Raw genomic sequence first — 115,343 nt, forward strand, 5'->3', positions numbered from 1 at the left:
TTGCCCAAGACGAATGGGCGCTGGAAAAACAGCAAAAAATGCACGAGTTCCCCGACGACGGATATTCTGAGCTGTTTCTCAAAACCGACATGGCCGTTCGTCGAGCCCGCCAGATCCTGATGGATATGCAGCGTAAAGAGCGCGCAGAGACTGTGGGTCATCAGGCCCCACAGCCTACGGAGAAAACTGCATCATTGTAATCCAACTAGGGCGGCGTTCACGCCGTCCTATGACTATGATAAAGGATAATCACGATGATTGATGATTTGCTTCTCGACGGGGTTCGCGTGCTAGAGTTCGGCCAAATCGCAGCAGGGCCGTTTGCCGGTTCGTTGCTAGGCGATCTCGGCGCGGACGTAGTAAAAGTAGAGCGCCCTGGCTCAGGCGACGGCATGCGCGGTTGGCCACCTTTGACGGCCAACGACGACGGTGAACTCTACAGCGAAAACTTTGCTTCTCTTAACCGCAACAAACGTAGCGTTGTCTTTGATTTGAAATCCGAAGACGACCGGCCCAACCTTATGTCTTTATGTCGCGAGGCCGACGTTATCGTGGAAAACTTTCGCCCAGGCGTAATGAATCGGCTCGGCCTTGGCTATGCACAGTTGTCCGCCGAGCATCCGGGCCTTATCTATTGCTCGATTAGTGGTTACGGCCAGACTGGGCCATATGCGAACTATGGTGCCTTTGACGTTGTAGTACAAGCCATGAGCGGGCTTATGAGTGTTACCGGCGAAGATGGGTCAGGGCCAGTAAAATGCGGCGTCCCTGTAGGTGATTTCTCCGCCGGACTTTATTCAGCCTACGCGGTCGCTGCGGCGCTTTACAAACGCAACCGCACTGGTCGCGGCCGGCACATCGACTGTTCGATGCTCGGTAGCATGATAGGTGTCGCGGCGCTACAAACCAGCGAATATTTCGGCACCGGCCAGTCGGGCCAACGTCTTGGTTCGGCTCATCCGCGAAACGCGCCGTACCAGGCGTTTCGTGCGAAGGACGACTACTTCGTTATCGCCGCGGGCAACGACAAGCTCTGGCGTGCGGTCTGCGAAGCCGTCGGGCAGCCGGAACTCGCCGAACATCCTGATTTCACCGACCAACTGCGTCGTGCTAAGAACCAGCAGCGGCTGACGAAGATCTTGGAGGTTTCATTCCTGAAGAATTCTGCGGCTTACTGGCTTGAAGAAATGCGTGCTCGCGGCGTACCGGCTAGCCCGATCAATGACTACGGAGATTTGATCGCCGATCCACACGTTGCACATATGGGCATTGTGCGTGATCTGACACTGCCCAACGGCGTCAAGACTCGCACTACTGGCTTCCCACTGAACATTACTGATTTTGAGTTTTCTATACGCAAACCGCCTCCGCACTTAGGCGAACACACCGCCGAAGTCCTAAGACAATGGGGGGTATCCAAGCCCAAAAATCAAACGAGTTGATTATGTACAGAATTAAACCGACATCTACTCGGAGGTGGTTGGCTATATACAATGTGCAGGGCGCTCGTCAAGAGAATCAGTCACTACTTAGCGTTGTGTTCAGTGTCATTGGTGGACTAAACGTGCCCCTCTTTAAATGGGCTAAAGAAACTGAGTAAGGAAGGGAACTTAAGAGTAAAGATCCGCGAACATTAGGTCCGAACTAGTGAAACTAATAATTAACAACTAATCACTAAGAAGCCGGCAGCCGGATAGCAGAACGCTGGCATTGAGAGGTCTCATGACACAACTTGCCTTTTTATCCGCGCGATCCGCGCGCGTTGCACACGCCACTCCACTGGCTGAGCGTGAAGTTGCTCAGCCTACCCGATGTATTGACACCGCTTATTTAGGAGGTTGATATGTTTACACTTTACTGGATTGCAGTTGGTGTTTTCTGGATTGTAGGGCTTGTCGTTTGGAATCATTTCTATCCTAAAAAAAAATAAAAAAAGAGGGGGAATACCATGAAATTTGACTCACCTGTTTTTTTGGTAATGATCGCTGTTTTGCTCATCGCTTATCTACTGTTCATTATATGGGTCGGCAAGATCGGCTCAAAACACAGTCGTTCCATGGCTGGATTTTCCATCGCGCGTGGCGCGGTTAGCCCATGGGTTGTCGGCGTGAGTTTCGCTGCGACGTATGCCAGCGCTAACTTGTTTATGGGTGTGCCCGGCTGGGCGTATACTTACGGCGCACCTGTATTGTGGTGGTCGTTGGGTTCTTTTGGCCTGACATGGCTGGGCTTGTTGCTGTTCGCCCGAACATTTTGGCGCCAAGCCCAGCTCCAAGGCGGCGCGCTGACACTGCCGCATTGGCTGAGAAACCGCTACAACAGCCGTACACTGCAGGTCGTCGTTGGTTTTCTAGCGCTGTTCAATATCTATTACATCATCGGGCAGAACGTCGGCTTGGCGACCTTGTTCGAAACAGTTTTGGGTGTGCCCTATGTCTGGGGCGTAACGTTGGGAGTAACTATAACCGTCGCCTATCTGAGCGTGGGCGGTGCCTACGCTCAGTACATCAGCGACGGGATTCAGGGCATCTTGATGTCGTTTATCTCGGTGCTGCTATTCATCTCGTTGGCATGGTCAATCGGTGGGGGGTGGGGGTTCCTTGGCGAGCTCAACGCCCAGATGGAGCAGATTGACCCTGGTCTAATCGCAGCGACAGCAAAAAGCGGCCCATTTTATAGTGGTCTGGCGATTCTGAGTATCGGATGGTTACTCTTCAGTTTCGGGCTACTGCCACACTTGATGAACAAAGTGCTCTCGCTCGAAAAGGAATCTGACTTGCGAGCGTTCACCCTGTCCTCCGGGATTACACTATTTCTGCTTGCCTCCTTTTCGGCGTTCGCTGGCATGGCTGCTCGCGTGTTGGTGCCGGATCTGGACTCCGCGGACAGTGCTATCCCAGCATATATTATGCATACTTTCCCACCGGTGGTAGTCGCGTTGCTCATTACTGGGCTACTAGCCGCTATCTTGTCGACCACCAACAGTCTTTATATGGGCATAAGTACAATTATCGGCAACGATTTATATAAGCCCATTATCGCGCCGCTGATCCACCGTGACGGTCAAACGACGGAGCAGGCCGACAGGCACTCCCTCCTTGTTTCCAAAGGTGCATTGGTAGTAGTCGGCATTGCGTCACTATTCATGTCACTCAACCGGCCCGACTCTCTGTCCCTACTCACTCAATTCGGTATAGCGGCGATCATCAGCGGTGTCATCGCACCAATTGTCCTAGGTTACCTCTGGAAACCTGCCAATCGGGCAGGGGCAATAGCAGCAACGCTTTTTGGCTCGGGCTGTTATATCGGCCTCTCGCTAACTGGGATCCAGAGTAACGTGTTTCTCGCACTCGGCATCAGTTCGATTGTCGGGTTCGTGATGATGATTGCGGTCAGCCTGTCCACAGCCCGCGCAGGCGACAGCTGGCCGGAATACGACAATGAAGCTAGCGAGGCGAACTTATGAGCGGCGAACTTATCATCAACAATGAAGGTAACTGCGTCACCCTTGAGTTACATCGCCCAGACAAGCGTAACGCACTGTCGGCTGCTTTGATCGAGGAGTTAATCGTAGCCGTCGACAAAGCCGAAGCTAGTGGCGCGGAGATGCTCGTTCTCCGCGGCTCTGGCAAGAATTTCAGCGCGGGGTTTGATTTCACAGGTTGGCGCGAACATAGCGAGGGGGATCTTGTACTGAGGTTTATTCGTATCGAGATACTGTTACAAAAACTTGCGAGTTTGTCAGCTACAACTGTTGCAATGGCCCACGGGCGAAATTTCGGTGCGGGGGTGGACTTGTTTGCAGCTTGCGATCACCGTATCGCTACATCCGATGCAAGTTTTTGTATGCCCGGGCTGAAATTTGGCTTGGTTCTAGGCACTCGGCGTTTCGCAGCCCTGGTGGGGGTCGGCGCTGCACGCTCAATTTTGGCGGAGTCCCGCACTTTCGATTCCGCCGAGGCAATGTCTGTTGGCTTCTTGACCATGTGCGCAGAAATATCGACTTGGTCACATGCCGTCGAAGAGACGATAGCTACGCCCTCGGGCGGACAGCCCCTACTTGAAACGGCATTACAAATTGGCCAGTCGGATACAGACTTGGCCGAACTCGTGCGATCTGCCGCGAGCCCGGGACTAAAAGGTCGTATTGAGGCGTACTTAAAGAAAGTGTCTTGATTAGGGGCTGTTGACGTTTGGGCGCAAGTGATTGAATAAAAGGAGCAAGCTCGTAATATTCAGGTTCCGACACCAAAACAAAACGAGCTTGCTATGCCCCGACGTATGCTCACTGATGAGCACGGGTCGAAGCTAAAAGGAATGATGCTTCAAGAAAATATTTATAACAAGCGCGACTTGCGGATGACGGTCGAAGGCATGTTTTACCGACTACGAGTGGGCTGTCCATGGCGGGACTTGCCCCCATGCTTCGGCCGGTGGAACTCGATTTACAAGACGTTCAATGAGTGGTCAAAAAAGGGTAAATGGTTGGCACTGTTCAAAAAGCTTGTCAGTGAGCCGGATACTGAGTGGGAATTTATTGATGGCAGTTACGTCAAAGCCCACCAGCACAGCGCCGGCGCAAGAGGTGTTGAGCCACAAGCCATGGGTAAAAGTCGTGCGGGCAATACCACAAAAATTCATTTGGCCGTCGATAGTGACGGCTTACCGATTGAGTGTTCAGTGACCGGCGGCGAGATTCATGACAGCACAGCGGCCAGCGAATTAATTGAGCCATTGCCGCCCGCCACAGCAGTGATCGCGGATAAAGGCTATGACAGTAGCAAAATTCGCGAACAGATTAACAGCAAGGGTGCCAACGCCGTGATTCCAAGAAAGTCGAATTCCGTCATAGGCAATGCGGACATGGATTGGCCGCTGTATCGCCACCGTCATTGAGTGGAAAACGCCTTTGCGCGCCTGAAGCATTTTCGCGGTCTGGTGACACGCTATGACACATTGAAACGCAACAATCAAAGCGTCGTGGCCATGGCGTGTGGGTTTTTATGGCTGCCGATGTAATGAAACGTCAACAGCCCCTAGAGTTTTGAATATAGTCAAATCGCTGGGGAAGTGTTGTGTTATGACATGATGTGCCGCAATCGACTGCAAGGGAAGCAGATCAGCGGTAGTTTCCTCAGTTATGCATTATTTAGAATTGCATTCTGCTTAAAAGGAGTTGACTTTAACTGCACGAAAGGAATTCGGGGGTAATAAAGGTGACGCCATTATGCCTCCGTAAGCCTGACTTTTCAGCTGGTAAGATTGCCGTCATTGTAGTGGTTCAATGATTCCGGACACCAACGTAGGTGGTCATATTGCCACCATAAACGAGGTATCTGATGACCAGAAAGCGACGTTCTTTTTCCCCTGAATTCAAACAAGAAGCAGCCAGCTTAGTACTGGATCAAGGTTACACTATCCCCAGGCGAGCGTGTCTTTGGGAATCAGTGAAAGCGCTATCCGGCGCTGGGTTAATCAATTGGCCGAGGGGCGTGACGGCGTCACCCCGGAGAGCAAAGCCTTAACCCCGGAGCAACGCCGCATTCAAGAAACTGGAAGCTCGCTGTAAGCGGCTTGAACAGGAGAAAGACATACCAAAAAAGGTTACAGCTCTCTTGATGTCGAACGAGATGAATCGTACGCGCTGATAGACCGGTTGAGTGAACAAATGCCTATTGAGATCGTCTGTAATGCGTTTGATATCAGTCGTTCCAGTTACTACGAATACCGTCAACGGCGGAACCGCGTGGATGTTAAGCGTCTGGCCCTGAAGGCCCAGGTGAGCCGCCTGTTTACTAAGAGCCGAGTTCTGCCGGCAGCCGAACAATTAAAGGTTTGCTCAGCGAAGAAGATGTTGTCGTTGGTCGTTTCAAGGTCCGACGTCTGATGCCAGTCCGGTATGCCCCGGACCTGAGCCGGCAAGTCTGGAGGGGGCGGGAACAACAGCTGCTCCAGCTGAGTCTCACCCAGACCCTCCGGCAATGGCCAGTTCAAACCGGCTTCGGCCAAACGCCGAAGATACTCGCTTATCGTAGGGCGGCTGACGCCGCAGGCCGCTGCAATCTGCCGATTACTCAGCCCTCGCTCCCATTTGAGACGAAGGACTTCTTTGATCTTACGCATGGATAACCTCTTCGCAGGCATCTGGTCTTCTCCGGATGAAAAGTAAGCGCCCTTAAATCGGCCCACTTGCCCTCAGTCGATCTGCGGCACTTTTTTTGAAGTTCGCTCCAGGTCGACGTTCCACGGCAGAAGTGCCTCCAGCTTTTCCAGCGTGTCAGCGTCAGCAACGCGCTCCAGAACATGCTGGATATAAACAGATGGTTCCAGTTTGTTCGCTTTCGCGGTCTCGACCAAGGAATAGCAGGTTGCACTGGCACGGGCGCCCTGTGAGGTATCTGCAAAAAGCCAGGCTTTTCGGCCCAGAGCGAACGGACGGATGGCGTTTTCGGCCAGCACGTTGCTGATCTGTAGGTCGCCCCGTTCACAGTAACCCACCAAGGTGGGCCATTGGTTTAACGTATAAGCCATGGCGGTGCGTGTCAGGGTGCCCTTCGCAACCTTGCCTGCGTTGGTCTCCAGCCAGGTCTTCAGTGTTTTTAATGCGGGCACACTCAGTTCCTGACGAATGCGGTAACGCTCGCTTACACTCAATTCTTTGATCTTGCGTTCGATGGCGTAGAGTTTGTTGATGTGGCTTAAAGCCACGTCGGCTTTGGACACGTTCGTGGGCTTGCCTTTGCCCTGAGGCTTGGCCGCCTTGGTGGCCTCCACGAACTTACGCCGGGCGTGGTCCTTATCTGGAGCTCCAGATAAGGCTCATTATCCCGAGTCGATTTTTATCCGGAGTGCAGCCTGAGAAAGCCAGTGTTCATAGGGCCGTGAGGCTTTTCTTCAACAGGATAAAATTACCAACGTCTACAGCGACGCCAAGAAGGCGAGCAAGGCAGCGCTTGGCTGCCACGGCGTTGCATTTGTTGGCTCGATACCAGCGCGTTGCCAGAAGGCTTCGAGTGCTTCTCGTTTCATCTGCAAGTTGGTGGTGAGATAGCGACTGGTGGTGGCGATACTGGCATGACCGAGATAATCGCGGATGACGGTGACGTCGACACCGGACTGCAACAGTGCGACCGCGCAGCTGTGGCGAAGCACATGCGGGGTGATTGTTCGGCGCTGCAATGTGGGGGCTGTCGGGATCGCGGCTATCACATACTTTTGAAGCAGATAGGCTGCGCCGTCGCGCGTCAGTGGCTGGCCCTGTCGATTCAAAAAGACAAATGCCCCTGGTGCGCCATCGCGTACGGTAGGCAGACGCAGCAGCGCCTCAGTCGTATCGCGCCACAGCGGGCAAAGCCGATCTTTTTTGCCCTTGCCGTGGAGGCGCACCTGCCGGGGTGTTGTCAGGTGCAGGTCTGCACAACAAACGCTCAGGGCCTCGCTGATGCGTGCGCCCGTATTGTACAGAAACAGCAACAACCCATAATCCCGTTGACCGAGCACGGTACGGCAGTCAGGCTGGTCAAGGATGGCACGCACCTCGGCCGCTTCCAGGTAGCTTGCCAGAGTTTGCTGACACTTCTTCGCAGGCAAGGCCAGAATTTTTTGATACTGCTCGGCATGTGGAAGGTGAACGCGGATCAGATGCTTGCAGAAACTGCGAATCGCTGCGCGTCGGCAGTTCCGCGTCGTAATCGAGTTGGCACGATCCGATTCCAGCTGGGCCAAAAAGGCGGCCACCGCCTCGACGTGCAGATCGCTCAGTTGCAGGTTGGCGACGGTGCTCTCCCGGGTGTCCGCGAGGTAGATGAAAAGCAACCGTAGAGTATCCCGATACGCGCGCACGGTGTGTGCGCTCGCACCACGCAATCGCTGTAGATAGTCGCGGAAGAAGCTCTCAACATAAGCCAATAGCGGATCTTTGGGCAGCCGGGCATGAACATCAACGCCTTCATGATACCAGGCGGTCAGCCTATGCACGGCGAAGGCACGCCGGAACTCATAGGGGCGTGGTCCTGTCCTGCCTCTGTCAGGCTTGAGCCCTTCCCTCCGCAGCAGCCGACGAATGGCTTCTGACGCGCCCTTCACCGGTAGCGCCTGACCGCTATTGCGTAGCAACAGTGTTCCGGGGTCAGCACTTGCCGTGGCGTCCAGAATGCGCCGGCGTAGCCGCAGACAATCGTCAATCTCGTGAGCCAGATCATCCAGAAACGGTACAATCCGGGATCTTCCTTTGCTCTCCCGGACAAAGAAGCCCTGCTGTTCCAGATCGATATCGGACAGCTGCAATCGGGCCGCTTCTCCAAGTCGCAGGCCGGTACAATACAGTATCAGCAACAACATTCGCAGCATGCCGGCACTGAGGTGGCGGGCATCATGAGCGCTGGCTGCGGTAATGAGATGGACGACCTGCTCATGAGTGAAGATATACGGCAGGAAGGTCGACTCCTTTATCGGTGCCCAGTCCTGTTCTGGTAAAAAGCTGGCCGGATCCCGGCGACGGCGATACAAACAGAGTTGGCGGATCACGCCAAACTCCAGTCCCACGCTGACCGGCTGCCGATGTGGATTACGCGATAACCACTCATGCGGCACAGCGTCAAAAGGCACTTTGGCCTGTAAACCGGCTCGATGCTCGACAGCACGCTGAAAGCTTTTCAGCGTGAGTTCACTGCGTTGATATGAATGCCCCATCGCACGCTTGAAGGCGACAAAATGGACGATGTCTTCGGCGAGTTCACCCGCGCAGATAAGCGTCATCTGGGCACCGGGAGAGGCAGTTGGCGTAAGTGTGCGGTGTCAATGCGCAGGTAGGCGGAAAGCGACGTGAGTGAACGATGACCGAGAATATCGCTGATCACCTTGGGTGAGGTCTCCAGCTCCATTTGCCGACAAGCATGTGTATGGCGTAGCACATGGCTACCCAAGTACGCGGCCGTAACGTCGGCAGTCCGGGCATACCCAACGAGCATATGCCGTATCGCTGAAGACGCACTCAAGGGGTAGTGGGGTGCTCTCATCGACAAGAATAGATGTCGTGTTGGTGTCTGACGGGGCCGCCCACTCTTGAGGTAACTGACCAGTGCGAGGGCCAGTGCCGGCAACAGTGGCAGCACGAAAGCGACGCCGGTCTTTGGTCGTACGACATGCAAGGTGGCAGCTTGCCAATCGATATCGTCGAGCGTCAGACGGATCACCTCGCCAGCCCCCAGGCCGTAACTGCTCATCAACAAGAGGACCGTATAGTCGCGCAACCCGACGGGCGTCTTGCGGTCAATGGCTGCCAGGATGCGGAGGACATCCGCCCACGGCAGCGCCCGCAGTGGCCTCTCGTAGCGGCGTACAACAGGGGTTACGATGAATGATGCAAGATCATTGGACATCTGTTCGGTGGTCAACAGAAAACGCAAGTAGCCTCGCAGGCTACTGCCAATGTCAGCTGTGGTCGTGCGGGCATAGCGCTGACTACACGCCATCAGAAATGCATCGACATCCGTGAGTAAAAGGTCTTGCAACGGCCGATGCTGGGTATCAATAAACGCCAGAAAGGAGCGTATATGAGCCAGCTTCTTCTTGATGGTACTGTCCGGGTTACCGCGATGCTGGCGTAAATGCTCGGCGAAACCCCGTAGCTGGGGCTCGGGTTGAAAAGCACCATCGGTTCTGGCTTGCCACGGAGTACCCTCAACGCCCAGAGCGCTTAATCCAAAGGCCCAGGCTCGCAGTGCAGACTGCGCTCCCTGGCGAGCATTTTCCGCATCGACTCGCCGTTGTTGTGCATACCACTGGGCAAAGACGTCGACACCGACCTGCGTCAGGTGTTCATCAGGACTGAGGGCTTTAGCCATACAATACTGATGAAAACGGCGTATCCAGTAGAGATACTGACCAATCGAAGCCCGCTTGAGGCTGCGATTATCTCGCCATACGTCCTGAACCCTGGCTAATTGGGTCTCGAAATCGGGTACCACCTGCTTGCTGCGCACCGTTCATCTCCAGCAGTTGCCTGAATGCTCCGGCGACAACAATACTGGCAGGCAGTGGGCGGGTCTGCCCCAGAGTTGTGTTGGATGCGCAGTACGTGCTTGCCTCGTGGGGCGAACCCTAGGGGCGCGGGTAACCTTGGCAGATACACAGCAAGGGTGGTGCGCAGCGCCAGCAAAACACCGGCTCTCCGCAGTCTCCCCTGGAATGACGTGAGACTTGGCTGGCCGTCGCGAAACACGACCGGTGCGTCTCGTACCAGATAAGTCCGGAGGCGGATCCATCGAGCGGCACTGGGTAAGGAGACATCATCGGGGCGTAATGTGTTCGCCGCAGCTTCGACACTGCTGGCGTGCTCGGCATGCAGAACAACCCGTTCCAATGCCACAAGCGTGCCGGGCAGACGAGAGGCCAGACAATCTGGCAAAAGGCTGAACGTGCAATGGCCCTCCGGACAGTACCAGCGCGGTATCCGCGTACCAGCAGGCGTTACCCTGCAGTAGGTGCCGTGTCGAGAAAAGGAACAGCCACCTTGCGGATGTAGCGGGCAGCTTGGCAATCTCGCCATGCGCCACCCTTGCGCCAACACATAGGCTTCGTCCGAAAGAGATGTCTCGAATCGAAGTTGCATCTGAGACCTGCACCGTGGAATGTTAACCGGTATTTTATCCTGAGAAAAAAATCATCGCAGCGCCTATAAGTCGGGCGATACCTCCCCACACTCCGGATAAAAATCGACTCGGGATAATGAGCCTTATCTGGAGCTCCAGATAAGGCTCACGCGAGACGTAAGTTCGTGGAAGCTATCAAAGGGTCCAAACCTCAAGGTAAAGGCAAACCCACAAAGGTCTCCAAGGCCGACGTGGCTCTAAGCCACATCAACAAACTCTACGCCATCGAACGCAAGATCAAAGCGTTGAGTGTGGACGAGCGTTACCGCATTCGTCAGGAACTGAGTGTGCCCGCATTAAAAACACTGAAGACCTGGCTGGAGACCAACGCAGGCAAGGTCGCAAAGGGCACTCTGACACGTACCGCGATGGATTATACGTTGAACCAATGGCCCACCTTGGTGGGTTACTGCGAACGGGGCGACCTACAGATCAGCAACGTGCTGGCCGAAAACGCCATTCGTCCGTTCGCTCTGGGCCGAAGATCGTGGCTGTTTGCGGATACCTCGCAGGGCGCCCGCGCCAGTGCAACGTGTTACTCCCTGGTCGAGACCGCTAAAACCAACAGCCTGGAACCCTCGGTTTATATCCAGCATGTTCTGGAGCGCATTGCTGACGCAGACACACTGGAGAAGCTGGAAGCACTGCTATCGTGGAACGTCGACCTGGAACGGGCTTCAAAAAAAGTGTCACAGATCGGCTGAGGACAAGTGGGTCGATTTAAAGGCGCTTACAGCGCAAAATCCAGCTTGGTAAATAGTCGTTGCCGCTGATCAAAAAACTCCGAATGATTGAGTGAGTCATGCTTGCGAAACGTATCCTGATGCAAAACTTCCAGCTCTTTCAGAGTCGAATTGATACTCTTGATTTGCTGGCCAATCATCGTCGCGCCGACACCAAGGCCTGTGGCAGCGTTAGACGTCATGACTTCCAGCAAGTCGTAGTGATCGATTTCCGATACCGGGATTAAGGCGCTCGAAATTGTCCGGCTTGGCGGATGCATCTTCATATAGCAGCGTCAGCAACTCATTTTTAGTTATGGGCCGACGCACTACGTGAAAGCCTGGCGCGCTCAAACCCTTATCAGACTTCCCATTCGAGCCGGGAGACGAGTTTGCCATCAATTAAAACATCGGGAGAACCGGCAATCACCGGTGTCGGCGGGAAACCTTCGTGGTCGGAGCCCAGGTCTCCGAGAAGTACAACTGCTTTGCTCATGTCGCATCCTTTGCGTTGTGTTCGTCCTTATTGATTCCTTTCACGCGCCGTGAGCAATCCTGACCCAACAAACGCGTGCGCTTATATTATCGCCCTCAATGCTCCTTGCAAAGCGGTAGCCTGAACCCGCTGTTAACTGTAAAATTCAAGAAGGTTAACAGCCGATTTATCGCAATCCAACACTTTGTCTGTCCGGAGCTCCTCAATGCGCAATGCCGATCTTGTCGCCCGCGATCTAAAGTCCGTGTGGCACCCCTGTACCCAGATGAAAGACCACGAAAGCCTGCCGCTGATCCCGATTAAAAAAGGCAAAGGCGTGTGGCTGGAAGACTTCGAAAACAACCGCTATATCGACGCGGTCAGCTCTTGGTGGGTAAACCTGTTTGGCCACTCCAACGATCGCATCAACAACGCCATCATCGAACAGATCGGCCAGCTGGAACACGTGATTCTGGCTGGTTTCAGCCACGAGCCGGTGGTGAATCTGTCAGAGCGATTGATTGAGGTAACACCGGAAGGACTGAACAAGTGCTTTTACGCCGACAACGGTTCGTCGGCTATCGAAGCGGCGCTGAAGATGAGCTTTCACTACTGGAAGAACCAAGGCCAGCCGAGCAAAAAGAACTTCGTAAATCTGGCCAACAGCTATCACGGTGAAACCTTGGGCGCGCTGGCGCTGGGTGATGTGGCGCTTTACAAAAACACCTACCAACCATTGTTGATGGAGGTGATTACTGCGCCCTCACCGGACGCCTACCTGAAAGAGCCCGGGGAAACCGACGAAGCTTTCGCCCTGCGCCAGTTCGAGGCGATGGAAGCGCTGCTGGCAGAAAGGCACCATGAAATCTCCGCGGTCGTGGTAGAGCCGCTCATTCAATGCGCCGGCGGTATGCGCATGCACCACCCAGTTTACCACACCAAACTGCGCGAAGCCTGTGACCGGTACGGTGTACATCTGATTGCCGACGAAATTGCGGTGGGCTTTGGCCGCACCGGCACCCTGTTCGCCTGCGAGCAGGCAGGCATCACACCGGATTTCATGTGTTTGTCAAAAGGGCTGACCGCCGGCTACCTGCCATTGTCTGTGGTGCTGACCACTGATACCGTTTACAACGGATTTTACGACGATTACGAAACCATGCGGGCGTTTTTGCACAGCCACAGTTACACCGGCAACCCCATTGGTTGCGCCGTAGCACTGGCAACTCTCGACATTTTCCGTGATGATCGGGTCATCGAGAATAATCGACGCTTATCGACCTGTATGGCGGAGTCGGTCGCTCATCTGGCCGATCACCCCAACGTGGGTGATATTCGCCAACACGGCATGACACTGGCCATTGAAATGGTTAAAAACAAAGCCGACAAAACGCCCTTCCACTGGAAGGAAAGGCGCGGTTTGAAAGTGTACCAGCACTCGCTCACCCGCCAGGCCTTGTTACGCCCGCTGGGCAATGTGGTGTATTTTATGCCGCCCTATGTGATCACCGAGGACCAGATTCAGCATCTGGCCCGAGTAGCCACGGAGGGCATTAATATCGCCGTGCGCGACTGAGCCGCACCTTTAAGGAAAACTGCGTTGCGAATACCACGAATCTACACCGACACTCCGTTACAAGCCGGCGCAGAAGCGCAGCTGGACGACAACGCCGCACAACATGTAGGCCGGGTATTGCGTATGCAACCTGGCCAGGCGCTGAGTCTGTTCAACGGCGATGGCCAGGACTACCTGGCGCTGATTGCCAGCGCCAGCAAGAAAAACGTAACGGTTAAGGTGGAGCAACCCACTGCCAACAGCAGCGAATCGGCGCTGGAGATAGTGCTCGGGCAAACCCTGTCAAAGGGTGACCGCATGGATTACGCGGTGCAGAAAGCGACGGAAATGGGCGTTAGCCGAATCGTGCCTCTTTCCACCGAACGCTGCGATGTACGCCTGAAAGGCGACCGCGAAGACAAGCGTCTGAGCCACTGGCGCTCGGTAGCCATCAGCGCCGCCGAACAATGCGGCCGCGCACGAGTGCCAGACATTTTACCGGTGATGAACATCACCGAATGGCTGGAATACAGCCAACGCTGCGACCTGCGCCTAGTGCTACACCACCGCACCGAGCAGTCACTGGATTCTCTCGCCAAACCCAACAGCGTTGCGCTGATGATCGGCCCCGAAGGCGGCCTGACCGCCGACGAAATTGCCCAGGCCGAAAAATCTGGCTTCCTTCCGGTTGCTCTCGGCCCGAGAGTGCTCCGCACGGAAACCGCGCCGGTTGCCGCCATAGCACTCTGCCAGTGGTTGTGGGGTGATTTTGGTGCCTAAGCCCCGTATGTGTTTTCCCAAACTGGCTACATCATCCACATCCACACGCCAAATAGTTAAGACGGGCGGATGACAAGCCTGGCCACGTCCATCGAACTTTTGCAGTACCTCAGCATCCCGGTGATCGCGGCATTAATCGGCTGGGTCACCAACTGGCTGGCTATTAAAATGACTTTTTACCCCATCGAATTTTTCGGCTGGCCACCGTACCTGGGATGGCAGGGCATTATTCCCTCCAAAGCCCGCAAAATGGCGCTCATCAGCGTAGACGCCACCATCGCCAAGATTGGCACCGTGCCAGAAATTTTTCAGCAGCTGGACCCCAACGTACTCGCCACCCAACTGATCCACACCATAAACCCGCGACTTGAAGGCTACGTAGACGAGTTGATCATGCGCGAGTCGCCGGCGCTCTGGCAGAGCTTGCCAGGCCCGGCCAAACGCCTGGTTTACGAGCGCGCCCGCAAAGCCTTGCCCGCCTTGGTGATGCAGATTATGGATGACATAGCGCAAAACGCCGAACAGCTGCTAGACATCAAAACCATGGTGATAGATCGGCTCACCATCGACAAAACCCTGCTAAATCGAATATTCCTGACATGCGGCTACCGTGAGTTTCACTTTATTGTGACGTCAGGCCTATATCTTGGTTTTGGCTTTGGCCTGTTACAGATGTTGCTGTGGTACGTATTTCCAGTGTGGTGGGTGCTGCCGCTGGGCGGTTTACTGGTGGGCTTTGCCACCAACTGGATTGCCCTGAACGTTATTTTTCGCCCGCTGTACCCAGTGCGAATTGGCCGTTGGCGCATTCAGGGGCTGTTTCTGAAACGGCAGCCAGAGGTGGCTGAATCCTTCTGCCACATTGTGGCTCACGACATACTCACGGTGGGTAGTATTATAGAGGCCATACTGGATGGCCCTCGGGGCGGGCAGGCGCTGGATATCATCAAAGCACGTCTACGGCCCCTGCTTAACGCAGACGCAGGCGTCAATCAAACTCTGGCACACATGGCGCTGGGCCCCGTTGCCGCTGCCAGCTTACGCAACCAGCTGGAAAGCAAAGCCGTTGAGCTGTCCCGCAGCGCGTTAAGCCAACCGGCTTTTCAGAAAGACCGTTCGCGAGCCATTGAATCCATTATGGTAGAGCGCATGATGGCGTTGTCGTCCGGCGAGTTTCAGGACTTGCTGCGGCCGTGCTTTCAAGAGGATGAAATCAAACTGATTCTGGTGGGCGCGGCGCTGGGTATGTTGGCAGGTATCGGCCAGTTGCTTCTGGTGTTTGGGCAAGCCTTGGCGTAGGCCATTCAACACGCTGGGAACGTGGGAAAAGTGCTATTTTAGATCTATAATGTAAAGCGTCAGATACATTGCATTTGATCTGTCTACACATCCAACCACTCGCCCGCACTCTGCTCCGGAGGTTTGAATGCCAGGACTGTTTTCCTGGATCACCGGCTTATTCAACCGTGCCAGCGCAGCAGAGCAGAAGCCAGCCATCGGCAATGGTTCTCTGTGCAAGGGTGGCCCCGGCAGCAAAAGCGGCTCCAATAGCAAAACCAAGGCCGAAGCCCATAATCCGCTCGCCGAGGCACTGCGCCAGCACCTTTTTTGCTGGTTGCTGGACACTCGTCCGCAAACGTTGAGAGCCAACCTGGAAGACGCAGAGGCGATAATCGAAGCGATGGCAAAGCGCTTACGCGCCGGTAAGCTCAGCGAACTGCCGCGCCAACCCATGAGCCTGCCCATGCTGATGAGTGCGCTGTCGGATGACACCACCACTCGCCAGGATCTGGGTAATATTATCCTACGTGATCCAGCGCTGACGGATCAGCTGCTAAAAATAGCCAACAGTCCGTTTTTTCGTCCTGACAAAAGTATCATTGAAACCGTAGACCAAGCGATTTTCATGCTCGGTATGGAGGGAATCCGCAGTGTTGTATCCGCCGCATTGATGCGGCCAATGATGTCATCACGTAACAGTGAAGAGACCACCTTCACCGCTCGTGCCTGGCGCTGGGGTATGGCTAGCGCCCGCTCAGCAGAAACCGTTGCCCGTCTTCAGGGCAAAGACGCCAGCATTTATTTTATGGCTGGCTTGCTGCCTGCGCTGGCCTATATAACCCTTTACCGCGAGGCTCATCGCTTGGTGCCCGCCGGCGCAGATGGCACTTTAGTCAAACTCAAACCAGCCGCTTTGCACCAGATTCTAGTGCGCTATCAATGGCCGGTGGCCCGGCTTATTGCCCGCACATGGGGGCTTTCTAACAACTATCAGGGCCTCCTGCACCGGCCCGAAAGCCCACGCAGCCACGAAAACTCCGCGTTAATCGACGGCATAGTTATTGCCACTCGCGAGGTGCTGCGCCAAGCGCGCCAGCGCAATTTGGCAGAAGAAGACCTTCCAGCGTTGGTGCAGTTGAGCAAGAAAGACGTCACGCAGGTTCAGGCTGTCCTGAAGCTCATGCTCGAAGATACCGAAAACACGCCAACAGCTCATGACCAAGGCGCTAACGGGTTCTGACTGTCTTCACCTGCCAGCAATTCAGCGAAGGTAAGCTCGTCGCCCTTCGTGGATCGGCCAAACAGGCTTTTCGGTAGCAGCGCCGGCAACCGGGCCACCACGTTATCTTCATCGTTGCGCACGGCCTTCAGTACGTCACCCACTGAAATTCGTTCCAGCGACCTGGCCGGGTGCAGGCAGTCGCCCTGGCTACCTGCGAGCGTCAGCAGTTTGGCGCGGATGAGTTTGTCACTGATATTACGGGTGACCTCGCCCGGAATTCTGAGCTCGTTCTCAACCACCTCCTGTCGCGGCGCGGGCCGGCCCTCGTGAAACGGCTTGGCCACCATCCACATCAATGCCAGGGCAACATGTTCCTGCAACTCTGGCGCCAGCTGCACCTGATGGCGCTTGGCCACAGAGCCCGGATTCTGCAGGTAAAAACTCAGACTTGCGCCCAGCAGCAGTATCATCCAGTTCAGATAGATCCAGATCAGCATGATAATGCCGATGGCAAAACTGGAATAGATGGCAGCGTATTTGGCAGACCCGGCCACGAACGACGCAAACAACATCCCGGCCGCCTGCCAAGACACGCCAGCAATCAGGCCTGCAATAAACGCGTAACGCACCTTCACTCGAGTGTTGGGAATGAACGCATACACAAACGTGAAGGCGCCCACTACCAGAAAGAACGGTGTAAAGCGGCTGACCAGTAAAATCACCGAGCCAAAAGGTTCTATCTCAATCAGGGTTTGCACAAACGATGAGGAAAAAATGGTGGCGCTGATACCAATAGCGGACACCATCAGCAGCGGCCCTACCATGATAACGCTTAAATAGTTACTGAAGCGCTGCGCCAGAGAGCGCATCTCTGGCACCCGCCAGATCATGTTGAACGAACGCTCTATTTTCTGTACCAGCGACACCACCGTGTACACCAGCACCGCCAGGCCCACCGAGCCCAACACACCCACTTTCATATTGTCTACAAAGCCCAGAATGCGCTCTGCCATTTCCATGCCATCGGGGCCCAGCGGCTGGAAGAACTGGTACAGGAACGGCTCCATTTTCTGGTGCACACCCAGCGCTTTCAGCACCGAAAAACTGAGGGCCAGCAACGGCACAATGCTCAGTAATGTAGTGTAAACCAGGCTCATGGCGTGAAGCGTCAGCTGGCCGCCGATAAAGTCCCGAATCAGCGCATACAGCGAGCGCCCGGTTTTATAAAGCCAAGTCCAGGGCCAACTTTGCGGCGGATTAGGATTTGCCAGTATCCATTTTTCAGCAGCGGCAAGACGTTCTTGTATCTGAAGAGAAGCCACTTTCCGTCCCGTTGCCAGAGTGTGAAAGCGTCCCTGCCTGAAGCAGGGGCGCGCAGATTCAAGTATGGCTCAAATGAGTGCCGGGAGGAAAACCGGCCGCTGATGCGCAAGAAACTACACTTTCAGCCGCAGCCGTTTACCAGGAAACGGATTCATTGGGCCCGCGCTTGATAATGGGCGTTTCTACCTCCCAGGTAGCCAGGCCGGTAGCTAGGTCGGTCAGTGACAGCTGAATGTAATATTCAACTTGCTGCTCTTTACCTGCTTTGTGATTGCGCTGCAGAATTTTGCCCGACAGGCTCAGGTCTGGCGCTATCAAAGTGCCTTTGCGTTGCACACCCGCCTGGTCAAACTCTTCAGAATCACGCAGCTCGCGCACGCGCGCACTCATTTCATCTTCAGCGCCATCAAGGCCTACCGCTGTGGTGGTCACAACTTTTCCGGAGCGCAGCAGCGCCACACGGATCTTCTTGGTGAGCTGATCGGTGTCGATACGCTGCATGGTGTCATTAGTAACGCGGCTGACCACCATGATGTAACGCTCGCCATTGGGTTTACTGACGGCGCCGCTGGCAAGCATGTCATCAACGGCCTCGGTGGCCGCTTTTTCGAAATCCCGGTAATCCATGGTCATGGTTACAGGGCCATCGTCAGCCGCCGGGTCGATATATCGGGTAGGAGCCGCACAGCCGGCAAGCATGAGCAGGCTGACACAAAACACAATGGGAAGTTTAAACATACAGAATCCTTATTGCTGGGGCTCACGAAGATGGAGCTGATAATCGGTAACGCGGGCGTGAGGCGCCGTTGCGGTGAAATAACGGGTTTGACCGGTTAATAGCGAGACTTTTCGATAGCCCTCGCCAACGCCTTTTACGACCATGCCGTTGGGATCAAACCAGGTCACTTTCCAGGCCAGGTCGCCGTTGGAGCGTGCCTCAATAGCGTATTGGATTTGCAACAGGGTTTCTCCGCCAGGCTGAGCAATGCGCTGGCTTAGCAGCTCTGTTACGGCCACAAAATAGTTTACTTCCGGGTCGATCTGAAGTTGCTCTCGGTCGATTGCAGCCGCTGTTTCGGCGGGTGGCTGAATAGCGCAACCGACCAATGCCAGTGCACAACTAAAGGCGATGATCTGTTTTTGAAATCTCATGGTTTGGGTTCTCATGGCTTGGCCCTGATTGAGTTCAGTGAGTGGCTGTCAGCAAATCCTTTCCCGACAATTGCACCGTTGATGCCGGGTTACGCCCTTGCAAATCAAGCGCGACGACACTGGCCGGGCCAGCCAAAGAGGGCCGTTTAACGTAAAGCAGAGTAAACGGCTGGTCAGGTATCACAATAGTACCCAAGGAATGGCCATTTGTGCTTGTTAGCGTTAGTTTACCACTCTCGGGGCGATCGATCCGAGCGGCCTGCCAGTGGTTAGGCAACGCCTGCCAGCTGCGTAAATCAGCCTGGGTAGTGGCAATGGTCAGCGCGGCAGCACCGAGCTGACCCCACACGCCAAACTTTTCTGCAGCTTCGTTCTGGATGACCGCTTTTATCACAGCAGACGACACTGCCCGTGCCAAAACACTGGGGAATCGCTCTTTCATTTCAGTGCGAATCACCGACCCCATATCCGATATACGCTCTGTTTGCACCGCAACATCAGCGCCGGCAAGCACGCCGAGACTCCCCGGAACAGCCGCGCGATTTCTGTATCTGGGCAGTGCAATGCCAAAGTAAGCAGGTGCCTGCTGGTTGCCATGAAATATAAGCAAAGGCACATCAATCCGGGTCTCTTCCAATACCGGGCCCAGACCATTTTCATAAACAACCCACACCTGTGGGGCCAGTTCAGCTTTCGACTGCTTACCAGCGGCCAATGCCTCGGCAAGTTCGGCATCGCGTTGCAGAACACCACTAGCGCTGTTCATCGCGGCAACACGCGTGAGGGACGTGGCGGCTTTCTCGTAATCGGCACGGCCAGCGGCGTTGGCCAGGAAGAACAGGCCATGCAAATAGGTGCTGGCAGGTACAATAAACTCGGGCAGCACCGACCACTCAGACTCTGCCTCATAGCGCTGCGACACCGCATTGCGCAGGCTTTGGTTATTCAGGCTGTTGCGAACCATGGCGGCCGTGTTCTGTCCGCTCTGCGCCTGCTGGTTCAGCGCCTCCCGCTGTTCGATGATTTCTTTACTGAAGTATTCGACCGCACGCCGTGTGCGATCATCCGCCCGATTAAACTCAACACGTGCAAATTCGTTATTGCCCTCAGCCAGAAACGCCAGGCCCTTGTAAGTGTTAACGAGAATCGCCTCCGACATCAACGCTTGATAATCGCGCTCGGAGTCGTTCACCATCAACGCCATAAAAGCTGTGGAAGACTTTTCCAAAATATTGGCCAGGTCGAGGTTCTTCATACCCTCTTCAGCCAAATCATAGGTTTTGGTGGCCTCTTGATAGCGGCCCAACAAACGGTACAGCTCGGCCTGATGCAACAAATCCAGCAAATGCTCATCGGTATCTACAGCCTTACCTTTGGCGGTTTTAAAACTCACCGTTTGCAACGCAAGGTCATAATTGCCTACCGCGTAAGCATCATTAAAAGCGTCCATCTGATTTTTTTGCTGGAACGAAGAACACCCCGCCATCAGCGTTGCTAGAAGAGCGGCCACCAAAAAACGAAACACAACGTCCACTCAAACACTCCCTGAGCTCAAAAGTTGCGGCCAGGGCCGCCCGATTTTGCCTATACTGATACTATTCTTAATATCATCATACGGCGGAATCTGCTCCACACGTCAAAAACCAATCGCAAAAGGCAAGATTATGGATCATGAATTCTGGCATGCCCGCTGGGAACGCAAAGAGATCGGATTCCACCAGGAGTCGGTCAATCACTATTTACACGAGCACTGGCCAGACCTGACAGGGCCGGAAAAAAGTCAGATTCTGGTACCGCTGTGCGGTAAATCCCATGATCTGTGGTGGCTTCACGATCGCGGCCACCCCATTCTGGGCGTAGAACTCAGCAGCATTGCCTGCAAAGATTTTTTTGAAGAAGCCGGCGAAAAAGCAATGGTGACACCCGGTTCGCCGTTTACCCGCTTCTGCCATGACGACACCCTCGAATTGTGGTGCGGTGACTTTTTTCAGCTATCCCCTGCGGACGTAGAAAACGTACGCTGGGTATACGACCGCGCCGCGCTAATCGCCCTGCCACCGTCTATGCGCCAGCGCTATGCCAGCCACCTGAGTGCCATCTTGCCTGAAGGCTGCGGCATGTTGCTGATTACCCTGGATTACGACGGCAGTGAAATGACCGGGCCGCCGTTCAACGTGACTGACACCGAGGTGTACGAACTGTTCTGCGATGACTTTGCCGTTGAGCGCCTGCGCCAGGATAACATGTCAAAAGACGACCCCTTCGCCAAACGCAAAGGCCTGGGTGGCGCCACAGAAAGTGTGTTCCGGCTACACAAACGCTAATTGGGCGAATTTATCGTTTTGGCCACGGAACCGCTACCGTTAAGCCACTGTCCAAACCGGCAAAGGTAAACTAAGCTTCCGATAAGTAGGCCAAAAACGAAAAATAACCCTATAACTAGCCATAGCACGCACGTTGAGCTGCGGGCAATCCGGCCCAAGCGGGCGGCAACAACACACTGATAAGGAATACGCGTTACGAACGGCTAAACCATTGCAAGAGAGGGGCATCCATGAGCATTCTGCAACAGTACAAAAACCGTTATGAAAGGACTCAAGAAGAAGAGTTTTCTCTAGAGGAATACTTGGAGATCTGCAAAAACGACCCCGGCGCTTATGCCAGCGCTTCCGAGCGTTTATTGCTGGCCATTGGCGAACCCGAACTGATAGACACCTCACGTGATACCCGGCTGTCGCGTATCTTTTCCAACAAAGTGATCAAACGTTACCCGGAATTTTCCGAATTCTACGGTATGGAAGAAGCGGTGGAAAACATCGTGTCTTTCTTCCGCCATGCAGCCCAAGGGCTAGAGGAAAAGAAACAGATTTTATACCTGCTGGGCCCGGTGGGCGGTGGTAAATCGTCACTGGCGGAAAAGCTCAAATCCCTAGTGCAAAAGGTGCCATTTTACGCCATCAAGGGTTCCCCGGTGAACGAGTCACCACTGGGTTTGTTTGATCCAGCTGAAGACACCGAAATTCTGCACGAAGAATACGGCATCCCCCCGCGTTATCTAAAAAGCATTATGTCGCCTTGGGCCGTGAAGCGCCTGCACGAATTTGGCGGCGACGTCAGCCAGTTCCGGGTGGTGAAACGTTATCCGTCCATTCTGGACCAGATAGGCGTATCCAAAACCGAACCGGGTGACGACAACAACCAGGATATTTCCGCCCTGGTGGGCAAAGTGAATATCCGCATGCTGGAAGACTATTCCCAGGATGACCCAGACGCATACAGTTTCAGCGGCGGCCTGTGCAAAGCCAACCAGGGCTTGCTTGAATTTGTAGAGATGTTCAAGGCGCCTATCAAAGTTCTGCACCCCCTGCTGACCGCCACCCAAGAAGGAAATTACAACACCACCGAAGGCATGGGTTCTGTGCCCTTTGATGGCGTTATCCTGGCTCACTCTAACGAATCCGAGTGGCAAACCTTTCGCAACAACAAACACAACGAGGCCTTTTTGGACCGTGTGTACATTGTGAAAGTGCCCTACTGCGTGCGGGTAACTGAAGAGGTTGACATCTATCGCAAGCTGCTGGAACACAGTTCCCTGGCGGGTGCGCCCTGCGCGCCGGACACCCTGGACATGCTGGCCCAGTTCTCTGTGCTGTCACGCATAAAAGACCCGGACAATTCCAGTATTTTCTCGAAAATGCGGGTCTACGATGGCCAAAACATCAAAGACACCGATCCCAAAGCCAAATCGATTCAGGAATACCGCGATGCAGCCGGTGTAAATGAAGGCATGGATGGCCTGTCCACCCGGTTCGCCTTTAAAATTCTGTCGAAAGTGTTCAACTTCGACACCAATGAAGTGGCCGCTAACCCGGTGCATTTGCTGTATGTGATTGAAAAGCAGATTGAGCAGGAACAGTTCCAGCCCGAAATTCAGGAGCGCTACCTGCGCTATATCAAGGAATTCCTGGCGCCCCACTACGTGCAGTTTATTGGTAAAGAAATTCAGACTGCGTATCTGGAAAGCTACAGCGAATACGGCCAGAACCTGTTCGACCGCTACGTCACCTATGCGGACCTGTGGATTCAAGACCAGGAATTCCGCGACCCGGATACCGGGGAAATTCTGGACAGGGCTTCTATTAACGAAGAACTGGAGAAAATCGAGAAGCCGGCGGGCATCAGCAACCCCAAAGATTTCCGCAACGAGGTGGTCAACTTTGTGCTGCGGGCCCGTGCCAATAACCAGGGCGACAACCCTTCCTGGCTGAGCTATGAAAAGCTTCGCAGCGTGATCGAGAAGAAAATGTTCTCGAACACCGAAGACCTGCTGCCGGTGATTTCATTCAACCCCAAAGCCAGTAACGAAGACCAGAAAAAGCACAAGCAGTTCGTCGACCGGATGATAGACCGCGGTTATACCGAGAAACAGGTGCGGTTGCTGGCCGAGTGGTACCTGCGGGTTCGCAAATCCCATTAACCGATAGCGGATGCACTGTATAGCGCACTTTAATGGCGCACTGTATAGCGCACTTTATAGAGGGAAGCGTTATGGGAAGCACCCACATTATTGACCGACGCCTGAACGGTAAAAACAAAAGTGCAGTGAATCGGGAACGATTCCTGCGCCGTTACCGCCATCACATAAAGAAGGCAGTGGCTGAAGCGGTGAAAAAGCGCTCCATTACCGATGTGGAGCACGGGGAAAGCGTGAGCATTCCCAACCGCGACATTCAGGAGCCGATTTTTCACCACGGCCAGGGCGGGCGCCAAGAAGTGGTGCACCCCGGCAACCAAGAGTTTCTGGCGGGCGACACCCTTCCCAAACCGCCCGACGGTGGCGGACAGGGGCAAGGCAATGGCCAGGCCAGCCAAGATGGCGAGGGGATGGATGAATTCGCCTTTCAGATTACCCAGGAAGAGTTTCTGAACTTCCTGTTTGACGATTTGGCGCTGCCCAATCTGGTGCGCAAACGCCTGAAAGACACCGAATCGTTCAAATACGTGCGTTCTGGCTTCAGCACCCAAGGGGTGCCTGCCAAGCTGGATGTTATTCGTTCCCTACGGGGGGCCCACGCTCGACGCCTGGGCTTAAGTGGAGCCCGCCGACATAAAATCCGCGAGCTGGAAGAGCAGCTCGCAGCACTGAAAGTCGCGCCGGATGATCTGAACGCTGCGTTCAGCCACGCCGACCAGATTCAGGTTCTGGAAGAAGAGATTGCTCGACTGAAAGCCAACGTCAAACGCATTCCGTTTATTGACGAAATCGACTTGCGCTTCCGCCAGCACCTGAAGCAACCGCAACCTGCCACCAGCGCGGTGATGTTTTGCCTGATGGACGTATCAGGCTCTATGACGCAAACCCACAAAGACATCGCTAAACGCTTCTTTATTTTACTGTATCTGTTCTTGCAGAAGAACTACAAAAAAATCGACGTGGTGTTTATTCGCCACCACACCAGCGCCAAAGAGGTAAACGAGGAAGAGTTTTTCTATTCGCGGGAAACCGGCGGAACCATTGTGTCCAGCGCCCTGAAGTTGATGCAGAAGATTATTGAAACCCGTTATTCACCGGCTGAGTGGAACATTTACGCTGCCCAGGCATCCGACGGCGACAACTGGAATGACGATTCCCCGGTGTGCAGCAAACTGTTAACAGACCGGCTGCTTCCGCTGGTGCAGTATTTCGCTTACATCGAGATTACGCCCCAGAACCACCAGATGCTCTGGTACGAATACGAGAAGATTCTGGCGTGCTTTCCGCACGCGTTCGCGATGCAGCAAATTGCCGATGCCAGCGATATTTACCCGGTCTTCCGCCGGCTGTTCGAGAGGAAAGCCGCATGAGTGAACACGACGACCGCGCACCGCGCGTTGACAGCCCGCCCGAACCGCCCAAAGCGGTAAACGTGCGGGAGCCCATTTCGACCGGGTCAGAATGGACATTTGACCTGATCCAGCGCTACGACGAAGAAATCGCAAAATGTGCAGCTGAATTCGGCCTGGACACCTACCCCAATCAGGTAGAGGTGATCAGCGCCGAACAGATGATGGACGCTTACAGCTCTGTGGGCATGCCGGTAGGCTACAACCACTGGTCGTTCGGCAAGCAGTTCCTCAATACCTCAAAAGGTTACCAGCGCGGGCAAATGGGGCTGGCCTATGAAATCGTCATCAACTCAGACCCGTGTATTGCCTACCTGATGGAAGAGAACACCCTGCCGATGCAAGCGTTGGTGATTGCCCACGCCTGCTATGGCCACAACTCTTTCTTTAAAGGCAACTACCTGTTTCGCACCTGGACCGACGCCAGCGCGATTATTGATTACCTGGTATTTGCCCGCCATTACATCGCTGAATGCGAGGAACGCCATGGTGTAGACGCGGTAGAAGAAGTGCTGGACTCTTGCCACGCGCTGATGAACTACGGGGTAGATCGCTACAAGCGGCCCTCACCCATTTCCGCCGGTGAGGAAAAGCTGCGCCAGACCGAACGCGAAGAGTATCAGCAACGCCGCATCAACGATTTGTGGCGCACCATTCCCCTGCCCACCGATGACAGCGACCCCGAAAATAAGAAGAAGCGTTTTCCGGAAGAGCCCCAGGAAAACATTCTGTACTTCATTGAAAAAAACGCGCCTCTGCTGGAAACCTGGCAGCGGGAAATTATTCGCATTGTGCGCAAACTGGGCCAGTATTTTTATCCACAGCGGCAAACCCAGGTGATGAACGAAGGCTGGGCGACTTTCTGGCACTACACCCTGATTCACGCGCTGTACGACAAAGGGCTGGTGACCGACGGTTTTATGCTGGAACTGCTGGCTAGCCATACTGCGGTGGTGTACCAACCGCCGTTCAACAGCCGTTATTATTCCGGCATAAACCCCTACACCCTGGGGTTTGCGATCTTCACTGACTTGCGCAGACTTTGTGAGCAGCCCACAGACGAAGACCGCGAATGGTTCCCGGACATTGCCGGCTCCGATTGGCGGGAAACCCTGCATTTCGCCATGAAAAACTTCAAAGACGAGAGTTTCATCCAGCAGTTTCTGTCGCCCAAGGTGATGCGCGATTTAAAACTGTTTGCCATTGAAAACGACGACGAAGAAGACGTCTACCTGGTGACCGCCATTCACGATGAAACCGGATACCGCACACTGCGTGAAAAGTTGGCGCGGCAATACAACCTGAGCAGTCGCGAGCCGGATATTCAGGTGTGGAATGTCGACTTGCGTGGCGACCGCTCGCTGACCCTGCGCCACATTGTGAATGAACGTCGGCCGTTAGCGGACGATAGCGAAGAAGTGCTGCGCCACATACACCGGCTGTGGGGCTTTGATGTGCACCTGCAAAGCGTCAGTGACGGCAAGGTGGTGACGGAGTATCAGTGCCCTTCGGCAACAGAAAATGCTTGATGCTTGATGATTGCAACGTTGGGCCTTGTTAGACCGCCGGCGGTAACGGCAGCAATACCTGCGCGCACAAACCGCCGCCGGTGCGGTCACCCAGTTGCAGCTTTCCCTCGTGCAGCGCAACCAGCTCACTGACAATAGACAGCCCAAGGCCCGAGCCGGGCTTGGATTGGTCTAGCCGTCCGCCCCGGCTTAACGCTTGCTGGCGGGATTCCGGCGACATGCCGGGACCGTCATCGGTCACGCTGATCAGCAACTCACTGTTTTTAATACTTGCCTCCAACACCACTGAACTTACCGCCCAATTAACGGCATTTTCCAGAAGATTGCCGACAATTTCCTGCAAATCCTGAGCGTCCATCCGTGCTTGCAGGTTTTTGGGCAGGCGTTCTTCAAATACCAAGCCCCGCCGCACCGCCAGCCTATCAATGCCGTCAACCACCGGTTTGAGCACAGCATTTAGCTTCCGCTCTACGCCCAACGCCACCGGCCCGGCTGCAGAGGCCCGCGCCAGGTGATGACGCACGGCGTCATCCAGCCGCTTCAATTCCGCCTGCATGGTCTGTTGCTGTTCTTGCGGCAGGCGCTCCGCCAAGGTGGTCAGCACAGCCACCGGTGTTTTCAACGCGTGGGCCAGATTACCGGCTGCGGTTCGGCCGCGCTCAATCAAGCGCCCGTCCCGTTCCAATACGGTATTAATGGCCCCGGCAAGACGCGCCAGCTCTTTCGGCAGATCGGTTTCGACCGACGCCTGTCGGCCCTGTTCTACCGCTCTCAGGCTTTTTTCTACCCGTCGCAAAGGCTCCAGGCCCCAGCGAAATTGCAACGCAATCAACCCGACCAGCAAGCTTCCCAAGGTGGCCAGCGACAACCAGAGCAGGGTTTGAAAGCTGGCGATTTGGGCTTCTACTTCGGTCAGATCCGCTGCCACCTGCACATGCAGTGCGTCGCTCAGGTTTGGCAAACGGATGTCACGCTCCAGCACTCGCAGCGATTGCTCTCTGGGGCCCGCCATAGTACGAAATGTCAGGCCTGGGCGCTTCGAAACCGCCAGCCTCTGATCCCACAAAGAACGGGATGCCAGCACCCGTTCGCCGACGTCGCGAACCTGCCAGTACCAACCGGAGAACACCCGGTCAAAGCGCGAGTCGCCCAGCGCACGGCTAACAACCAGGGCATCTGTGCGCGGGTCATAACTCACACCGGCCAACACCACGTTCAACAACGACTCCAGCCGCTTGTCAAAAGCAGTATTCACTGCCTCACGGAAATTCCACGATAGCAACCCACCTGCAACCGGTAGTACCAGCAGCACCATAATCAGTGCTGATACCAACATCCGCGTAGCAATGGGGAGCCGCCGCAGGCGCGCAGTCATCACCGGCCCTGGGCGCCTGCAATCATGCGGTAGCCCTGCCCGCGCAGGGTTTCAATACTGTGACTGCCAAGCTTGCGGCGCAGGCGGCTTACCTGCACATCAATCACGTTGGAGTCTGGTTCCGCGTCGCCATCATACACATGCTCGGTGAGCTCAGAGCGACTGACCACCCGGGGTGCCGCATGCACAAGATGGGACAGCAGGCGGAATTCTTGCGCGGTTAATGTCACCGGCATTCCGGCGCGAGTGACTTGGGCGCTGTGGGTGTCCAGGGAAATATCACCCACACGGATAACCGGATGCGCATGGCCATGCGCCCGGCGTACCAGTGCGCGTAGACGGAACAGAATTTCGGCCGTTTCAAAAGGCTTGGTCACATAGTCATCGGCGCCGGCAGAGAAACCCGCCGCTTTGTCTGACCATCGATCCCGTGCCGTCAAAATCAGCACCGGCAGCTCAATGCCGCGATCACGCCAGGCCGACAGCCATTGGGTGCCGTTACCGTCAGGCAAACCCAAATCCAGAATGATCGCGTCATAGCGTTCTGTGCTGACCAGAAAGTCTGCACTGCGACCGTCACCGGCTACCTCTACCAACACCCCGGCATTGTCCAGCGCCAGCGTCAGTCCGCTCGCCAAGGCTTCATCATCTTCTACCAGTAATACCTTCATTTTTTACGCTTCATTGCGTTGATGTTGCTGCCTTCTATACCAATAAGCTCACCCGTCGCTGCATCTATCTCAAATTCTACAACTTGGCCCTCAGAGCCCAAAAGTTCAATTTCGTATATCTGCCGGCCGCGTTTTTGTTCGTAATCTACGTCTACAACCTGCCCTACCCAGTCTTTTGCCAGACTGTCCAGAATGTCGCTCAGGGGCTTTATTCGGCCAGCCTGTACTTCTTTATAGAGTTTGCGCCAGTCGTCATCGGCAATGGCCGGCTGCGGCGCAAGCAAAAGCAACACTACCAGCAGTGCGAGAAAGCTCGCAAGCAGCAGTGCCGGAGTTACAACCAGCAACTTCAACAGGTATCCGGGTAGTTTCTTCATAACTCTATTCTGGCAGAGCCAACATGAACGAACCATGAACAAAACGCTCATCATGCTGTAAGTCGGCTTCACCTAGGATGCTCTCAACGTCATCACACAGCCCTTTGAATCTCTAAAGCGCAACAGCCACAACGAGTGACGCATTTGAACGATCTTAACAGCCGAATCATTCAGGAGTACGATTATGAAAATGTCCAAGAAAACCATCATCAGCACCGCCGTTGCATCCACGCTGGTAGCGAGCCTTGCGGCCGCATCCCTGGCCCAGGCAGCCGGCACGGTCGACGAAGCAAAACGTGCCGTTCAGATTGGCACCGAGTATGGCATTACTCACTTCCACAGCATTGAACTGGACGACGACTTCGGCCTTGCCGACAGCCGCATTGAGCTCGAAGGCTGGGTAGAATCCGAGTGGTATGTAGAGTTGGACGTGAACACAGACGGCAGCATCCAGAAAGAGCAGCGCCGCAAACGCAACGACGGCCCCTGGGGCATGTCATCAGAGCAGGCTTTGAGCTACATCGATGCCAGCGTAAATGAAGGCATGCAGCAAATTGGAGAAATCTCCGCCGACTCCCGTGGCAACATCGAAGTGGACGGCAACAACGCCAATGGCCAAGAACTGGAAATTGATTACCGCAACGACAGCATGGCCCCGCGTAAAGTGGAGATAGACGACCGCAGCTAAGTAAAAAACCACTGCTATCGGGGCTTAAACGCCGATAGCAGTCTTACCGTTTCTACAGAATTTTCTTGTGTCAGCATTCGTTTATCGTGACATTACCTCATATACTGACAGATCAGGGCTCACCGCCCTTTTTCATGTTCCATATACAGTAGGGGTTAACAAGGAATGAAACGCCTGGCAACATTGGACGCGTCTTGGCTAGCGGTTGAGTCTGACGATACCCCCATGCACGTGGGCAACTTGCAGATTTTCAGCCTGCCCGAAAACGCCCCTGCTACCTTCACGGGAGACCTGGTCAAAAGCATGAAGCAGGCCGGTAATGTTGAGCTCCCCTGGGGCTGCAAGCTGGTATGGCCAAGCTTTCTGGGCCGCGTTCTGGCGCCCACCTGGAAGCACGACAAGCACATTGATCTGGATTACCACGTACGCCACTCGGCCCTGCCGAAACCCGGCGGTGAACGCGAACTGGGGGTACTGGTATCGCGCCTGCATTCCAATCCACTGGACCTGTCGCGGCCGCTGTGGGAATGCCACATGATCGAAGGGCTGGAACACAACCGTTTTGCCCTGTACACAAAGATGCACCACTGCATGATTGACGGCATCAGCGGCGTGCGCCTGATGCAAAGGGTGCTGAGCAAATCCCCCGACGAGCGCGACATGCTGCCACCCTGGTCAGTACGCCCGGAAAGCCGGCGCGGCAACAAAACCGACAGCGAAGCCAGCGTGCCCGGCGCCATTTCCCAAGCTATGGGCGCCCTGAAACTGCAGTTGGATTTGGCGCCGCGACTGTGGCAGGCCAGCAATCGCCTGATTCACTCGGTACGCCACCCGGAAGACGGCCTGACCGCACCCTTCACCGGACCGGTTTCCAAAATCAATCACCGGGTTACCGGCCAGCGCCGCTTCGCCACCCAGCAGTATCAGTTAGAAGAGATGAAAGCCATGGCCCGCGCCTCGGGCAGTTCAATGAACGACATTGTGCTGTATTTGTGCGGCACTGCGCTGCGGCGTTTTTTGCTGGAACAGGACGACTTGCCTGAAACATCGTTAACAGCAGGCATACCGGTCAACATTCGCCCGGCGGATGACGAGGGCACGGGCACCCAGATCAGTTTCATGATTGCCGCCTTGGCCACCAACGAACCTGACCCGTTAACGCGCCTGAAATACATCAAGGAATCCTCGTGCAAAGCCAAAGAGCACTTGCAAAAGTTGCCCAAGAAAGCGTTGACCCAATACACCATGATGCTGATGTCGCCCTACATATTGCAGCTGATGTCTGGCTTGGGCGGGCGCATGCGACCGGTATTTAACGTAACCATCTCCAACGTTCCGGGGCCCACCGAAGACCTCTATTACGAAGGGGCCAAACTGGAAGCAATGTATCCGGTGTCGCTGATCACCCACGGCGGAGCGTTGAACATTACTTGCCTGAGTTATGCCGGATCTTTGAACTTTGGCTTTACCGGTTGCCGCGACACCTTGCCCAGCATGCAAAAACTAGCGGTGTATACCGGGGAAGCATTGGAAGAACTCAGAAACCTGCTATTACCGCCAAAGAAAAAAACCAGCCCGCGAAAACCTAAAACGGCCGCGAAAAAGAAACCTGCGGTGAAAAGCGACGTTAGCTGATCTGCAGCAGCCTCAGCAACTGCGATTGCTGTGGCTGGCGCACCACATCGGCTAGAGTGTAGGAGTCCAGGGTTGTTAAAAAGGCCTGCAAAGCTTCCTTTAACATCGATTGCAAGCCGCAAACCGGGGTAATGCAACACTGACTGTTCGCGGAAAAGCACTCAACCAAATTGAAATCCGGCTCGGTATCGCGCACTAAAGCACCAATATTGATGGAACTGGGCTGACGTCGCAGCCGCATACCACCGTTTTTGCCTCTCACTGTTTCTATGTAGCCCTTAAGGTTGAGTTGGTGCACCACCTTCATCAGGTGGTTTTTGGAAATATCATAGGCATCGGCTACGTCCTGAATGGTAACCAGCCGGTCGCCACAAGCCGCCAGGTAAACCAGCACTCGCAGCGAATAATCGGTGTAACGGGTGATGTGCATAAACTACTCCAGCTAGCATACAACTGACATCAATAGGTCGGACGGGTCAGCAAATAGCATGCAACAGCCACCAGCGTAATCCCCACTATTATTAAAACCAGCGGCTTAGCGCCGCCCCAGAACAAAAAACCCCAGCTTAGCGTCATCATCGAGCAGGCCAGCACTTTGGCACTGGCCGGAACGGCCTGGCGGGTGCGCCACTGCAAAATAACGGGGCCAAACTTCGGATGATTATCTAACCAAAAAGCAAAGGCCGGCGACCCCTTGCTGGCAAAAAAAGCAGCCAACAAAACAAAAGGGGTGGTTGGTAACACCGGAAGAGCGACCCCAATCACCGCAAAAACCATGGAGATATACGCGAGTACACGGAATCCAGTTTTGCGATAATGGTTTCTCATAGTGCTGATCTCACAGTCATTAAACTGTCGCTTCAGTATAACCTTGATCAGTGAACCGGTCTGCCCAAACGGCTCAGAAAAACCAGCCGTACAATATAGGCAATTTTGATACCCACCGCGAACAACAAGGTGCCAATGTGGGCCAGAACCTGCAGCATCATTGGCAATCGGCCTGCCAATGGGTACGCCAGAACAACGGTCACCAGCAGACCCAGCACCGACCAGACAATTGCGCTATTGGCACGAAACAGCATCTTTTCCATCTTTTTACCCTCTGCCACTTTTAAACATCTATTTTATAGTTATCTTTAAGAAAAGCACGATTTTTCTGACCTGCGAATGATCTAAGTGATGTGCGCGCAAAAATCAGGCAAAGCTACCCCGCCAGGGGTATCGGATTTCACGCTCCAGTCTGCGATACTCTGTGCAATAACTTTTAAAAGATTCGAACTGGCTGCTACGGGAACTGTGCCAATGTCTAACAATAAGCTGACAGATCGCTTCGGGCGCACCATCAATTACGTACGTTTATCGGTGACCGACCGCTGCGACTTTCGCTGTGTTTATTGCATGGCGGAAGACATGACCTTTCTGCCCCGCCAACAAGTGCTCACCCTCGAAGAAATCGCCAGGCTGGCGCGTAACTTTGTGGAACTGGGCACCGAAAAAATCCGCCTGACCGGCGGTGAGCCGCTGGTGCGAAAGGGCATCGTTGATCTGGTGAAAGAAATCGGAGGTTATGGCTTGCGCGATTTCGCTATGACAACCAACGGCAGTCAACTATCCACTATGGCAGAACCGCTGCGCAAAGCAGGGCTTCATCGCCTGAACATCAGCCTGGATTCGTTAGATGCCGATAAATTCCACAACATTACCCGCACAGGCAAACTGTCACAGGTTCTTGATGGCATAGACGCCGCCCGCGAAGCCGGTTTCCGTGGCATCAAATTGAACACGGTGGTGATGAAAGGCCGTAACGATATGGATGTGCCCGAGCTGGTCGAGTACGCCCGCCGCAAGCAGGTAGACATCACCTTTATTGAAGAAATGCCCTTGGGCGAAATTTCCGAACACGATCGCGGCGAAGCCCTTTGCACCAGCGACGAAGTGCGCGAGATCATTACCCGCCATCACGACCTAGTGCCTGCCACCGCCGACTCCGGTGGCCCGGCGCGCTATTACCGTATGGCAGACAGCCCGATTCATGTCGGCTTTATTTCACCCCATTCCCACAATTTTTGCTCCACCTGCAACCGGGTACGGGTAACGGTGGAAGGCCGTTTGCTGCTATGTCTGGGCAACGAACACTCCGTAGACCTGCGGCGAGTGCTGCGCGCCAACCCCATTTCTGACCAACGTCTGCAAGATGCCATCGCCCAGGCGATGGATCTGAAACCTGAGAAACACCACTTTTCCGTCAACGGTGAGGTGCAGGTGCTGCGTTTTATGAACATGACCGGCGGCTAAGGCGGCCCAGGCCGCTGCAGGTAAACCAATGTTGCCGTGACCGGTGCCTTTGCCACGATAGATTGCCTATTGGCCATCGGCACCCGTTTCGCAGAAATACCCACCAGCAGCTATGGTATAAAGCCACTGAAAAACCTCATTCAGTGCTTCGTTAAGCTATTGGTCATCGAGCCATGATCCATAGCTGCCGGGCTGGAAGCGTTCAGGTCAGACATTGTGATGTCAGCAAAGGGTTTTACATGACCACCGAATTCAGTGGCAAAGCCGTCGGCAACCTTGCTGTCTGCAAACGACGCCAACGTCGGGCCCATTGCGCCCATCCGTTTAGAACCAATCACGTAAAACGCCTCGCGGGCATCAATTAACGCCGTATCCACCGGGCTGCCCCACTCCGACTGCGCCATGTCGTGAACGTACAGAGTGTGATCGCGTTTGATATTTTCCGGCTGCAACACCCAAGAGAACATGTCTTTTGTGGAGCAGAACTTGTGTACCTGCTGTTGTTTCTCGGTAATCACCTCCCCTTTCGGGCCCGGGAAGCCGGTTATAGCCATGCCGCAAACGTGACACTCTTCGCCATCTTCAAAATGCACAGCCGCAGGCTTTTCTCTAACGACCCGCTCCGGCTCGGAACAACCTGTCAGCGCGACAAAGCCCGCGAGCAATAACAACAATCCCAGAGCGGGCGCTTTGGCAAACCAACTGCCTTTGTTAACAATACTCATCCAGCAAGACTCCATTTTACGAAACAATTTTTGAGTGACAGCCACCTGGAACGTATGCAGAGAGTTTTAGATCCGGCGCTTACGGAATAACGCCCAGGCGAGGGTCAAAGGTGCAACACACCACAGCACCAGCCCCAGCCAAAGGCCGCTTTGGCCGATGGGCAAGTCCTTGCCGAGACTCAGAACTCCACTGAGCTGACGACCCTCACCAAAGGCCAGAATATTCAACAAACGGTAGATGTCTGTCGGGTTCAGCATCAGCAACCACGGCAGCAGCTCCGGATTCAGCTTGCCTTCGCTGGCGACCAGTGAGCCCAGTAGCAGCAAGTCGAACACCAGCACAAAGAAGAACCAGATCGCCAAGGCCAGGCCCGCGGCAACCGGCTTCTCGCTAGCGCGCACGCTCACCACATAAGCCAGAGCTATAAAGCCCCAGCCCAGCAAAATGGTAGAGCCAATAAAACGCAACATCGCCAGTGCCAGGCTTGTAATGCCTACGTCTTCTACCAGCACCGCAATGGCAATACCCGCGACGCCAAAACCCAGAATCGTGGCAAAGGCCAAGGTCAGGCCGTGGCCCAGAAACTTGCCGAACAACAACTGGCCGCGGCTAAGGGGATAAGTCATCAGCAGCAATAAAGTGCCGCCTTCGTCTTCGCCGACAATAGCGTCGTAGGCCAGCAGCAGCGCGATCAGCGGAATCAGGAATATGCCCAGGCTGGCCAAGCTGGCGATGGTCGCCGGGGTGGAGGCGTAGCCAACCTGGCCGGACGCAGCCGCACCAAACCAGGCGATGCCCACGGCCAGAACAGCAAACACAATAGCGATGGCCAGCAGCCAGCGGTTACGCAAGCTGTCGCTGAGCTCTTTACGGGCGATGGTCCATACGCTGTTCATTGCACACCTCCGCGGTGGGCCAAGCCACCGGAGCCAATAAAGTGCACGTAAATGTCTTCCAGGGTGGGCTGATGAATGCCCACGTCCGCTACTTCGCCGGAGGCCATCAGTGCCGTCAGCAGTGGCATTTTATCGGCGGGGCGTACGTCTACCTGCAATCGGTTGTTGATGTTTTTTATCACCGGTCTGGCGACGCCGTTGCACTGGTGAATGGCGTTTTCCAGGGAATCCAAAGAGCCCGTTGGCTCCAGCATCAACGTGACCGGCATATTAGCTTGGCGCCGCAGCGCGTCCAGATTGCCGGAGGCCTTTAAGGCACCGTCGGTCAGAATCGCCGCGCGGTCGATGTAAGGCTCCACACCTGGCAACACGTGGGAGCAAAGTACAATGCCGGTCCCGCTGTCCCGCAAGGTGCGCAACAGCCGATACAGGTCGGCGGTCGCGACTGGATCAAGCCCCACCGTGGGCTCGTCCAACACCAACAGCTTGGGCTTTCCCAATAACGCCTGCGCCAGGCCCAAGCGTTGGCGCATGCCTTTCGAGTAAGTTTTTACCCGTGCGTTTATGGCGTCGTCTAACCCAACCTGAGTCAGCAACTCTGGCACCTGGCGCAAGTCTGCGCCCTTTAAGCGAGCGAAGTGCGCCAGAATTTCACGGCCGGTCAGCTGCGGGTAGAACATCACGTTTTCCGGCAAATAGCCGATGTGCCGAGTCACCTGTGGGTCACCCGCGTTGCCGTCCAGCACCGACAAAGAACCCCCTGCCGGCTGCATCAGACCAAGAACCAGCTTGATGGTGGTGGTTTTACCGGCACCGTTATGGCCAAACAGGCCCAGAATTTCCCCAGGCTCCAGGCGCAAATCCACACCCTGCAGCACGGGGGCTTTGTCGTAACGGTAACTGACATTTTCAAGACGAAAACAGCTCATTGCGGCTCCGCAGAATTCGGGTTAGAAACAGCCGATGGAACACGTTCAGGCTCAGGTGGATACATCAGCGGATGGGAATCCTGCACCCCGGCGGCCTTGATCACCGGGAACGCGTCCTGCACCCAGCGCAGGGTATCCACCGCCGGGCTGAACATCAGCACCTTGGCTTCCGGATAGGTCCACAACAGACGATCGACGTTGTCATTAGGCTCGTAAGGAACGTCGCCGGTGCCATCCTGATTTCGATCCCAGCCCAGATAGTCACTCCAGTAATTACCCACGCCATCTTTCGACCACTCCTGGGTGCGGGTGGCCACATACTTCACCTGACGCTGGTTATTCACGAAGGCATTGTTGAACATGGTGTTGTCTTCTGAGCCTGCGGTTAAGTGAATGCCAATATTGCTGTTGGCAAACACGTTATCGGTAAAGGTGTTGTACAGAGAGTTGTAAATAAACACCGCCTTACCCTCGGCACCCGACATCGCCGCTCCGGCAAACTGCCCCTTCGACACACCGGTAACCACATTGCCCCGCAACTCGGACTGGGTAATAAAATTCATCAAAATACCGTAATTCTCATCGTTCTCGGAACGATTATTCAGCACCGTCAGCCGCTTGCTCTGCATCAACGCATAACCGGTGCGCGTGTTACGGGTAACGTTGTTTTCCAGCAGGTTGTCCATCGAATACATGTAGTGAATGCCGTAGCGCAAATCGACCATCACGTTATTGCGAATGCGGTTGTGGTTAGAGGTTTCAATATAAATCGCATCGCGGGTCTGGCGAATGTCATTGCCTTCAATCAACGCGCCTTGGGTGTTGAACAAATGAATACCATTACCCCGATCGTTGGAACGCATACTGGCATTGCCACGAATCACATTACCAATAACCGTCGCATCCGGCGTGGCATCCAGCCACACGCCAAAGGCCGAACCCTGCAAGTTGTTGTCCGCAACCGTAACGCCACGCGCCTCACGGGCCACAAAAACCCCCGCATCCAACTCATTCAAATCCGAGCCCCAGTTACGCACTCTGCAGCCACTGAACGTAACGCCGACGGCTTCAATCAACACCGCATTGCCCTCACCGCCGCCATCAATCACCGTATCGGCATGGCAGCGAACCGTCACATTCGCCACCCGGATAACGATCGGTGGAACCTGTTCAGGTGGTAGCTCAAAAACCACCCCCGGTTCCAGCGCATCTAGCTGTTGCTGGATATTCGCTTGTGCGGTTAGCGATAGCAAAGCGACGGTCAGGACCGCCACTAAACGCAAAATTTGGTGCATCAAATCAGTTCTCAATATGGCTAACACTCGCCAAAGTTGGGTATGACACTGGAAGAACGCTTTTCAAAACTGTGCGGAGCCATGGATGGCGGAGCTCAAGCGCCACATGGATGTGCTTGAGCGTGTTTTGAAAAGCGTTCTTCCAGTGTCATATTCCTCCGAAACATTGTAAAAAGCCGAAGCCCCATTACAGGGCTCCGGCCAAACCACTTAATCAGGCCTTTTCGACCAACATCCGACCCGTCATCTCCATATGCAGAGCGTGACAGAACCAGTTGCAGTAGTACCAATGCACACCTGGTTTATCAGCCACGAACGTCACCGACGACGTCTGCTGCGGACTGATCTCCATGCTCACACCGTGATTCACCACCGAAAAGCCATGAGTCACATCCTCAATGGTGTCCAGGTTGGTCACATACACCGTAACCTCATCACCCTGCTTCACCGTGAACTCGGTTGTACCGTACATAGGCGCCACCGACGTCATATAAACCCGCACTTTTTTACCGTCGCGGATAATCTTGTTATCGCCTTCCAGCGTGACACCGTCTTTCTCGGCCTGGGCGCGGGCGCTGGCGAAGTACGGATCGTCACGGGTATAGATTTTCTTGGTTTTGATCTGATCACGACGCACCATAATGCAATCGTGTGGTTCGGCGAAGGCCGGGCCGTCGTGAACCAGTTTCATTTCATCGCCAGAAATATCGATCAGCTGATCGTTCTCCGGGTGCAAAGGCCCAACCGGCAGGAAACGGTCTTTCGAGAACTTCGACAGCACCACCAGCCACTTGCCATCGGCATCGCGGGATTCCGTCAAGGACGCGTGGTTGTGGCCTGGCTGGTAATGCACATCCAGCTTCTGGCGCAGGTAGTTTACGTCTTCACCGTTGTAATGCTTGATGGCGTCTGCAATGTTCCACTTCACCACCTGGCTGTCGATAAACAGCGTGGTGTAGGCGTTACCGCGGCCATCGTACGTGGTGTGAAGAGGCCCAAGGCCAAGCTCCGGTTCGGCGACAATCACGTCACGCAGCTCGATTTTGTCGTCAAACACATCGTCCAGTTTGTCGATGGCAATCACAGAACAGGTTGGCGACAGCTTGCCGGCAGCAATGAAGTACTTGCCATCCGGCGACGTGTTCACGCCGTGCGGGTTCTTCGGCACCGGAATGTAGCGGGTCAACGGGGATTTGCTGCGGCCATCCACCACGGGCACTTTGGAGTCGCCCAGAGTTTTGAAGTCGCCGTTTTTAACCGCTTGCTCGATGCGTTCAACGTTAAACACCACCACCCAGTCGCGGTCGTTGCGCATAGTACCGGCCAGATCTTTCGCTTTCTCTGAGTTGTAGCAGGTAGAGGCCGCGTATTTGCCGGTGTAGTCAGCGTCAGTGTTGTCCAGGTTGCCGTCGACAATCACCTGCCAGGCCATTTCCATGGTTTCCGCATCCAGGGCGTTGAACATGGTGTAGCTGTTCTCCATCGAGAAATCGCTGCCATCGTTCGGGTGCGGAATCACATATTCTGCGTTGCAGAACACGTATTTTGTGTAAGGCACTTTCTGCAGACGCAAACCGTGAATGGCCTGCACGTTAGGAACGTGGGTAATCTTATCGCACTTCATGATGTCCAGACGGATGCGGGCTACGCGAGTGTTGGCTTTGTCGTTGATGAACAGATACTTACCATCGTAACGGCCGTCAGTCATAGAGATGTGCGGGTGGTGACAATCGCCGTTCAGGAATTTGTTGTCGTGACCCAGTACGTCTTTGCTTTCGTTGGTCAGGCCCCATCCGGTTGCCGAATCCACGTTGAACACCGGAATACGCATCAGCTCGCGCATAGACGGTATACCCATTATCCGCACTTCGCCCTGGTGGCCACCGCTCCAGAAACCGTAGTACTCATCCAACTCGCCCGGGCCCACGTCAATGTTGTTGCGTGCTTTTTTGGCCGCGGCTGCAAACGCCTCACTGCTCATGACTGCACCGCCAAGGCCAGCCACACCCGCAACACCCGCCACTGCGGTGGCCCCCAGAAAACGCCGGCGGCTCAGGCCGGAGTGTTCTGTTTTCGCCAGTTCTTTTTGATTCTTCTCATGGTCTTTGCTCATGATGCTCAACTCCGTTTCAGTTTTGGGGGTTGTACTTTTTTCGTTATGGCACTGCTTTTCATTTCACTTCGACAACTGGAATCTGTTCCGGGCGCCCCGGCGAATTTTGGCCACGGCGCTTGCCGCGGTGCTTCACGATCAACGGCGGGCACTTGTTGTCGTCGAAATAAGTTACCTGGCAGTCCAGGCAGTAGTGGCATTCCATGAAATTGATGGTGCCGTCTGGGTGAATGGCCTGTACCTCGCACTCTTTTTCGCACAGGCGGCAGGGGGTGCCACATTCCTTGCGGCGCTTGAGCCAGTCGAATACCCGCAGTTTGGTGGGCAGCGCCAGCGCGGCGCCCAGCGGGCACAGGTAGCGGCAATACACCTTGCGAGTGAACAGGTTGATCACCAGCAACACCACCGCGTAGAGCACAAACGGCCAGGAGCGGGCAAAATGCAGAGTGATAGACGTTTTGAAAGGTTCAATTTCCGCCAGCCTTTCTGCCATCGCCATGGATTCCAGCGACACACCGAAAAGCACCAGCAGAATGATGTACTTGATGGCCCATAGGCGTTCGTGCACGGCAAACGGCACGTTGTACTGAGGTATTTTTAGCTTGCGGGCGATTTCATTCAGCAACTCTTGCAGCGCACCGAACGGGCACAGCCAACCGCAATAAACCGCGCGGCCCCAAAGCAACACAATGCCCGCCACCACTGCCCACAATATGAACATGATCGGGTCGATCAAGAACGTCTGCCAACTAAAGCCAGACATGAAGCTGTGTACAAACGTTAGTACGTTTACGATGGACAGCTGCCCTAGGGCGTACCAACCAATAAAGAACAGGGTGTAGGTAAGAAAGCCGTGGCGAATCCAGCGGGTTAAGTTGGGCCGCTTTACCAGCCAGTCCTGGAAGAACAGAACAAACAGCAGCACCAATATGCCCGCGCCCAAAACCACAATCTGGAACTGCTTCTGGTACCACACCTGAACCCACATGGGTTGGGTTTCCAGCCATTCTTCCTGGCTGACCACAACGTTCGCACGGGTGTAATACTGCTCGGGTAGCTGGTACTCCAGCGGGAACACCTGGAATTTGCTGTCCAGCGGGCCGGTCTGGCGTTTTACCGTCAGTTCGAGGGTCCAGGGCGTGCCCGGATCGAAGTTGTATTGCTGGCGAATGATGAAGATTGCCATTTCGGAAAAGTCCGGCATTCCCTCGCTGTACACATCGCTTAAACGATAAAAATCGAGATCGCGGAAGTTGAAGGTGTCACCAAACTGACGAATCTGAATGCGGTCGAAAATGCCGCCGCGCACATAGCCGGAGCCCTTGAACGAATAGGAGCCGCTGGCCATCACCGCAATAGCGTGTTCGCCTTCTTTCAACAGAGAATTCAGCCATTCGTGCTGGCTTTCACCCAGTAGATTGCGGCCAATGGTGGGGGCGTCCAAATAGGCTGTATACAGGTCTATTAATGGGTCTTCACGCTGATCGGGAGCGGCGGCATCTACGCCTTCCGCGTCGCTGCCTTTGAACGAGTCATCCACTTGGCCACGGGTCAGCAGCAGGCGGCGAATGGAGCCATCACCCGTCAGTTGCTGCCAGTTAGCTTGCTGAAACTGCTCGTTATTAACCTCGGCAATGGGTGGCCGCTTGATGCCGGCACCTTCCACCAGGCCAAGTTCTACGCCAACTCTGTGGGCCGTGCGCATAATGACTTCGTTCACCACCATCACCGTGACGGTAGCGCCGGACAGGCCGTCTACCGCTACCTTGCGCTCGTTGGTGTTGCCGCCCACAGTAACCCGCTGATCCGCTTTTAGGCCGGTGTACTGGTCGGTAAAGTCGTGCAGTTTGTACTCCGGGATACCGATCAGCAGAATCGGCTCGGAGTGATGAATCACGCGAGTTTTAAGGATTTCGCCGTCGGTATTCATCAATACCTGAATGTTCAGGGGTTTGCCGGAATAGGCGGGCGTTTGCACGAAGTCGAGGCTTTGGTAGGTGTAGCCCACCAATTCTTCGCCGGCGAAGAGCTCGCCAATGGCGCGATTGCTTTCGCGGGGGCGCACTTCGGTGACCTGGGGCAGGGTTTGCGTGATTACTTGGCGACCGGCAACCGGCTGGTATTTGTCAACGGGGTCGGCTTTTACATGGGTGACGCCTGCGAGCAGTGCCAGTACCAACGCCATGACAATCAGATTTACGATATTGCTGAAACGGATACTCACAACATGACCCCGCTGGCGGTATTTGCTGTACAGATTAGATTATTCAAAAGTAATTAAAATACCTCTTACGGAATACACCTAGGAGTCTGCGCGGTAGAAGTTTTCTGGACGGCTCTCCAGCCATCGCGAACCAAATGTTTCGCAAACCGATTAATGTCCTTATCCGAAGAGAACTTCATGCAGCGCCCCCGGCTTCCTTCGAATACCGTGAAAGAAACCGCTCGGGATTGAAGCTCACCTGCTCAAACGCTTTTTCAGCGCCAACCTCCAGAATAGGCTGACTGTACTGATACCCCGCTGAACATGGCGAGTTCTGGAAAAAGCGCCCCTGAGGATCAAACATAATGTACGACTCCTGCATGTCCTGGTTATCCTCAACCACCGCGATTGATCGATAAGCCGAGTGACGATCCACAAAAGCCCGGAACTGGTCGTCCGTAACGTTTGTCGATTGATCAATAACCGGCAGCGCCCTAAGAATTTTCCATTTCTTGGGCTGTATTAAGCCAACAACACTTGAGAGGTCATCCTTCCAGTTCAGCCGATTAACCACGGTATTCAGTTTCACCGTTAGTGCAGGATTACACCGCCTCAGAACCTCGAAAGAGCTGCTGAGAGAGCCCAAATCCAGGAACCGGCCCTGACTATCAACTCTCCCGATAAGGTTGTTGATGTCGGATTGTCCGGAGTCGATACTGACCCCGAGCATATCCAGGCCGGGAGCTAGTGATTTACAAAGCTCCTCAGTCAAAAACGAGCTGTTGGTAATCAAAGAAGTCCGAAGACCAATTCGGAGCGCGCGGTGCACAGCTGTCTGCACTGCCGAAGGAACGAGCAAAGGCTCCCCCACCTGCGACGTTCAAACGTGGATCGACACCGTAGAATCCAAACTTTCTGGCGGCGCCATCAGAACGGAAGAATCGTCCAAGCTCTGTTACCAAGGCACGAACCTGATGTTCCTCTCTGATTAAGTCCTTTATGCTTTCAGCGCGCTCCCAATGGGCATAACAATATCGGCATGAGAAATCACATGCCTCAGTCAGGTGCCAATTGACGACAACGGCTACGGAATGTGAGGTTAGACTCATAAAAGCTCCTATCGATTGATCGAGGAGCCAGAATGTCAGGCATCAAATCTTCCCAGTATGAAATCCGCCGTACCCCCCTTCTCACCCTACCGAGTTCAAATAAAGGAAGGGGGTACGCCACTTTTCAGTGATAGCGCTACCAATTTCGACAAGGATGGAGCCATCACCAACCAAGGAGAAATGTATGGCTACCTTTCCTTCTATTGAGACCGTATTGATGGAAATCCATCAAAGCCTGGAACTCAAGCAAGATCAGACGGTAATCCCCCCATTTTTAAAGGGGGTGCATTCAACCGGTCATGACAACACCTTGGTTTCTCGGGGGGATTACCGAGCACTGCTCACGGAACTCCTGCAAACTCTCATGAGAGACAATATTTGGATCTTACAGAGCAGAACATCATTGACAGAACGTTAGCCCGCTACAACAGCCTTGTTGGTGCCGACTTCTTCGAGCCCATTGTGTGCGACGTAATGCCGAGCTATGCTATCTCTCTCAGTCATATAGCCAACCGCCTGTCCGCAGTGCTCATCCGAGTCATTCGCTCAGCCACCCAGAATCCAAAACTAATCCTTCACCATTGTTGACATACCTTTATTTTCGTATGTATCGACGCCGCAGTGAAGAGAGCGTACTGTAATCGACTCTCCGATAGGTTTCAGGGGGATTATTTAATCTTTATTTTGGGCGTGGACGGGAACCATGGCAAATTTTCCCCGAACAACACCTGAGCAGTTGCGTTCACGTTACTGGTTCGATAATCCCGACCACCTCGGTACCACGATGCTTTGCATCGGGCGCTATCTCAATTACGGCATCACGCTAGGTGAGTTGACTAGCGGGACGCCGATTACTGGTATTTGTCAGTCAGGGCCTGTTTTAACCCCGTGTAACCGCCATCACATCGATTTGGTTAAGCAGGTTAAAAACGGCATTCGCGCCGCAGGTGGCGTGCCGTTCGAATTCCCCTTGCACCCTATCCATGAGAACGTGCGGCGGCCAACCGCCACGCTGGATCCTAATCTGACCTATTTGAGTTTAGTGGAAGTGCTCTCCGGCGAGCCGATGCTAAACGGTTGGCACGGTGCCGGGCGGTTGAGCTCGGGAACGATTATCTGGGAGCTACGAAAGCGCCTGGCGGAGGGCGATATCGACTATGTAGAGTTCCTTTCCCGAGCCAGCGATTCAGCGCCTTCGCTTGGGCAATACAAAACGATGGCCGAAGTATTTGGCATTAAGCTGCCTGGCTCGGCGGTGATACCTGCGCTTTATAACGAGCGGGCGAAGGTACCCTACGATACTGGCACGCGGATTGTAGATGCGGTGTGGGAGGGCATGAGGCCGCTGGATCGCGGTATGAAGTTGGCGCCAGCGACCAAGTATCGCGATGCGCCCCGCCAGCATCCGCCGAGGGATAATCACTAAAATGAACCGTTTGAGTGCCTTGTCGCATCGCCAGCAGGGCCTGCTGTTTACCGGCGGCGGAGCGTTGATAATGGCGCCTGATGCCTTGCTTATCAAGGTGGCCGACCTGCCCGATGCGGAGATACTGATGTGGCGCGGCTTCCTCTCGGCATTAGGCTTTTTGCTGATCGCTCTGCTGCGCTATGGTCGTGGAACGCTGGCAGCCTATCGTCGCTGCGGCTGGACCGGCATCGCCGTCGCGCTGCTGTTCAGTCTGACGACCTGTGGTTTTGTGCTTGGTAATCAGTACACCAAGGCGGGCAACGTGTTGATGATACTGGCCAGTTCGCCGTTAATCGCTGCCGTCCTCTCCTGGATCATCCTTAAAGAGCGTTTACCCAGGAGAACGTGGCTGGCGATTTGGCTATGTATGGTCGGTATCGCGATGATCGCTTTGGATGACGCAGACGCAGGTTCCTGGATAGGCAACGCTTTCGCCTTGATGGCGGCGACTACCTTAGCGATTAATTTTACCCTGTGCCGCACTCGCCCGGGCATTGATATGAGCCCGATGCTGGTATTTAACGGCATTATTATCGGTAGCGTCGCTGGACTGTTTTGGCTTGCGGGCAACGAACCGGCACTGCCAGAGAGGAGCCAGCTCGCCGTGGTCGTTTTGCTCTGCTTGGTCATTGTTCCCTGTGGCGTGACGCTGCTGCAGCGTGGGCCACTGTATCTGCCCGCCGCCGAAGTGGGCTTACTGTTGCTGCTGGAAGTGGTGCTGGGCACGCTGTTGGCTTGGTGGGTCTTGGGTGAAAAGCCCGCGTCAGTGGCCCTGCTCGGTGGTGGGCTAGTATTGGGCACTCTGCTGGCCAAGAGCCTCTACGAACGGCGGCTGGAAATGAGGCAGCGGGCGGGCTTAGAGCCTGATCCGCCGATAACAGCAGACCGGTCAGGTACGGTATAATTGGCAGGAATTGAAATAGGGAGCGGATGCAGGCTCTGAGTAAAACGCGCTCGATGGGCCTCCGTGATACCTCGCCATCAGTTCGCTCATCTTCTCGGTGAGACATCGAAAGTAGAAGCGTTCCGGCAGAGCGTGAAGTTGAGCGCCAAGGTGGCGGCAGCCATGAGGACAAAGGGGTTGCCCACCCAAGACCCTATCCCGCTACCATCGAGCACGACCAACACAATACCCAGCATGCAGATTCCAATCGCTAGCCAAGTCCGGTGATCGCTCGGCGAAGATCAGCCGGGACAGCAGAGCAGCGATCAGCGGCGCTCCTGCAGGGATAAGAAGGATGTTACCCGCCTTGGCGTACTGATTACCAAGCACGAAACCACAGGTCGTCAGACTCAACAGCAGCGCATCCGTCCATCATTTCTCATCCGCTAGGACGCGGATGATTTCCGGCACCGTCAGGTCCTGATCATGGACACCCGTATACAGCGCCTCGACGGCCTCTGCGACCAAGCGGCGAGCCCCCAACTCACCGGTCATGGCGCGGTAATAACCTAGGTCCTTAGTGGCATTGGCCACGCTGAAATTGAAACCGGATGGGTCGTCGGACGCGATGAAGGGACGCAGGCGATCAAAGACGACACCGCCGCCGCCGCCCTTACCCACTACTTCGAGAAAAGCAGCATCGTCAATCCCTGCCCGACGCGACGCCGCCGCGGCCTCGGCCAGCACCGCCGAGAAACCCAATGATACGAAGTTGTGCAGTAACTTTAGGGTGTGCCCAGCCCCCACATCGCCGGCATGGGTGATATTCTCGGCAAAGCATGCAAGTAGCGGCCTCAGCTCCGCGAAAAGCTCCGGGGAGGCCCCGACGATCAGGTTCAGGCGCCCCGCCTCCGCCTCCTTGGGCGTCCGGGTCATGGCAGCATCCATAAAACGCCCACCGGCCGCGGCTATACGCTCAGCCACTCGCTCGGTCGAACTCGGCAAGGCCGTAGAGCAGTCGATCACCGCGCTCTTCAACGCCAAACCCTCCAGCACTCCATCCGGCCCGAATAGTGCCGCCTCGACCTGAGGCGAACCGGTCACGCAGAGCAGCACTACCTCTGCCGCTTCGGCCACTTCGCGCCCGGATGCCCTAGAGGTTGCGCCCGCGGCCAGCAGATCATCCACCGGCTGATTACCAGGATGATCCATAAAGTCGAGTCGGTGCCCGGCCTTGAGAATGTTGCGAGCGATACCGTGCCCCATTAGGCCCACGCCGACCAAGCCGATACGCAACGATTGCGTCATAGTATGTCTCCTAGTTTGAGTGACCCGCCACCCCTCACCCATGTCGAATGGCGACAGTCTTAATCCGAGTATAGCTTTTCAAGCCTTCAAAGCCTTTTTCGCGCCCATGTCCGGAGCGTCCGACGCCGCCGAACGGCAGCTCGATCCCACCTGCGGCACCATAATTGTTGATAAACACCTGGCCACTGCGCACGCCTTTGGCCAGACGCAACTGACGTCCGCCATCGCGTGTCCAAATGCCAGCGCAAAGACCGAAATCGGTACAATTGGCCAGCACCATAGCCTCGGCTTCGTCTTCGAAGTGCTGCACGGCCAGTACCGGCCCAAACAGCTCCTCACGCAGCACTTCGTGTCCCTCAGGGATCTCAACCAGAAGCTGCGGCACCACGAAGTGCCCCTCTTTCGAGGCCCCTTTCGCCAGTCGCCCGCAAGCCAAGGCGCGGACGCCGTCCGCGCGAGCCCTCTCAAGACATGCTTCCAGCTGGGACTTCTGGCGAGCGTTGATCAGCGGGCCGCAGTCGGCATCCGCTTCGCCAGCGTCGCAGCTCAGAGCGGAGAAGCGCTCTGCGAGACGGCTCAAGAAGACCTCGGCTATCTCACGCTGGACCAGCAAACGGCTCCCTGCGGAGCAGGTCTGTCCGGCATTCTGGATGATGCCCCGCACTATCGCCTCCAAGGCAACTTCCAAATCGGCATCTGCGAAAACGATCTGTGGTGACTTTCCGCCCAGTTCCATGGTGACCGGGACATGATGCACGGCCGCCGCTTGAGCCGCCAGAGTGCCGGTCTCGGGCGAGCCCGTGAACGAGAGGTGTTCGATGTCTGGATGTGCCGCTAAAGCGGCACCGGCCTCGAGTCCCAGACCAGGGACGACATTGAGCACGCCTGCCGGCAGACCGTTCTCCACGGCCAGCTCGGCCAAGCGCAGCACGCTGAGACAGGCCTCTTCCGCCGGTTTAAGTACCACGCTATTACCCGCAGCCAGAGCCGCTGCCACACAGCGGCCGAAAATCTGCGTGGGATAGTTCCAAGGGATGATCTGCGCGCAGACCCCATAAGGCTCGCGCCAAGTCATTACCGCGAAGTCGTTTTCGAAGGGTATCGTCTCGCCGTGTAGCTTATCCGCCGCACCGCCGTAGAACCGGAAGTAACGGGCACAGGCGCCGACATCGCCGCGCGCCTGGGTCACCGACTTGCCGGTATCGACGCACTCCAGGGCAGCGAGCCGCTCGTGATCAGCCTCGATGATCGCGGCGAAGGACATGAGCCACTCGCCCGGAAAAGGCGTCGGCGACGGCCCTGACCGCCCCATCTACCTCTGAAGCCTGGCAGCGTGCGATGCGGGAGATGAGACGCCCGTTTGACGGCGACTCCACATCCAGGGTCGCCTGGGTCACGACCCAGTCGCCACCGATCAACGCCCGGCTCGGCGGCATCTGAGGTAGGAACTGCATGGTGTTTTTCCTTGTCGTTGCCATCAATAAAGCAGGTCGACCAGCCCCATCGAGATCCATGGCATGTACGTAATGGCGATCAAGCAGGCTAGTACCACCAGCACAAAACGCATCAGCCATGGCAATAGCTGATCAACCGATAGCTTGGCCACCGCGCAGGCGGCAAATAGATTAACCCCCAACGGTGGGGTAAACATACCGAGCGCCAAGTTCACCACGACGATCAGCCCGAAATGCACTGGATCAATCCCGTACTGTACCGCAATTGGGGTGAAAATCGGCGCAAGTACCAGAATCGCAGCGGAGGTCTCAATAAACATCCCCACAATCAACAGCATGACGTTTACCGCTAGCAAGAACGAAATTTGGCTGTCAAACACCACAGTGACCCAACCGGCGACTTCATTTGGCAGTCCGGAACGGCTGATCAGAAAACTAAACAATGATGCCGCCGCAATGATCAACATCACGGCTGATGTGGAAATAACGCTGTGGCGCAAGATTGGTATCAACTCCTTGAGGTCCAGCTCCCGGTATATAAACCCGCCCACGATAACCGCATAAACCACTGCCACAGCGGATGCTTCTGTCGGAGTGAAGACACCGCCATAGATTCCACCAATCACGACCACCGGCATAAGCATGGCTATCCAAGCGCGTTTCAGAGCAATAGGAAAGACTTGGCGATCTTCATGATCACGCAAGCCATAGCCCCGGACTTTGCAAAACAGATAGAGGAACAGCAGCAATGCACCGCCGATAAGCAGACCCGGGCCGATGCCCGCTATAAACAGCTTACCAATAGAAGTGTCAGTGCTTACCCCGTACAAAATAAGCGGAATAGATGGCGGAATAAGTACGCCCAATTCTGCGGAGGAAGCTTGGATAGAGGCTGCCAGCGGGCGAGGATATCCGTGCTTAACCATCGCCGGAATCAAAATGGAGCCGATGGCGAAGGTTGTCGCCACACTGGAACCAGATACCGCTGCGAACATCATACAGGTGAGTACGCAAGTCATCGCCAGCCCACCCTGCAGGCCGCCGACCATTGACTTAGCGAGGTCCACAAGGCGCCGGGAAATTCCGCCCGCAGCCATCAGGTTCCCGGCAAGAATAAAGAAGGGAATGGCCATTAGTGGGAAGTTATCGAGGCCGATAAACATCTGCTGAGGCACCAGCAGGAGGGGCAATCGTGAGAAAAACTCAATACCAATAATCGAGGCAAGCACTATCGACACCGCGATCGGCACACCCAGGCTGAACAGTATGATCAGGGACAGTCCAATCGCAGCATTCATGACTTGACTCCCCGTACAGATTCGTCTGGTGCCAGTCCTGAATGCGACTCGACCGGTTCTGTCGATACGGTTTCATCGGTCGGCACTTCACTATCTACCGGCCCTATGTCCTCAAACCCCATAGCCTGTGCTATCAACCGGGCCACAATAGCGACTAGTGCGAATAGCGCACCAGTGGGCATAGCAGCGTAAACCCAGCCAATAGAAACCCCAAGGCCTGACAACATCTGCGAACGGACACGCCAAGTCATAGCTGTACCATAGTAGACCAATACCAAAAACACGATGACACAACTCAGGGCAACGAATGTTTCTAGCCAGATCAGGCGCCGTTTTGGCAACAATCTGTAGATCACTTCGACCGACATCATCATGCCCCCACGAAAGCCGGCGGCCGCGCCTAGAAGGACACACCAGATCATAGCGGAGCGAGAGATAACTTCAGACCAAGTTGAGGGCGCGTCCAGAAAAAACCGGGTCACCACCTGATAAAAGCCGAGGGACACCGAAATGATCAGCATGGCCATCGCTGCCAACATGGACAACCGGGTGGTCCAGCGTTCAAATTGCAGGAAATGATTCACCATAGTGATGGTCCTGTGGTGTTAACAGCCCGGTATCGTTAACACCGGGCTGTTGCTGACGTGACAGCTTACTCAGCAATCGCTAGCCTGGATAAGGTCCAACATCTTGCTGCCATACTGATCTGTATATATTTTGTACGCGGGCTCCGCCGCCTTCTGGAATGGCGCCTTGTCGATATCGGTTTCGACCTCCATGCCTTTGTCACGAAGCAGCTTCACGCCGTCTCGCTCAAGGCGAGATACTTCGGCACGGGTGGCCGCTGCAGAGGCTTTAGCGGCCTTGAAAAACCAGCCGCGCTGCTCATCGGTCAGGCTGTCCAGCAATATCGGAGAAGCCAAGACGATCGCTGGCGAATAAACATGGCCAGTGAGTGAAAGGTAATCTTGAACCTCCCAGAACTTGGTGGCCACGATCACCGTACTAGGGTTTTCCTGACCATCCACAGTGCCCTGCTGCAGCGCAGTAAACACCTCTGGGAACGCCATCGGCGTGGGATGAGCGTCCATTTGCTTAAACGCTTCCATGTGTACTTTGTTCTCCATGGTACGAATCTTCAGGCCGGCCAAATCCTCAGGCGTCCTGATTGGGTGCTTACTGTTAGTAATATGACGGAATCCGTTTTCTGACCAGGCTAGACCCACAAGATTATTCTCGCTCATCTTGTCAAGCAGGGACTGACCGATATCGCCATCCAGGACACAACGGGCCTGCTCGTAGCTCTTGAACAGAAACGGCAGATCCAGTACATAGGTTTCCGGTACAAAGTTACCCAGCGGCCCGGTGGAGGTAATCACTACATCGACGGTTCCGATCTGCAGCCCCTCAATCATGGCGCGCTCGCCACCGAGGGACCCAGAGGGGTGCTCGAGAACTTTGAATTCGCCGTCACTCAGGCGTTCCAGAGTTTCCTTGAACGCGTCAGCACCTACTGAGTAATGAGAACTGTCCGATAAGGTATGTCCCAGATTAATGGTTTGTTGTGCCTGAGCGTTGATCGTCATCAAGGCCAACGCAGCCGTGAAGCCACCCATGGAAAGTGAAAGCATGCGTCTTAGGGATTTTGTTTTCATTGTTGATCCTTTGAGTTGCGGTTACACACTTATGATTCCCCCTGACTTACGGTCAAAGGGTCTTGTCGCGCTCATCGAGGAAGGCCTCGATAATTTCGCGAAAATCGCTGTCGCCTCTAAATCCCAGCGCGTTAGCACGGTGGTTATTAAACTGTCCGGGCCAACTGGCAACAATAGCTTCAATACCTGCATCGGGCTTATGCTGTACGCGAGCTAGAGACTCGTCGCCGCCAACCTGACGCAGGCTTTCCAGCATCTCGGCTACGCGTACGGTGATGCCCGGCAGCATAAGACTACGTCGGCTACCCAGATCACGGCCGGATATCTCAGCGCCATGTATCAATGCGTCGATCACCCTTCTCGGTGACATCACGAATAGCTCAAGGTCAACTGACACGGGACACACTGCGTCCTTTCCGCTAAGCGGTTCACGCAGGATGCTGGAGGCAAAGCTGGACGCTGCCGCATTAGGAAGCCCGGGGCGGATCACAATAGTTGGCAATCTCAACACCCGACCATCGACCAGTCCGCGACGACTATAGTCATTAATGAGAAGTTCACTCATGGCTTTTTGAGTACCGTACGAGCTTTGTGGCGTCAGGGCCGTCAGGTCGTCAAGCACTTCGGGCAGGTCGCCCCCATAGACTGCCACCGAGCTGGCCAAGATTAGTCGTGTGGTTGATAACCCACGCAATCGGCACCCTTCCAGCAATGTCCGGGTGGCGTCAAAGTTGACTGCTAAGCCCAGATCCAGATCAGCCTCGGCGGCAGAGCTGACCACAGCAGCGAGATGGAAAATGACATCAGGACGCTCGTCCAGAACAGCATCCAGCGCGCCGGGCAAAGTAATATCGATGGCATGACTGGAAGCTTCAGGAGATGAGCTCGTGGGCACCTCAGGCTTCACCTGATCGATCAGAGTGATTTGCGTTAGCCGCTGACCGCTGAGTTCGCCGCGAACAACCAGCGCTCGCGTCAGGCGTTGACCAAGAAAACCGGCAGCACCCGTGATCAGTACGTGCATGACTATTTCCTTATTGTTATGAATGTTTTCTTGCGTTCGATATGTGTTGTTGCCGGATCGATCATCGGGGCTTTTTAGGTTGTCAGCCCGTACTCTTCGCCCCAGCGCAATCCGGCCCGCGTGCTGCCGGCCGGCCGGTACTCGCACCCCACCCAGCCCTGGTAACCGAGGCTGTCCAAGTGGCTCAGAATCGACGGATAATTCACTTCACCCGAATCTGGTTCATGCCGCTCGGGGACGCCAGCAACCTGGATGTGGCCGATGTGTGGGAACTGGGCTTCCAGATTCCGGATCAGGTCACCCTCAGTGATCTGGCAATGGTAGATATCAAACTGCACTCGCAGGTTATCTGCCCCAACACGCGCCAGTATGTCCGCTGCCTGGGCTTGGCGTTGCAGGAAAAATCCGGGCATATCGCGACCATTAATGGGTTCAATCAGCAGGGTCTTGCCGACTTTGGCCAGTTTCCCGGCGGCGTAGCGCAGGTTTTTTACGTAGGTCATCAGGTACGCCTCGCAAACCTCATCGGTCGCGTCCGCCGGCATCAGGCCAGCCATGGCGTGCACTTGCGGACAATTCAGTGCCTCGGCGTAATGAATGCCCTGAGTCACGGAATCGCGAAACTCCTGCTCACGCCCGGGCAAACTTGCAAGGCCTCGCTCGCCGGCTTCCCAATTCCCCGGTGGCAAGTTAAAAAGCACCTGGGTTAGTTTATTCTTATCCAGCGCGGCTCTCAGCTCATTGGCTTCGAACTCATAGGGGAAGAGATACTCGACACCACGAAAACCCGCTGCGGCGGCAGCCGAGAAACGTTCAATAAACTTATGCTCGGTGAACAACATACTTAAGTTAGCGGCCAGTCGTATCATGTCGAGTCCTTTAACAATTTCAGCTGCGAGGAAAGCGCGCTTCCAGCTCCTGGATCTGGTCGTCGGTTAGGCAACGGGGATTCTGGCCCCGCAGCAGCAAGAAAAGCTTTGCGGTTTCTTCAAGTTCTTCGGTGGCATAAACCGCAGCTTCCAGCGACTTGCCCGCCACTACCGGGCCGTGATTGGCCAGCAACACGGCACTGTGCTGACCCGCCAAGCCCTTCACCGCATCACCCAGGGTTACATCTCCGGGAATGTGATATGGCACCAGCGGTAACTTGCCAACTCGCATTACGTAATAAGCGGTCAAGGGCGGAATACAATCGTGAGGATCAACATCCGGTAGGCAGGAAACCGCCACCGAATGGGTTGAGTGTAGATGTACAATGGCACCTGATTGCGGCCGTTCTCCATACATGGCCTGATGCAAAAAACTTTCCTTGGTGGGGAGATCTCCTGCCACCAGTTGGCCATGACGATCCAGCTGTGAGATGCGAGCTGGATCAAGCCACCCTAGGCAAGCATTGGTGGGAGTCATTAGCCAACCGCCATCGTCCAGACGCACGCTGATATTGCCACTGGAGCCCATCGTCAAGCCCCGATCAAATAGAGATTTGCCATAGCGTGTGATGTCGTCGCGCAGGGAGTTGATAGAGCTCATAACAACACCTCAAACGCCCGTGAAAAGAAATCGACACCGCCAAAATTACCGGACTTGAGCGCCAGTGATAGCGGTGCCTGCCGGTCGCGAAGGCGGGTCTGAGTCCAGGGCACACCCGGGTCAATCTGGTCACCGATGCGCAGTTCACGAATACCAAGGGCTGACACCACAGCGCCGGAAGTCTCACCCCCTGCAATCAGTAAACGGCCTGCGCCCTCAACGACAAGCTCGCTGGCGATCACCCCCAGCGCCCGCTCAACGCACTCACCAGCGACCGCGACCCCCAACTGATCTTGGGCTTGACGGACCTTATCCGGCGTTGCGGAAGCATAAATCAGTACCGGCGCTGTTCCGCCAAGTCGCTGAAGGGCAAAATCCACAGCCTGACAGATTTGAGTGTCGTCTTTGGCCAGTGCGAGCGGATCGAGAGCAAAACCCTCATAACGGGTCAGGAAGTGTTCGATCTGCATCAGAGTCGCCCGTGCGCAGCTACCCGACAGCACCAGCGCACCACCGCTGGCCGGCTCAAGGCGGCCAGCCTGATCCACGGTGTCAAGCCAGCCCAGTCGGCGATACTCAAAGGGTAATGTCTGACCAAGGCCGGAGCCACCCGTGACCAGCGGCAGCTCCACCACCACGGCAGCCAAGGTCGCAAGATCGGTCTCGTCGAGCGTGTCGCAAATTACGTGGCGCACGCCTTGCGCCGCGAGCGCTTCCAGGCGATCCCGCGAGGCCTCAACACCCGCAGCCAAGTCCGACCTGGCCAGCAGACCGACACTATGGTCAGTCTGACGCGACAGGGTGCGCACGAGATCCGCATCCCGCATCGGGTTGAGCGGGTGATGTTCCATTCCGCTATCGTTGAGTAGCCGGTCACCGACAAACAGGTGGCCCTGGTAAACCGTACGGTTGTTGGCTGGAAACGCGGGCACCATAACCGTTTGTTTGGCCTCCAGTCGCTCCAACAATGCATCCGAGACTGGGCCAATATTGCCGACGTCGGTTGAGTCAAAGGTGGAGCAGTACTTGAAATAAATCTGTCGGGCGCCTCGCGCTTGCAGCCAGGCCAGCGCAGCTAATGAGTTGTCGACACCCTCGCGCACCGGGCACGAGCGGGACTTGAACGCCACCACCACGGCGTCGATATTCTCAAGTACCAAATCAGGCCCAGGTATTCCAATAACTTGCAGTGTCCGCATCCCGGCACGGACCAGGTTGTTGGCCAGATCCGTTGCGCCGGTGAAGTCGTCAGCGATTGCCCCCAATACCAGGCTCATTCAGCAGTCTCCTTATCCGGCGCCGCCTTGGCTGTCGGCAGTTCAATTCCGGACAATCTCTCGTAGACCTTGATCACGGCGGAGTCGTCTTCGCGGCCCAAGCCGAGACCGCTAGCCGCCGTGAACTGCTGAAGCGCACTCGCGGCGATCGGCATCGCCAGCGTCAGTTCACGACCGGTCTGATGCACGATGTTCAGATCCTTGACGAAAATGTCGACGGCGGATAACGGGGTGTAGTCGCCCTTAATGATGTGGGGTACGCGATTTTCAAACATCCAGGAGTTACCGGCAGAATGGGTAATGACCTCGTACAACGTGCTGGCGTCGATCCCCATACGCATGCCCAGCGCCATTGCTTCAGCCGCCGCAGCAATATGAACACCGGCCAGATGCTGGTTGACCAGTTTGACGCTGGAACCGGCACCCGCGCTGTCACCCAACCGGTACACCGTTGCGGACATCGCATCCAGTACGCTTTCACCCTTGGCGTAGGCATCGGAGCCGCCGGAGGACATTACCGACAGTTGCCCAGCCCTTGCCTTGACAGTGCCTCCGCTGACAGGGGAATCCAGCATCAGCAGATCTAACTCTGCCAAGCGAATGCCCAGCGCCTGAGCGTAACTGGGGGCAACGGTCGCACACTGCATCACCAGACTACCCGGCGCCAGCTTGGCCGCCAGGCCATCCGCACCAAACAACACAGATTCAACCTGCTCGGCATTCACCACCAGCAGCACGATTATGTCGCACTCGGCGGCCAGCTCAGCAGGTGAGGCCACGCTCCGTCCACCCTTTGCCGCGAACACGTCGCGCGCGCTGACGGAAATGTCGCACCCTATCACAGAAAGCCCGGCCTCCAGCATGGCCAGAGCAGAGCCCATCCCCATGGCACCCAACCCAACGACACCGATGACTGAATTGTTGTTTGGCACTTAAATGATCCCTCTCAGTGGCGTGGCAGTTCCATCGTGAAGAGCTTTAGCAAGCCGCAAAAAACGATGCTTAATCATTAAATGTTAGCGCTAACATCAGTATTAAATTATTCTACGTATCGAAGCAATAGCAAGGAAGAAATTAAGTGCCAGCGTCCAGCAAAAAATCCAGGCGACATCGCAAAAGCGTTATGCAACCAACCATTGCGGATGTCGCTCTGGAGGCCCAAGTGTCGGCAATTACGGTTTCGCGGGTCATAAACTCGACCGGTTCCGTGCGCCCAGCAACGCGGGAGCGGGTTGAGGCGGCGATTGACAAGGTCGGATACGTCCGCAATATGCTTGCCGGGAGCCTGGCATCAGCCAGTTCCCGTTTCATTGCAGTCATCGTACCTTCGTTGTCCAACATCGTGTTTATCGAAGTGATTAGTGGTCTGCAGAGTGAGTTCGAAAAACAGGGCTATCAGATCCTATTGGCCAACACCGACTACAACCTTGACCGTGAGTGCCAACTGGTCAGGACGTTTCTGGGCTGGTCGCCGTCGGCCGTGGTAATCACCGGTTTGCGTCACAACGCCGCCTGCCAGCGGATACTGGAAGAATGGGACGGTCCGATTGCTGAAATCATGGAATTGGGTGATGCCATAGATCTTAACATCGGGCTTGATCATCGAGCGGCTGGGCGCTGTATGGCGCGCTACCTGCTGGAGAAAAAACATCGGAATATTGTTTATGTGGCTGCTCAGATAGCACAAGACTACCGTGCCGGATTACGCTATGAAGGCCACAAGGCGGAGCTTGAGGCCGTTGGTCTGAACGCACCGCTGTTCGATATGAATCATTTGGGCCAATTTGAAACCGGTGCTCGCTCGCTCGATATGGTGCTCGCCGATTATCCGGACGCCACAGCCATTCATTTTGCCAATGACGACCTTGCCACCGGTGCGCTGTTGCACGCCCAGCGTCAAGGTATCCGGGTGCCTGAAACCATTGCCATCGCTGGTTTTAACGGGCTGCAAATCGGGCAGCATGTCACCCCACCATTAACCACTATAATTTCGCCTCGCCGGACGATTGGTCGCGCGACCGCTGAACATGTCATTGCTCGAATTGAAGGTCGGCATCTCCAAAATAATCAGACCGATGTCGGGTTTGAGATGTCGATTGGTGACAGCGCTTAGAACAGTTGCCATATCGTCATCAACTCAAGCCGCTTAAGGCCGGTCCCAATGTCGCCGTGTTAAATGATCGATGGAAGAACCGAAAAACGATTGCTCTCGAATTGTACCTTGGACAACGCAATTGGTCAGAGCCTGAGCTCACTGCCCGAGAACCATTGCTTCAACGCGTCCAAACTGCGCGGCGTTTGACTGGCGGCGCAGGTCGCAGAGTATCAGCTTCTGCAACACCAATTGTTCGCGATTTTTGAAGTCGGCTCTTAGTTACGACAGATTACGCTCTAGTGTCCCTTAACAGAAGTCCGTTTGTTTATTGAGTTTGTCTGATAATCTGGCGATTGACTCAATAATCTGATCGGCAGATTTATGCCATTCAAAGGGTTTCGGGTCTTCATTGTAAATCTTCAGATAGTCTTTGATCGAGCTCTCAAGCTCTCGTGTGCTGCGATGTGAATTTCGTTTAATCCAGCGCTCTGAAATCAGCCCAAAGAACCGCTCGACTTGATAGATCCAGGACGCTGAAGTCGGCGTGAAATGCACGTGATAGCGAGGCCTCGCGGCAAACCAGGCGCGCACCTTTGCCGTTTTGTGCGTCCCGTAATTGTCCATGACTAGATGAACGTCCATATCGTGCGGAACCGCGCGATCAATCTCTTTTAAAAAGGCCAGGAACTCCGTTGCACGGTGTCGGCGATGAAGCCTGCCGATCACTTCCCCGGTCGCTATATCAAGTGCCGCGAACAGCGTTGTGGTGCCGTGTCGGACGTAATCATGTGTTCTGGTTTCCGTGTGCCCGAAGGACAGGGGTAGCGCTGGCTGAGTTCGATTGATGGCTTGTATCTGACTCTTCTCATCAACACACAGCACCAACGCCTTCGTTGGCGGGTTCATGTACAAGCCAACGATATCGTGAACCTTGGCTACAAAATGGGGGTCGGTAGACAGCTTGAAGGTATCATGGCGATGTGGCTTCAAACCGAAAGCCCGCCAGATTCGACTCACCGACATAGCGCTCAATCCGGCCTCTTTTGCCATCAGGTTAGTCGACCAGTGGGTAGCATTTTTTGGCTTTTCCCTGAGCGTTTTATTAATTAAATCAGTAACCTTTTGATCATTTATGGTTCGAGGCCGACCGGTTCTGGGCGCATCAGTCAGGCCTGCAACCCGGCGCGCCTTGAAACGATTTCGCCACTTATTCACCGTTTCGGAGGTCACCCCAACGCGGTCACCGACGACACTGCCCGGAAGGCCTTCAGTACTTAGCAGAATGATGCGCGCTCGCAACTGTTCAGCGGCAGGCATGCGTTGTCGCCGCAACCACGACTCCAGCTCCTCTCGTTCAGAGTCACTAACTTCAAGGGGTCTAGCTATCCGCGCCATGAGCACCTCTCCTGTGTCTGTTTGTCAGATTATACAGGACAGAATAATTATCTATACGAATTTTTGTTAAGGAACACTAGGAGTCTGCGCGGTAGAAACGTTGTTATGACATAATAGGCGGACTTTCTCGAACGGCGGAATAGATGTGATGGGAACGAGTTTTCGACCTTATTCGCCAGATCAGGAGTTGTTGCTGCCGGCCAGTCTTAACGAATGGCTGGCCGAAGGCCATCTGGCCTACTTCATTAGTGACGTTGTCGAAGAACGGGACGTAAGCGCATTTTACGCTCGCTACGAAGGAGACGGGCGCCGTAAGTCGCCTTTCGATCCGCGCACGATGCTGAAAGTCCTGATCTATGCTTACGCAAACAGTGTTTTTTCCTCCCGTAAGATTGCCAGGAAGTTGGAAGAAGACGTGGCCTTTCGCGTGCTGGCGGCCGACAATTTCCCCAGGCATCGAACCTTGTGCGATTTCCGCAAACAGCACTTGGGTGCGTTCAGAGAGGTGTTTGTTCAGGTAATCCAGATTGCCCGGGAGGCGGAGCTGATTCGTCTGGGAACGCTGGCGATTGATGGCACCAAGATAAAGGCGAATGCCAGCAAGCACAAGGCCATGAGCTACGGGCGTATGCAAGAGGAAGAAGCCCGCTTGTCGAAAGAAGTGGATGAACTCTGTGGCCAGGCTCGGGCTGTGGATGAAGCAGAAGACGAGCAATTTGGTCCGGCACAGCGGGGCGATGAATTGCCGGAAGAGCTGCAACATCGCCAGTCGCGGTTAAGCAAGATCCGGGCAGCGAAAGCCAAACTGGAAGCGGAGCAGGCGCAAGCCGATGACGCGAAAGGCCGGCATCCGGATGACGAACGGCGATCGCCTCGTGGTGGGCATAACTTCAAACGGGACTATGGCGTTCCGGACGACAAAGCTCAGAGCAATTTTACCGATCCCGAAAGCCGCATCATGAAAACCAGTACCGGGTTCGAGCAATGTTACAACGGCCAGCTGGCTGTCGATGGCGATTTCCAGATTATCGTTGCCAACCATCAAGGCAACAACGCCAACGACAATGGGCAACTATTGCCCGTATTAACGGACGTTGAAGCGAGACTGCAAGCTCAACCTGAACGCTGTCTGGCGGATGCCGGTTACCGCAAGGAGAGCGATTTTCAGGCCTTGGAGGCGCAAGGGATCGATGGCTATATTTCCTTGGGGCGAGCAAGCAAAACAATCGACAAAATCGACCGGAACCGGTATCCCGCGACCGCCCGCATGGCGCAGAAACTCTCAACACCGGATGGCAAGGCCTGCTACTCACAACGTAAGCACCTTGTTGAAGCGGTGAACGGTTGGATCAAGAACATTCTGGGCTTCCGCCAGTTCAGTATGCGGGGGCTTGCGGCGAAAGGCGAATGGGATCTGGTCTGTCTTGCATTGAACCTGAGGCGTATGAGGCCTCTGGTGCGCTTCGACTAGAAGCCTGGGGGTTCCTCTCGGCGCTTAATCGAGTCTAGACGAGGCCAGCGCTATCAGTGCAAGTGCTCCATTGGCCATATTTTGAAGCGAAGCGAATCATTACAGGCCGCCGCTCTGAAATAAGGCGACTTGAAGCGGCGGGATGGACTTGGAGAGCCGTCCAGAAAACTTCTACCGCGCAGACTCCTAGGAGGCTATTGATACCGCTCTATCTCTGATTAGCGCTGATGGCGGACGGCCATCAGCGCCTACAGCTAACCCAGGCTAACGGCTTCACCACTGGAGTCCAAAGGCAAGTAATTGCCAACGTGGCCCATACGAATGCTTTCGACCATCATGGTTATGGGCTGCTGTGTTTCGTCGCTGGACGGAGGAACGCCGCCACGGCCAGACATAGCCGCCACAAATACAACATCCCATTTCTCGCCGGTGCTGCGGGACTCCTCCACCAATTGACTGAAATTTGCGACTTCGGCAGGTGTCTTATCCACGCAGATAATCGGCGTAAGTGCCCCACCCTCGCCTCGCTTAAACGCTGCGCGTTCGTCGGCATTGGCATCGTCTGGCAATTCGGCGCGGCAAAACACAAACAAAAGGCGCTGGGGTTCGTGTTCCTGTTTGGTAGCGGCAATCAATTCGCGGTAATTGCTGATCATTTCATAAATCCTTGTAAATATTGACTATTGGCTTATCTGAATCAGCTTGCTCGGGTCTGAAATAAACACCCGGCTGCGATTTACCCGCACCAGTCCGTTGGATTTCAGGTCGGCCAGAATGCGCGAAAAAGTTTCCGGCTGCATGGCAAGGCGCGATGCCACCAGGCATTTGGGCAGTGGCAATTCCACTTCACCACCCTGCTCGCTGCCTTCTGGCAACAAATCGACTAAATAGCGAATCAGGCGATCGCGGGCGCTCTGCACGGTCATGATTTCCAGATCGTGAAAACGAGTCACTGCGCGCATAGCGTAGTGGCGCAAAGCGGCTTGGGTATAGCTGTGATTGGTGTCCAGCAAGTCTTGATACGCTTTCACCGGAATCATCAGCACTTCGCTGTTTTTCAGGGCTTCGGCGTAACAGGCGTAGCGGGCGGGATCGGCGTATATCATCACTTCGGCAATGCAGTCGCCTGGCGCGATGCTGTCCAGAGTGCGGTCGATGCCTGATGCATCCAGCCGGTACAAGCGCAAACGGCCGGACAACACAAAGAAGAAGTGGTGGGCCGGCATGTCCTGGCGATACAGCAACTGGTGATGGCCCAACCGCAAGCGGCGGGCATGATGCAGAAGCTCTTGCAGGTCGTCTTCTGCCAGAGCGCTGAACATGGCGTGGCTACGCAAAAGCGCCAGGCTGTCTTCGTGGTCACCAGGCTTAACCGCCACCAGAACCGGTTTTGAGTAGTTCATGGGGGTGTCCTGCGTGCGAGTATCGGCAGCCTGTATCAGCGCCATGGCGGCATCCTCTTTAGCGTGTTCATGCATTCATAATCTATGTATGAATACTAGAGGGATCGACTGCAAAAATCGCTCCCTCTTAGGAGGTAACCCATTAGCATCGCGGCCCGCACTGTTTCCAGCCAGGCCGCACATATTGCTTTTAAAATCTGCAACCGGATCTATTGCATCAGTGGTGAATCCGGCAGTTCCAGGTCAACCCCTTCAACACCGGCTTCGGCCGCCAGCACCTGCAAGTACTGGCGGCAAGCGCGGCGGGTCACACTTTCGCTCAGATACTGGCGGATTTTTGGTTTTACATGCTCGTAAGGCAATGGCTGGCCATCAATGCGCTGGTCTACGCGCACAATGTGGTAGCCGTAACGGGTTTCGATCAGCTCGGAATGCAGGCCTTCCTTCAAATTCAGCACCGGGCGCTCAAACTCGTCGACGGTCTGGCCTTTGCTGATCTGCCCGAGGCTGCCGGCTTGATGGCGAGATTCGCAAGCTGAATACTGCTTTGCCAGGTCGTCGAACCGTGAACGACCTTCAAACAACGCTTTCAGCAATTGATCCCCTACTTCTTCCTGGCGCATAAGCTCGGCCACGTCATCCGGTGCTGCCGCCAGCAATATGTGGCTCACGGCCATCACCACCGGGCTGCAAAACCGCCTGGGATTGGCGTTAAAGAAGCGTTCGCAGTCCTGCTCTGTCGGGTCTGGAACACCCAGCTCTGACTCAAGCACTTTGGCGATACGGTCTTCTTCACCCAGATCTTCAGGCAGCTTCAAACGCTTTGCCTGGTCTAGCAGCAATTGACGTATTACTAGGCTTTTGGCGGCGTCGTGCCAGGCGGTAGCGGCTTCATCGGCGGGGTGATACTGCATTTCCCGCGCTATGTCGTCTTCGTTGATCAGCGTATCGCCAACATAAACCGGCGGAAACCGGTTTCTGGGTTGTTCGGCATCACCAGTAGGAATCAATTGCATGGTATTACCCTCTTCACGATGGACCTAAACCCGCTTACGCACCACTTGGTACCTGCGGCCGAAATACTCCAGTGGCACGCTCAGCATGTGCACCAGACGGCTGAACGGAAAGAGTACAAAGATCGTCAGGCCCAAGAAAATATGAGTCTTGTAGATCCAGTGCACACCGGCAATGTGCGACGCGGCATCACCCTGGAAGGTCAGAATGCCTTGGGCCCAAGATGCCAGCAGCAACATGGTGCTGCCATCCAAATGGCTCAATGTGGGGTAAATGGTCAGCATGCCCAGCGCAACCTGAACCATCAGTATCACAATGATCATATTGTCGGAGAAGGAGCTGCTGGCTTGAACCCGAGGATTGGTCAGGCGGCGAACCGCCAACGCGACACCACCGATCAACGCCATGATTCCGGCGATGCCGCCCACGACAATCGCCATTACCTGTTTGGTGCCGGCGCTCATAAAGGGCTCATAGACAAAGTGCGGCGTTAACAGGCCCACCAGGTGACCAAAGAAAATCACCAGTACACCCACGTGGAACATCACGCTGGCCCACACCATGTTTTTCTTGCTCAGAATCTGGGTGGATTGAGCGCGCCAGGTAAACTGGCTGTTATCGTAGCGGGCCCAGGTGCCAACCAACATAATCAGAATGGCAATGTACGGATAAATCCCGAACACCAGTGTATTTAAATAGGACATTGTTCTCTCCTCCTACGCGCTCAGGCGTTACTCACCGGTTGTTGAGCCGGGCGAGGTGTGACATCCGCCATCAGCTGGTCGCTCAAGTGAATGGTCTGAGTTTGCTCCAATTCACGGCGGCGCTGACCTACCACGCCACCGGTGCTGCAGGAGCTGCCCTGATCATCCACAAACTTCACCATTTCCTCTTCCCACACTTTGTCCAGCGCTTCGGGGGTGTCGTCGCGCTCTTCCGAGGCCACAATCTTCGCCAGTTCCTTGCGGTCGGTTTTGCGGCCAGACAGTTCAAGCAGCGAATCCATAATTCCGTGGTACACGCTTTCACGCTGGTAAAGCCTCTCACCCAGCAAGCCCAAAATGTGGTGAATATCTTCCAGCCAGTTTTTGATCTCTTCCCATGGCCGGGTAGACAGGTATTCCATGAACAACGGCAGGTAATCCGGCAGTTCGCGGGCATCAATCTCCAGACCGTTGGTTTTGTATTGCTCCATCAGGTCTACCATCGCCTGCCCGCGATCGCGGGATTCGCCGTGCACGTGCTCGAACAACAGCAAGGACGTGGCGCGGCCCCGGTCAAAGGTGGCTACGTAGCTTTCCTGCAAGTCCAGCAGATTGCCGTCGCAAAGCATGTCAATGCAGCGCAGCAGCTGCTCTTTGTTTTTCCGCGGCAAACGGCTGTCTTCCAGCACCGCAGCCGTCAATTCATCGCGGCCACGCTGCAGATCGGCGTTCGGGTATTCCAGCAACAGCGCCATCACTTTTAGAATTTTCATAATCTGCTCCTCAATCCTGCAGCTGTTTCGGGTCAACCTGTTTCACCGTGGTCAGTTTTTGCACCATGGTGGTGGTCTGGCTTTTGCCGCCGAACATGTTGAATTCACTGCTACTGCCGCTACAGCCGTCGCCAAAGCTGAAACCACAACCACCGCGCTCGGGGAAGGCTTCTTTGGCCATTTCGCGATGACCGGTGGGAATCACGAAGCGGTCTTCGTAATTGGCAATGGCTAGGTAGCGGTACATTTCATCCGCCTGGGCTTTGGTCAGCCCGGCTTCTTCCAGTGCCCGCAGGTCTTCCACGCCGTCTACGGTTTCAGCACGCTTGTACAAGCGCATGGCCATGATGCGTTTTAGCGCACGTACGATGGGCTTTTCGTCACCGGCGGTGAGCAGGTTGGCCAAGTACTTCACTGGAATGCGCAGGCTTTCGATTTTCGGCAGTACGCCGTCAAACTCGACCTGGCCGGCTTCGGCGGCTGACTGAATCGGGCTCAGGGGCGGCACATACCACACCATGGGCAGAGTGCGGTATTCCGGGTGCAACGGCAGGGCCAGTTTCCACTCAACCGCCATCTTGTACACCGGGCTGCGCTGGGCCGCGTCGATCACATTCATTGGCACGCCGTCTTTCGTCGCCTGCTCGATCACTTTTGAATCAAACGGGTCGAGGAAGATTTCCAGCTGCTTCTCGTACAGTTCGTGCTCGCCGGGGGTACTGGCTACTTCTTCGATCCGGTCAGCGTCATACAGCAGCACGCCCAGGTAGCGAATCCGGCCTACGCAGGTTTCCGAACACACGGTGGGCATACCGGCTTCAATCCGTGGGTAGCAGAAGATGCACTTCTCGGATTTACCGGTTTTCCAGTTGAAGTAAATTTTCTTGTACGGACAGCCGGATACACACATGCGCCAGCCGCGGCACTTGTCCTGATCGATCAGCACAATGCCGTCTTCTTCCCGCTTGTAGATGGCGCCGCTGGGACAGCTGGCCACACAGGTGGGGTTCAGACAGTGCTCGCACAGACGCGGCAGGTACATCATGAACGTGCTTTCAAACTGGCCGTAAATGTCGGCCTGAATCTGGTCGAAGTTTTTATCCTTGCGACGCTTGGCAAACTCGGTGCCCAGGATTTCTTCCCAGTTCGGGCCCCACTCGATTTTGTCCATGCGCTTGCCGGTGATCAGCGACCGCGGCCGTGCAACCGGCTGGTGTTTGCTATCGCCTGCGGTGTGCAGGTGCTGATAGTCGAAATCGAACGGTTCGTAGTAGTCGTCAATTTCCGGCAGATCCGGGTTGGCGAAAATGTTCGCCAACACCCGGAACTTGCCACCGATGCGGGGGCGGATTTTGCCGCTAGGGTCGCGTAGCCAACCGCCTTTCCACTTGTCCTGGTTTTCCCACTCTTTCGGGTAACCAATACCGGGCTTGGTTTCAACGTTGTTGAACCAGGCGTACTCCATGCCTTCACGGCTGGTCCAGACGTTTTTACAGGTCACTGAACAGGTGTGGCAACCAATGCACTTATCCAGGTTCAGCACCATGCCTACTTGGGAACGGATTTTCATTTCACACTCTCCTGAACAGTGTCGCTGCCCTCGCCATCAAGCCAGTCAACGTTCTTCATTTTGCGCACTACAACGAACTCGTCGCGGTTGGAACCCACGGTGCCGTAGTAGTTGAAGCCGTACGAGAACTGGGCATAGCCACCAATCATGTGAGTGGGCTTCGGGCACACCCGGGTAACCGAGTTGTGAATACCACCGCGGCTGCCGGTAATTTCCGAGCCGGGAATATTCACAATGCGCTCCTGAGCGTGGTACATCATCACCATGCCCGGCATCACCCGCTGGCTAACCACCGCCCGCGCTGACAAAGACCCGTTGGCGTTGAACACTTCTATCCAATCGTTGTCTTCCACACCTATATCGCGGGCGTCGTCTTCACTAAGCCACACAATGGGGCCGCCACGAGACAGGGTCAGCATCAGCAGGTTGTCGCTGTAGGTACTGTGTATACCCCACTTCTGGTGCGGTGTAAGGAAGTTCAACGCCTTCTCCGGGTTGCCGTTGGGCTTGGCGTTCAGCAGCGGTGCCGCCGCTTTGGTGTTGATGGGCGGGCGATACACCAGCAGGCTTTCACCAAAGGCGCGCATCCATTCGTGATCCAGGTAGAACTGCTGGCGGCCGGTCAGCGTGCGCCAGGGAATCAGCTCGTGCACGTTGGTGTAGCCTGCGCTGTAGGACACATGCTCGTCTTCCAGGCCAGACCAGGTCGGGCTGGAGATGATTTTGCGCGGCTGCGCCACTATGTCGCGGAAGCGGATTTTTTCGTCTTCCTTGTTCAGTGCCAGGTGCGTGTGATCCAGCCCGGTGAATTCAGACAACGCAGCCCAGGCTTTCACAGCGACCTGGCCATTGGTTTCCGGAGCCAGGCTCAGAATCACTTCACAGGCATCAATGGCCGTGTCAATTTTCGGCCGGCCCGCATTAGCGCCTTCAAGGTGTTTGTGGTTCAGCTCACCCAGAAACGCCACTTCTTTTTCGGTGTTCCAATTGATGCCTTTGCCACCGTTACCCAGCTTGTCCAGCAGGGGCCCAAGGGACGTAAAGCGCGCGTAAGTGTTCGGGTAATCGCGCTCAACGGTCATGAAGTTGGGCGCGGTTTTACCCGGAATCAGCTCGCACTCGCCTTTTTTCCAGTCTTTTACATCGAACGGCTGACCCAGTTCAGCGGGTGCGTCGTGCAACAGCGGTACGGTAACCACGTCTTTCTGGATACCCAGATGACCTTCAGACGCCTTGGAGAATGCCTTGGCAATGCCTTTGTAGATTTCCCAGTCGCTGCGGGATTCCCACGCCGGATCTGTAGCCGCGGTCAGCGGGTGAATGAACGGGTGCATATCCGAGGTATTCAGGTCGTCTTTTTCATACCAGGTAGCGGTAGGCAGAACGATGTCGGAATACAGGCAGGTGGTGGACATGCGGAAGTCCAGGGTTACCAGCAGGTCCAGCTTGCCTTCCGGCGCTTTGTCGTGCCACTTCACTTCTTGCGGCTTGACGCCACCGTCGTGACCCAGATCTTTGCCCTGCAAACCACTCGTCGTACCCAGCAGGTACTTCAGCATGTACTCGTGGCCCTTGCCGGAAGAACCCAACAGGTTGGAACGCCAGATGAACATATTGCGCGGGTGGTTTTCCGGGGCTTCCGGATCTTCCGAGGCAAACGCCAGTGAGCCGTCCTTCAAGGACTGAGTCACGTACGCTGGCACGTCCATACCGGCGCTTTCCGCTTCGGCGGCAATGCCCAGCGGGTTACGGTTAAACTGCGGCGCAGACGGCAACCATCCCATACGCTCGGCGCGTACGTTGTAGTCGATCAGGCTACCACCGAATTTGGACTTGTCCGCCAGCGGCGACAAAATCTCGCTTACGTCCAGTTTCTCATAGCGCCACTGACCAGAGTGGGCGTAGAAGAAGGATGTACCGTTCATCTGGCGTGGCGGGCGCTGCCAATCCAGGCCGAAGGCCAAAGGCTGCCAGCCGGTCTGTGGGCGCAGTTTTTCCTGACCTACATAGTGGGCCCAACCGCCACCGCTCTGGCCCACGCAACCACACATGACCAGCATGTTGATCAGCGCGCGGTAGTTCATGTCCATGTGGTACCAGTGGTTCATGCCGGCACCCACGATGATCATGGAGCGACCATTGGTTTTGTGAGCAGTCTCGGCAAATTCACGGGCGATGCGCGTCACTTTGTGAGCGGGTACGCCGGTGATCTTTTCCTGCCAGGCGGGTGTGTACGGCTTGATCTGATCGTAGTCGGTAGCGCCGTCGTCTTCACCCAGGCCACGGCTGATGCCGTAGTTGGCGATCATCAGGTCGTATACGGTGACGACTAAAGCTTCTTCGCCGTCTGCCAGTTCAATTTTTCGGCTGCCCAGCTTGTGGGTCAGGGTGTCGCTGATCTCAACGGATTTGAAATGCTCGTGCTTGATGCCGCCAAAATACGGAAAGGCAACGTCCACAATTTCGTCGTGCTTTTCAACCATCGACAACTGCAGATTTACATCTTCTGTTTTTGCAGTTTGCTTCAGATTCCACTTGCCTTTTTGACCCCAGCGGTAACCGATAGAGCCGTTTGGCGCGGTTAGCTGGTTGGTAATTTCATCAATGGCAATGGTTTTCCACTCGGGGTTGTTCTCTTCGCCCAGTCCGCCCACCAGATCGCTGGCGCGCAGGAACCGGCCCGGCACGTAACGGCCGTCTTCCATTTTGTCGAGCTTCACCAGGTACGGCATGTCGGTGTAGCGGCGCACGTAATCGGTAAAGTAGGCGCTGGGATTATCAACGTGAAACTCTTTCAGAATCACGTGGCCCATAGCCATACCCAGCGCGGCGTCGGTGCCTTGCTTGGGGTTCAGCCACTCATCAGACAACTTCGCAACTTCGGCGTAATCCGGAGTGATGGCAACGGTTTTGGTGCCTTTGTAGCGCACTTCGGTAAAGAAGTGGGCATCCGGAGTACGGGTTTGCGGAACGTTGGAGCCCCAGGCAATGATATAGCTGGAGTTGTACCAGTCTGCGGATTCAGGAACGTCGGTTTGCTCGCCCCAGGTTTGTGGGGAAGCCGGCGGCAGGTCGCAGTACCAGTCGTAGAAACTCAGGCACGTGCCGCCAATCAGCGACAGGTAACGGCTACCCGCGGCGTAAGACACCATCGACATCGCAGGAATCGGTGAGAAGCCGATGATGCGGTCCGGGCCGTGTTTTTTGGCGGTGTACACGTTAGACGCTGCAATCAGCTCGTTCACTTCGTTCCAGTCGGAACGCACAAAACCGCCCAAACCGCGGCGTGGCTTGTATTCAGCGGTTTTCTTTGGGTCTTCCACAATCGAGGCCCAGGCATCCACCGGGTCGTTGAACTGAACGCGGGCGGCGCGCCAGAGCTGCATCAGATGCTTGCGCATCAGTGGATACTTCAGGCGGTTAGCACTGTACATGTACCAGGAATAGCTGGCGCCACGAGGGCAACCACGAGGCTCGTGGTTAGGCAGATCCGGGCGGGTACGGGGGTAATCGGTTTGCTGGGTTTCCCAGGTGACCAGACCGTTTTTAACGTAGATTTTCCAGCTGCAAGAGCCTGTGCAGTTTACGCCGTGGGTAGAGCGCACAATTTTGTCGTGCTGCCAGCGCTGGCGATAGCTGTCTTCCCAGTCACGGTTTTCGGTATGGGTTTCGCCGTGGTCGCCAGAAAAGGATTCACGCTTTTTGCTGAAGTAGCTCAGCTTGTCGATCAAATGACTCATGGTCTCTCTCTCCGTTTGCCGGATCGCATTAACGATTTGAGACCATTGTGTGACAACCCAATAGCGAAAGCAGCGTGGTTACTACCTCTTAACCAGCCCCTACCACCAGGGGGGTAGACGGCACCTAGACCACTCGGGGCTCTGCGAGCGAGAGCTTGCGGCGCTCACGCCGCCGGGTGTTTCGGGCGAACAATAAAATACAGGCTGCCAGCATCACGAACAGCAGCATGAACACGGCAGAACGCACATTCAGCCAGGCGTTGATGGCGGCGAATACAATGGGCAACACGAATGCCACAGCGAACGCACCCAGCAGCAAAACGCCCGCCATTACCGCAGCCGCTTCGCGGCTTGCCAGAATAATCATCCGCTGCAGAGCACCAATAGCCGAGCCCAGGGCGGCTCCGAGCACAGTCATTACACCGGCTTCCCACACCCGCGGCAGCAAAAGTTCTAGATGATAAGAGCGCCCCACACCTTGTACCGAGAGAGTCATCGGTGGGTAAGACAACACAAATAGCGCCGCCAGCGCCAACAGCAATGCCCATATAACGACCCGGCTGCTACCTAAACGATCGGCCAGCGCACCGCCCGCAATCTGTGCCAGAGCGCCCGGCAATACAAACCACAAAGCCCGATGCGCACCCAGGCCTACTGGCAGGCCCGAACGTGCTGACAGGTAATCCGGCAGCCACAGGGCCAATGCGAAAAAACTGCCGGCAATAATGGAAAAATAACCACACAAATTCCAAACCCCTGGCGCACAGCATTTGCGCCAGGTCGCGGCATTGCTCGCAAAGGATGCGGTTTGGTCGTCGGGCTCGGTGAGCATCAGAAACAGTGCCAATATCAGCAGCAGCACAATGACATAAGCCAGAGGAACACCTTGCCAGGAGTAGGCCTGGTGCAGAAGTGGCACCAGGTAATAATTGAAACCGGCGCCGGTAATACCCGCACCAAACACACCCAACACCAGCCCGAGCCGTTGCGGTCGGCAATGAATGGTTACAAATTGCAGACCCGCACTGTAAAAACCACCGGCCAGGCCTAAACCACCAGCGGCGAGAATATAACCAGCAAAACTATCGGCAAAGAACACCAGCGCCATACTTAACGCCAGGCCTGTAAGGCACCACAACATGACTTTCCTGGCACCCCACATACCCGCAAACAGTCCTGCCGGGACCGCTAGCAATGCACTCACCGCCATCGGCATTGCCAGTAACAGGCCAAACTGAAGTTCATTCAGCTGAAACTCGCTACGCAGAGTCACTCCGACCACTGCGAAGAGAGTCCAGCAGGCAGCCGCAATAATGAAACCGGCCAGCGCTAGCGGTAACACTAATAATAAAGATGCATAGCGCTCTTCACCCCGTTCGTCATCCGATTCGATGCTGTCGGCCGATAGCTGTAAAGCTCGGATTTCGGACGGTCCTGGCCCCACACTCATGGCGTTATCCTGTTGGCGGACGTGCCTTTGAGTGTCCTACTTTGCCTGTCCGGCGGTCAAAGACTATGATGGCTTAATAACCTCGTGGGTAGCTGTCTATCCGTAAAGAGGTAGATGGCATTTATCGATATCCACTCTCCACCTCACAAATGCCCTATGACCTCCAAAAGCTCACTAGTAAATCGAATTGCAATCGCTGTTGGCGCGGTGGTACTCACCGCCATTGTCAGTATGGGGGTCACCCTTGGGGTATCACAAAGCATTGCCGGTAACGCCACCGCCATAAACCTGACGGGCACTCTGCGTATGGGCGCGTATCAGTTGTTGGCGCAGGTAGCGCGACTGGAAGACCAGAATACCGCCAATGGGCGCCAGGCCCTTGACCAGATGGTAAGCCTCTACAATCAGCGCCTGGTCCACGCTGATATTGTCCAGTCATTACCACTCACAACAGATCACCCGCTGGCGCAACGCTACCGCGACGTAGTCAACCAGTGGAATTCCAGCGTCGGCCCCATGCTGGCACAACACCGGCCCGGAGGCCCGCTAACAGGCTCGATGATTAACACCACTCAAAGCTACGTGGACAATGTCGATGTGCTGGTGTCTATGCTTGAACATCGCACCGAAGCCCGCATCCGCCTGCTGGACCTGATACAGGTGATCAGTCTGGTGTTCGCTATCCTGATCGTATTGGCGTTGTTTCTGGACTTGAAAAAGCGAGTTCTACGGCCGCTACGAAAACTGGTGAGCATTGCCGAATCCGTGAGCAAGCAAGATTTTTCCCGCAAGGCCGAGCTGCGTGGCTCTGATGAGCTGGCGCAGCTCGGGTCGGCGTTTGACCAGATGACCAGCGAGCTGGCGCTCACTTACTACGAACTGGAAAGTAAGGTCCAAGCCAAAACCGAAGAGCTGGAGAAAAGCCACGCTGCGCTCGAATTACTGCATTCGTCCAGCCGCACTCTGTTTGCGAATCACAGCTTGTGCGATGGTGCAGTGCCCATGTTGAAGCAGCTGGAGCAGATGCTCGGCATAGGCCCTATCAACCTGTATCTGCACGATAAAGCTTCCGCAGAGCCGGTTCAAGCCGTCACTACTGCTACAATGGTGCGCCCATTTTACTGCCGCGATCACAGCTGCAGCGCCTGCCTGGTGACCGAAGAGGAACACGACGAGCTGCCAATGCCCGGCAATGACGGCCGCCGTTTGCTCCTGCCCATTCGCACCCCTGGCCAACTGCTGGGCACACTGGAGGTCTGGTACCCGGCCTCACAAGAGTTGTCTAAAACCGCACGAAGGCTGCTGGAAACTCTCAGCGATCAGCTGGCCACAGCCATATTTCTGGAGCGGCAAATTACCGAAGAACAACAGCGGACGCTGACCGAAGAACGCACCGTTATTGCCCGCGAGCTCCACGATTCCCTGGCCCAGTCTTTGTCATACCTTAAAATCCAGGTTACTCGATTGCGCAGAATGAACATGGACGGCCCACAAAAAACCGGTTATGACGCGGTATTGGACGAACTGAGCACAGGTTTAAGCAGTGCCTATCGTCAGTTGCGGGAACTGTTAGCGACCTTTCGCTTGAAGCTGGACACACCGGACCTTGGCGCCGCACTGCGCCAGACCGTGCACGAGTTTTCTGAACGCATGGCCAAACCCGTCAATCTGGTGTACAAACTGCCCGCACAGACGCTGTCGCCCAATGAAGAAATTCACACGCTTCAAGTTGTGCGCGAAGCGTTGGCCAACGCGGTCAAGCACAGCAAGGCCGAAGCGGTGTGGGTCGACGTCAGTTTCGAGTCTCCGCAGGTTAAGGTTAAAATTCGTGACAACGGTCGCGGGTTACCCGATTCAGACCAGCCAGAGAACCATTACGGCATGATCATTATGCAAGACCGTGCCCGCTCACTGGGCGGCCAGCTAAAGGTCGCCAATCATCCGCAAGGAGGAGTAGAAGTGAGTTTGCATTTTATTCCCCACGCCCGGAACCTGATCCCGGTTAAACCGGCCAATATCCCGCAAACCGCGGATTTCAATTGACGGTTTACCCACATAAAGAGAAAGCCATGTGTGATACACCTGCAAGCATACTGTTGATAGATGATCACCCTTTATTGCGCAAGGGCATCAAGCAACTGATCGAAATGGAACCGGATCTTGAGGTAGCAGGCGAGGCCAGCAATGCGACGGACGGCGTGCGCATTGCTCTGGAACTGGAACCAGACCTGATCCTGATGGATTTGAATATGCCGGATGTGAGCGGTATAGAAGCCTTGCGGCAGCTACGAGCCCACAACATCAGCTCGCGCATTATTATGTTCACCGTGTCAGACCAGCAAGACGATGTGGTTGAAGCATTACGCGCTGGTGCCGACGGCTATCTTCTAAAAGATATGGAACCGGAGGATATGATTAAACAGCTGCACCAGGCCGCCGTAGGAAAGCTGGTCATCAGCGAACGCCTTACCTCCCTGCTGGCAGACGCACTGCGCAATAACAAATCGCAACAGCCGGCGCGGCCAGACTTCGACAGCCTGACGCCAAGGGAAAAAGACATTCTGAAGCTCATCGCCGAAGGTCTGTCTAACAAGATGATCGGCCGCAAGCTGGATATCAGCGACGGCACGGTCAAAGTGCACGTGAAGCACTTGCTAAAAAAACTCAATTTGCGGTCGCGGGTGGAAGTCGCGGTGTGGGCTGTTGAAGAGGGTCTGCACAAGAGCTGAGCGATATCAACGCGGCACGGGCCAGCCTTGGTTAATGTAGGGGTTTCCATACGTGCCCTTAGCGGCGTGTTTGACCAACAACGGAGACACTCATGGCCCTGCACATGCCAACCTTTTTGCCGCGCCCCTCATTATCTGCATTCAATACGCTGCCAGGCATATCCCGTGTGCAGGCCGCAAGCCAAAAACTGGTCGCTAACCCGTTAATGACCGATTCACTGGCGCTGCTGAACGAGTATCTACCCTCGCCTTCTCCGTTATTGGCCGCTATTGATCATCGTATTCCGCTGGTGTTAAAACAGCTGATCATCGAAGCGCCGTTGAATGGGTTGTTTGCCGAAGCCATTGCCGACGGCGAGTTTGATGATTTTGAAGGGCACAGAATTCGCCTGGAGCTGAATGGCGGTCAGCCCGGTGTCACTTTTGGGTTCTGGGCGGGCAGGCTGCGCATTGTAAACGGCCCAGGTGAGGCGACCATTCGGGGTTCTCTGAGCGCTTTCAAAACCTTGGCCGAACGGAATCAGGACCCAGACCAGCTGTTTTTCCAACGCCGCCTGGTGATTGAGGGCGACACCGAACTGGGCCTGGCACTGAAAAATCTGTTGGACAGCCTGGAGTGGAAACTTAATATCCGCCAATTGCTTTTCTTCTGAAACCTTTTGCTGCTGGCAGCCATATCAAATCCGTGCCGCCCTATGGGATGGCGCCCCCGGTTTACGAAGTTTAGGAGGTTTTGCATGGCAAAATGCATTGTGATCAGGCAACTCAGGATTGGCAGGCTGGAACAGCTTGCGGGTACCGAAATGCTAACGGGCATACACAAACGGGAGATAGATTCCGCCTATCTGAATGCCAGTGGCCTAAGCGATGACCAGCAGGGTGACAAGCGCCACCACGGCGGTGCTGAAAAAGCGTTGCATCATTTTGCCTCAGACCATTATGCCCGGTTACGGCGCAAGCTCCCTGTTCCAGCCTCAGAGCATTGCCAGCCTGGTGCTTTTGGCGAAAACCTGGTGACTGACGGACTTACCGAATTCGATGTTTGCGCCGGAGATATTTTTGAGCTTGGAGAGGCCATCATTCAGGTATCCCAGCCGCGCCAACCCTGCTGGCGGCTGAACCTGCGCTTTGGCATACCGGATATGTCCCGCCGACTGCAAAACAGCCTTAGAACAGGGTGGTACTACCGGGTTCTGCAGCCCGGCATGATCAGCAACGGAGACACGCTGATACTCAAGGAGCGGCCCCATGAAGACTGGACGCTTAGCCGGGTATTGTCCGTGCTTTATGAAAACACCATGGATCAGTACGCCCTTACAAACATGGCGGAGATGAAAGAGCTCTCCCCCAACCTTCGCCAGCTCGCGAAACAACGCCTTGAAACACAACAGGTCGAAGGCTGGGAGAGACGGTTATTTGGTTGCAGGTAACCAAGGTATGAAACACGATCTGAAAAGCCTGTCACCGGCCTATTTTGGCATTGTGATGGCAACTGGCATCATATCGCTAACCGCTCACATGCTGGGTTTTGATTTGATAGCCATCAGCCTGTTCACTGTAAACATAGGCTTCTACGGGGCTTTGTGGGCTGCTACATTTGCCAGGTTTCTGAGGTATCGTCGAGAATTCCTGCTCGATGTTATAGACCACCTTCGTGGTCCCGGGTTTTTTACCCTGCCTGCTGGCTCCAGTGTTCTTGGCAGCCAGTTCATTATGTTGACGGATTACACTCTGGCCGGCCGAATTCTCTGGGTGGTTGCCATACTGCTTTGGCTGACGCTGACCTACACCATATTTACCGCGTTCACGGTCAAAGAGGAAAAGCCGTCTCTGGATAAAGGCATTACGGGAGGGTGGCTGCTTGCGGTGGTGGCAACCCAGTCAATTGCGGTACTCAGTGCGTTGATTGCGGTGGATATGCCACAACCTTACAAGCTGGGCATTAACTTTCTGGCGTTATCCATGTGGCTCTGGGGCGGCATGCTGTACATCTGGATGATGTCGTTAATCTTCTATCGCTATACGTTTTTCAAGTTTTCCCCTAGTGACCTTGCGCCTCCGTACTGGATAAACATGGGCGCCATGGCCATTTCCACACTGGCCGGCTCGTTGCTGATCGTGAACGTTAAAGATGCGCCTTTTCTGGATTCACTGCTGCCATTTCTAAAAGGCTTTTCAGTTTTTTATTGGGCGACTGGAACCTGGTGGATACCCATGCTTTTTATTCTAGGTATATGGCGGCACGTTTATAAGCGCTTCCCACTGGAATATGACCCTTTGTATTGGGGTGCGGTGTTCCCTTTGGGTATGTACGCCGCCAGTACCCATGAAATGGCGGCTGCTCTGGGCTTTCACTTTCTTGATTTCATACCCATCAGCTTTTTCTATCTTGCCCTTGCGGCCTGGGCGGTGACCTTTGTTGGACTTGTGCGATCGTTCAAGCCGGCGAAGCTGCACGATTAACGACTGGGAGCGTATTGTTCGGCGTCACCCGAGATCTGTCTGTGCATCCGCAAGCTGTTAAGTAGAACAGGTTCTGGCGCACACGTTTTCGAGCCCGTTGAGTTCTGGAGCATTCAATGAAAATGAGAACAATTCTTGACAACCTGTAACATCTATTATACATATATGTTTAATGGAAAAGGAGAATCAACAATGAACTATCAGGACATTATCGGCTGCTACCATGAAACTACGGTCGCCCAACTCATCGACCAGTGCCCCCAAACCGTTGATATATCAAGCAAGTATGTGCCTGATCTCGGCGCGAATCGTCAGGCAACCGTTGAGGCCGTTGCGACTATTGCCGATATCAATCCGGACCAGTTGTGCCAGGAGTTGTTTGATACGGTGATGGAGCAAACACCGATTGAGGCGTTAGACACAGACGTGCTGCTGGAGCTCATCATACGCGGCTACGATGTCGGTCATGTTGAACAACTGTCGAAACTGCACCGGCTCGCTCGTAAGATCGAGGCTGTCCACAGAACACACCGTGACGTTCCTAAAGGCGTTACGCTGGCCATTAAAAAACTGGAGCGCAGCCTCACCGCCCACCTTGAGCAAGAGAACGCTCACGTTCTGACACGAATGAAACATGAGCAGCCGCGCGATCTGGAAATACCGATCGCCGAGATGAACGAGGAGCATTCGCTCATTAAGCTCGTTTACCGAGCCTCCTAACTTTTTGGCGGAGTTTCTTTTTGTTCAAGATATTGCCGAAACACCCGATTAGAAGCCAAAAGACTGTCCCATTCCAGACATTCGACGGAATCCATGCATTATCCTCAAAGTTAATGTAGCGCCTTATCCAGCATAGCCGGTATGTGCACTGCTACAAATACGCCGGTGCAAACTAGGAAATCGCCGACGTGTTCGCCTGCCTCTTGCTATTTATAAGAACGGAACAGAAGTCCCAGCTTTGCCAGAGTGAATTTACCACCGTTAATTGATGATGCGTGGCATCGAGTTCTTTTTTCGCACATTTCGCTTGTTTGTATGGATCATCTGCTAACCTTCAAACTGAATACTTCTTTTTTTCGAAGGCATCAAGCCGATGCGTGGGAGAACAAAGCCATGAGTGGTTTTATCGTCAGGCTATACCGCTATAACCCCGAGCAGGATGAAATACCGTACAACCAGGATGTTGAGGTGGGCGACGAGTTCCGGAGCCGCATGGTGCTGGATGTACTGGAGCACTTGAAGACCCAGGATACAACACTCACGTTTCGGCGCTCTTGTCGAGAGGGTGTCTGTGGCTCTGACGGGCTCAGCATGAATGGCCGCAATGGCCTGGGTTGCATTACTGCGGTAGCGGACGCCTTGGGTAAGAAGAACGTTCTGAAGATTCGTCCACTACCAGGTATGCCAGTGATCCGCGATTTAGTGGTTGACCAAGCACTGTTCTTCAAGCAGTACGAACGTATTCAACCATGGCTGATCACCGACACACCAAATCCAGCGATCGAAAGACTGCAAAGCCCGGAGGACCGCGCAAAACTTGACGGGTTATATGAATGCATTCTCTGCGCTTGCTGCTCATCTGCCTGTCCGTCTTGGTGGTGGAACCCGGAAAAATACATCGGACCAGCAGGCTTGCTTCAAGCTAACCGATTTTTGGTGGACTCACGGGACACGGCCACCCGCGAGCGTTTGGCAAAACTGGGCGATCCGTTCAGTGTATTTCGCTGCCGTGGGATAGGTAACTGTATGGCGTACTGTCCGAAGGGGCTCAACCCCATGAAGGCCATTGGTCACATCAAAACGATGCTGCTGCGGGAACAAGTGTAATCAGCCATGACCCTTTGTTAGTTCAGATCATTTGACCCAATATCCGCCAATTGCTTCCGATGCATGTCTGGGCCTTCTCGTCCCAAAGTATCGTTTTCAGCTGTCTAACCTCTCGCAACCAAGCGGCGCAAGCGCGCCATCACGTTCAGATTGTTGCTTTCCATAGCTTCCAGGGCCTTCAAAGCATCTTCTGCACGGCCGTCATGATGAGCTTGCACAGCCTCTTTGGCATAAATATGCACCAACCGGTGGGGCTCTTCAATGGCTCTAAAATCCACTTGGCCCGCGTACTGTTTATGGCCTCCCCCTTGGTAATACCATTGCCCCAATGCGCACTCCGTGGCGTCAGGCAAGCTGTCGGCTGCCTTGTCAGAAAGGCCTGCCAGAATCTGGTACACGGTCAGCTTAATGTCGAGCTCTTCAAGATTAGCTAACTCAATTTCAGACAATACAGCGGCGTGCCCTAATGCATCCGAAGACGTACCGGCCATATCAATCAACATCAGCAACCGTTCGCGTGCGCCATCAGCCTCTGCGGCAAGTTTTTCCATTTCTTCGCTATTAGAACGGCTGGCCCCGGCTGCAATTTTTGTCTGCGCTCGGATACGCTCTATGGCTGACTCAATTTCTTGGGTAGCCTCGCCTGCACGAAGGGCAAGATTTCTGACCTCTATTGCCACCACACTGAACCCGCGCCCGTGTTCGCCAGCGCGGGCAGCCTCAATGCTCGCATTCAATGCCAACAACGACGTTTGGTCAGAAACACCGTCAATCACATCCACCAGCGATGTAATGCTGCCAGTTTCGGATTCTAAAGAGTCCATATCCCGTGCCGAACTGGCGGCACTATTGCGAGCATCTCCGAGTCTTTGCACCAGCGATACCATTCGGTCTCTTACTTGTCCGGATTCATCTCGTGTTTTCAGCGCCTCACTGCGGCGCGACCCCAGAAGCTGCGACAATTCACTGAAAGAACCTTTCAGCTCTTTCAGTGAATTGCCAAACTGGCCTAGCCCTGCCATCAAACGTCGGCTCAACGCCTGCTGCACTTTTGCCTCTTCTAGTGCTTTGGTTTCGGCTTCGAACCGGGATTCAAGAAGACGTTTTTCTTCGTTAAGCTGCGCCACGCTGTTCTGTACCGCAGACAACTCCAGCTCAAGAACTTTAGCTCGGTGCTTATACTGCCAAAAAAACATGTTACGGCTCCGACGACGAAATAGAGTTATATTGTATACATGTTTCGGCAGCGCAGCGTAAAGCAATGTAATGACGTTTTATACTATCGGTGCTCAAAGCCGCTCCGTCACCAGATCCATCCCCGGTTTGCCGTACCAGTAGCCGTTACAGGGCGGCGCTTCCACCAGCTGCAGTGGGTCAACATCTGGTTTTTCACCTCGGCGAACCTGGTCAAAGCGCTGCACCACCTCGGCCATACCTTCGTGTTCCGGGCTTAGACGAACGGTACTTACTCCCATGGCAACCATGTCTGGCAGTTCTCGCAGCAAGTCGTAACGGGCACCGGACAAAGTCGATGTACCATTCAGTCTGAACAGCTCGCGAGATTCCCGCGAACGCAGTTCCAGGCCATCTGGATGCTGTAAGCAGCGAAATTCACAGTTGTCTTTTGGCAGGTTGTAATGGCGTGCGGTAAAGCAGCGCGACGACCAGGCCAAGGGTAAAAAACCCCAGGAAAACACTTCCACTGGCAAATCCAGGCCTTCGGCTTTTAACTCTGCAATCAGCTCGACCAGAGTTTCACGGCCCAACTCCACGGGCAGGTTCCACCCCTTCAAACCACGCTTTGCCAGCACCTTCAACGTCGCAACGTTGTAAATGTTCAGGCCCGGCCCCGTTACAAAGGGCAAATTATTGCTACTGGCCAGCTGTAGCGCGCTTTGGTCATTGGCTTCAATCAGGTAATCCTGTTGACTGCAAATGCGGCGAAGCAGGCGCAGATCAGCTTCGGATTCAATCAGAGTTTGAGTAGAGAGCACCACCTGTTTGCCAGCATCTTTCAGTACGCTCGCAATTTCTAGCCAGTCGACGAGTTTCAGTTCGCGGCGGCGGGCACATACGGTTTCACCCAGGTACACCGTATCTACCGGCCATTCCGCAGCGTTGGCGTAGAAATCAAACACGGTTTGCCGTGACCAAAACCAAAGTACAGGGCCTAATGAGAGTTTGAGCATAGGATCTTTCATCTTATTTCCATTTGCGGTGATAGGCGCCGATGGTGGTTAGGCCGCCTTCTGACAAACCTGCCAGGGTGGCATTCCAGGCCGGGTCTACCACAAATTCAGCGGCGCTATTTTCAAGCCGGTCCAGAGCCTGGCGCCAGGTGCTGGCCACGTCGGCGATATAAGCAGGACTGCGCTGGCGGCCTTCAATTTTCACCGCGCTGATGCCCAGCTCCTGCAACTGCGGAAGCAGGTCTATGGTGTTCAGGCTGACCGGTTCTTCAATGGCATGGTAAACGCTGCCTTCTACTTCAAAGCGACCTTTGCACAGGGTTGGGTAACCGGCGGATTCGCCCTTGCCGTAGCGGTCAATCAAAATGCCATTAAGCCGCGATTCCAATCCCTGGGGAGTTTCCTGCCAGCGCACGGCTTTGGCCGGCGAGCAGGCACCGCGGGTATTAGGCGATTCATCGGTGATATAAGAAGATAAGTAACAGCGGCCTTCGGCCATGATGCACAGGCTGCCAAAGGCGAATACTTCAAGCTCTACCGGGCTGTGCTTCGCCAGACCGCGAATCTGGTCCAGCGATAGCACCCGCGGCAACACCGCACGGCGGATGCCGAAATTATCTTTATAAAAGCGTAACGCTTCGTAGCTGGTGGCTGACCCCTGTACCGACAAATGCCTGTCTATTTGGGGGTAGCGACTGGCGGCATAATCCAGTAACCCCATGTCTGCCAGTATCATCGCATCTATGCCCAGCGTTGCGGCCCGGTCTACCGCGGCGGTCCAGGTTTTCCAGCCTTGAGGCTGAGGAAAGGTGTTAATTGCGCAGAACACCCGCGCGCCTTTTTTGTGGGCGTACTCAATGCCTTCTGAGGCGCGCTTGTCATTAAAATTCAAACCTTTAAACTGGCGCGCATTGGTGCTGTCTTTAAAGCCAAGGTAAACTGCGTTGGCGCCGTTATCCACAGCTGCTTTCAGCGCCGGCAAGCTGCCGGCCGGACATACTAGTTCCATAACCGTCTTCCATACATAGAGTTACGAAACCATACGCCGTGCAATCTGCAGTGCATTGACCTTCGTCAGGTGCTTAGCTGATACCCCTAAATAGGTATTCTGCGTCGTATTGCTAAACTAGACATTACTTTGCTTCTTTCTTAGGCTCCTCCTAACGTCCACATTTTAAGTAGTCAGATTCCCATGAACACATTTCCCCCGACTGGTCTTCGTCTTATCCGGTACACCGAAAAGACAGACACATCTGACTCACCATCAAAAGCCGTCGCTTTTCGCAGGATACTATTATGAACTGGCTTAGATCGTTATCCATGCGTAGCAAACTGATTGTTCTTGTTTTACCGGTGCTTCTGGCCATGCTGCTGTTCGTCAGCCAAAGTGTCATCAGCGACTACAGTGATCTGAAAGAGATGGGTGAACTGCAGGGCATGACTAACCTCGTGGCCCTTGCCGACCCAGTAATAGACGCTCTTCAGGTTGAACGTGGCCGCTCTGCTATTGTGCTGACCAACAACGCCGACACCGATCAGAGAGAAGTCGCATTACAGGCACTGCAAGCCAAGAAACATATTACAGATCAGCAGCTTGCGCAATACCGTCGCCAGCTTCCTGATATAATGCAGGCCCAAAAATTTGATTCTGGTGTTCTGTCCAGTATCGAAGAGTCCCAAAACAGCCTGCTTGGTCTCACCGCTCTGCGTCAGTCCATTCTGGATGGTAAAATAAAGCCAGCAGAATCAGCGGCGCGCTATACGGTAATGGTCCGCCAGCTGATTGACCGCATTCCATTGATTATCCGCCGCACCGACAATGCCGAGCTTACCCGCCAGGTAAACGCTTACCTGAATATGGCAGAGGCCGCCGAGAATGCCGGAACAGAAAGAGCTCAGGGCGCCGTTTTGATCAGCACCAGCGAGTTCAGCCTGAGCCGCCTGAATCAACTGGCGGAACTGGCGGGTGCTCAAGACGGACATATGAGCGCAGCCGCTGCCATGCTGCCAACCGATTCACCCCGGCGCCAACGCCTGATAGATTTTGAAGCATCGAGCCAAAGCCTTGCCATGACTGACATGCGTAACACCCTGTTCAGTTCGACCGCCGGCATGCTCGACCTTATTTCCACTGAGTGGTTCGACACAACCACCCGCCGTATTCAGGCCATGAATCAGGTTCGCACCCTGATACTGGATGAAGCCCACAACATAGCCCAGCGCCACCTTGACAGCGCCCGCTCAGAACTTATTACTGCCGTCGTGCTGGCGGGTTTGGCAACGCTGATTGCTTTGGTGCTGATGGTGCTGATTATCAAGGCGATTAACCGGCAAATAACCAATTTACTCGACGGCATCCGTTTTGCCATGAACAACAAAGATCTGCGCCAGCCCATTGTGATTACCAGCAGCGATGAACTTGGCGCCTTTGGCAAAGCCACAAACGAGTTATTCAGTGTGTTCGGGCGAGCACTGAAACTGATCGACCAGTCCAGCATACAGCTGGCCACGGCGACCGAAGAAACCAGCTCCACCGCGAGCCAGAATGCGAAGCAAATCCGCAGCCAGCAGCAACAGATCGAGCAGGTTGCGGCGGCAACCGAAGAAATGACTGCCACGTCAGAAGAAATTTCACGCAACGTGCAACAGGTGGCAGATGCGGCGAACAGCGCAATGGCGAAAAGCAAAACCGGCGAGCAAGTGCTGCACGGCAGTGTTAGCCGTATCCGCTCGCTGGCAGATTCGGTGCAGCAGGTTAATAAGGTGATTGAAGAGCTCGAAGAACGAAGCAGCCATATCAGTGATGTAGTCGACGTGATCCGCAAGGTTGCAGAGCAGACCAACCTGCTGGCCCTGAACGCGGCTATTGAAGCCGCCCGCGCCGGTGAACACGGCCGCGGCTTTGCGGTGGTCGCTGACGAAGTGCGCACTCTGGCACGCCAGACCCATGAATCGACCATCCGCATTGAAGATATCATCAAGGGCGTGACGGATATGACCGCAAGCGCCAGCCGATCCATCACAAGTAGCCACAAGTTGGCGACGGAAACCAGCCTCCAAGCCGAAGAATTGGAACAGACCTTTGCCGATATTTTGGCGGACGTTAACAACATTTCCGACATGGCGACGCAGATTGCCGCCTCGTCGGAGGAGCAGGTGTCGGTCACCCGGGAGGTCGCCGGCAATATGGAATCGGTTAGCGAATCAGCACTGCTGACCCTGACCGGCTCCCAGGAAATCACCCAAGTGACTGAAGAGCAGGCTCGCCTGGCGCGCCAATTGCAAGACCTGGCTAACGAGTTCAAGGTTGCCACGGTTTAGATTTAACGGTAAAAAAAGGCTATGTCCCAATTAGTTGTTGCGATACTCGACCGGTTGCTTCCAGCAAACAGCATTCGGGAGTTAGCTCAGGGTATCGCTCCAGCAACCGTCGCCAACCCAAGTAGTTCTTCAGGTATTTGGTCGCCACACCGTGGAACCGAATCATCCAGTTTTTCAATCGACTGTCGTACGCATTGACGTTCTGGATATGAAAAGCACCGCGGACACGGGGCCGGCGAGCAGATACAGCCTGGTGCTCGATTCCCGCTTTTGTCGCAAAAGCCCGATAAACCGAGGCCCCGTCAGTACAGAGACAGACATCCGCTGCGACCAACGGCTTGAGTGCGCGGCTGACTTCGATGGCATTGAGCTTTGGCAAGATAAAATCTGCGGTTTCCCCGGTCCGATCACGCACCACCAGCACTGGAATTTGGTCGGGCCCCGTTCCGCGAGTTAGGCTGACTCCGCCCCGCTGACGGGCCTTGCGAGAGATTTTTCGCTGGCCTTTGAAGGACTCCAGAAAGAAGGTCTCATCCGCTTCCACGATGCCGGACTCGCGTTGAGCCTGATGCCCCGCAACCAGAGCCAAGAAGCGGTGGCGCCACAAGAAGGCCGTGTTCTTTTGATGTGACACTCAGTAGCAGCCTGGTGCACGGTTTTGCCGTCGATTAGCGCCTGAGCGTAGCAGAACCATTGCTCACGTTTACGCAGGCGGGCCAGCGGTGTTCCGGTCAACGGATTGCAAGTACGTCTGCATTGGGCGCAACGGTAACGCGGCAGATTGTGGCTTGAGCCCCACGGCCTGAGCCGCGATGCCTGGCAATGCGGACAGCAGGTGGGAGAGTGCTCGACGAGCAGCGTGTCCGCCGCGCCCGTATCGACCTGTTGGAAATAGCTGTGTAGTTGATGCCGCTGGCTGGGTGTCAGTTGTCCCAGTTGCAAAATGAGGAAGTGAAAGGCTTTGTCGTTCATGGCATAACCTCCGATGAGGAGATATCTGCTCTAAGCTGCTCAACAACTAACTCAGACATAGCCATCAAGTAGGCATCGATGTTGAATATCGCCCAAGCTAAGGAAGCCAGCGCAACAATGAGGTTAATGCAGGGCAGGAAAAGCAGAAAAGGCAAATCGCGTCCGTTGCTTTGGTCCTCATGCTCTCCCTGAACATTGGTTTAAATTTCTTCGCTCATTTGAGCAAAGATTTTGATAATAGGTCTTTGAGGGTTGGCAAGTTGCAGTTCCAACACCCGCTTGCTCTGGCGCTTCAGCTCGTCACTGGGCTTTGCCCACTGCTCTTCCGGCAGTGGTTCCGACCACTCCGACATTGCTTTGGGCAGCGTCTTTTGGCTCATGCGCTTGATCTTTTTGACCTCCCACTCCACCAGTCGGTTCGGAATCGTCCAGAAGGTCATGAGGTGGTACAGGTACCAGCCAATCAGGTAGAACACTCCGCGCTTGCCTTCCCGATACTCATCATGCAGACGCTTTCGGGCATTGCGGAAGACGTGAACGCCTTCCCAAGGCGGGTCGTCCGGGCCCTGAAGATCTAACGGATCCTGAATCTCTTTCAGGGTGTGAACTTCGTATTCCATGTAGGCGCGGATTGCTTCCCAGTTGCTGATAGCCTGGAACTGGCCGTAAGTCTGAAACTCCAGAGTGTATTTCTCGTTTGTGGCCGGATGATAGAAACCGATGCCAAAGCCATACTGGCGCTGTACGCCGTATTCGGTAACGCCTTGGGCTTCAGTGACCCAGGCCACCAGCTCTTCCCAAGGGACGAAAATCGGTTCTTTTTGGCCCTCTGGGACGAAACACACTTCGCGGCGTTGGCGGTTGAAGCGGGTGGGGATCACGTTTTTTAATCTGCCATAGGCCAGCCAGCGGGGCAGAGATAGCATGAAGAATCCAAAGAGAGCTCCCCAAACAGCGATCCAGAAGCCGTAATCAAAGGTTACACGAAACCCCCACTGAGCATCTTCCCAGCCATCACCAAAAGCAAACCCCCCAAGAAAAACAACAAAGGGGAAAAAGAAAGCACCAAGTAAAAACAAACCAAAAGGTCCGCCCAGCGTCATCTGCCAGCCAAACACCGAAGTCACCCCGGTCCCAAAATCCAGGTAGCCATCATTGACTTCTCCCACAGCATGGCCGTGATCCACCGGTGGCAAGCCGGTTGGCAGAGGCCTGGGCGATAAAAAGGTCAGCCGGCCGCTCGGGAAAGGTTCAGAACGCCCCGCACGGGGCGGCTGTTCTGGCTGGGTACTTTTGGGGTTCATCAAATACCTTCTGTCACTATTAGTGGCTGGCGGAGCTGCCACCAGGAAATCTCGGCTTTTGGTGCTTCCTGCACGGGTGTCAGGGGGTATTGGCTGTCTGGAGTCGCCTTCAGCATATAAACAGCACCGGTGTAGCGCCCATCTGCTTGCAGTGTTTGCACGCTCACCATCAGGCTAAAGTGCTGGGTGCGGATGCCATGCCGGGTTTTTTCATGGGCTGGAGGCCTGAAGACCAGTTGCAGGTGATTGGTGTCGGCCGACGGCTCCAGGCTGCCGAGAATTGCACCGGTACAGGGTACCCAAGTTTCGGGACTAAGAGAGAACATTCCTCTCTGCCCTGGCTGAATTCGCCAGGCCGCTATCGATACCCGGTGCCGCGCTCTGCCTTGCAGAGGCTCCACCAGGCTGTCTGCCGGCAAACCGTGGCAGTTTAATCGCAACTTGGAACGTTCTTCATCCTTCCCCGGCACTTCGTCAAGGGTGACACTGGCGCCAATCCCGGCAAAGGCCTTTGTGTAATCGTCAAGCGAGCCATTGTGGATCTGCTCAGACTCCCGAGACCAAGGCGTAGTTTGCAGCCATCTATCCCGCTCGCTAAGGTTGTAACGGTTGTACAGCCAGGTACCGCCCAATTCGAAAACCGTAAATACCAGCCCCGCCACGTTCAGGCGGGCAAAGAGACCGGACAAAGTCCGGCCTGCGGTGGCCCAAGCCACGGCCTTGCTTTCCATCCCCCGTGCAGCAAGAACCTGAAAAAACGACTGACCAGTTCGAGATAGCCCATAAGCATTTGTAGCAGCCAGCCCCCCACTACCAATCATTCCCATCACTGCGCCAGCCTGGGCTTCGGAATTGCCGGTCTGGACGGCCCTCAACCAGTTTTCCCGATGTTTGCCCGCACTAAGGACTGCACTGACAGCCCCCGCACCATAGGCAAAAATGCCCAGTGCAACATGCAACTTACCCATTTGGATATGCACACTAGTCACCGCACTACGCTGCCAAGCACTGGCCAAGGCTTGAGCCCTGGCGCCATAGGCGGTATCCATGACTCCCTGAGCAGCCAAAAAACCTGCCGCTGAGGTGGCCCAAAAACTCTCACCCAAGCGCGTCAGGTTATCTTGCCAAAATTTCTGCTTGTTTTCAGATGAAACAAGCTCAACCAATGCAGTTCCAAAATTTACCAATTGCGCTACGAACACCATTGCCCCAAGCCCATCCCCCATCAGGTTCACTCGATGAGCCGAGGCCAAACCCTGCCGGAAATGCCCCACCAATCTCCCCAATTCCTGCTGATCCAATGCCGGCAGAACCAACGTCAGGCCGGCACGACCGGTAACGGCTGTTTCCAGTTTCAGGCCGGTGTCGATTTCCTCAACCGGGCTAAGGGCCGCCGCTACCTGTTTACCGACTTTACGGTGCTTTTCACGGGTCGCCTTAAATTCAGCCACCAGCCCCTGGGCTTTTTCGGAGCGATGGCCATGGGTTGATTTGGCAACGTCATGGTCGTTCTGAAGCTGTTTCATCTGTTGATCAAGCTGCAGCATCTTTGTGAGATTGTTCCGGAACGTCGCCAACTCGCCTTGCGACGCAACGCGAAATTCCGCCTTGCCCTGGTCTATAGCGTCCAGCATGCTGCGCTTGAAAAAATACGGAAGATCTCGGAAAAGATCATCCAGCTCTGGCAAGGTCTGGCTTCCAATCGCCTGGTACAACTTCTCGATAGCACGCCCCTTGGCAAGGGCAATCGCTGGAGCCACGGTGTCTCCCACTGCACCTGCTTTTTGTTGGATCAGCTTTGAGTAGCCGATGAAGTCCGGCAGTTTGCCATTTTCTGCGGCTTTTATTTTTTGCACCCAATTCGCCGCCCGGGTCACCACGGCGTAGCCAGCGTTGCCGACAATGGCGTAGGTTTTCGCCAGCTCACCGTCTGCCGACCGGTCGTTCTTTGGCAGCGTATGGAACAGTGGGCGACTGTATTGAGGGTGCGTGTTCAACCACTCCAACACGCCCTCGCTCGCCTCATCGGAACGGCAGATGTCTTTAAGGCAAGCGTACTCAAGATCCAGTGCTGCCTCGAGCTGCGTCTTATCTTTCGGGTCAAAATACCAGGCTGCATGATGGTAGCGATTGTCTGTCAGCAGTTGTACACGGTCATTGGTTATAGCCGTCAACAACGACTGCCACCGAGCAAGTTTCGCTCGCTGGCCTGTCATGAACTGATCCATGGCCTCGCGGTCAATCAGGTCGTTGATTCCACGATTGCCAAAACCCTGTCCTTCAAGAATCGACTCCAGATGCTCGCGGTGACTTTTCTTCAAAGCGGCAATACCTTCAATGTGGGCATCCACAAAATCCGGCTGCGCCCCTTTCATCGCCTGTCGCAAATACCACTCATCCACCGCTCTCTGCATTTTGGGCACGATGCTGTAAGCGTTAGTGCGGTTGGCTGTAGCCCGAATTTCTTCAACTTTCGCTTTAACTTCAGCAGGAAGAGATGCGTCGTTGGGGCCAGGTCGGCGCTCGTCTCCTTGTCTTTTTAAGGCTGCCAGTAGCGCCGACTGAGTATCCGAGCGATCGCTTTCGGACATAGCTTTCAGATCCTGCCGCATGGAGGCGATAGCAGGGTGATCTGAATTGGACATCATGGAGCCCAAGCCCTGTTCGTCCAGCAGGGTCATTGACTCAATCAACGTGCCAAGAAAATAGTCTCGCTCGTTGCTTCCCTCTTCTGCCCAGTTCTCAATCCATCCCACCACGTCGTCCTGATGCTGTGCCAGATCCAGCATAACGCCCACGTCGTCTCGCAGAACCAGACAGAGGCAATTAGAGGTGTCGTCTATCTTCTGCTGTTTTATCAGTTTGCCAAACCGGCTTCTGTGGTAATAGGGCTGATTTTCCCAGTGGTAGAGTTCGCTTTCTTGTGGATGGGCACCTTCGGTTGGCTCCGGAACATTGTCTTCGGCAAATTCGGCAATCCGTGCCTTCGCCTGATCCGGGGTAAGAAGGAACTCGCCGCCACTCAGCGCTGAGGCACTGGCAAGATCGATTTTTTGTAAAAGCTCATCACGCTCTTCGGAATCATCCAGTACTTGTGATTTTTTCCGCGCTGTCCATTCCATCTCAGAAAAAGCGACGTACAGCGTGTGAGAAGTCGGGTATTCCAGCTTGCCGCCGTTATATCCGGTCAGTTCACCATCCTTGTGCAGATACTCATGGAGCTTCTCTCTATTTGTATCTCCACCGGAGTCTCCACCCGCATCAGCATCCAGTACATAAATATAGCCATTTCTCAGAAGGCGATAACCCACCGGGCGGGAGCTCAGCGAGTAAGGGTAGCCTGGGTCGGTATCGACAGGTGCGACTTCCACTCTGCCGTAGCGAACAGGCAGCAAGTGAACGGACTTTAGTAATGGGCAGGAAGCAGGCTCATCGATGGGCGTGCCCGGTTGCTCCCAGCACAGCAGATCGCTGCTTTCGCGGTCATTAGTGGGGCGTTGTATCCTTGCCATGGTTCATCCTTGATCCATCGGGACTGCGGGTTCAGTGGCGGCATTGCCGCCGGCCAGATTGGGCAACGCTGCAAACAGAAACTGCATCGCGTTTCGTAAGCTGCCGCACTCATTGACGAGTGCCTCATCCAGTATTTTACGAAGCGCCGGGTAGGCATCACACAATTGGGGGCCACCCAATTGCTTACGCACGGGCTCCCCGAGGCTATTCCATATCTGCAGTGCCTCTTTGCGTCGATTGAAAGCCCTGAAGGCCTTCTTCAATTCCGGTAACGTATTTTGTTTCTCGGTTTGACCGGCTTTCTTGGACGGTCGAACGGCCGGCGGCTCAACCAAATACCATTGTTCGCTGATACAGTCCGGGACAATCAGCTTGTCTACGATCCCAATGTCAGAGCCGGTCAGATTGTTCCCGATAACGGACCGAGCCAGCGCCGGGTGAGCAATGCGCATCAACTCGTCGCAACCTTGTGCCGTTTCAACACTCAGGAGCGACCGCAGCCAACGGGAAACGGTAGCGCGGTCTTGGGCAGAAACCAATAAATAGCCGTTCTCTTGCATAGGCCCTTGTTTGAGAAACCCCTGCAGCACCGGATCTTCCGGCCCGCTTAACCACACAAGCCAGGGAGACAAGTCTGACATTACCTCCCAGCGAGTTGCGGCGTACAAGCATTCGGCATTGACCGGCTGGTCGCCGGCCCATTGGTAAATGTGTTTGCCAAGCGGCGAAATAGCGACTCCATCCAGAATAAGTGCGACAACGGAATGGTCAGGCCAGGGTAAGTGGTCAAAAGGAGATTGAGAAATTGGACAGCAACCCTCGTTCATGAACCCTGCTCCTCACACAGAGGGCATGTTGCGTTGCCCTTTCTGAGCGCAGCCGCCTGAGATTCAACATTGATCGCCCGGGCGTTTTCCCGCTGCCCCACCTCTTCCAAAGCCACTTGCGCAGATGCACTGGGTTGATCGCCCTCAATCATCTCCGGCAGTCCCGGCATCAAAACACCCTGCCCGGAACCACTTCCAGGGCTCCCCCCAGAGTTAATCATGATTCCCGGCCCGCTCAACGTAACGCCGCTGGGGTCAAGTTTCAGGAAGCTGCCGCCGGCGGCCAGTGTGATTTCGACACCTGCGTCAATAACGACTTTAGAGCCGGCCTTGTGGTGAACTTCAGTACCGGCTTCGCTGAACGTGGCGCTTCCGGATTGCTGGTGAAACGTTCCACCAATTTTCTTACTGCTGTCGCCGCCAACGGACTGGCGCTTTTCGCCGCCAACGGTGATGTGGTCGTTGTTTTTTACGTGGCTGAACCGGTCATTCTCAACGGTCAGGTGGCTGTTGTTATTGATCACTTCGGTGCGGTTGTTTTCCGTCAGTAGATTCAGGTCTTTTTGGGCATGAACATAAACCTGCTCCTTTTCTGCTTCATCTTCAAAGCGCAGTTCGTTGCTGCCTTCGCCCTTGTGGGTGCGAGTTTTCAGAGTGGTGCGGGTTTTGTGTTCTGGCAGCGCGTAAGGCGGCGTGTTGGTGGCGTGGTAAGTCCGCCCGGTGATGATGGGCTGATCCGGGTCGCCGTCCAGAAAGGAAACAATAACTTCGTTTCCGATTCTCGGTATCGCCATAAAACCGTACTGACCACCTGCCCAGCCCTGGCTGACTCGAAGCCAGGCGCTGCTGTGTTCATTATTTTCTGAATAACGATCCCACGGGAAGCGCACCTTTACCCGGCCAAATTCATCACAGTGAATTTCCTCACCTTCCGGGCCGGTGACGATAGCAATCTGTGGGCCGTCCATACGCAGGCGATGTGCGGGTAAAGGCCGCCAGGTTTTGTCAGCAGGAACAGCGCTGAATGCATTGTGGTAGGTGGTCGGTTCAGAACCGGCTTCTTCTTGCAGCGCCTGGGGCTGTTTGCCGGTGTGAGTGACGGCGATGAGCAACCAGTCCCGGTTTAAGTCAGGGCTGTTATGCTCGGTTAACGCTACTTTGGCGCCGCAAGTAAAGTCTGCGCGGTTACTCTCGCCGTTGGCGGTGCTGGCGTCGTTTCTGAGGGCATCCAGTCGCGCTTCGGTAAACGGCTGGCCGCTGGCGTCGGCTTTGAATCGGCCCGGGTAGTCGAAGTGTTGATAGTCTTGGCGCTGGTTGGGACTGGCCGCGCTGTGCTCGTGCATTTGCGCGTAGGCAGGGTTCTTGAAGGTGTAATCTTTCATGGCCACGGAGGCGACGCGAACGCGCTCCTCAAAGCGGAAGCGGAACACGGCAGGCTGCTTGGTGCTTCCCCCCGCTTTGCCGTTATATTCGGCGGCTTCCAGCCGGGGCGCGTCGCCGTGATGATCGGCAATGATCAGGCCGGGCTGTTCGTTTCCGTCTACGCTGCCGTGCTGGTGGCGGTAATGCCAACCTTCCTCTGCACCCATTCGCTCAATAAATGCCAGATCGCTTTCCCGATGCTGTACGCAGTATTCCCGTTTCTGTGGGGTGCGTTTAAGATCAAACATAGTGTTTACAACGCCCCGCTCTTTGAGCAGCGTGCGCACGATCGTATCTGTGGTCTGAGTCTGGAATATGCGACTATTGTGCATCAGCCCTAAGCGCCACAAAGGCGGCTGAATGATCAATTCGTAGCGGGTACGGCGGTGGCCGCTGCCTCCCCGGGCAAACTCGTTGACCACACCTGTGATACGGCGAAGGGGCGCACCGTCTTGCCAGACCACCAAAACGACCGATTGCTCCAAAACACTGAAGGCATCAACGTCTGCGTTGGTACTGGCCAGCTCAAGGCGGCCGTAAAAAAGCTCACTAAGCCGCTCTGTCAGCGTGAAGCCGACAACGGAAAATAAATCAGAGGGAAGTTCGCCAACATGGGCGGTAAACTGCAGTCCGTTTGCCTGGGGCATATCTTCGATCCCTGAAGATTTGTGTTTTTTCGAGCTCATCCTGAGCCGCCGCCCGATTATAACCTTCAGGTTCGGGAATGTAACCCTGCGGCCCAGAGCCGGGTAAAACATGAGACGTTGGACACAATACCGTTACGAATAGCCGTGCTTCACGCGTTCTCTGCGATAGCGCCCGACAGTAATGCTTTGTAGGCCGGCTTCAATGCGCCGAGGCTGAAACGCTGTACATCCGGCACTGTTAATCGGTCACCATGGCTATCCACAGCCTGCTTTTCAATCAACGCCGCTGCATGAGCCGCCTCGGCCGGAATGTCGTCGCCACAGTCCGGATACAAGTATTCCGGTGCAAACAACTCCGGGTAGGCTTCCCTTGCCGGCACAATGGGCACACAGCCAGCGGCCACAGCCTCAAGCACCGCCAGCCCCTGAAACTCATGTAACGCGGTTGAAAGAATCACGTCCGCGCTCCCCAGCCACTCGTAATACTCGCTGCGGCTCGATGCGTATCCAAACTGCACGAGCCGATGGGCAAACTGCTGTTGAATAGTCGTCATGGCTTCGGGGACTTTGCGGAAACTTTCACCAAGGACACACACCTGAAAACTCACCGCTCTGCGCTCAAGTTCCTGCAGAATCGCAAGCAGCCGGTCAGGACCCTTGTCGTATTCCCAGCGCGCCGCCCACACAATTCTCAGGGGTAATGCACCAGGCCCGGGTTCAAGGCCATTGCGCCATAAACGCTCGCCCGCCTCAAGGCTCTGGCGTTCCGCTTCACTGAGGAACACAGGGTCATCGATGGGGACCGGCAGAACCCGGGATTTCGCGGAAATGAGTTCGAGAGTTCCCTCCGGGATACCATCGGGCAATCGCCGGAAGAGTTGCTCAACACCCTCAAGAAAGCTGCGCCGGTTCCAGTCGCTGTTGAACAGCACGGTATCGGCAGCAATAGCGCTGTATAAGTTCACCATTTGAGGATCAATGCTATTGTGCTGGCCATCGGATGCCGGATAGGCAAACTGGTTTTCATGCATATAGAGCAACGCCGGCGTACGAGCCAGGTTCGGATGAAAACCTCGGACTGACGCCAGGTCGACCATGGACGTCACTAACAGTAGGTCCCAACGCTCCTTCAACAGCGGCTCGCTCAGCCAGGTCAGCGCGTTACCTCGAATCCGCCAGCGGAAAAATCTCGGCGACAGGGCAAGCACATGCCATTCAAATTCCGGCTGGCTGAGCACCAACTGCTCTCGCCAGCGACGATGGCTGCCTGCGTCATAGGCCGAAAGCAGGAGTATTCTGGGTTGTCGAAGGGCAAGCGTTTTGGGCATGAAGGCATTCTGCCCTACTCGCGATTAGACAACCAGACACTCTGATACGGCTTCAGTGTGATACTGCCCGACAGGTTTTATATGGCCATACCCGAGTTCAAGTCAAACCAATGATCCGTGCCACACGGAGTGTGTATCAAGTAGGCTATGTCCCAATTAGTTGTTGCGATACTCGACCGGTTGCTTCCAGCAAACAGCATTCGGGAGTTAGCTCAGGGTATCGCTCCAGCAACCGTCGCCAACCCAAGTAGTTCTTCAGGTATTTGGTCGCCACACCGTGGAACCGAATCATCCAGTTTTTCAATCGACTGTCGTACGCATTGACGTTCTGGATATGAAAAGCACCGCGGACACGGGGCCGGCGAGCAGATACAGCCTGGTGCTCGATTCCCGCTTTTGTCGCAAAAGCCCGATAAACCGAGGCCCCGTCAGTACAGAGACAGACATCCGCTGCGACCAACGGCTTGAGTGCGCGGCTGACTTCGATGGCATTGAGCTTTGGCAAGATAAAATCTGCGGTTTCCCCGGTCCGATCACGCACCACCAGCACTGGAATTTGGTCGGGCCCCGTTCCGCGAGTTAGGCTGACTCCGCCCCGCTGACGGGCCTTGCGAGAGATTTTTCGCTGGCCTTTGAAGGACTCCAGAAAGAAGGTCTCATCCGCTTCCACGATGCCGGACTCGCGTAGAGCCTGATGCCCCGCAACCAGAGCCAAGAAGCGGTGGCGCCACAAGAAGGCCGTGTTCTTGTTGATGTGACACTCAGTCGCAGCCTGGCGCACGGTTTTGCCGTCGATTAGCGCCTGAGCGTAGCAGAACCATTGCTCACGTTTACGCAGGCGTGCCAACGGAGTTCCGGTCAACGGATTGCAAGTACGCCTGCATTGGGCGCAACGGTAACGCGGCAGATTGTGGCCTGAGCCGCGATGCCTGGCAATGCGGACAGCAGGTGGGAGAGTGCTCGACGAGCAGCGTGTCCGCCGCGCCCGTATCTGCCTGTTGGAAATAGCTGTGTAGTTGATGCCGCTGGCTGGGTGTCAGCTGGCCTAGTTGCAACATGAGGAAGTGAAAGGCTTTGTCGTTCATGGCATAACCTCCGATGAGGAGATATCTGCTCTAAGTATAGCTGCGCAACAACCAATCTGGAACATAAAAAGGGTGCCATGAAGGCACCCTTTTTATGTTCCAGATTGCTTTAACAGACGTCAGGGCGGGCCTACCAGAGTAGAATTACCTAATAAACATCAGATAATTCGCGAAAACCGCTGAGTGGCCCCTTCTTTGCGATAGGCATCAAAAATCTGACAAATGGCACGAATAAGCAGCCGTCCAGCGGGCTGCACCTGCAGTACGCAGCCGTTATCCGCAATCAGCTCGTCGGCCATCATCGGCTTTAGACGTAACAGTTCATCGGCAAAATATCGGTCAAAATCTTCGTTCCATTCGGCAGCAAATTGCTGACGATCCAGACGGAACTGACAGATCAGCTGGCCAATAACCCAGCGCCGCAGGCGGTCGTCGCGGGTCAGGTTCACACCTTTGGTGATCGCCAGCTGACCTGAATCTATCGCGGCCTCCCAGGATGGCAGATCGTGGTTGTTCTGGAAGTACGCATCGTCGGTCTGGCCGATGGCCGACACACCCAGCGACACCAGATCGCAATCGGAGTGGGTGGTGTAACCCTGAAAATTACGATGCAGGCGACCGGCGCGCTGGGCTAGCGCCAGGCTGTCATCCGGCTTGGCAAAGTGGTCCATGCCAATGTATTCGTAGCCAGCATCCAGCAGTCGATTAATGGTGTTGTGCAAAATGCTCAGCTTTTGCTGCGCCGTGGGCATGGTGTCGCCCTTGAGCCGTGTTTGCGGGTAGAACCGCTCTGGCAAATGGGCGTAACTGAACACCGACAGCCGGTCTGGCGACATGTCGATCACTTCTTCTAGTGTTTCCGCAAAGCTGTCCGGGGTCTGATACGGCAGACCGTAAATCAGGTCCAGGTTAATGGAACCAAAGCCCAGGCGGCGCGCTTCATCCAACACCCCGCGGGTCATTTCCTTAGGCTGTATCCGGTTGACCGCTTTTTGCACCTGGGAATTTACATCCTGCACGCCCAGGCTGATGCGGTTAAAGCCCAACTCCCACAGTGTGGAAAGGGTGTCGTCATCCACTTCACGGGGATCGATTTCAATACTGTAGTCGTGACTGCCATCGGTTTGCAGATTGAACAGTTCGCCGTAGCCGTGCATCAGTTCGCGCATTACATCGCGGGGCAGGAACGTTGGCGTGCCGCCGCCCAAGTGCAACTGTTTCACCGGCCGGTCAGCACCGAATAATTTGGCTTGCATGGCCGCTTCTTTCAGCAGGCGCTGCACATAAGGCTGGGCATTATTACGCTTCTTGGTGATGACCTTATTGCACGCGCAGTAGTAGCACAGGTGCGCGCAAAACGGGATGTGGGTGTACAACGACAGCGGTCGGCCGGTGGCCTTGCTGCGTGCGGCCGCCTGCACCATATCGTTAATCGGATACGTCTGATTGAATTCCACCGCCGTAGGGTAAGAGGTATAGCGCGGGCCGCTCAGATCGTAGCGGCGAATGAGCGCGTCGTCCCAGGTAAATTCGGGCAGAATAATGGTGTCAGAAGACGGAACTGCGGTTGTGGAAGCCATAAATAAAGACTCTGGGCGCCTTGAGTTTGAAGCAGACTGTAAACCGGCATCGTAACCGTGTTTTAGCGCCGCCATGTTGATTCGTATCATCTGTGAACATGACAACAGTGTATCAAGCCTGAAATGACGCGACTGTTGCGCTTATTGAGTATGTTGGCTACCCCTTTTGGAACACACACTGTCTGGACAAAGCACTATGGCTAACCTGATTTTGATTCTCGCAGACCAGCTAACGCCAGGCCTGAGCGCTCTGGAAGGCGCCGATCGCGATACCGACCGCATCGTTATGGCGGAAGTTCACAGCGAAGCCAGCTACACCAACCACCACAAGAAAAAACTGATACTGCTGTTCAGTGCCATGCGCCATTTTGCCGGCCAGTTGGAAGCCGACGGCTACAGCGTGCATTACCAGCGCTATCACCCCGATAACACGGCGCAAAGCCTGGAACAGGTGATGGCCGAGCAAATAAAGGCCCACCAACCCGAGCGCATTATTACCACCGAGTGCGGCGAATGGCGGCTGCACGACATTATCAGCCAGTGGCATGAAACCCTGGGCGTAACGACAGAAATTCGCCCGGACACCCGTTTTATTGCGACTACACAAGAATTTGCCGATTGGGCCGAAGGCCGCAAACAGCTGCGCATGGAATATTTCTACCGGGAAATGCGGCGCAAAACCGGGCTACTGATGACCCCGGAGCAAAAGCCTGAAGGCGGCGAATGGAACTACGACGCCGAAAACCGCCAAAAATGGACGGGCAAACCACCTGCTCCAGCGCCGTTCCGGATCGAACCGGATGCCGTCACCCAAGAAGTCATCGACATGGTAGAAAAACACTTCGGCGACCATTTTGGCAGCAGCGACGACTTTCATTTTGCAGTGACCGCCGCCGACGCCGAGAAAGCCCTGGAACACTTCATTGACTACGCCCTGCCCTGCTTTGGCGACTACCAAGACGCGATATCCGACCACGAAGACTGGTTGTTCCATTCCATATTGTCGCCCTACATAAACTGCGGCTTGCTAGACCCGCTTGCCGTATGCAAGCAGGCGGCCCAAGCCTGGTACGCTGGGCGTGCGCCCATCAACGCGGTGGAAGGATTTATTCGTCAAATTGTCGGCTGGCGTGAGTTTGTACGCGGCATTTACTGGCTGCACATGCCCGAGTACGCCCGCAATAACCAGTTGGGCAATGACCGCGCCCTACCCGGGTTCTACTGGACCGGCGACACCCGCATGCGCTGTATGCACAAAGCCATTGATGCCACCCGCCGCAATGGCTATGCCCACCACATTCAACGCTTGATGGTGACCGGCAACTTCGCCCTGCTGGCCGGCATTACACCCGATGAAATTTGTGACTGGTATCTGGCGGTCTATGTGGATGCCTACGACTGGGTGGAACTTCCCAACGTGCTGGGCATGGTGATGCACGCCGACGGTGGCTATTTAGGCTCAAAACCTTACGCCGCCAGCGGTAAGTACATCCAGCGCCAATCAGACCACTGTAAAAACTGCCATTACAAAGTGGCGAAAGCCACCGAAGACGACGCTTGCCCGTTCAACTCGCTGTATTGGCACTTTATTGACCGCCACCGTGATCAGTTCGCTAAAAATCCGCGCATGACTATGATGTATCGCAATTGGGAAAAACAAAAACCGGAGCGCCGCGACGCTTTGCTGAAACGCGCCAACTATTTGCTGGACAACCTGGACAGCCTGTAAAACTCCCGGGCAAAATCAACCATCAGGAAACCCGATGTGATGAAAATTGGTGAGGTATCCGGGCACGCATCCGTTCCCGTGGAAACGATTCGCTACTATGAAAAAATCGGTTTGCTGCTAAAGCCGGATCGAGACGCCAGCGGCTACCGTGTTTATCGTAACGCACACTTGAACCGTCTTTTGTTCATCAAGCGTTGTCGTAACCTTGATATGACTCAGGACGAAATCCGCGAGTTGATTCGGCTGTCCGAAAACCCCGAAGCAGACTGCCATGAAGTTGACGCCCTTCTGGCCCGACATTTGAGCCACGTGCGCGACCGGTTGAAGGAGCTCGCAAACCTCGAACAAACCCTGGAGCAACTGCAAAAAGCCTGCTCGAATGCTGGTGGCACCACGGTTCAGGAGTGCGGCATTCTGGGAGGGCTCAGCTCAGAACTGGAAAATTTGCACAAAAAGCACAGCGACCACGAGAATCACGTGCCAGGCACCCACAGGCCTGGTAAAAATTAAGATTCTGCCAAAACGGCTGTGAGATCGAAATCTCCTGCTGTGCTTTCTCAGATATAGGCAATGTTCTGTCGAGCAGATGTATTAGCCAAAACGATAGGCTGAAAGCTGTGTTTTTAAAACTTTTTCTGAGTAGATCTTGCGGCCAATTTCTTGACCAGCAGCACCGGCGGCCACCATCAGTGGTATCAGGTGTTCCTCCCCCCCAGGTGGATGGCATTGGCGGGCATGTGGTGCGCTGATCCAGTCGTGAAGTGCTGCCTTACGCTGCTTGGGATCGGCCGCAACCGCCTGGCTGAGCCAGTCATCGAAAGCCTCCGAGAGCGGTGTAAAATTTGCGTCTCCATAACCACGCATATTGTGGAAACTCATGCCGCTACCGATGATCAGTACGCCGTCTTCACGCAGCGGCTGCAGGGCCTCTCCGGCGGCCAGGTGCGCCGCTGGGGCTAGGCCATCTTGCAGAGACAATTGCACCACGGGAATATCGGCATCGGGGAACATCAGCTTCAGCGGTATAAACATTCCGTGATCGAATCCACGCTGACTATCTTGATGGCTGGTCAGTCCCGCCTCCGACAACAGGCTCGAAACTCGCTCAGCCAGTGCCGGCGCTCCGGGCGCCGGATACGTGAGTTCGTAGGTATGCCTGGGGAACCCGTAGTAGTCAAAAATCAACTCAGGTTTTGCGCCCCCTGTTACGCTGAATCCCGGCGTCAGCCAGTGCGCAGAGATCAGCAAGATCGCACGAGGGCGAGACGGCAACGACGCCGCTATTCCCCCCCAAAAAGGCAGCCATACCGTCCCAGGCATCGGCCGGAGTCCAGTCCATAAAAAAACAGGGACCCGCTCCGTGGGGAATGAATAAGACCGGCTGAGCAATGTGCTCGTTGAGCGTTGCGGTGGAGTGCGTCATTGGCTGGCCAGCCAATGGGTATAGCCCGTCATGTACTTCTGCAGAAAATCTCGGGTAGACTCATCAACCAGACGGCCTTCCTCATTAAAAGCGGTATGCGCGGAAGCCAGGGCGAAATCCGGAGCCAGATACACTGGCGTCAGGGTCGCCGCAAGAATGTCACGCAGATGAACCTGAGCTCGGGCCCCGCCAAGAGTGCTCATCGAACTGCTCATTACGCCGGTGGGCTTGCCGCGCATCACTGAGTTAAATGCCGGTCGCGAGGCCCAGTCAATGGCATTTTTAAGGACACCAGGGACGCTGTAATTGTATTCCGGGGTGGCGATCAGCATGCCGTCGGCATCGGCGATGGCATCCAACCAAGCCTGCACCGGTGCCGGCTTGCTGTCACCATCCAGATCGCCGTTGTAGAGGGGTATATCGGCAAGATCAAACACTTCGATCGATGTGCCTCGATCGACAAACTCTGCAACCGTTTTCAGTAGTTGGGTATTGAAGGAACCCTTACGCAAACTGCCGCTAATGGCCAATATCTTCATTGTCTTTTCTCCTTAAGATCAACCAGATCTTTTATATGTGTTGTTTCGTCGGGGTAGCGATTTCGCCGGCCAGGCGCCCCATCAGCACACCGTCCAGAGCAAACCGGCCGGCGCCCTGAATTGCCAGCGCAAGCGTAACGGCGAACAAAGTCAGGGCGTACTCGTAGCCGTTGTTGGACATGAACAGACCATTACCGATATGCACGGCGAAAATGGCGACCAGCATGGCAAAGGCCGTAACCAGAGCAGCCGGACGGGTCAGCAGGCCCAGCACCAGCGCCAGACCACCGAAGAACTCGGCACCGCCGGCCAGCAAAGCCATCAGGTAGCCCGGCTCCAAGCCGATGCTGGCCAACCACTGCCCGGTCCCTTCCAGACCATAGCCACCGAACCATCCGAAGAGTTTCTGAGCGCCGTGAGCCGCCAGGACCAGCCCCACCGGTACCCGCAGGACCAAAGCGGCATAACCGCCGTTGGAGTTGAATAACGTCTGTGCAAATTTGGAGCTCATCATAGTTACCTTGAATTTTGATCTGTTTATTTGTCCTGAAGACGCGCTCCGGATGTTGAACACACCTTACTGTCACCGGGTCAAAAGACTAAGATGGCGATCGATGCTTTATTATCAATAAAATGTTGATAATGGCCGAAAGTCACAGAGTCAGGAGAAACCAATGGACCGTATCGATGCCATGCGCGCCTTCGTCACAGTGGTGAACGCAGGCACTTTCACCCGCGCCGCCGACCGTCTGGAAATGTCCCCGCAGCTGGTCAGCAAGTACGTGTCCCAGTTGGAGCAACACTTGGGCGTACGCCTGCTCAACCGCACCACCCGCAAGATCCACCTGACCGAGGCCGGAACGAGCTATCACCAGCAGGCTCAACAGGTACTGAACGACATCGATGACATGGAGAGCCAAATCGGAGACCTGCAAACCCAGGCCCAGGGTCTGCTCCGTATCAGTGCACCTGTGTCCTTCGCTATCCGCCACATGACGCCGTTCCTGAATGAATTCCAGAAAGCGCATCCGGGCGTAGGCATCGATCTGCAACTGAACGACCGCAAGGTCGACGTCGTCGAGGAGGGGTTTGATGTAGTGCTGCGAATCGGCCACCTGAAAAGCTCCTCACTGATCGCCAAACGGATCGCACCGGTACGGCTGTTGTTGTGCGCCTCACCGGCCTACCTGAAACAACACGGCACTCCCCAGCACCCTGAAGACCTCAGGGGCCACCGTCACCTGCGCTATAGCTACATGGAGCTGGATACCAGCCAGCCCGTGTACCGCTGGCTGCAAAGCAATCGTCAAGACGGCATCAGCCACATGATAAGCAACAATGGAGATGTGCTGATCGAAGCCGCCATCGCTGGCGCGGGCATTGCCTTGCAACCTACCTTTATTTCAGGCTCGGCAATCAAGGAAGGAAAGCTACAGGTCGTCCTGCCGGAGTATGAACCCGAGCCTATGGGGCTCTACGCGGTGTATGCGCACCGGCAGCTGCTGGCGAGCAAGGTTCGAAGTTTCGTTGACTTTATTGACGGTTATTTTGGCGACCCCCCATACTGGGATTGAATTCGCCGGCATTTCCCCTAAGGGACTGAGTAGCGCTTTGAACATTGTCCGGGATGAGTTGACCACTACAGATTGACGACACCCTGTGGGTTACTACTTACATCCTGTGTAATTACCTTCTGAAAAGACATGGTTGGTGTTGACCCTGTAGTAACTACAGGGCTTTCAATATAAAGCCAGCTTATTATAGGAGGTGTTTATGGCATGCAGTTGCTCTGGACCAGAACTGAAATCCCCTGCCCCAGGTTTTCGGCGTGCACTGTGGATTGCCCTTTGGGTTAATCTGGCCATGTTTTTTGTGGAAGGTGCTGCCAGTTTGCAATCTGGCTCCGTTTCGCTGATGGCGGACGCCATCGACTTCTTTGGCGATAGCGCCAACTACATTCTGTCACTTTCGGTTATGTCTCTCGGCATGCTCTGGCGCGGCCGCGCGGCCATGGTGAAAGGCATTACCATGGTGGTGTTCGGCATAATGGTGTTGGCCCGTGCACTTTGGGTGATGGAACAGGGTGTTACCCCCGAACCCTTTACCATGGGCATGATTGGCCTGCTGGCTCTGGTTGCCAACGTGGGCGTTGCCTTGGTGCTTTTCCGGTTTCGGGATGGCGACTCTGATATGCGCTCGGTCTGGCTATGCAGCCGGAATGACGCCATCAGCAACCTGGCCGTGATGGCAGCCGCTCTGGGCGTGTTCGGAACCGGAAGCGCCTGGCCGGATCTGAGTGTGGCCGCCATTATGAGCGCCCTGGCCATATCGGCCGGTATCAGCGTTGTGCGCCATGCCCGAATAGATATTGCAGGGGCTCAACGCCCTGCTGACAGCGAGGTAAAGGCGGTTCCCCGCTAACCGGGGAACCTCAAAACCTTACCCCGACCTACCTCTACCTCTTCAGAGGTAACCCCCCTGCCTGCTGGCATGAAACGTCGTGACGACCGATAATATTCATTACTGATACATCTTATTGACTCGTTAGTGAGTTCGTCAGGTAGTTCAAATCAACCAAGGGGGGCAGTCCAATGGCCGAACGCTTTACCAAAAGCATGGCCAGAAACATCTATTTGGGAGGAAGCACGTTCTTCATCCTGCTGTTTCTGATTCTGACTTTTGACACTCAATCGCGGGCGATGCCCGAGCGAGATAACCGGGACCAGCTCACCGAGCAGGTTGTTAATGGCAAACACGTCTGGGAAAACAACAACTGCGTTGGCTGTCATTCTCTTATGGGTGAAGGCGCTTACTTTGCACCGGAATTGGCCAACGTATTCGACCGCCGTGGCGCTGGCAACAGCGACGTGTTCAAGGCGTACATGAACGCCTGGATGAACGCTATGCCCACCAACGCACCCGGCCGCCGGCAAATGCCGCAATTCAACCTGACAGACCAGGAAATCGAAGATCTGGCATCGTTCCTCGAATGGACGTCCAAGATTGACGATAACGGCTGGCCACCCAACATCGAAGGTTAAGGAAAAAATATGAAATACGAGTCTCAACGGGTCGCCATGCCCTACTTCATCTTTGCCTTAATTCTGTTTGCCGGCCAGATCGTTTTCGGTCTGATTCTGGGCCTGCAATACGTGGTGGGTGACTTTCTGTTCCCGGAAATCCCTTTCAACGTTGCACGCATGGTTCATACCAATCTGCTGATCGTCTGGCTGTTGTTCGGCTTTATGGGCGCAACCTATTATCTGGTACCGGAAGAAGCGCAAACCGAGCTATACAGCCCGCTGCTTGCGTGGATTCTGTTCTGGGTATTTGCCGTTGCCGGCACGCTGACCATTCTGGGTTACCTGTTTGTGGATTACGCCACTCTGGCGGACATCACCATGAACAAACTGTGGCCCACCATGGGCCGGGAATTTCTGGAACAACCGACTATTACCAAAATGGGCTTGGCCCTGGTGTTCATCGGGTTTTTGTTCAATATCCTGATGACTGCCCTCAAAGGCCGCAAAACCGTGGTCAATATTATACTGATCACTGGGCTGATCGGCCTGACCGTGCTGTGGATGTTCTCCTTCTACAACCCCGAAAACCTGACCACCGACAAGTACTACTGGTGGTTCGTAATACACCTGTGGGTTGAAGGCGTGTGGGAACTGATCATGGGCGCCATCCTGGCCTTTGTGCTGATCAAAATCACCGGCGTAGATCGGGAAGTCATCGAGAAGTGGCTGTACGTCATCATTGCCATGGCGTTGATTACCGGCATCATCGGCACCGGTCACCACTTCTTCTGGATCGGGCCATCCGAATACTGGCTGTGGCTGGGCTCGGTGTTCGGCGCACTGGAACCGATTCCGTTCTTCATGATGGTGCTGTTTGCCTTCACTATGATCAACCGGCGCAAACGTAATCACCCCAATAAGGCCGCGACTCTGTGGGCTATGGGCACTGCTGTGATGGCTTTTCTGGGAGCAGGCGTGTGGGGCTTTCTGCATACGCTGGCACCGATAAACTACTACACCCACGGCAGTCAGATCACTGCGGCCCATGGCCATATGGCGTTCTACGGCGCCTATGTGATGATCGTGCTCACCATCATTTCCTACGCCATGCCGATCATGCGGGGCCGGCCTTACGGCAACAGCAACGAGGCCCAGGTGGTGGAAATGTGGGGGTTCTGGTTGATGACCATCTCCATGGTGTTCATCACCCTGTTCCTGACGGGTGCAGGCATCCTGCAAATCTGGCTGCAACGTATGCCAGAAAGCGGTGAAGCACTGTCGTTTATGGTCACTCAGGACAAGATCGCAGTGTTTTACTGGGCGCGCCTGATCGCTGGCTGCTTCTTTTCCGGCGGGTTGGTCGTGTACTTCTGCAGCTTCTTCATTAAGGGACAAGCGTCTTTTGACGACGAAGTTCGTGGCCCCGCACTTCAGGACGCGTAAGCCCGCCATCCTGAAACCCATAGGGTAAATCCATAGGGCCGGAACACGTTTCCGGCCCTGCTTATCCGGAACGCAATTGTGACCGTGCAGCAAGCGAATCCCAAAGACACACTCCAGGACAAGCGGCTGATCACCCGTGCTGCTTTCTTCGGGTTGTTCCTGCTGGCACCGGTGCTGAATATCTTTCGCTATGACCTGACGGAGACCCGGTTTGTATTACTTGGTTTTCCGCTCTCGTTCAATCTGAATCTCGACTGGGTGGCGCAAAGTTCTCCAGTGGACGTCGCCAGCCAAATACTGCTGTGGTTCATTCTTCCCATTCTAGTGCTGGTTCCCCTTGTACTCTGGGTTGCCTGGAAGTGGGGACGAATATACTGCGGCTGGCTGTGCCCGCATTTCTCTGTAGTGGAAACCATCAACCAACTGATGACACGTATTACCGGCCGCCCGACGCTCTGGGAAGCCCTTAAAAAAGGCCGCCGCGGCAAGGTCATACACTGGGCGGGCTTGTCACTAGTTTGCGGTCTGATTGGTTTTTCTTGGGCCCTCGCTCTGCTTTCTTACCTATTGCCACCCATTCCGTTATATGCGGACTTGATCACTGGCAACCTGGCGTTTTACCCGAGTATTTTTCTGGCCGCAGCAACCACGGCCTTCACGCTGGATTTTCTGTTTGCCCGCCATCTTTTTTGCAAATACGGTTGCGTGTTCGGCGTCGTACAGAGTATTGCCTGGATGGCCCATGGCCGCGGGCAGCTAGTGACCTTTGACACCAGCCGCGCCGCGGCCTGCCGCGACTGCACAAAGGCCTGCGACGAGGCTTGCCCTATGCGCCTGCCTACTCGCAGCCATAAACGCGCAAAGTTTTCCTGCACCCAGTGCCTGCAATGCGTGAGTGCCTGCCGTGAGGTGCAAAAAAACAACCCGGAAGGCAGCCTACTGCACTGGCAACCGGGCGAGCCCAGCCGGCAGACTGTTCTGATTCCCAGCCACCAGCTTGACAGCAAACCCGCCAGACCGCGGGCTGAACAGCGTCTGAGATGAGAGAAACTTAAGATGGAAGAGTGGGTCGGCTACAAGTGGCACGAATACATTACCCGCCAGGCTCTGGGGGAATTCCCCGAGCACGCCGTGTATCTAAAAGACGAAGCTCGCAGCCTGGGCATTGTTTTCCGCGCCTTCGGCGGCGATCCGGCGCTCAGTCTGGTGACGGCAGAACCCAGGCACTTTCGCCTGCGCCGACGATTTTTGCACAAAATCGCCGGAACACACCGCAAATTTGAACTGGCCTGGCGGGATGAGCAAAATCTGCGCCTGCCGGAAAGAGTGGCTAAATTCCCTTCCAAACGCCTGAACCGGGAACTCTATATATGGCTGGCCGCGCTCGCGGCTAACCCGGCTCCGGCTGATCATGACTGGTTTACCGGCAATCAGGCGCTGGTTCAGGATGTGATCGCGCGTTGGCCGGGGCTGGAAGGTGTTTATCAACGCCTGGTAAAACAGGTTTTGCGCGGGCGCCCCGAACCAGAAAGCCTTTCAGCCGGGGAAGCCATCCGTGAACAGGCAATCCGCCAGGCGCTTATCCATCCGGGCAGTGTTTTTGCTCTGCCCACGGCGGGAACCGATCCCTGGCCGGTCATCCTTTGGTTATACCCGGCTCTGGAACAGGGGAAAGCCAACGGACCGGTCACCGGCGATGAAGATACTCAATCCAGCCCCGGGGGGCGGACCAAAAAGAACAAGCGCCGCCAGGCAGAACGAGTGGACGCTTTTGATCGCGATCAGGGGCTGATGATTTTTCGTCTGGAAAGTCTGTTTTCCTGGACCGACTTCATTCCGGTTGACCGAGCCGGCGACGACACCAAGGAAGAAGATGCCGAGGCCGTTGCAGACGATATGGACATGATCTCTGTGTCCAATGACCGCAAGGAGACGTCGTCGTCTATCAAGTTTGACCTGGATCTGCCCTCGGAAGAACACGACGACCTGCGCCTTGGCCCGGGTATTCATTTGCCGGAGTGGGACTGGCGCAGCCAGAGCTACCGGGAAGCATTCTGCTGCGTGCAACCGATGCTGGCAAAAGATGCCGCGCCTGCGGAGCTTCCGGAAGCACTGCGCCGACCCGCCAAACGTCTGCAGCGCCAGTTCAGCGCGCTAAAACCCCTCAAGCAATGGCACAAACGTCAGCTGGACGGCGACGAGCTGGACCTGGATGCCTGCCTGGAATGGGAGGTTCAAAACCGGCGCGGCCAGGGCGCGATTGACCAAAAGCTGTTTCGCCGCTGCCAACAAAACCAGCGCGACCTTGCCTGCTTGGTGCTGGCGGATGTGTCGCTCTCAACCGAGACCTATATAAACAATCATCAACGGGTCATCGACATTGCCCGGGATGGCCTACAATTGCTCAGCGAAGCCCTACAGGCCAGCCGCGACCCCTTCGCCCTGTTTGCATTTTCATCACGACGGCGTGACCACGTGCGTTTCCATCACCTGAAGGGTTTTGATGAAGCCTATACCAGCACCATTCGGGGCCGAATTCAGGCGTTGGAACCGGGCTTTTACACCCGCATGGGCGCAGCCATTCGTCAGGCCACCAAACTGCTGGAGGCGCGCCGTGAACAACAAAAAATCCTGCTGCTGCTGACCGATGGCAAACCGAATGATCTGGATGTCTATGAGGGCCGCTACGGCGTGGAAGACACCCGTATGGCGGTACAGGAAGCCATCAAAGCTGGCCTGACGCCATTTTGCGTCACCATTGATGACGAGGCTAGCGAGTACTTACCTTACGTTTTCGGTAGCAATAATTACGTGGTGATTCGCGACCCGGCACAGCTGCCGTTGCAGCTCCCCAAACTCTACCTGAAACTGACACAGTGATATGACAGACCTGACTCTTGAGCCTACGCCCGGTCCACACCAGCTTCCCGGCGATATCGCCGTATGGATGTTCATTTTCGCCGAGCTGGCCGTTTTCGGAATCATGCTCATCGGTTTTGCCGTGGCCCGCAGCCTCGACCCAGCTACCTTCCACGCCGGCCGCGAGCTTTTGCACCCCTGGATCGGGCTACTGAATACCGTCGCACTGATCAGCTCCAGCTATCTGGTCGCGACTGCGGTTCACCAATTTCGTGACAAGCTCTCCGGCGTGCAGTGGCGCCTGTGGCTGGCGGTTGCGGTCTCCTGCATTTACACCGTTGGCAAACTTTATGAATACGTGGATTTGTACAGCCAGGGCTATAACCTCGGCACAGATACCTTCTTCATGTTTTATTTCTTCCTGACCTTCTTCCACTTTATGCACGTGATACTAGGGCAGATTGTTTTGATGGTGCTTGCCGTTAAAGTAGGCAACGGAGACTACGATGGCTCCGACATGAACGGTATAGAATCTGGCGCCTCCTATTGGCACATGGTGGATCTGGTATGGCTGGCACTGTTCCCGATGCTTTACGTACTGGCTTAGAGAGGGCTAATAATGCTGGCGGTTTATTTTGCATTGATGATTTGCACGGCCTTGCCAGTCATTGCGCTTAAGGCAGGTATAAGCCCTGAATTTCTGGCCTGGCTGGTTTTCGGAATGGTGATCGTGAAATCCTTGCTGCTGGTGGACCACTTCATGGGGATGAAAAAGGCACCACGCGGGTGGCGGGTGGCGGCCCAACTATGGGCGCCGGTAGTGATTGTTGCGGTTGCGGGATTTCATGCGATTACGTGAGGGTATGGTTTTCCGGTCACACTAAAATTATGCGCTTGGCGTCAGGGAAGGTGTCTTCAACTCCTGATTTAGAGCCACTTCGCGGGAAATAAAGGCCTTTTATCAGACATGGCTTGCGCCAATGAAATCATTCCCCAAAGCACAAAACCCGTATGCAACGCGATGGCCCACACCAGGGCAAAGGTTCCGAAATGCCCTACATCGGTGAAGAAAATCCAGCCGAGAGCAACGCCCGAACTGATCAAAGTGAAGCCAATTAACGACATATAAAGAGCAGCTCGCGTGTGAGCACGGCGCAGTTCGTTAACCCCGGAACTTCCGACATACATCCAGAGCAAGATCACAAAACCAATCACTGGCATTGCCAATAAATTCAGCAAGTACCAGATAACCGGTACAACCGCTCCGCTAGCGGGTTTCGTCTGGGCGCCCGAATACTGCATATACCACCTCCATTAAAGAACTGACTGTTGCTTCGTCGTCTGAAAGCGGCTCAATCATGCCCGCGCGACAGGCGACCGCTGTTGGCAAACCGGCCCGTATCAGCAGAGCTGTGTGAATCAGCAACCGCGTGGATGCGGCTTCTTCCAGATCGTGGTCTTTTAGGTTACGCAGCGCTGTTGCCAGGCTAACCAGTTGCTTTGCCAGGTCGCGGTCGCAACCGGATTCTTCCATCACGATGGCTTGTTCTATCTCCGCCGAAGGATAATCAAACCGCAGCGATACAAATCGTTGGCGGGTGCTTGGTTTCATGCCTTTTAACAGACTTTGATAACCCGGGTTATAGGACACAACCAGCATAAAACCCGGTGCTGCAGTCAGCAGCTCACCGGTGCGCTCAATCGGCAGTTCGCGGCGGTCGTCCGCCAGCGGGTGCAGCACAACCGTGGTGTCTTTGCGCGCTTCTACCACTTCATCCAAATAACAAATGCCGCCTTCACGAACCGCACGGGTCAGCGGGCCGTCCTGCCAGTAGGTGCCTTGCGGGCCGATAAGATGCCGCCCCACCAAGTCAGCTGCCGTCAGATCATCGTGGCAGGCGACGGTATAAATCGGTCGGTTCAGTTGTTCGGCCATATAACGAACAAAACGGGTTTTGCCGCAGCCTGTCGGGCCTTTGATCAGAACCGGCAGGCCGTTGTTCGCAGCGGCGTGGAAGAGTTCAATTTCGTTACCTACAGGGTGGTAAAACGTCATCTGCAGAAATCCTTAGTGACTGGCGTAATCTATAAAATTCATATTTAATACTGGTTTAAAAGCCCGCTCTTCACAACCTATTTTTGGTGATACCTCAGATTAGGTAGGCTGTCTACTTGAATTAAAAACAACGGCGATCGACAATCTACCAAGAAAAACAATGAACCCGCGCCAGCGCTTGCAACAGAGCCATTTCGAGTAGCATCTATGAACGGCATTAATGCCCTGCTGCCTTACGATTTTTCACCCCTGACCATCGCCAGTTATGCGCTCGTGTTGGCGCTTTATGGCGTGGCGCTTCTACGCATGCCCGATAGCGAACGTCCCGGCCCCGGGCGCATTGTCACCTTCGTGGTTGGCGTGATGCTGTGTTACGCGGTGATGCAGACCGCTTTCGATTACTATTCCCAATACATGTTTTTTGTACATCGGGGCCAGCATCTGGTTCTACACCACCTGGGCCCGTTTCTGATCGCCCTGTCTAACCCGTTACCGGTAATGCGTTTCTGGGGCCGAAAAATCCCTCGCAGCGCGCTGCCGTGGCTAGCGCCCGTGCGGCTGAGCTACCGCGTTTTACAACATCCGGTCGTAGCGCCAGTGTTGTTCGTGGGCCTGGTTTATTTCTGGCTGTCGCCCAGCATCCACTTCGACGCCATGCTAAGCCGCCAGCTGTACTGGGTCATGAACTGGAGCATGCTGTTAGATGGCCTGCTGTTCTGGTGGCTGATACTCGATCCCCGTTCCCCTTACATATCCAACGCTCTGGGCTACGGCAAACGAATGCTGCTGCTGGCGTTGGTGGCGGTTCCGCAAATGCTGCTAGGCGCCTGGATCGTGTTTTCACGGGGCATGGTGTACAACGTTTACGAGGTGTGCGGCCGCGCTTGGCCGCTGGCGCCAGAGACCGACCAGCTACTTGGCGGCTTGCTGACCTGGATTCCGCCGGCGATGATGAGCGTGCTGGGTATTTTGATTATTTTACGCCGGGCCATGTACGAAGATGGCCGTTACCCAAAACAGGCCGCAGAGCTGGCCCAACCATCCGGGCACATGAACACCTGAGAGAAACACTTGAGAGGAACACACCGTTATGCCGACTTCTATTTCAGGCACAAGAATCGCCGCTCTGACCGCGCTATTGCTCGCTGCCTTTGCGCTGGTGGGTTGTGACCAGAGCGACCGTGAATGGCACGGCAAAGACATCAGCGGGTTAATGCCGCCTTTGGAATTCGAGCTTATAGACACCCAAGGCGAAGCAGTAAACGCCAGCGACTCTGAGGGCCAGGTGCGATTGGTGTTTTTTGGTTTCACCCATTGCCCGGACATTTGCCCTACCACGCTGGCACGGCTATCCCAAGCCGTAGGCAAGCTACCGGAAAACGAGCGTGAACGGGTAACCATTATGTTTGTCAGCGTAGACCCGAACCGCGACACACCCGAACAGATTGCCGCCTACACCCGTTTCTACGGTGACCGGATTGCCGGCGTGACCGGCAGCGAGCCCCAGCTACGGCAGCTGGTAAAACGCTATCGCACCACCTTCGGTTACGACGAGCCGGATGAGAACAACAACTACAATGTGTCTCACAGCGCCGGTGTGTATGTGTTCGATACTCGTGGCAAGGCGCGGCTGTTGCTAAGGCCCGACCTGACCGTGGCGCAAATTCGTGATGACATTAGCGCGCTGGCCCAAGAGAGCCGCTCCTGAAGCGGCTCTTAAAACTAACCCTGAAACCGGGCCTGAAACAGATGCTCAGCGGTTTTCTTCAGCCTCTTCATTGCCTGAGGGATTACTGCTGGCCTCGACGCTTTGGGCCACAGCTACAAACGGCATGACCAATACTGCGCAGGGCGCATTCACGGTAACGTATTCCACCGTCGCCCGGCGCAACGGCCAGAGTCCTCCCGGGCCGCGAGACACCAATAGCAACAAATCGACCTCAGCCTGTGCCGCCAGCGCCACCAGCTTTTCCGAGGGTGTGCCGCACATCACGTGTAAATGCGCAGCCTGGTTCATCGGCAGGTATTTGCGCGCCAGCAGGTTCAGTTTGTCCCGCACCACCTTCTCGCGGTCTTCCGGAGTGTCGTCACTCACGTGAGGAAAAAATCCTGCCCCGCCCGAGCTGAACACGCTGGCCAGGTGCAGCTCGCCGCCCTCAGCCAGCAAGCGAACGCCTTCAGCCAACGTGCGTTTGGCTTCGTCGTCGTCTTCGGTGTCAATCGCCAACAATATTTTATGAAACATCGTGATGCTCCTGTTTAACGTCTTTGTTAGATGACACAGGCGCATAGGCACGGCCTTGCACCAGTTCATCAACCGAATAACCGCGGCTGTCTGCGCGCAACGCTCTGAACAGCGACACCGCCATAAAAATCAGCAAAATGCAGAACGGCAATCCCAGTGCCGTAATCACATTCTGCAACGCATCTAACCCCCCGGCCAGCAGTAGGCTTGCCGCCACCACGCCTTGGGCTGCAGCCCAAAATATGCGCTGGCGCACCAGCGATGGCTGATCGTCACGGCGGGTCAGCATGTCAATCACCAGCGACGCGGAATCTGACGAGGTGGTGAAAAAAATCACGATAATGATGATGCTCAGCGATGATGAAAACTGCGCAAAGGGCAAAGCTTGCAAAAAAGCAAAAATGGCGACGGCCGGGTTTTGCTCAACCTGCGCAGCCAACGCGACCTGGCCGTTCATCTCTACGTGGATGGCCGACAAACCAAACACTCCAAACCACACCAGGGTGAACACCGTGGGCGCAAACAACACGCCCGCAATAAATTCGCGGATGGTGCGGCCGCGGGAAATTCGTGCAATAAAGATGCCCACATAAGGCGCCCAGGAAATGGTCCAGGCCCAGTAAAATAGCGTCCAGTTGCGTTGCCAATCGGTTTCACTGAAGGTTTGGGTCCAGAACGCCAGCCATGGCAAAGCGTCTAAATAGTCACCTACGCTTTGCACCATGCCTTCGGCGATAAACACCGTTGGGCCGACCAACACCACAAACGCAACCAGAACCCCCGCCAGTATGATGTTCAGCTGCGACAGACGACGTACGCCCTTATCCAGCCCCAAGGCCACCGACACCGCGGCAATACTGGCAATAACCGCAATTAACATCACCTGCACAGAACCGGATACCGGCACGCCCAGCAAATAATTCAAACCGCTGTTTAACTGCAACGTGCCCAGGCCTAGCGACGTCGCTACCCCGAACAAAGTGCCCAGCACCGCAATGACATCCACCGCCCAGCCCAAAGGCCCGTTTATTCGGTCACCTAAAATCGGATAGAACAGACTGCTGATGCGCATGGGTAAATGATGGCGATAAGCAAAATAGGCGATGGCGAGGCCGGGCATGGCGAAAATCGTCCAGGTGTGAAGCCCGAAGTGGTAAAGGGATATGGTCATCGCATCGCGGGCGGCACGGTCACTGCCGGGGAGGACATCCGAAAATGGTGGGTTGGCAAAATGCGACACCGGCTCGGCCACGCCCCAGAACATCAAAATGGTGCCAATACCGGCGGCAAACAGCATGGTGAACCAGGTCAGATTGGAGTAATCCGGCCGCGAGTCGTCTGCACCCAGGCGAATCGAGCCGAAGCGGCTAAACGCAAGACCCAGCAGAAACACCAGCAAAAAACTGACGGTGGCGATGTAAAACCAACCCAGATTGCGCGCAACCCAGGCCGTCAGGCCGCCAAAAAAACCGGCTACCGCTTCATCAAAAGGAATAGCCAAAGCCACAAACAACACAGCAATACCTGCCGAGGTAAAGAACACCCCCGGAATGGTCTGCAATCCCAGCAGGCGCTGCAGCCGGTTTAGCACGATGTTTCTCCTTATGGCGTGTGCAAAGCTTTGCTAGCTACCCTACCATAGACTAGTAGGTGAAAAGCTCCAGCGCTGCTTGTCCCTGAGGGCTCTAGACCTGTGTTGCCATAACCTCACGTCAATCGGCTTACCCACAACCGACAGAGCTTCTTTTTTATGCACAATCACAATCATGAGCACAGCCACAGCCACGCCGACCATTTCAACACTCACAATCGCGCCTTCGCCATTGCCGTTGCGCTGAATCTGGGGTTTGTGATTATCGAGGTGGTATTTGGCGTGCTGTCCGGGTCACTGGCCTTGCTGGCGGACGCCGGGCACAACCTGAGTGACGTGCTGGGCTTGCTCATGGCCTGGATTGCCAGTTGGCTGGCCGGGCGTAAAACAACCGAACGCAACACCTATGGCTTGAAGAAAACCACCATTCTGGCGGCCCTGTTCAACGCCCTGTTTCTGATTGCTGCAGTGGGCGGTATAGCCTGGGAGGCCATACGCCGCTTTGGCGACCCGGCCGAAGTGGATGGCATGACCGTCATCGTTGTGGCGGGCATTGGCGTGCTGATTAACGGTGTGACCATGCTGCTGTTTCTGAAGGGCCAGAAAGGCGACCTGAATATACGCGGCGCATTTCTGCACATGGCAGCAGATACCGTGGTATCTGTAGGCGTGGTGGTTGCGGGCGTGCTGATCATGGCGACCGGCGCAAACTGGATTGACCCGGTGGTCAGCCTGGTGATTGCCGCGGTGATCTTCATCGGCACCTGGCAACTGCTGAAGGATTCTATCAGCCTGGCCATAGACGCCGTTCCGCGGACTATAAACTCGGCCAACGTTGCCGACGCTCTCAGCCGCTTGCCCGGCGTGGAGTCTGTGCATCATTTGCATATATGGGCTTTAAGCACCACCGAAAACGCGCTGACCGTGCATCTGGTAAAACCCGACAGTCGCGACGATGACGATATCATCCAGCAAGCCAACCGCATGTTGGCGCAGGATTTCAATATTGCTCACGTCACCATTCAATGGGAACGCAACCACAGCCGCTGCCCCAACAAGATTGATGACGATGTTGACGCCGGAGCCAGCATCTAAAACGCCAGCGCCACCATTAACGGAATGATCACCAGAGCTACTACCGTAGACAACAGCACTGTACCGGCGGCCTGTTTTACCGATGTATCCAGCATGGTGGCGATGACCACCGTATTGGCCGCAATCGGAGTGATGGAAATCAGGAAAATGGCTTTGTGCACAGCGTCTGAATAGACCCCCATATGGGTCGCATCCAGCCACCAGAAGGCACTGGCCAGCAACGGCCAGGACACAAACTTGCCAAAAAATGCCAAAGCGGTAAAACGCAGGTCGCCCGCCAGCCCGCGAAAGCTGGATATGCTCATGCCGATAATCATCATGCCCAGAATACTGTAGGTGCCGCGCAAATTATCGAACAGCGGTTCGAACACCAGCGGAATATCAACGCCCGACAGATTCAACATTACCGCCAGCGCAAACGCATACACAGACGGCAACCGTGCCACCCGTTTAAGCGCGTCGGGCACGCTGTAACGGCCCCGGGCCGCCAGATAAAACCCCACCGAGCTTTCGTAAAGCGCCGTGCCCAGAACGCACACAATATAAATCGCCAGCCCTTCTTCGCCGAATAGCAGTAGCGCCACTGGTACGCCAAAATACCCGCCATTAGGGCTGCCAACGCACAGGGGCATAAGCGCAGCGCTGCTGTCGCCAATCCAGCGCCGGGCCAATGCCTGGTGGGTAATGCCCAGAAAACAGCAAAAACCAAACACCAGAAACGGCAATAAAATGATTTCGGTGGACAAGGGTGCCGCCATCACGCCAGAAAACACGATAGACGGCGTTACGATGTACAACATCATCCCGGCGATATGGCGGCCACTGACTTGTAAATAGCGCCCGGCCAGCCAACCTAGCACCACGGTAACGTAGAGCGGTGTCAATTTGAAGAAGAGCGCCAACGCCGCTGCCATGAAAACTTCATCCCGATTCTTGAAGCGGGCAAGTCTAGCACCGCATTCATCCCAAGACAGCTCGGAAAAACTATGCAGAGCTGAACTATTGGCGGATTTTTGCGTATTTAAGACATTGTGATTAATACCAAACTGAAATCACCGAACGTTAACGATCAGAGTCATTTTGAATACACGTTTTCTGCTAGGCTGTTTGAGTAATTGCATCACTGAGGAGTAGGCAACGCCATGAACAGTATTTTCCAGCCTGAAGTGTCCTCATCGCCCTGCCTGCTGTCGGAGCAACATCCGGATATGGTCAAGCTACCACACACGCCCCCCGAAACGATTTTGCTTAACAGCTTGAGTCGGGTTTTTGGAATCCGCCTGAGCGACAACAAGACGGCGTCAGAAAGCCTGCTTTTGAGTGGTTTGGCCCGCTTATTCAGCGTGCGCAGAATCGATGCTGAAACTGTGATGGAAAAACACGACCGCCCTTGGGCCAATGTTTATCTGATTCAGTATGGCGTGGTGCGCATGTTTCGCGAAACCGCAAGCGGTAAGGTAGCCATTCACCATTTTTTTTCGGAAGGCGATATCATTTGGCCGGTGTTCGGTCGCAGCCGCACCGTGCGAAATACCTTGTGCCTGAACAGCAGTATGCCGGTCACCGCGTGGGTGGCAGATTTCGCCGCATTTCGCTCGGAAGTGCAAAGCCACGGTGAGGGCCAATGGCCCAAATTTGCGCTGGCACTGACAGAAGAACTGGCCGAATTAGCCAGTATGCGCGAGTTTCGAAAACACACCATGCCCGCAAGCGAGCGCTATGCACTGATGCAGGA

The 115,343-nt window shown here is 55.1% G+C and carries 97 protein-coding genes and 8 pseudogenes (2 of these 105 cut by a window edge); 44 read left to right on the forward strand and 61 right to left on the reverse strand.

Annotated features, from left to right (window positions below; translation table 11 throughout):
- From MIH19_RS17360 to MIH19_RS17385, 6 genes and pseudogenes are all read left to right on the forward strand, one after another.
- Positions 1 to 200 carry the end of an aromatic ring-hydroxylating dioxygenase subunit alpha gene (locus tag MIH19_RS17360; protein WP_249006052.1) on the forward strand. 916 nt of this gene lie to the left of the window's left edge, so only the last 200 of its 1,116 coding nucleotides appear in the window; the start codon falls outside the window, past its left edge; it ends in the stop codon at positions 198 to 200.
- A gap of 54 nt (positions 201 to 254) precedes the next feature.
- Entirely contained in the window at positions 255 to 1,442 is a 1,188-nt protein-coding gene (locus MIH19_RS17365; RefSeq protein WP_249006053.1) for a CoA transferase, read from the forward strand.
- A 506-nt stretch (positions 1,443 to 1,948) separates the two neighbouring features.
- The gene (locus MIH19_RS17370; protein ID WP_249006054.1) at positions 1,949 to 3,466 is read left to right on the forward strand and encodes a hypothetical protein; all 1,518 of its coding nucleotides are present in this window, start codon (positions 1,949 to 1,951) and stop codon (positions 3,464 to 3,466) included.
- The gene (locus MIH19_RS17375) at positions 3,463 to 4,176 is read left to right on the forward strand and encodes an enoyl-CoA hydratase/isomerase family protein (RefSeq protein ID WP_249006055.1); all 714 of its coding nucleotides are present in this window, start codon (positions 3,463 to 3,465) and stop codon (positions 4,174 to 4,176) included. The genes MIH19_RS17370 and MIH19_RS17375 overlap by 4 nt, the downstream gene beginning before the upstream one ends.
- Positions 4,177 to 4,269: 93 nt before the next feature.
- A pseudogene (locus tag MIH19_RS17380) lies at positions 4,270 to 5,019 on the forward strand (IS5 family transposase).
- A 320-nt stretch (positions 5,020 to 5,339) separates the two neighbouring features.
- Positions 5,340 to 5,889, forward strand: a pseudogene (locus tag MIH19_RS17385) (transposase); the annotation flags it as partial.
- On the opposite strand, the pseudogene MIH19_RS17390 reads toward MIH19_RS17385, so the two are convergent.
- The 4 genes and pseudogenes from MIH19_RS17390 to MIH19_RS17405 form a co-directional block, all read right to left on the reverse strand.
- Positions 5,884 to 6,144, reverse strand: a pseudogene (locus tag MIH19_RS17390) (winged helix-turn-helix transcriptional regulator); the annotation flags it as partial. The pseudogenes MIH19_RS17385 and MIH19_RS17390 sit on opposite strands and share 6 nt — an antisense overlap.
- Positions 6,145 to 6,195: 51 nt before the next feature.
- Positions 6,196 to 6,795 (reverse strand): annotated as a pseudogene (locus tag MIH19_RS17395) (transposase); the annotation flags it as partial.
- 123 nt (positions 6,796 to 6,918) lie between these two features.
- Positions 6,919 to 8,757, reverse strand: a complete 1,839-nt coding sequence (locus tag MIH19_RS17400; protein WP_249006056.1) for a tyrosine-type recombinase/integrase — start codon at positions 8,755 to 8,757, stop codon at positions 6,919 to 6,921.
- A complete protein-coding gene (locus MIH19_RS17405; RefSeq protein WP_249006057.1) occupies positions 8,754 to 9,983 on the reverse strand; it encodes a tyrosine-type recombinase/integrase in 1,230 nt (409 codons plus the stop codon). Before MIH19_RS17405 ends, MIH19_RS17400 begins: the two co-directional genes overlap by 4 nt.
- A gap of 776 nt (positions 9,984 to 10,759) precedes the next feature.
- Between MIH19_RS17405 and MIH19_RS17410 the strand changes: the two are divergent.
- A pseudogene (locus tag MIH19_RS17410) lies at positions 10,760 to 11,356 on the forward strand (transposase); the annotation flags it as partial.
- A 26-nt stretch (positions 11,357 to 11,382) separates the two neighbouring features.
- Here MIH19_RS17410 and MIH19_RS17415 read toward each other — a convergent pair.
- Together MIH19_RS17415 and MIH19_RS22485 are read right to left on the reverse strand one after the other, a co-directional pair.
- On the reverse strand, positions 11,383 to 11,661 hold the full coding sequence (locus MIH19_RS17415; RefSeq protein ID WP_249006058.1) for a hypothetical protein: 279 nt from the start codon (positions 11,659 to 11,661) through the stop codon (positions 11,383 to 11,385).
- Positions 11,662 to 11,735: 74 nt separating this feature from the next.
- On the reverse strand, positions 11,736 to 11,870 hold the full coding sequence (locus tag MIH19_RS22485) for a hypothetical protein (RefSeq protein WP_283164066.1): 135 nt from the start codon (positions 11,868 to 11,870) through the stop codon (positions 11,736 to 11,738).
- A gap of 205 nt (positions 11,871 to 12,075) precedes the next feature.
- On the opposite strand from MIH19_RS22485, the gene MIH19_RS17420 reads away from it, so the two are divergent.
- The 4 genes from MIH19_RS17420 (at position 12,076) to MIH19_RS17435 (ending at position 16,705) form a co-directional block, all read left to right on the forward strand.
- Entirely contained in the window at positions 12,076 to 13,425 is a 1,350-nt protein-coding gene (locus tag MIH19_RS17420) for an adenosylmethionine--8-amino-7-oxononanoate transaminase (protein WP_249006059.1), read from the forward strand.
- A gap of 24 nt (positions 13,426 to 13,449) precedes the next feature.
- Complete coding sequence (locus MIH19_RS17425; RefSeq protein WP_249006060.1) at positions 13,450 to 14,184, forward strand: 16S rRNA (uracil(1498)-N(3))-methyltransferase; 735 nt, start codon at positions 13,450 to 13,452, stop codon at positions 14,182 to 14,184.
- Between the two features lie 69 nt (positions 14,185 to 14,253).
- Positions 14,254 to 15,483, forward strand: a complete 1,230-nt coding sequence (locus MIH19_RS17430) for a hypothetical protein (RefSeq protein ID WP_249006061.1) — start codon at positions 14,254 to 14,256, stop codon at positions 15,481 to 15,483.
- Between the two features lie 127 nt (positions 15,484 to 15,610).
- Positions 15,611 to 16,705 carry an HDOD domain-containing protein gene (locus MIH19_RS17435; protein WP_249006062.1) on the forward strand — a complete coding sequence of 365 codons (1,095 nt, stop codon included), beginning with the start codon at positions 15,611 to 15,613 and terminating at the stop codon, positions 16,703 to 16,705.
- On the opposite strand, the gene MIH19_RS17440 is transcribed toward MIH19_RS17435, so the two are convergent.
- From MIH19_RS17440 to MIH19_RS17455, 4 genes are all read right to left on the reverse strand, one after another.
- A complete protein-coding gene (locus MIH19_RS17440) occupies positions 16,678 to 18,009 on the reverse strand; it encodes a YihY/virulence factor BrkB family protein (RefSeq protein ID WP_249006063.1) in 1,332 nt (443 codons plus the stop codon). The genes MIH19_RS17435 and MIH19_RS17440 overlap by 28 nt on opposite strands.
- 136 nt (positions 18,010 to 18,145) lie before the next feature.
- On the reverse strand, positions 18,146 to 18,748 hold the full coding sequence (lpoB, locus tag MIH19_RS17445) for a penicillin-binding protein activator LpoB (protein WP_249006064.1): 603 nt from the start codon (positions 18,746 to 18,748) through the stop codon (positions 18,146 to 18,148).
- A gap of 9 nt (positions 18,749 to 18,757) precedes the next feature.
- Entirely contained in the window at positions 18,758 to 19,162 is a 405-nt protein-coding gene (locus MIH19_RS17450) for a YcfL family protein (protein WP_249006065.1), read from the reverse strand.
- A 34-nt stretch (positions 19,163 to 19,196) separates the two neighbouring features.
- A complete protein-coding gene (locus tag MIH19_RS17455) occupies positions 19,197 to 20,696 on the reverse strand; it encodes a hypothetical protein (RefSeq protein WP_249006066.1) in 1,500 nt (499 codons plus the stop codon).
- A gap of 130 nt (positions 20,697 to 20,826) precedes the next feature.
- Here MIH19_RS17455 and tmpT point away from each other — a divergent pair, with 130 nt between their 5' ends.
- From tmpT to MIH19_RS17475, 4 genes are all read left to right on the forward strand, one after another.
- The gene (tmpT, locus tag MIH19_RS17460; protein ID WP_249006067.1) at positions 20,827 to 21,486 is read left to right on the forward strand and encodes a thiopurine S-methyltransferase; all 660 of its coding nucleotides are present in this window, start codon (positions 20,827 to 20,829) and stop codon (positions 21,484 to 21,486) included.
- Positions 21,487 to 21,716: 230 nt separating this feature from the next.
- Positions 21,717 to 23,639 (forward strand): PrkA family serine protein kinase, encoded by a 1,923-nt coding sequence (locus MIH19_RS17465; protein ID WP_249006068.1) that lies wholly within the window; start codon positions 21,717 to 21,719, stop codon positions 23,637 to 23,639.
- A 71-nt stretch (positions 23,640 to 23,710) separates the two neighbouring features.
- Complete coding sequence (locus MIH19_RS17470) at positions 23,711 to 25,006, forward strand: YeaH/YhbH family protein (protein ID WP_249006069.1); 1,296 nt, start codon at positions 23,711 to 23,713, stop codon at positions 25,004 to 25,006.
- Entirely contained in the window at positions 25,003 to 26,574 is a 1,572-nt protein-coding gene (locus tag MIH19_RS17475) for a SpoVR family protein (protein ID WP_249006070.1), read from the forward strand. The genes MIH19_RS17470 and MIH19_RS17475 overlap by 4 nt, the downstream gene beginning before the upstream one ends.
- A 28-nt stretch (positions 26,575 to 26,602) precedes the next feature.
- Here MIH19_RS17475 and MIH19_RS17480 read toward each other — a convergent pair whose 3' ends face one another.
- Genes MIH19_RS17480 through MIH19_RS17490 form a run of 3 tightly spaced genes read right to left on the reverse strand, consistent with a single transcriptional unit; the run spans position 26,603 to position 28,997 of the window.
- Positions 26,603 to 27,949: an ATP-binding protein gene (locus tag MIH19_RS17480; protein ID WP_249006071.1), complete on the reverse strand. Its 1,347-nt coding sequence runs from the start codon at positions 27,947 to 27,949 to the stop codon at positions 26,603 to 26,605.
- On the reverse strand, positions 27,949 to 28,620 hold the full coding sequence (locus tag MIH19_RS17485; protein WP_249006072.1) for a response regulator transcription factor: 672 nt from the start codon (positions 28,618 to 28,620) through the stop codon (positions 27,949 to 27,951). Before MIH19_RS17485 ends, MIH19_RS17480 begins: the two co-directional genes overlap by 1 nt.
- Positions 28,617 to 28,997, reverse strand: a complete 381-nt coding sequence (locus MIH19_RS17490; protein WP_249006073.1) for a PepSY domain-containing protein — start codon at positions 28,995 to 28,997, stop codon at positions 28,617 to 28,619. Before MIH19_RS17490 ends, MIH19_RS17485 begins: the two co-directional genes overlap by 4 nt.
- Positions 28,998 to 29,181: 184 nt before the next feature.
- Between MIH19_RS17490 and MIH19_RS17495 the strand changes: the two genes are divergently transcribed.
- Positions 29,182 to 29,685 (forward strand): hypothetical protein, encoded by a 504-nt coding sequence (locus tag MIH19_RS17495; protein ID WP_249006074.1) that lies wholly within the window; start codon positions 29,182 to 29,184, stop codon positions 29,683 to 29,685.
- Between the two features lie 165 nt (positions 29,686 to 29,850).
- The gene (locus MIH19_RS17500) at positions 29,851 to 31,320 is read left to right on the forward strand and encodes a wax ester/triacylglycerol synthase family O-acyltransferase (RefSeq protein ID WP_249006075.1); all 1,470 of its coding nucleotides are present in this window, start codon (positions 29,851 to 29,853) and stop codon (positions 31,318 to 31,320) included.
- Here the strand turns inward: MIH19_RS17500 and MIH19_RS17505 are convergent.
- From MIH19_RS17505 to MIH19_RS17515, 3 genes are all read right to left on the reverse strand, one after another.
- Positions 31,313 to 31,750 carry an Rrf2 family transcriptional regulator gene (locus MIH19_RS17505; protein ID WP_249006076.1) on the reverse strand — a complete coding sequence of 146 codons (438 nt, stop codon included), beginning with the start codon at positions 31,748 to 31,750 and terminating at the stop codon, positions 31,313 to 31,315. The two genes, MIH19_RS17500 and MIH19_RS17505, sit on opposite strands and share 8 nt — an antisense overlap.
- 29 nt (positions 31,751 to 31,779) lie before the next feature.
- Positions 31,780 to 32,097, reverse strand: coding sequence for a YbaN family protein (locus tag MIH19_RS17510; protein WP_249006077.1), 318 nt, complete (start codon positions 32,095 to 32,097; stop codon positions 31,780 to 31,782).
- Between the two features lie 98 nt (positions 32,098 to 32,195).
- Positions 32,196 to 32,411, reverse strand: coding sequence for a hypothetical protein (locus MIH19_RS17515; protein WP_249006078.1), 216 nt, complete (start codon positions 32,409 to 32,411; stop codon positions 32,196 to 32,198).
- A gap of 211 nt (positions 32,412 to 32,622) precedes the next feature.
- On the opposite strand from MIH19_RS17515, the gene moaA reads away from it, so the two are divergent.
- Positions 32,623 to 33,615, forward strand: coding sequence for a GTP 3',8-cyclase MoaA (moaA, locus tag MIH19_RS17520; protein WP_249006079.1), 993 nt, complete (start codon positions 32,623 to 32,625; stop codon positions 33,613 to 33,615).
- A 140-nt stretch (positions 33,616 to 33,755) separates the two neighbouring features.
- Here the strand turns inward: moaA and MIH19_RS17525 are convergent, their stop codons facing one another.
- From MIH19_RS17525 to MIH19_RS17555, 7 genes are all read right to left on the reverse strand, one after another.
- Positions 33,756 to 34,340, reverse strand: a complete 585-nt coding sequence (locus MIH19_RS17525; RefSeq protein WP_249006080.1) for a nitrous oxide reductase accessory protein NosL — start codon at positions 34,338 to 34,340, stop codon at positions 33,756 to 33,758.
- A 66-nt stretch (positions 34,341 to 34,406) separates the two neighbouring features.
- Positions 34,407 to 35,237 carry an ABC transporter permease subunit gene (locus MIH19_RS17530; protein ID WP_249006081.1) on the reverse strand — a complete coding sequence of 277 codons (831 nt, stop codon included), beginning with the start codon at positions 35,235 to 35,237 and terminating at the stop codon, positions 34,407 to 34,409.
- Positions 35,234 to 36,166 carry an ABC transporter ATP-binding protein gene (locus MIH19_RS17535; RefSeq protein WP_249006082.1) on the reverse strand — a complete coding sequence of 311 codons (933 nt, stop codon included), beginning with the start codon at positions 36,164 to 36,166 and terminating at the stop codon, positions 35,234 to 35,236. Before MIH19_RS17535 ends, MIH19_RS17530 begins: the two co-directional genes overlap by 4 nt.
- Positions 36,163 to 37,461 carry a nitrous oxide reductase family maturation protein NosD gene (locus MIH19_RS17540; RefSeq protein ID WP_249006083.1) on the reverse strand — a complete coding sequence of 433 codons (1,299 nt, stop codon included), beginning with the start codon at positions 37,459 to 37,461 and terminating at the stop codon, positions 36,163 to 36,165. Before MIH19_RS17540 ends, MIH19_RS17535 begins: the two co-directional genes overlap by 4 nt.
- 214 nt (positions 37,462 to 37,675) lie before the next feature.
- Positions 37,676 to 39,574: a TAT-dependent nitrous-oxide reductase gene (gene nosZ, locus MIH19_RS17545; protein ID WP_249006084.1), complete on the reverse strand. Its 1,899-nt coding sequence runs from the start codon at positions 39,572 to 39,574 to the stop codon at positions 37,676 to 37,678.
- Between the two features lie 58 nt (positions 39,575 to 39,632).
- Positions 39,633 to 41,798: a NosR/NirI family protein gene (locus tag MIH19_RS17550; protein ID WP_249006085.1), complete on the reverse strand. Its 2,166-nt coding sequence runs from the start codon at positions 41,796 to 41,798 to the stop codon at positions 39,633 to 39,635.
- Positions 41,799 to 41,973: 175 nt separating this feature from the next.
- Positions 41,974 to 42,648, reverse strand: a complete 675-nt coding sequence (locus MIH19_RS17555) for a viperin family antiviral radical SAM protein (protein WP_349292882.1) — start codon at positions 42,646 to 42,648, stop codon at positions 41,974 to 41,976.
- 941 nt (positions 42,649 to 43,589) lie between these two features.
- Between MIH19_RS17555 and MIH19_RS17560 the strand changes: the two genes are divergently transcribed.
- Together MIH19_RS17560 and MIH19_RS17565 are read left to right on the forward strand one after the other, a co-directional pair.
- A complete protein-coding gene (locus MIH19_RS17560; RefSeq protein WP_249006086.1) occupies positions 43,590 to 44,312 on the forward strand; it encodes a dihydroxy-acid dehydratase in 723 nt (240 codons plus the stop codon).
- 1 nt (position 44,313) lies between these two features.
- Positions 44,314 to 45,258, forward strand: coding sequence for a DMT family transporter (locus MIH19_RS17565; RefSeq protein ID WP_249006087.1), 945 nt, complete (start codon positions 44,314 to 44,316; stop codon positions 45,256 to 45,258).
- A 411-nt stretch (positions 45,259 to 45,669) separates the two neighbouring features.
- On the opposite strand, the gene MIH19_RS17570 is transcribed toward MIH19_RS17565, so the two are convergent.
- The 10 genes from MIH19_RS17570 to ltnD form a co-directional block, all read right to left on the reverse strand.
- Complete coding sequence (locus MIH19_RS17570; protein WP_249006088.1) at positions 45,670 to 46,545, reverse strand: NAD(P)-dependent oxidoreductase; 876 nt, start codon at positions 46,543 to 46,545, stop codon at positions 45,670 to 45,672.
- Positions 46,546 to 46,579: 34 nt separating this feature from the next.
- The gene (locus MIH19_RS17575; protein WP_249006089.1) at positions 46,580 to 47,809 is read right to left on the reverse strand and encodes an aldehyde dehydrogenase family protein; all 1,230 of its coding nucleotides are present in this window, start codon (positions 47,807 to 47,809) and stop codon (positions 46,580 to 46,582) included.
- 213 nt (positions 47,810 to 48,022) lie between these two features.
- The gene (locus tag MIH19_RS17580) at positions 48,023 to 49,297 is read right to left on the reverse strand and encodes a TRAP transporter large permease (RefSeq protein ID WP_249006090.1); all 1,275 of its coding nucleotides are present in this window, start codon (positions 49,295 to 49,297) and stop codon (positions 48,023 to 48,025) included.
- A complete protein-coding gene (locus MIH19_RS17585) occupies positions 49,294 to 49,884 on the reverse strand; it encodes a TRAP transporter small permease (RefSeq protein WP_249006091.1) in 591 nt (196 codons plus the stop codon). Before MIH19_RS17585 ends, MIH19_RS17580 begins: the two co-directional genes overlap by 4 nt.
- Before the next feature lie 69 nt (positions 49,885 to 49,953).
- Entirely contained in the window at positions 49,954 to 50,952 is a 999-nt protein-coding gene (locus MIH19_RS17590; RefSeq protein ID WP_249006092.1) for a TRAP transporter substrate-binding protein, read from the reverse strand.
- Positions 50,953 to 51,004: 52 nt separating this feature from the next.
- The gene (gene denD, locus MIH19_RS17595) at positions 51,005 to 51,976 is read right to left on the reverse strand and encodes a D-erythronate dehydrogenase (RefSeq protein WP_249006093.1); all 972 of its coding nucleotides are present in this window, start codon (positions 51,974 to 51,976) and stop codon (positions 51,005 to 51,007) included.
- A 74-nt stretch (positions 51,977 to 52,050) separates the two neighbouring features.
- A complete protein-coding gene (otnI, locus tag MIH19_RS17600; protein WP_249006094.1) occupies positions 52,051 to 52,845 on the reverse strand; it encodes a 2-oxo-tetronate isomerase in 795 nt (264 codons plus the stop codon).
- A gap of 19 nt (positions 52,846 to 52,864) precedes the next feature.
- A complete protein-coding gene (gene otnC, locus MIH19_RS17605; RefSeq protein WP_249006095.1) occupies positions 52,865 to 53,506 on the reverse strand; it encodes a 3-oxo-tetronate 4-phosphate decarboxylase in 642 nt (213 codons plus the stop codon).
- The gene (otnK, locus tag MIH19_RS17610; protein WP_249006096.1) at positions 53,503 to 54,783 is read right to left on the reverse strand and encodes a 3-oxo-tetronate kinase; all 1,281 of its coding nucleotides are present in this window, start codon (positions 54,781 to 54,783) and stop codon (positions 53,503 to 53,505) included. The genes otnC and otnK overlap by 4 nt, the downstream gene beginning before the upstream one ends.
- Positions 54,780 to 55,670 carry an L-threonate dehydrogenase gene (gene ltnD, locus MIH19_RS17615; RefSeq protein ID WP_249009045.1) on the reverse strand — a complete coding sequence of 297 codons (891 nt, stop codon included), beginning with the start codon at positions 55,668 to 55,670 and terminating at the stop codon, positions 54,780 to 54,782. The genes otnK and ltnD overlap by 4 nt, the downstream gene beginning before the upstream one ends.
- A 191-nt stretch (positions 55,671 to 55,861) precedes the next feature.
- On the opposite strand from ltnD, the gene MIH19_RS17620 reads away from it, so the two are divergent.
- Positions 55,862 to 56,896: a LacI family DNA-binding transcriptional regulator gene (locus MIH19_RS17620; protein ID WP_249006097.1), complete on the forward strand. Its 1,035-nt coding sequence runs from the start codon at positions 55,862 to 55,864 to the stop codon at positions 56,894 to 56,896.
- 288 nt (positions 56,897 to 57,184) lie between these two features.
- On the opposite strand, the gene MIH19_RS17625 is transcribed toward MIH19_RS17620, so the two are convergent.
- Entirely contained in the window at positions 57,185 to 58,273 is a 1,089-nt protein-coding gene (locus tag MIH19_RS17625) for an IS630 family transposase (protein ID WP_249006098.1), read from the reverse strand.
- A 148-nt stretch (positions 58,274 to 58,421) separates the two neighbouring features.
- On the opposite strand from MIH19_RS17625, the gene MIH19_RS17630 reads away from it, so the two are divergent.
- Complete coding sequence (locus MIH19_RS17630) at positions 58,422 to 59,744, forward strand: IS1182 family transposase (protein WP_249006099.1); 1,323 nt, start codon at positions 58,422 to 58,424, stop codon at positions 59,742 to 59,744.
- A gap of 254 nt (positions 59,745 to 59,998) precedes the next feature.
- On the opposite strand, the gene MIH19_RS17635 is transcribed toward MIH19_RS17630, so the two are convergent.
- The 8 genes from MIH19_RS17635 to MIH19_RS17670 all read right to left on the reverse strand — a co-directional run bounded on the left by MIH19_RS17635 (position 59,999) and on the right by MIH19_RS17670 (position 70,398).
- Entirely contained in the window at positions 59,999 to 60,400 is a 402-nt protein-coding gene (locus MIH19_RS17635) for a ribonucleotide reductase subunit alpha (RefSeq protein ID WP_249006100.1), read from the reverse strand.
- Between the two features lie 24 nt (positions 60,401 to 60,424).
- Complete coding sequence (locus MIH19_RS17640; protein WP_249006101.1) at positions 60,425 to 61,222, reverse strand: Crp/Fnr family transcriptional regulator; 798 nt, start codon at positions 61,220 to 61,222, stop codon at positions 60,425 to 60,427.
- Between the two features lie 134 nt (positions 61,223 to 61,356).
- Positions 61,357 to 62,163, reverse strand: a complete 807-nt coding sequence (locus MIH19_RS17645; protein WP_249006102.1) for a peptidylprolyl isomerase — start codon at positions 62,161 to 62,163, stop codon at positions 61,357 to 61,359.
- Between the two features lie 24 nt (positions 62,164 to 62,187).
- A complete protein-coding gene (gene narI, locus MIH19_RS17650) occupies positions 62,188 to 62,865 on the reverse strand; it encodes a respiratory nitrate reductase subunit gamma (protein WP_249006103.1) in 678 nt (225 codons plus the stop codon).
- 20 nt (positions 62,866 to 62,885) lie between these two features.
- Positions 62,886 to 63,638 carry a nitrate reductase molybdenum cofactor assembly chaperone gene (gene narJ / locus MIH19_RS17655; protein WP_007349520.1) on the reverse strand — a complete coding sequence of 251 codons (753 nt, stop codon included), beginning with the start codon at positions 63,636 to 63,638 and terminating at the stop codon, positions 62,886 to 62,888.
- Positions 63,639 to 63,648: 10 nt separating this feature from the next.
- On the reverse strand, positions 63,649 to 65,208 hold the full coding sequence (gene narH, locus MIH19_RS17660) for a nitrate reductase subunit beta (RefSeq protein WP_249006104.1): 1,560 nt from the start codon (positions 65,206 to 65,208) through the stop codon (positions 63,649 to 63,651).
- The gene (locus tag MIH19_RS17665) at positions 65,205 to 68,948 is read right to left on the reverse strand and encodes a nitrate reductase subunit alpha (protein ID WP_249006105.1); all 3,744 of its coding nucleotides are present in this window, start codon (positions 68,946 to 68,948) and stop codon (positions 65,205 to 65,207) included. Before MIH19_RS17665 ends, narH begins: the two co-directional genes overlap by 4 nt.
- Positions 68,949 to 69,072: 124 nt before the next feature.
- Positions 69,073 to 70,398: an MFS transporter gene (locus MIH19_RS17670; protein ID WP_249006106.1), complete on the reverse strand. Its 1,326-nt coding sequence runs from the start codon at positions 70,396 to 70,398 to the stop codon at positions 69,073 to 69,075.
- A gap of 156 nt (positions 70,399 to 70,554) precedes the next feature.
- Between MIH19_RS17670 and MIH19_RS17675 the strand changes: the two genes are divergently transcribed.
- From MIH19_RS17675 to MIH19_RS17705, 7 genes are all read left to right on the forward strand, one after another.
- Positions 70,555 to 72,441, forward strand: a complete 1,887-nt coding sequence (locus tag MIH19_RS17675) for an ATP-binding protein (RefSeq protein ID WP_249006107.1) — start codon at positions 70,555 to 70,557, stop codon at positions 72,439 to 72,441.
- Positions 72,442 to 72,467: 26 nt separating this feature from the next.
- The gene (gene narL, locus MIH19_RS17680) at positions 72,468 to 73,127 is read left to right on the forward strand and encodes a two-component system response regulator NarL (RefSeq protein WP_249006108.1); all 660 of its coding nucleotides are present in this window, start codon (positions 72,468 to 72,470) and stop codon (positions 73,125 to 73,127) included.
- Positions 73,128 to 73,219: 92 nt separating this feature from the next.
- Positions 73,220 to 73,780, forward strand: coding sequence for an SCP2 sterol-binding domain-containing protein (locus MIH19_RS17685; protein WP_249006109.1), 561 nt, complete (start codon positions 73,220 to 73,222; stop codon positions 73,778 to 73,780).
- Positions 73,781 to 73,864: 84 nt separating this feature from the next.
- A complete protein-coding gene (locus MIH19_RS17690) occupies positions 73,865 to 74,557 on the forward strand; it encodes an MOSC domain-containing protein (protein WP_249006110.1) in 693 nt (230 codons plus the stop codon).
- 7 nt (positions 74,558 to 74,564) lie between these two features.
- Positions 74,565 to 75,590, forward strand: coding sequence for a tellurite resistance/C4-dicarboxylate transporter family protein (locus MIH19_RS17695; RefSeq protein ID WP_249006111.1), 1,026 nt, complete (start codon positions 74,565 to 74,567; stop codon positions 75,588 to 75,590).
- 192 nt (positions 75,591 to 75,782) lie between these two features.
- Positions 75,783 to 76,310 (forward strand): hypothetical protein, encoded by a 528-nt coding sequence (locus MIH19_RS17700; protein ID WP_249006112.1) that lies wholly within the window; start codon positions 75,783 to 75,785, stop codon positions 76,308 to 76,310.
- A 393-nt stretch (positions 76,311 to 76,703) separates the two neighbouring features.
- Positions 76,704 to 77,417, forward strand: coding sequence for a succinate dehydrogenase iron-sulfur subunit (locus tag MIH19_RS17705; protein ID WP_249006113.1), 714 nt, complete (start codon positions 76,704 to 76,706; stop codon positions 77,415 to 77,417).
- A 104-nt stretch (positions 77,418 to 77,521) separates the two neighbouring features.
- Here MIH19_RS17705 and MIH19_RS17710 read toward each other — a convergent pair whose 3' ends face one another.
- The 3 genes from MIH19_RS17710 to MIH19_RS17720 form a co-directional block, all read right to left on the reverse strand.
- Complete coding sequence (locus MIH19_RS17710) at positions 77,522 to 78,613, reverse strand: methyl-accepting chemotaxis protein (RefSeq protein ID WP_249006114.1); 1,092 nt, start codon at positions 78,611 to 78,613, stop codon at positions 77,522 to 77,524.
- A gap of 93 nt (positions 78,614 to 78,706) precedes the next feature.
- Positions 78,707 to 79,606 carry a U32 family peptidase gene (locus tag MIH19_RS17715; RefSeq protein WP_249009046.1) on the reverse strand — a complete coding sequence of 300 codons (900 nt, stop codon included), beginning with the start codon at positions 79,604 to 79,606 and terminating at the stop codon, positions 78,707 to 78,709.
- Positions 79,607 to 79,619: 13 nt separating this feature from the next.
- Positions 79,620 to 80,615: a peptidase U32 family protein gene (locus MIH19_RS17720; RefSeq protein WP_249006115.1), complete on the reverse strand. Its 996-nt coding sequence runs from the start codon at positions 80,613 to 80,615 to the stop codon at positions 79,620 to 79,622.
- A 287-nt stretch (positions 80,616 to 80,902) separates the two neighbouring features.
- On the opposite strand from MIH19_RS17720, the gene MIH19_RS17725 reads away from it, so the two are divergent.
- Entirely contained in the window at positions 80,903 to 82,927 is a 2,025-nt protein-coding gene (locus tag MIH19_RS17725; protein ID WP_249006116.1) for a methyl-accepting chemotaxis protein, read from the forward strand.
- Positions 82,928 to 82,946: 19 nt separating this feature from the next.
- On the opposite strand, the pseudogene MIH19_RS17730 reads toward MIH19_RS17725, so the two are convergent.
- The 8 genes and pseudogenes from MIH19_RS17730 to hemN all read right to left on the reverse strand — a co-directional run bounded on the left by MIH19_RS17730 (position 82,947) and on the right by hemN (position 95,605).
- Positions 82,947 to 83,899 (reverse strand): annotated as a pseudogene (locus MIH19_RS17730) (IS1595 family transposase).
- A 200-nt stretch (positions 83,900 to 84,099) separates the two neighbouring features.
- On the reverse strand, positions 84,100 to 85,203 hold the full coding sequence (locus MIH19_RS17735; RefSeq protein WP_249006117.1) for a hypothetical protein: 1,104 nt from the start codon (positions 85,201 to 85,203) through the stop codon (positions 84,100 to 84,102).
- A complete protein-coding gene (locus tag MIH19_RS17740; RefSeq protein ID WP_249018605.1) occupies positions 85,203 to 88,715 on the reverse strand; it encodes a toxin VasX in 3,513 nt (1,170 codons plus the stop codon). Before MIH19_RS17740 ends, MIH19_RS17735 begins: the two co-directional genes overlap by 1 nt.
- 3 nt (positions 88,716 to 88,718) lie before the next feature.
- On the reverse strand, positions 88,719 to 89,543 hold the full coding sequence (locus tag MIH19_RS17745) for a DUF4123 domain-containing protein (protein ID WP_249006119.1): 825 nt from the start codon (positions 89,541 to 89,543) through the stop codon (positions 88,719 to 88,721).
- The gene (gene tssI / locus MIH19_RS17750; RefSeq protein ID WP_249018568.1) at positions 89,540 to 91,612 is read right to left on the reverse strand and encodes a type VI secretion system tip protein TssI/VgrG; all 2,073 of its coding nucleotides are present in this window, start codon (positions 91,610 to 91,612) and stop codon (positions 89,540 to 89,542) included. Before tssI ends, MIH19_RS17745 begins: the two co-directional genes overlap by 4 nt.
- A 149-nt stretch (positions 91,613 to 91,761) precedes the next feature.
- Complete coding sequence (locus MIH19_RS17755) at positions 91,762 to 92,940, reverse strand: DUF3524 domain-containing protein (protein WP_249018606.1); 1,179 nt, start codon at positions 92,938 to 92,940, stop codon at positions 91,762 to 91,764.
- 145 nt (positions 92,941 to 93,085) lie between these two features.
- A pseudogene (locus tag MIH19_RS17760) lies at positions 93,086 to 94,025 on the reverse strand (IS1595 family transposase).
- A gap of 158 nt (positions 94,026 to 94,183) precedes the next feature.
- Entirely contained in the window at positions 94,184 to 95,605 is a 1,422-nt protein-coding gene (hemN, locus tag MIH19_RS17765) for an oxygen-independent coproporphyrinogen III oxidase (RefSeq protein ID WP_249006122.1), read from the reverse strand.
- Positions 95,606 to 95,801: 196 nt separating this feature from the next.
- On the opposite strand from hemN, the gene MIH19_RS17770 reads away from it, so the two are divergent.
- Together MIH19_RS17770 and MIH19_RS17775 are read left to right on the forward strand one after the other, a co-directional pair.
- Positions 95,802 to 97,334, forward strand: a complete 1,533-nt coding sequence (locus MIH19_RS17770; protein ID WP_249006123.1) for a cryptochrome/photolyase family protein — start codon at positions 95,802 to 95,804, stop codon at positions 97,332 to 97,334.
- Positions 97,335 to 97,373: 39 nt separating this feature from the next.
- Positions 97,374 to 97,844, forward strand: coding sequence for a Cd(II)/Pb(II)-responsive transcriptional regulator (locus tag MIH19_RS17775; RefSeq protein ID WP_249009047.1), 471 nt, complete (start codon positions 97,374 to 97,376; stop codon positions 97,842 to 97,844).
- An 81-nt stretch (positions 97,845 to 97,925) separates the two neighbouring features.
- Here the strand turns inward: MIH19_RS17775 and MIH19_RS17780 are convergent.
- From MIH19_RS17780 to MIH19_RS17790, 3 genes and pseudogenes are all read right to left on the reverse strand, one after another.
- Positions 97,926 to 98,757, reverse strand: a pseudogene (locus tag MIH19_RS17780) (class III extradiol ring-cleavage dioxygenase).
- Positions 98,754 to 99,296, reverse strand: coding sequence for an NADPH-dependent FMN reductase (locus MIH19_RS17785; RefSeq protein ID WP_249006124.1), 543 nt, complete (start codon positions 99,294 to 99,296; stop codon positions 98,754 to 98,756). Before MIH19_RS17785 ends, MIH19_RS17780 begins: the two are co-directional and overlap by 4 nt.
- 31 nt (positions 99,297 to 99,327) lie before the next feature.
- Complete coding sequence (locus MIH19_RS17790; RefSeq protein ID WP_249009048.1) at positions 99,328 to 99,807, reverse strand: DoxX family protein; 480 nt, start codon at positions 99,805 to 99,807, stop codon at positions 99,328 to 99,330.
- Positions 99,808 to 99,970: 163 nt separating this feature from the next.
- On the opposite strand from MIH19_RS17790, the gene MIH19_RS17795 reads away from it, so the two are divergent.
- The 8 genes from MIH19_RS17795 (at position 99,971) to MIH19_RS17830 (ending at position 107,480) form a co-directional block, all read left to right on the forward strand.
- A complete protein-coding gene (locus tag MIH19_RS17795) occupies positions 99,971 to 100,870 on the forward strand; it encodes a LysR family transcriptional regulator (protein ID WP_249006125.1) in 900 nt (299 codons plus the stop codon).
- A 199-nt stretch (positions 100,871 to 101,069) separates the two neighbouring features.
- Positions 101,070 to 101,717, forward strand: a complete 648-nt coding sequence (locus MIH19_RS17800; protein ID WP_249006126.1) for a cation transporter — start codon at positions 101,070 to 101,072, stop codon at positions 101,715 to 101,717.
- A gap of 170 nt (positions 101,718 to 101,887) precedes the next feature.
- Positions 101,888 to 102,337 (forward strand): cytochrome c, encoded by a 450-nt coding sequence (locus tag MIH19_RS17805; RefSeq protein ID WP_249006127.1) that lies wholly within the window; start codon positions 101,888 to 101,890, stop codon positions 102,335 to 102,337.
- 9 nt (positions 102,338 to 102,346) lie between these two features.
- A complete protein-coding gene (locus MIH19_RS17810; RefSeq protein ID WP_249006128.1) occupies positions 102,347 to 103,762 on the forward strand; it encodes a cbb3-type cytochrome c oxidase subunit I in 1,416 nt (471 codons plus the stop codon).
- A 78-nt stretch (positions 103,763 to 103,840) separates the two neighbouring features.
- Entirely contained in the window at positions 103,841 to 104,806 is a 966-nt protein-coding gene (locus MIH19_RS17815) for a 4Fe-4S binding protein (RefSeq protein ID WP_249006129.1), read from the forward strand.
- Positions 104,807 to 104,818: 12 nt separating this feature from the next.
- Positions 104,819 to 106,642: a VWA domain-containing protein gene (locus MIH19_RS17820; protein ID WP_249006130.1), complete on the forward strand. Its 1,824-nt coding sequence runs from the start codon at positions 104,819 to 104,821 to the stop codon at positions 106,640 to 106,642.
- Position 106,643: 1 nt separating this feature from the next.
- Positions 106,644 to 107,228 carry a cytochrome c oxidase subunit 3 gene (locus tag MIH19_RS17825; protein ID WP_249006131.1) on the forward strand — a complete coding sequence of 195 codons (585 nt, stop codon included), beginning with the start codon at positions 106,644 to 106,646 and terminating at the stop codon, positions 107,226 to 107,228.
- A gap of 12 nt (positions 107,229 to 107,240) precedes the next feature.
- Complete coding sequence (locus tag MIH19_RS17830; protein WP_249006132.1) at positions 107,241 to 107,480, forward strand: cytochrome C oxidase subunit IV family protein; 240 nt, start codon at positions 107,241 to 107,243, stop codon at positions 107,478 to 107,480.
- 68 nt (positions 107,481 to 107,548) lie between these two features.
- On the opposite strand, the gene MIH19_RS17835 is transcribed toward MIH19_RS17830, so the two are convergent.
- Complete coding sequence (locus tag MIH19_RS17835) at positions 107,549 to 107,923, reverse strand: hypothetical protein (RefSeq protein ID WP_249006133.1); 375 nt, start codon at positions 107,921 to 107,923, stop codon at positions 107,549 to 107,551.
- The gene (locus MIH19_RS17840) at positions 107,889 to 108,677 is read right to left on the reverse strand and encodes a CbbQ/NirQ/NorQ/GpvN family protein (protein WP_007349495.1); all 789 of its coding nucleotides are present in this window, start codon (positions 108,675 to 108,677) and stop codon (positions 107,889 to 107,891) included. Before MIH19_RS17840 ends, MIH19_RS17835 begins: the two co-directional genes overlap by 35 nt.
- Positions 108,678 to 108,884: 207 nt before the next feature.
- On the opposite strand from MIH19_RS17840, the gene MIH19_RS17845 reads away from it, so the two are divergent.
- Both MIH19_RS17845 and MIH19_RS17850 read left to right on the forward strand, forming a co-directional pair.
- The gene (locus MIH19_RS17845) at positions 108,885 to 109,739 is read left to right on the forward strand and encodes a cytochrome c oxidase assembly protein (RefSeq protein ID WP_249006134.1); all 855 of its coding nucleotides are present in this window, start codon (positions 108,885 to 108,887) and stop codon (positions 109,737 to 109,739) included.
- A gap of 28 nt (positions 109,740 to 109,767) precedes the next feature.
- Positions 109,768 to 110,385: an SCO family protein gene (locus MIH19_RS17850; RefSeq protein ID WP_249006135.1), complete on the forward strand. Its 618-nt coding sequence runs from the start codon at positions 109,768 to 109,770 to the stop codon at positions 110,383 to 110,385.
- 45 nt (positions 110,386 to 110,430) lie between these two features.
- On the opposite strand, the gene MIH19_RS17855 is transcribed toward MIH19_RS17850, so the two are convergent.
- Complete coding sequence (locus MIH19_RS17855; protein ID WP_249006136.1) at positions 110,431 to 110,922, reverse strand: universal stress protein; 492 nt, start codon at positions 110,920 to 110,922, stop codon at positions 110,431 to 110,433.
- Complete coding sequence (locus MIH19_RS17860; RefSeq protein WP_249006137.1) at positions 110,912 to 112,513, reverse strand: BCCT family transporter; 1,602 nt, start codon at positions 112,511 to 112,513, stop codon at positions 110,912 to 110,914. Before MIH19_RS17860 ends, MIH19_RS17855 begins: the two co-directional genes overlap by 11 nt.
- Positions 112,514 to 112,672: 159 nt before the next feature.
- Between MIH19_RS17860 and MIH19_RS17865 the strand changes: the two genes are divergently transcribed.
- Entirely contained in the window at positions 112,673 to 113,608 is a 936-nt protein-coding gene (locus MIH19_RS17865) for a cation diffusion facilitator family transporter (protein WP_249006138.1), read from the forward strand.
- On the opposite strand, the gene MIH19_RS17870 is transcribed toward MIH19_RS17865, so the two are convergent.
- On the reverse strand, positions 113,605 to 114,522 hold the full coding sequence (locus MIH19_RS17870; protein WP_249006139.1) for an AEC family transporter: 918 nt from the start codon (positions 114,520 to 114,522) through the stop codon (positions 113,605 to 113,607). The two genes, MIH19_RS17865 and MIH19_RS17870, sit on opposite strands and share 4 nt — an antisense overlap.
- A gap of 228 nt (positions 114,523 to 114,750) precedes the next feature.
- Here MIH19_RS17870 and MIH19_RS17875 point away from each other — a divergent pair, with 228 nt between their 5' ends.
- Positions 114,751 to 115,343: the 5' portion of a Crp/Fnr family transcriptional regulator gene (locus MIH19_RS17875; RefSeq protein ID WP_249006140.1), read on the forward strand. The gene runs 121 nt beyond the window's last position; the window shows 593 of its 714 coding nt (coding positions 1-593); it begins with the start codon at positions 114,751 to 114,753; its stop codon lies off the right edge, out of view.

The sequence above is a fragment of the Marinobacter sp. M1C genome (genome assembly GCF_023314135.1).
In the GTDB taxonomy this organism is placed as follows: domain Bacteria; phylum Pseudomonadota; class Gammaproteobacteria; order Pseudomonadales; family Oleiphilaceae; genus Marinobacter.

Excerpts from the sequence above, each read along its gene's own strand:
- MIH19_RS17365 (WP_249006053.1), top strand. The coding sequence starts at position 255 with ATGATTGATGATTTGCTTCTCGACGGGGTTCGCGTGCTAGAGTTCGGC.
- MIH19_RS17370 (WP_249006054.1), top strand. The coding sequence starts at position 1,949 with ATGAAATTTGACTCACCTGTTTTTTTGGTAATGATCGCTGTTTTGCTC.
- MIH19_RS17375 (WP_249006055.1), top strand. The coding sequence starts at position 3,463 with ATGAGCGGCGAACTTATCATCAACAATGAAGGTAACTGCGTCACCCTT.
- MIH19_RS17400 (WP_249006056.1), bottom strand. The coding sequence starts at position 8,757 with ATGACGCTTATCTGCGCGGGTGAACTCGCCGAAGACATCGTCCATTTT.
- MIH19_RS17415 (WP_249006058.1), bottom strand. The coding sequence starts at position 11,661 with ATGAAGATGCATCCGCCAAGCCGGACAATTTCGAGCGCCTTAATCCCG.
- MIH19_RS22485 (WP_283164066.1), bottom strand. The coding sequence starts at position 11,870 with ATGAGCAAAGCAGTTGTACTTCTCGGAGACCTGGGCTCCGACCACGAA.
- MIH19_RS17420 (WP_249006059.1), top strand. The coding sequence starts at position 12,076 with ATGCGCAATGCCGATCTTGTCGCCCGCGATCTAAAGTCCGTGTGGCAC.
- MIH19_RS17430 (WP_249006061.1), top strand. The coding sequence starts at position 14,254 with ATGACAAGCCTGGCCACGTCCATCGAACTTTTGCAGTACCTCAGCATC.
- MIH19_RS17435 (WP_249006062.1), top strand. The coding sequence starts at position 15,611 with ATGCCAGGACTGTTTTCCTGGATCACCGGCTTATTCAACCGTGCCAGC.
- lpoB (WP_249006064.1), bottom strand. The coding sequence starts at position 18,748 with ATGTTTAAACTTCCCATTGTGTTTTGTGTCAGCCTGCTCATGCTTGCC.
- MIH19_RS17450 (WP_249006065.1), bottom strand. The coding sequence starts at position 19,162 with ATGAGATTTCAAAAACAGATCATCGCCTTTAGTTGTGCACTGGCATTG.
- tmpT (WP_249006067.1), top strand. The coding sequence starts at position 20,827 with ATGGATCATGAATTCTGGCATGCCCGCTGGGAACGCAAAGAGATCGGA.
- MIH19_RS17465 (WP_249006068.1), top strand. The coding sequence starts at position 21,717 with ATGAGCATTCTGCAACAGTACAAAAACCGTTATGAAAGGACTCAAGAA.
- MIH19_RS17470 (WP_249006069.1), top strand. The coding sequence starts at position 23,711 with ATGGGAAGCACCCACATTATTGACCGACGCCTGAACGGTAAAAACAAA.
- MIH19_RS17475 (WP_249006070.1), top strand. The coding sequence starts at position 25,003 with ATGAGTGAACACGACGACCGCGCACCGCGCGTTGACAGCCCGCCCGAA.
- MIH19_RS17480 (WP_249006071.1), bottom strand. The coding sequence starts at position 27,949 with ATGACTGCGCGCCTGCGGCGGCTCCCCATTGCTACGCGGATGTTGGTA.
- MIH19_RS17485 (WP_249006072.1), bottom strand. The coding sequence starts at position 28,620 with ATGAAGGTATTACTGGTAGAAGATGATGAAGCCTTGGCGAGCGGACTG.
- MIH19_RS17490 (WP_249006073.1), bottom strand. The coding sequence starts at position 28,997 with ATGAAGAAACTACCCGGATACCTGTTGAAGTTGCTGGTTGTAACTCCG.
- MIH19_RS17495 (WP_249006074.1), top strand. The coding sequence starts at position 29,182 with ATGAAAATGTCCAAGAAAACCATCATCAGCACCGCCGTTGCATCCACG.
- MIH19_RS17500 (WP_249006075.1), top strand. The coding sequence starts at position 29,851 with ATGAAACGCCTGGCAACATTGGACGCGTCTTGGCTAGCGGTTGAGTCT.
- MIH19_RS17505 (WP_249006076.1), bottom strand. The coding sequence starts at position 31,750 with ATGCACATCACCCGTTACACCGATTATTCGCTGCGAGTGCTGGTTTAC.
- MIH19_RS17510 (WP_249006077.1), bottom strand. The coding sequence starts at position 32,097 with ATGGTTTTTGCGGTGATTGGGGTCGCTCTTCCGGTGTTACCAACCACC.
- MIH19_RS17515 (WP_249006078.1), bottom strand. The coding sequence starts at position 32,411 with ATGGAAAAGATGCTGTTTCGTGCCAATAGCGCAATTGTCTGGTCGGTG.
- moaA (WP_249006079.1), top strand. The coding sequence starts at position 32,623 with ATGTCTAACAATAAGCTGACAGATCGCTTCGGGCGCACCATCAATTAC.
- MIH19_RS17525 (WP_249006080.1), bottom strand. The coding sequence starts at position 34,340 with ATGAGTATTGTTAACAAAGGCAGTTGGTTTGCCAAAGCGCCCGCTCTG.
- MIH19_RS17530 (WP_249006081.1), bottom strand. The coding sequence starts at position 35,237 with ATGAACAGCGTATGGACCATCGCCCGTAAAGAGCTCAGCGACAGCTTG.
- MIH19_RS17535 (WP_249006082.1), bottom strand. The coding sequence starts at position 36,166 with ATGAGCTGTTTTCGTCTTGAAAATGTCAGTTACCGTTACGACAAAGCC.
- MIH19_RS17540 (WP_249006083.1), bottom strand. The coding sequence starts at position 37,461 with ATGCACCAAATTTTGCGTTTAGTGGCGGTCCTGACCGTCGCTTTGCTA.
- nosZ (WP_249006084.1), bottom strand. The coding sequence starts at position 39,574 with ATGAGCAAAGACCATGAGAAGAATCAAAAAGAACTGGCGAAAACAGAA.
- MIH19_RS17560 (WP_249006086.1), top strand. The coding sequence starts at position 43,590 with ATGGCAAATTTTCCCCGAACAACACCTGAGCAGTTGCGTTCACGTTAC.
- MIH19_RS17565 (WP_249006087.1), top strand. The coding sequence starts at position 44,314 with ATGAACCGTTTGAGTGCCTTGTCGCATCGCCAGCAGGGCCTGCTGTTT.
- MIH19_RS17570 (WP_249006088.1), bottom strand. The coding sequence starts at position 46,545 with ATGACGCAATCGTTGCGTATCGGCTTGGTCGGCGTGGGCCTAATGGGG.
- MIH19_RS17575 (WP_249006089.1), bottom strand. The coding sequence starts at position 47,809 with ATGTCCTTCGCCGCGATCATCGAGGCTGATCACGAGCGGCTCGCTGCC.
- MIH19_RS17580 (WP_249006090.1), bottom strand. The coding sequence starts at position 49,297 with ATGAATGCTGCGATTGGACTGTCCCTGATCATACTGTTCAGCCTGGGT.
- MIH19_RS17585 (WP_249006091.1), bottom strand. The coding sequence starts at position 49,884 with ATGGTGAATCATTTCCTGCAATTTGAACGCTGGACCACCCGGTTGTCC.
- MIH19_RS17590 (WP_249006092.1), bottom strand. The coding sequence starts at position 50,952 with ATGAAAACAAAATCCCTAAGACGCATGCTTTCACTTTCCATGGGTGGC.
- denD (WP_249006093.1), bottom strand. The coding sequence starts at position 51,976 with ATGCACGTACTGATCACGGGTGCTGCCGGTTTTCTTGGTCAACGCCTG.
- otnI (WP_249006094.1), bottom strand. The coding sequence starts at position 52,845 with ATGATACGACTGGCCGCTAACTTAAGTATGTTGTTCACCGAGCATAAG.
- otnC (WP_249006095.1), bottom strand. The coding sequence starts at position 53,506 with ATGAGCTCTATCAACTCCCTGCGCGACGACATCACACGCTATGGCAAA.
- otnK (WP_249006096.1), bottom strand. The coding sequence starts at position 54,783 with ATGAGCCTGGTATTGGGGGCAATCGCTGACGACTTCACCGGCGCAACG.
- ltnD (WP_249009045.1), bottom strand. The coding sequence starts at position 55,670 with ATGGGGATGGGCTCTGCTCTGGCCATGCTGGAGGCCGGGCTTTCTGTG.
- MIH19_RS17625 (WP_249006098.1), bottom strand. The coding sequence starts at position 58,273 with ATGGCGCGGATAGCTAGACCCCTTGAAGTTAGTGACTCTGAACGAGAG.
- MIH19_RS17630 (WP_249006099.1), top strand. The coding sequence starts at position 58,422 with ATGGGAACGAGTTTTCGACCTTATTCGCCAGATCAGGAGTTGTTGCTG.
- MIH19_RS17635 (WP_249006100.1), bottom strand. The coding sequence starts at position 60,400 with ATGATCAGCAATTACCGCGAATTGATTGCCGCTACCAAACAGGAACAC.
- MIH19_RS17640 (WP_249006101.1), bottom strand. The coding sequence starts at position 61,222 with ATGCATGAACACGCTAAAGAGGATGCCGCCATGGCGCTGATACAGGCT.
- MIH19_RS17645 (WP_249006102.1), bottom strand. The coding sequence starts at position 62,163 with ATGCAATTGATTCCTACTGGTGATGCCGAACAACCCAGAAACCGGTTT.
- narI (WP_249006103.1), bottom strand. The coding sequence starts at position 62,865 with ATGTCCTATTTAAATACACTGGTGTTCGGGATTTATCCGTACATTGCC.
- narJ (WP_007349520.1), bottom strand. The coding sequence starts at position 63,638 with ATGAAAATTCTAAAAGTGATGGCGCTGTTGCTGGAATACCCGAACGCC.
- narH (WP_249006104.1), bottom strand. The coding sequence starts at position 65,208 with ATGAAAATCCGTTCCCAAGTAGGCATGGTGCTGAACCTGGATAAGTGC.
- MIH19_RS17665 (WP_249006105.1), bottom strand. The coding sequence starts at position 68,948 with ATGAGTCATTTGATCGACAAGCTGAGCTACTTCAGCAAAAAGCGTGAA.
- MIH19_RS17670 (WP_249006106.1), bottom strand. The coding sequence starts at position 70,398 with ATGAGTGTGGGGCCAGGACCGTCCGAAATCCGAGCTTTACAGCTATCG.
- MIH19_RS17675 (WP_249006107.1), top strand. The coding sequence starts at position 70,555 with ATGACCTCCAAAAGCTCACTAGTAAATCGAATTGCAATCGCTGTTGGC.
- narL (WP_249006108.1), top strand. The coding sequence starts at position 72,468 with ATGTGTGATACACCTGCAAGCATACTGTTGATAGATGATCACCCTTTA.
- MIH19_RS17685 (WP_249006109.1), top strand. The coding sequence starts at position 73,220 with ATGGCCCTGCACATGCCAACCTTTTTGCCGCGCCCCTCATTATCTGCA.
- MIH19_RS17690 (WP_249006110.1), top strand. The coding sequence starts at position 73,865 with ATGGCAAAATGCATTGTGATCAGGCAACTCAGGATTGGCAGGCTGGAA.
- MIH19_RS17695 (WP_249006111.1), top strand. The coding sequence starts at position 74,565 with ATGAAACACGATCTGAAAAGCCTGTCACCGGCCTATTTTGGCATTGTG.
- MIH19_RS17700 (WP_249006112.1), top strand. The coding sequence starts at position 75,783 with ATGAACTATCAGGACATTATCGGCTGCTACCATGAAACTACGGTCGCC.
- MIH19_RS17705 (WP_249006113.1), top strand. The coding sequence starts at position 76,704 with ATGAGTGGTTTTATCGTCAGGCTATACCGCTATAACCCCGAGCAGGAT.
- MIH19_RS17710 (WP_249006114.1), bottom strand. The coding sequence starts at position 78,613 with ATGTTTTTTTGGCAGTATAAGCACCGAGCTAAAGTTCTTGAGCTGGAG.
- MIH19_RS17715 (WP_249009046.1), bottom strand. The coding sequence starts at position 79,606 with ATGCTCAAACTCTCATTAGGCCCTGTACTTTGGTTTTGGTCACGGCAA.
- MIH19_RS17720 (WP_249006115.1), bottom strand. The coding sequence starts at position 80,615 with ATGGAACTAGTATGTCCGGCCGGCAGCTTGCCGGCGCTGAAAGCAGCT.
- MIH19_RS17725 (WP_249006116.1), top strand. The coding sequence starts at position 80,903 with ATGAACTGGCTTAGATCGTTATCCATGCGTAGCAAACTGATTGTTCTT.
- MIH19_RS17735 (WP_249006117.1), bottom strand. The coding sequence starts at position 85,203 with ATGAACCCCAAAAGTACCCAGCCAGAACAGCCGCCCCGTGCGGGGCGT.
- MIH19_RS17740 (WP_249018605.1), bottom strand. The coding sequence starts at position 88,715 with ATGGCAAGGATACAACGCCCCACTAATGACCGCGAAAGCAGCGATCTG.
- MIH19_RS17745 (WP_249006119.1), bottom strand. The coding sequence starts at position 89,543 with ATGAACGAGGGTTGCTGTCCAATTTCTCAATCTCCTTTTGACCACTTA.
- tssI (WP_249018568.1), bottom strand. The coding sequence starts at position 91,612 with ATGCCCCAGGCAAACGGACTGCAGTTTACCGCCCATGTTGGCGAACTT.
- MIH19_RS17755 (WP_249018606.1), bottom strand. The coding sequence starts at position 92,940 with ATGCCCAAAACGCTTGCCCTTCGACAACCCAGAATACTCCTGCTTTCG.
- hemN (WP_249006122.1), bottom strand. The coding sequence starts at position 95,605 with ATGGCTTCCACAACCGCAGTTCCGTCTTCTGACACCATTATTCTGCCC.
- MIH19_RS17770 (WP_249006123.1), top strand. The coding sequence starts at position 95,802 with ATGGCTAACCTGATTTTGATTCTCGCAGACCAGCTAACGCCAGGCCTG.
- MIH19_RS17775 (WP_249009047.1), top strand. The coding sequence starts at position 97,374 with ATGAAAATTGGTGAGGTATCCGGGCACGCATCCGTTCCCGTGGAAACG.
- MIH19_RS17785 (WP_249006124.1), bottom strand. The coding sequence starts at position 99,296 with ATGAAGATATTGGCCATTAGCGGCAGTTTGCGTAAGGGTTCCTTCAAT.
- MIH19_RS17790 (WP_249009048.1), bottom strand. The coding sequence starts at position 99,807 with ATGAGCTCCAAATTTGCACAGACGTTATTCAACTCCAACGGCGGTTAT.
- MIH19_RS17795 (WP_249006125.1), top strand. The coding sequence starts at position 99,971 with ATGGACCGTATCGATGCCATGCGCGCCTTCGTCACAGTGGTGAACGCA.
- MIH19_RS17800 (WP_249006126.1), top strand. The coding sequence starts at position 101,070 with ATGGCATGCAGTTGCTCTGGACCAGAACTGAAATCCCCTGCCCCAGGT.
- MIH19_RS17805 (WP_249006127.1), top strand. The coding sequence starts at position 101,888 with ATGGCCGAACGCTTTACCAAAAGCATGGCCAGAAACATCTATTTGGGA.
- MIH19_RS17810 (WP_249006128.1), top strand. The coding sequence starts at position 102,347 with ATGAAATACGAGTCTCAACGGGTCGCCATGCCCTACTTCATCTTTGCC.
- MIH19_RS17820 (WP_249006130.1), top strand. The coding sequence starts at position 104,819 with ATGGAAGAGTGGGTCGGCTACAAGTGGCACGAATACATTACCCGCCAG.
- MIH19_RS17825 (WP_249006131.1), top strand. The coding sequence starts at position 106,644 with ATGACAGACCTGACTCTTGAGCCTACGCCCGGTCCACACCAGCTTCCC.
- MIH19_RS17830 (WP_249006132.1), top strand. The coding sequence starts at position 107,241 with ATGCTGGCGGTTTATTTTGCATTGATGATTTGCACGGCCTTGCCAGTC.
- MIH19_RS17835 (WP_249006133.1), bottom strand. The coding sequence starts at position 107,923 with ATGCAGTATTCGGGCGCCCAGACGAAACCCGCTAGCGGAGCGGTTGTA.
- MIH19_RS17840 (WP_007349495.1), bottom strand. The coding sequence starts at position 108,677 with ATGACGTTTTACCACCCTGTAGGTAACGAAATTGAACTCTTCCACGCC.
- MIH19_RS17845 (WP_249006134.1), top strand. The coding sequence starts at position 108,885 with ATGAACGGCATTAATGCCCTGCTGCCTTACGATTTTTCACCCCTGACC.
- MIH19_RS17850 (WP_249006135.1), top strand. The coding sequence starts at position 109,768 with ATGCCGACTTCTATTTCAGGCACAAGAATCGCCGCTCTGACCGCGCTA.
- MIH19_RS17855 (WP_249006136.1), bottom strand. The coding sequence starts at position 110,922 with ATGTTTCATAAAATATTGTTGGCGATTGACACCGAAGACGACGACGAA.
- MIH19_RS17865 (WP_249006138.1), top strand. The coding sequence starts at position 112,673 with ATGCACAATCACAATCATGAGCACAGCCACAGCCACGCCGACCATTTC.
- MIH19_RS17870 (WP_249006139.1), bottom strand. The coding sequence starts at position 114,522 with ATGGCAGCGGCGTTGGCGCTCTTCTTCAAATTGACACCGCTCTACGTT.